The 84,326-nt window shown below is 66.5% G+C and carries 68 protein-coding genes, 1 other RNA gene and 1 pseudogene; 30 read left to right on the top strand and 40 right to left on the bottom strand.

The window, feature by feature from the left end:
* The first annotated feature begins 224 nt into the window (after nucleotides 1–224).
* Nucleotides 225–2,096 carry a hypothetical protein gene (locus J2X26_RS21645; RefSeq protein ID WP_307494789.1) on the top strand — a complete coding sequence of 624 codons (1,872 nt, stop codon included), beginning with the start codon at nucleotides 225–227 and terminating at the stop codon, nucleotides 2,094–2,096.
* Between the two features lie 2,142 nt (nucleotides 2,097–4,238).
* On the opposite strand, the gene J2X26_RS21640 is transcribed toward J2X26_RS21645, so the two are convergent.
* The 6 genes from J2X26_RS21640 to J2X26_RS21615 form a co-directional block, all read right to left on the bottom strand.
* Nucleotides 4,239–4,838, bottom strand: coding sequence for a hypothetical protein (locus J2X26_RS21640; RefSeq protein ID WP_307494788.1), 600 nt, complete (start codon nucleotides 4,836–4,838; stop codon nucleotides 4,239–4,241).
* Entirely contained in the window at nucleotides 4,835–5,653 is an 819-nt protein-coding gene (locus tag J2X26_RS21635) for a TY-Chap2 family putative peptide chaperone (protein WP_307494787.1), read from the bottom strand. Before J2X26_RS21635 ends, J2X26_RS21640 begins: the two co-directional genes overlap by 4 nt.
* 115 nt (nucleotides 5,654–5,768) lie before the next feature.
* A complete protein-coding gene (locus J2X26_RS21630; protein ID WP_307494786.1) occupies nucleotides 5,769–6,374 on the bottom strand; it encodes a protein-tyrosine phosphatase family protein in 606 nt (201 codons plus the stop codon).
* Nucleotides 6,371–6,727: a hypothetical protein gene (locus J2X26_RS21625; RefSeq protein WP_307494785.1), complete on the bottom strand. Its 357-nt coding sequence runs from the start codon at nucleotides 6,725–6,727 to the stop codon at nucleotides 6,371–6,373. The genes J2X26_RS21630 and J2X26_RS21625 overlap by 4 nt, the downstream gene beginning before the upstream one ends.
* Nucleotides 6,727–7,206: an EVE domain-containing protein gene (locus J2X26_RS21620; protein WP_307494784.1), complete on the bottom strand. Its 480-nt coding sequence runs from the start codon at nucleotides 7,204–7,206 to the stop codon at nucleotides 6,727–6,729. Before J2X26_RS21620 ends, J2X26_RS21625 begins: the two co-directional genes overlap by 1 nt.
* Before the next feature lie 86 nt (nucleotides 7,207–7,292).
* The gene (locus J2X26_RS21615) at nucleotides 7,293–8,078 is read right to left on the bottom strand and encodes a hypothetical protein (RefSeq protein WP_307494783.1); all 786 of its coding nucleotides are present in this window, start codon (nucleotides 8,076–8,078) and stop codon (nucleotides 7,293–7,295) included.
* Between the two features lie 414 nt (nucleotides 8,079–8,492).
* On the opposite strand from J2X26_RS21615, the pseudogene J2X26_RS21610 reads away from it, so the two are divergent.
* Nucleotides 8,493–9,059 (top strand): annotated as a pseudogene (locus tag J2X26_RS21610) (S1 RNA-binding domain-containing protein); the annotation flags it as partial.
* A gap of 580 nt (nucleotides 9,060–9,639) precedes the next feature.
* The gene (locus J2X26_RS21605) at nucleotides 9,640–9,954 is read left to right on the top strand and encodes a hypothetical protein (protein ID WP_307494782.1); all 315 of its coding nucleotides are present in this window, start codon (nucleotides 9,640–9,642) and stop codon (nucleotides 9,952–9,954) included.
* Between the two features lie 304 nt (nucleotides 9,955–10,258).
* Here the strand turns inward: J2X26_RS21605 and J2X26_RS21600 are convergent, their stop codons facing one another.
* The 11 genes from J2X26_RS21600 to J2X26_RS21550 form a co-directional block, all read right to left on the bottom strand.
* A complete protein-coding gene (locus J2X26_RS21600) occupies nucleotides 10,259–13,540 on the bottom strand; it encodes a hypothetical protein (protein WP_307494781.1) in 3,282 nt (1,093 codons plus the stop codon).
* A 95-nt stretch (nucleotides 13,541–13,635) separates the two neighbouring features.
* Nucleotides 13,636–16,140, bottom strand: a complete 2,505-nt coding sequence (locus J2X26_RS21595) for a hypothetical protein (RefSeq protein WP_307494780.1) — start codon at nucleotides 16,138–16,140, stop codon at nucleotides 13,636–13,638.
* Between the two features lie 4 nt (nucleotides 16,141–16,144).
* Nucleotides 16,145–18,163, bottom strand: coding sequence for a hypothetical protein (locus J2X26_RS21590; protein ID WP_307494779.1), 2,019 nt, complete (start codon nucleotides 18,161–18,163; stop codon nucleotides 16,145–16,147).
* Nucleotides 18,163–21,366, bottom strand: a complete 3,204-nt coding sequence (locus J2X26_RS21585) for a DEAD/DEAH box helicase (RefSeq protein ID WP_307494778.1) — start codon at nucleotides 21,364–21,366, stop codon at nucleotides 18,163–18,165. The genes J2X26_RS21590 and J2X26_RS21585 overlap by 1 nt, the downstream gene beginning before the upstream one ends.
* Complete coding sequence (locus tag J2X26_RS21580) at nucleotides 21,363–22,616, bottom strand: protein kinase domain-containing protein (protein WP_307494777.1); 1,254 nt, start codon at nucleotides 22,614–22,616, stop codon at nucleotides 21,363–21,365. Before J2X26_RS21580 ends, J2X26_RS21585 begins: the two co-directional genes overlap by 4 nt.
* A complete protein-coding gene (locus J2X26_RS21575; RefSeq protein WP_307494776.1) occupies nucleotides 22,613–23,329 on the bottom strand; it encodes a PP2C family serine/threonine-protein phosphatase in 717 nt (238 codons plus the stop codon). Before J2X26_RS21575 ends, J2X26_RS21580 begins: the two co-directional genes overlap by 4 nt.
* A complete protein-coding gene (locus tag J2X26_RS21570; RefSeq protein ID WP_307494775.1) occupies nucleotides 23,326–23,757 on the bottom strand; it encodes a hypothetical protein in 432 nt (143 codons plus the stop codon). Before J2X26_RS21570 ends, J2X26_RS21575 begins: the two co-directional genes overlap by 4 nt.
* A 32-nt stretch (nucleotides 23,758–23,789) precedes the next feature.
* Nucleotides 23,790–25,544 (bottom strand): Card1-like endonuclease domain-containing protein, encoded by a 1,755-nt coding sequence (locus tag J2X26_RS21565; RefSeq protein WP_307494774.1) that lies wholly within the window; start codon nucleotides 25,542–25,544, stop codon nucleotides 23,790–23,792.
* A gap of 21 nt (nucleotides 25,545–25,565) precedes the next feature.
* The gene (locus J2X26_RS21560) at nucleotides 25,566–26,282 is read right to left on the bottom strand and encodes a vWA domain-containing protein (RefSeq protein WP_307494773.1); all 717 of its coding nucleotides are present in this window, start codon (nucleotides 26,280–26,282) and stop codon (nucleotides 25,566–25,568) included.
* A gap of 168 nt (nucleotides 26,283–26,450) precedes the next feature.
* Nucleotides 26,451–26,990 (bottom strand): hypothetical protein, encoded by a 540-nt coding sequence (locus tag J2X26_RS21555; RefSeq protein WP_307494772.1) that lies wholly within the window; start codon nucleotides 26,988–26,990, stop codon nucleotides 26,451–26,453.
* 118 nt (nucleotides 26,991–27,108) lie between these two features.
* Entirely contained in the window at nucleotides 27,109–28,377 is a 1,269-nt protein-coding gene (locus J2X26_RS21550) for an MBL fold metallo-hydrolase (RefSeq protein WP_307494771.1), read from the bottom strand.
* A 167-nt stretch (nucleotides 28,378–28,544) separates the two neighbouring features.
* On the opposite strand from J2X26_RS21550, the gene J2X26_RS21545 reads away from it, so the two are divergent.
* Together J2X26_RS21545 and J2X26_RS21540 are read left to right on the top strand one after the other, a co-directional pair.
* Nucleotides 28,545–30,101 (top strand): hypothetical protein, encoded by a 1,557-nt coding sequence (locus J2X26_RS21545; protein ID WP_307494770.1) that lies wholly within the window; start codon nucleotides 28,545–28,547, stop codon nucleotides 30,099–30,101.
* Nucleotides 30,102–30,114: 13 nt separating this feature from the next.
* Nucleotides 30,115–30,387, top strand: coding sequence for an ANTAR domain-containing protein (locus tag J2X26_RS21540; protein ID WP_307494769.1), 273 nt, complete (start codon nucleotides 30,115–30,117; stop codon nucleotides 30,385–30,387).
* A 649-nt stretch (nucleotides 30,388–31,036) separates the two neighbouring features.
* Here the strand turns inward: J2X26_RS21540 and J2X26_RS21535 are convergent.
* Nucleotides 31,037–31,816 (bottom strand): hypothetical protein, encoded by a 780-nt coding sequence (locus tag J2X26_RS21535; protein ID WP_307494768.1) that lies wholly within the window; start codon nucleotides 31,814–31,816, stop codon nucleotides 31,037–31,039.
* Between the two features lie 871 nt (nucleotides 31,817–32,687).
* On the opposite strand from J2X26_RS21535, the gene J2X26_RS21530 reads away from it, so the two are divergent.
* The 4 genes from J2X26_RS21530 (at nucleotide 32,688) to J2X26_RS21515 (ending at nucleotide 35,858) form a co-directional block, all read left to right on the top strand.
* Nucleotides 32,688–33,446: a hypothetical protein gene (locus tag J2X26_RS21530; RefSeq protein WP_307494767.1), complete on the top strand. Its 759-nt coding sequence runs from the start codon at nucleotides 32,688–32,690 to the stop codon at nucleotides 33,444–33,446.
* A 441-nt stretch (nucleotides 33,447–33,887) separates the two neighbouring features.
* Nucleotides 33,888–34,118: a diacylglycerol/lipid kinase family protein gene (locus J2X26_RS21525; RefSeq protein ID WP_307494790.1), complete on the top strand. Its 231-nt coding sequence runs from the start codon at nucleotides 33,888–33,890 to the stop codon at nucleotides 34,116–34,118.
* 319 nt (nucleotides 34,119–34,437) lie between these two features.
* The gene (locus tag J2X26_RS21520; protein WP_307494766.1) at nucleotides 34,438–35,304 is read left to right on the top strand and encodes a hypothetical protein; all 867 of its coding nucleotides are present in this window, start codon (nucleotides 34,438–34,440) and stop codon (nucleotides 35,302–35,304) included.
* Nucleotides 35,301–35,858, top strand: coding sequence for a restriction endonuclease (locus J2X26_RS21515; RefSeq protein WP_307494765.1), 558 nt, complete (start codon nucleotides 35,301–35,303; stop codon nucleotides 35,856–35,858). The genes J2X26_RS21520 and J2X26_RS21515 overlap by 4 nt, the downstream gene beginning before the upstream one ends.
* A gap of 208 nt (nucleotides 35,859–36,066) precedes the next feature.
* Here the strand turns inward: J2X26_RS21515 and J2X26_RS21510 are convergent, their stop codons facing one another.
* Entirely contained in the window at nucleotides 36,067–36,792 is a 726-nt protein-coding gene (locus J2X26_RS21510) for a hypothetical protein (RefSeq protein ID WP_307494764.1), read from the bottom strand.
* A 329-nt stretch (nucleotides 36,793–37,121) separates the two neighbouring features.
* Here J2X26_RS21510 and J2X26_RS21505 point away from each other — a divergent pair, with 329 nt between their 5' ends.
* The 3 genes from J2X26_RS21505 (at nucleotide 37,122) to J2X26_RS21495 (ending at nucleotide 39,287) form a co-directional block, all read left to right on the top strand.
* Nucleotides 37,122–37,826 (top strand): hypothetical protein, encoded by a 705-nt coding sequence (locus J2X26_RS21505; protein ID WP_307494763.1) that lies wholly within the window; start codon nucleotides 37,122–37,124, stop codon nucleotides 37,824–37,826.
* An 85-nt stretch (nucleotides 37,827–37,911) separates the two neighbouring features.
* Complete coding sequence (locus J2X26_RS21500; RefSeq protein WP_307494762.1) at nucleotides 37,912–38,937, top strand: hypothetical protein; 1,026 nt, start codon at nucleotides 37,912–37,914, stop codon at nucleotides 38,935–38,937.
* 116 nt (nucleotides 38,938–39,053) lie between these two features.
* On the top strand, nucleotides 39,054–39,287 hold the full coding sequence (locus J2X26_RS21495) for a hypothetical protein (RefSeq protein WP_307494761.1): 234 nt from the start codon (nucleotides 39,054–39,056) through the stop codon (nucleotides 39,285–39,287).
* A 335-nt stretch (nucleotides 39,288–39,622) separates the two neighbouring features.
* Here J2X26_RS21495 and J2X26_RS21490 read toward each other — a convergent pair whose 3' ends face one another.
* From J2X26_RS21490 to mobF, 12 genes are all read right to left on the bottom strand, one after another.
* Nucleotides 39,623–42,142 (bottom strand): AAA family ATPase, encoded by a 2,520-nt coding sequence (locus J2X26_RS21490; RefSeq protein ID WP_307494760.1) that lies wholly within the window; start codon nucleotides 42,140–42,142, stop codon nucleotides 39,623–39,625.
* A 588-nt stretch (nucleotides 42,143–42,730) separates the two neighbouring features.
* The gene (locus tag J2X26_RS21485) at nucleotides 42,731–43,168 is read right to left on the bottom strand and encodes a hypothetical protein (protein ID WP_307494759.1); all 438 of its coding nucleotides are present in this window, start codon (nucleotides 43,166–43,168) and stop codon (nucleotides 42,731–42,733) included.
* A 424-nt stretch (nucleotides 43,169–43,592) separates the two neighbouring features.
* Complete coding sequence (locus J2X26_RS21700) at nucleotides 43,593–44,138, bottom strand: DUF1643 domain-containing protein (protein WP_368671712.1); 546 nt, start codon at nucleotides 44,136–44,138, stop codon at nucleotides 43,593–43,595.
* Nucleotides 44,135–45,493 carry a DNA methyltransferase gene (locus J2X26_RS21480; protein WP_307494758.1) on the bottom strand — a complete coding sequence of 453 codons (1,359 nt, stop codon included), beginning with the start codon at nucleotides 45,491–45,493 and terminating at the stop codon, nucleotides 44,135–44,137. Before J2X26_RS21480 ends, J2X26_RS21700 begins: the two co-directional genes overlap by 4 nt.
* Nucleotides 45,490–46,356 (bottom strand): ParB/RepB/Spo0J family partition protein, encoded by an 867-nt coding sequence (locus tag J2X26_RS21475; RefSeq protein ID WP_307494757.1) that lies wholly within the window; start codon nucleotides 46,354–46,356, stop codon nucleotides 45,490–45,492. The genes J2X26_RS21480 and J2X26_RS21475 overlap by 4 nt, the downstream gene beginning before the upstream one ends.
* Nucleotides 46,353–47,207 (bottom strand): ParB/RepB/Spo0J family partition protein, encoded by an 855-nt coding sequence (locus J2X26_RS21470; protein WP_307494756.1) that lies wholly within the window; start codon nucleotides 47,205–47,207, stop codon nucleotides 46,353–46,355. The genes J2X26_RS21475 and J2X26_RS21470 overlap by 4 nt, the downstream gene beginning before the upstream one ends.
* A 199-nt stretch (nucleotides 47,208–47,406) precedes the next feature.
* On the bottom strand, nucleotides 47,407–47,766 hold the full coding sequence (locus J2X26_RS21465) for a hypothetical protein (RefSeq protein ID WP_307494755.1): 360 nt from the start codon (nucleotides 47,764–47,766) through the stop codon (nucleotides 47,407–47,409).
* On the bottom strand, nucleotides 47,763–49,745 hold the full coding sequence (locus J2X26_RS21460) for an AAA family ATPase (protein WP_307494754.1): 1,983 nt from the start codon (nucleotides 49,743–49,745) through the stop codon (nucleotides 47,763–47,765). Before J2X26_RS21460 ends, J2X26_RS21465 begins: the two co-directional genes overlap by 4 nt.
* A 2-nt stretch (nucleotides 49,746–49,747) precedes the next feature.
* Nucleotides 49,748–50,011 carry a hypothetical protein gene (locus tag J2X26_RS21455; RefSeq protein WP_307494753.1) on the bottom strand — a complete coding sequence of 88 codons (264 nt, stop codon included), beginning with the start codon at nucleotides 50,009–50,011 and terminating at the stop codon, nucleotides 49,748–49,750.
* Nucleotides 49,995–52,031, bottom strand: a complete 2,037-nt coding sequence (locus J2X26_RS21450; protein ID WP_307494752.1) for a DEAD/DEAH box helicase family protein — start codon at nucleotides 52,029–52,031, stop codon at nucleotides 49,995–49,997. Before J2X26_RS21450 ends, J2X26_RS21455 begins: the two co-directional genes overlap by 17 nt.
* 174 nt (nucleotides 52,032–52,205) lie before the next feature.
* A complete protein-coding gene (locus J2X26_RS21445) occupies nucleotides 52,206–52,847 on the bottom strand; it encodes a hypothetical protein (protein WP_307494751.1) in 642 nt (213 codons plus the stop codon).
* Between the two features lie 4 nt (nucleotides 52,848–52,851).
* Complete coding sequence (mobF, locus tag J2X26_RS21440; protein WP_307494750.1) at nucleotides 52,852–56,358, bottom strand: MobF family relaxase; 3,507 nt, start codon at nucleotides 56,356–56,358, stop codon at nucleotides 52,852–52,854.
* 806 nt (nucleotides 56,359–57,164) lie between these two features.
* Between mobF and J2X26_RS21435 the strand changes: the two genes are divergently transcribed.
* Nucleotides 57,165–57,722 carry an HD domain-containing protein gene (locus J2X26_RS21435; protein ID WP_307494749.1) on the top strand — a complete coding sequence of 186 codons (558 nt, stop codon included), beginning with the start codon at nucleotides 57,165–57,167 and terminating at the stop codon, nucleotides 57,720–57,722.
* Here J2X26_RS21435 and J2X26_RS21430 read toward each other — a convergent pair.
* Entirely contained in the window at nucleotides 57,710–58,180 is a 471-nt protein-coding gene (locus tag J2X26_RS21430) for an NUDIX domain-containing protein (RefSeq protein ID WP_307494748.1), read from the bottom strand. The two genes, J2X26_RS21435 and J2X26_RS21430, sit on opposite strands and share 13 nt — an antisense overlap.
* Nucleotides 58,181–58,193: 13 nt before the next feature.
* A complete protein-coding gene (locus tag J2X26_RS21425; protein WP_307494747.1) occupies nucleotides 58,194–58,928 on the bottom strand; it encodes a helix-turn-helix domain-containing protein in 735 nt (244 codons plus the stop codon).
* Nucleotides 58,929–59,447: 519 nt separating this feature from the next.
* Here J2X26_RS21425 and J2X26_RS21420 point away from each other — a divergent pair.
* The 3 genes from J2X26_RS21420 to J2X26_RS21410 all read left to right on the top strand — a co-directional run bounded on the left by J2X26_RS21420 (nucleotide 59,448) and on the right by J2X26_RS21410 (nucleotide 61,800).
* Nucleotides 59,448–60,074, top strand: coding sequence for a hypothetical protein (locus J2X26_RS21420; RefSeq protein ID WP_307494746.1), 627 nt, complete (start codon nucleotides 59,448–59,450; stop codon nucleotides 60,072–60,074).
* Nucleotides 60,075–60,145: 71 nt separating this feature from the next.
* Nucleotides 60,146–60,799, top strand: a complete 654-nt coding sequence (locus J2X26_RS21415; RefSeq protein ID WP_307494745.1) for a hypothetical protein — start codon at nucleotides 60,146–60,148, stop codon at nucleotides 60,797–60,799.
* Nucleotides 60,799–61,800, top strand: a complete 1,002-nt coding sequence (locus tag J2X26_RS21410) for a C40 family peptidase (protein ID WP_307494744.1) — start codon at nucleotides 60,799–60,801, stop codon at nucleotides 61,798–61,800. The genes J2X26_RS21415 and J2X26_RS21410 overlap by 1 nt, the downstream gene beginning before the upstream one ends.
* Nucleotides 61,801–62,222: 422 nt before the next feature.
* Here the strand turns inward: J2X26_RS21410 and J2X26_RS21405 are convergent, their stop codons facing one another.
* The gene (locus J2X26_RS21405) at nucleotides 62,223–62,990 is read right to left on the bottom strand and encodes a hypothetical protein (RefSeq protein WP_307494743.1); all 768 of its coding nucleotides are present in this window, start codon (nucleotides 62,988–62,990) and stop codon (nucleotides 62,223–62,225) included.
* A gap of 553 nt (nucleotides 62,991–63,543) precedes the next feature.
* On the opposite strand from J2X26_RS21405, the gene J2X26_RS21400 reads away from it, so the two are divergent.
* The 11 genes from J2X26_RS21400 to J2X26_RS21355 all read left to right on the top strand — a co-directional run bounded on the left by J2X26_RS21400 (nucleotide 63,544) and on the right by J2X26_RS21355 (nucleotide 73,587).
* Entirely contained in the window at nucleotides 63,544–63,852 is a 309-nt protein-coding gene (locus J2X26_RS21400) for a DUF6112 family protein (protein ID WP_307494742.1), read from the top strand.
* Between the two features lie 17 nt (nucleotides 63,853–63,869).
* On the top strand, nucleotides 63,870–64,982 hold the full coding sequence (locus tag J2X26_RS21395; protein WP_307494741.1) for a hypothetical protein: 1,113 nt from the start codon (nucleotides 63,870–63,872) through the stop codon (nucleotides 64,980–64,982).
* Nucleotides 64,979–66,424, top strand: coding sequence for an SCO6880 family protein (locus J2X26_RS21390; RefSeq protein WP_307494740.1), 1,446 nt, complete (start codon nucleotides 64,979–64,981; stop codon nucleotides 66,422–66,424). The genes J2X26_RS21395 and J2X26_RS21390 overlap by 4 nt, the downstream gene beginning before the upstream one ends.
* Before the next feature lie 154 nt (nucleotides 66,425–66,578).
* The gene (locus tag J2X26_RS21385) at nucleotides 66,579–67,829 is read left to right on the top strand and encodes an ATP-binding protein (RefSeq protein ID WP_439897891.1); all 1,251 of its coding nucleotides are present in this window, start codon (nucleotides 66,579–66,581) and stop codon (nucleotides 67,827–67,829) included.
* Nucleotides 67,727–69,592: a TraM recognition domain-containing protein gene (locus J2X26_RS21380; RefSeq protein WP_307494739.1), complete on the top strand. Its 1,866-nt coding sequence runs from the start codon at nucleotides 67,727–67,729 to the stop codon at nucleotides 69,590–69,592. Before J2X26_RS21385 ends, J2X26_RS21380 begins: the two co-directional genes overlap by 103 nt.
* A 785-nt stretch (nucleotides 69,593–70,377) precedes the next feature.
* Nucleotides 70,378–71,427 carry a hypothetical protein gene (locus J2X26_RS21375; RefSeq protein WP_307494738.1) on the top strand — a complete coding sequence of 350 codons (1,050 nt, stop codon included), beginning with the start codon at nucleotides 70,378–70,380 and terminating at the stop codon, nucleotides 71,425–71,427.
* Nucleotides 71,424–71,909 carry a hypothetical protein gene (locus tag J2X26_RS21370; protein WP_307494737.1) on the top strand — a complete coding sequence of 162 codons (486 nt, stop codon included), beginning with the start codon at nucleotides 71,424–71,426 and terminating at the stop codon, nucleotides 71,907–71,909. The genes J2X26_RS21375 and J2X26_RS21370 overlap by 4 nt, the downstream gene beginning before the upstream one ends.
* Nucleotides 71,906–72,730 (top strand): bifunctional DNA primase/polymerase, encoded by an 825-nt coding sequence (locus tag J2X26_RS21365; RefSeq protein WP_307494736.1) that lies wholly within the window; start codon nucleotides 71,906–71,908, stop codon nucleotides 72,728–72,730. The genes J2X26_RS21370 and J2X26_RS21365 overlap by 4 nt, the downstream gene beginning before the upstream one ends.
* Before the next feature lie 8 nt (nucleotides 72,731–72,738).
* On the top strand, nucleotides 72,739–72,963 hold the full coding sequence (locus J2X26_RS21360) for a helix-turn-helix domain-containing protein (RefSeq protein ID WP_307494735.1): 225 nt from the start codon (nucleotides 72,739–72,741) through the stop codon (nucleotides 72,961–72,963).
* 2 nt (nucleotides 72,964–72,965) lie between these two features.
* Nucleotides 72,966–73,154, top strand: a complete 189-nt coding sequence (locus J2X26_RS21695) for a helix-turn-helix domain-containing protein (protein WP_368671711.1) — start codon at nucleotides 72,966–72,968, stop codon at nucleotides 73,152–73,154.
* Between the two features lie 124 nt (nucleotides 73,155–73,278).
* Nucleotides 73,279–73,587, top strand: a complete 309-nt coding sequence (locus tag J2X26_RS21355; protein WP_307494734.1) for a helix-turn-helix domain-containing protein — start codon at nucleotides 73,279–73,281, stop codon at nucleotides 73,585–73,587.
* A 155-nt stretch (nucleotides 73,588–73,742) separates the two neighbouring features.
* Here the strand turns inward: J2X26_RS21355 and J2X26_RS21350 are convergent, their stop codons facing one another.
* From J2X26_RS21350 to J2X26_RS21325, 6 genes are all read right to left on the bottom strand, one after another.
* A complete protein-coding gene (locus tag J2X26_RS21350) occupies nucleotides 73,743–74,084 on the bottom strand; it encodes a hypothetical protein (RefSeq protein ID WP_307494733.1) in 342 nt (113 codons plus the stop codon).
* A 176-nt stretch (nucleotides 74,085–74,260) separates the two neighbouring features.
* Entirely contained in the window at nucleotides 74,261–74,752 is a 492-nt protein-coding gene (locus J2X26_RS21345) for a hypothetical protein (RefSeq protein WP_307494732.1), read from the bottom strand.
* 141 nt (nucleotides 74,753–74,893) lie between these two features.
* Nucleotides 74,894–76,087 carry a tyrosine-type recombinase/integrase gene (locus J2X26_RS21340; RefSeq protein WP_307494731.1) on the bottom strand — a complete coding sequence of 398 codons (1,194 nt, stop codon included), beginning with the start codon at nucleotides 76,085–76,087 and terminating at the stop codon, nucleotides 74,894–74,896.
* A 75-nt stretch (nucleotides 76,088–76,162) separates the two neighbouring features.
* Nucleotides 76,163–76,529, bottom strand: a transfer-messenger RNA (tmRNA) gene (gene ssrA / locus J2X26_RS21335).
* Between the two features lie 88 nt (nucleotides 76,530–76,617).
* Entirely contained in the window at nucleotides 76,618–77,775 is a 1,158-nt protein-coding gene (locus J2X26_RS21330) for a S1C family serine protease (RefSeq protein ID WP_307494730.1), read from the bottom strand.
* A 160-nt stretch (nucleotides 77,776–77,935) separates the two neighbouring features.
* Nucleotides 77,936–78,991: an ATP-dependent DNA ligase gene (locus J2X26_RS21325; protein ID WP_307494729.1), complete on the bottom strand. Its 1,056-nt coding sequence runs from the start codon at nucleotides 78,989–78,991 to the stop codon at nucleotides 77,936–77,938.
* A 202-nt stretch (nucleotides 78,992–79,193) separates the two neighbouring features.
* On the opposite strand from J2X26_RS21325, the gene J2X26_RS21320 reads away from it, so the two are divergent.
* The 3 genes from J2X26_RS21320 to J2X26_RS21310 all read left to right on the top strand — a co-directional run.
* Entirely contained in the window at nucleotides 79,194–83,333 is a 4,140-nt protein-coding gene (locus J2X26_RS21320) for a polymorphic toxin-type HINT domain-containing protein (RefSeq protein ID WP_307494728.1), read from the top strand.
* Nucleotides 83,330–83,827 (top strand): hypothetical protein, encoded by a 498-nt coding sequence (locus tag J2X26_RS21315; protein ID WP_307494727.1) that lies wholly within the window; start codon nucleotides 83,330–83,332, stop codon nucleotides 83,825–83,827. The genes J2X26_RS21320 and J2X26_RS21315 overlap by 4 nt, the downstream gene beginning before the upstream one ends.
* A gap of 154 nt (nucleotides 83,828–83,981) precedes the next feature.
* A partial coding sequence (locus J2X26_RS21310; protein WP_307494726.1) for a trypsin-like serine protease occupies nucleotides 83,982–84,326 on the top strand: 345 nt, incomplete at its 3' end.

Raw genomic sequence — 84,326 nt, 5'->3', positions numbered from 1 at the left:
ACGCCCCAGGTCATTCGGTATGGGCCGAGCCGCCACAGCCGCAGCCTCAAAGTCGACTCGTGGTCCAGGACGACGGCAACATCGTTATCTACAGCACCGACAATGAGCCACTCTGGGATCGCTCGTGACGCTCGAATTGCGCGTTCGCTGCTGGCCTCGACCCGAGGCGGTTCGGTTCGGGCGCCAGGTCGCGTAGTTCTCGAGCGAGCGAGAAGACTGGGAACATGTCAAGCCAAGTGACCGCCGGGCTGAATACAGAATTCCCGGTGCCCTCGGTCGTCGGCTTCCTGCTTGATCCCGAGTTCATCGAGACCTGGCTCGGGGAAGGGGCGGTCCTCGACTGGAGCGTCGGGGGGCGCATCGTCATCCCGCCGACCGTTGGCGAGCCGGGAGATTCCGTCGCACCCGCCAGCACCGCGGTCGTTCAACACGTTCGGCGCACTCAGTCGTCATTTGCTTTGCGAGCCGTCTGGGGCGGCAGAGCTGGCAACTCCGAACTGATCCTGCGCGTCTCCACCAGACCTCAAGGCCGGAGCCGACTCCGAATTACCGAGACCGGCATCCCTGCGGGCAACGAGGCAAAGCGGGCTCAGTTCTGGAGCGAAGTCCTCGGTGAGCTGGACTGGCAGATCACGGCCGCGTCGGACGAACGGCGACGTTTCCGGCAGGCGCTCGTAGTGGTCCACGGCATCGGCCAACAACGACCGACCACGACGTTGCGCAACTTCGTCGAGGCGGTATTTCCCGACATGAAGGGCACCAGACGGTTCGTCAAACCCGACTACGCTTCGCCGCTCGTCGGTGCGACGTCCGTGACGGTGCCGGGGCGATGGGCGATGAATAGACCGACAACCGACGTGTACGAGCTCTACTGGGCCCACCTGATCCGCGACACCACGACCAGCGAGGTCTACGCCTGGGCGTTTCGGCTGGTGTGGGCTCCGCTCGGCAATATCCCTCGAAAGCTGCAACCCCACATTGTCATCGTGCGCATGCTCATGGTCACGGTGTCCGTGGCCTTACTCGCGGCAGTCACCTTCCTATTCGTGGGCAACTCCCGAGGCACCGGTGTCCCGGCGATCTTGGCCGGCTCTGCGGCATTCCTCGCCCTCGTCCCGGGTCTCGTGTGGAAAGTCGCCGGACTCTTTGGGTCGTCGGCACAGAACCTCTTAATCGCAAACATCCTCGGCGACGCCTCGCGCTACCTTGACTCGCAACCGGCGAACGTGCAGGCCCGGCAAAGCGTGCGGGAAACCGGCCTGCGGCTACTCGACGAGCTGCACGACAGCGGCCGGTACGGCCGGATCATCATGTACGGGCACAGCCTGGGCAGCGTGATCGCGTACGACATCCTCGCGCACTCCTGGACCCGTCGAAACCGCTCTCACGCGGCTGCGCAGTCCATGAAGACCCCGGCACTTCGTGCCGTCGAGGACCTAATGAACCCACGCAGTTCGCCCGCCGAGCCACCCCCCATTTCGACCGTGCGCGAGCGTCAGAACGCCGCCTGGAACGAGTTCACCGGCAACGGCTTCCGCTGGCTCGTCTCCGACCTGGTGACGGCCGGCTCTCCCCTCGCCCACGCACGCTGGCTGCTCAGCCCCGACAAGCACACCCCGTTCAAGCAGCTGGTGGCCGACCGCTCGATGCCAACCTGCCCGCCCCAGACAACCCCTGTACGGAGCCCGAAGCCCGGACGCATGAGAGCCGCGTTCACGTACACCCATCGGTATTGCATCCCGGGTGAGCCCCGTCTCCGTCCCCGGTCGGTGCTGGTCCCCGACCACGGTGCGTTGTTCGCACTCGTCCGGTGGAGCAATCTCTACTTTCCGCACACTGGCTTCCTTCATGGTGACCCAGTGGGCGGACCGCTTCAGCCGACGTTCGGCCGTTGGGTTGACGACATCAAGCTCCCGCAGCCTGGCGGGGGTGCGTTCGGGTTCGCCCACACGAAATACGTCGACACTTCACGAAGCCGTGCGCACGTCGCGCTACTCCGCGGCGCGCTCGAACTGCCGGTCACGGCAGACATCGTCTTTTGGCTGAACGCGTCGAGTTCGAGGACGACACGGAACCCAGATGGCGAGGACTCCTGAGCGATGCGCGAGCGGGTGCCACTGGAGCCCTTTTTCCGCTGGTGAGGCGAACCCGAAGAGTCGCGACTCAGGGGGCCAGCCGGCGGTTTGTCACCCGCCCGCGCTCGCACACACACTCTATCCCCCAGGGTTCCGCCAACATCGCCCCGGTCCGAGGTCGACGACCTACACCGGAAGGCCCTCCACGTCCGCAGGAGCCTGGATCGTCGTACGACGCGTTGCGATTCCTGTTGTAGGAACGCGTAGACACCCGCGACCGTCCCACAGCGCCAGGCTCAGCGTCCCAAGGACGACCTCCAGCGTCGGTGCGTCCATCCGAACGTCGGCCACCGACCCGAACCCGACCCCTAAACCTCCTAGGCGCTCACTGGTCGCGTCGATGAGAGCCGGCAGGAACCGAACGCTGGGGTCCAACCTCAACGAGGCCAGGTAGAGCGCTCCACTTCGCCTCGCCGTCCGTCGCTTGCACCGGCCGTGGCGTCTCCATGGCCAGCTCGGTCAGCCTGACGAAGTCCTGCAACGTGATCCAGAACTCCGACGACGCTGCCGTGCTCGCTGCCACATGCCAGTGCGGGAGACCAAGCTCGCCGGCGCTCCTTGCGCCAGCGCTTCGCCGTCGGCGTTGATGATCGGCATGCGCGTCTCGACCAGTGCCGCGGTGAGCGCGGCGTTGCGGTCGTCGCTCCGTGAGCCGAACGCCTCGGCGACAGCCTCCGGTCGGTCCTGCGGTGCGCCCGACAGGGAGAGCGGCTTCGCGATCGCCGGGGCGGGTGGCACTTGTGGCGGGAGCGCTGGTGGCGGGCACGCTTGTGCCGCCGGACGTAGCGCTGGACCCGCTCGGCTTCGGCTCCTCGGAGCCGCGTGTGCAGGCAGCGACGAGGATGAGACCCACCGCCATCCATCCCAAGGACAGACATGCCCGCTCCGAACGCATTGCGCCCCTGTTCGTGCAGGCGGCCAATCGTCGGGCCGCCGTACGGCTGAGTCCAGGATGCTCCTATCTCGCCGCGCCGGGATGGCGGCACCGGTCATCCGTGGTGATCGACCTCGCGCCAGCGTCAGCAGATGGACGACGCCGCGGCGCATCAGGATCAAGATCTCCGGACCGCGGTGAGCGTTGATCTCGGCCCGGACGGCAGTACGGACGGTGCGCAATGGGGCGCGCCGCCCGTTTCAGTGACAAAGAATGGAACATCCCTGGCGGCATCTCGGCGGCTGCAGATAATTGGGAGCAGGTGAAGACCACAGGTGTGCAGTGGAAGATGGTTGTAAGCACCGATCCGTGGCAGGTGCTTGAAACGGCTCTCGCGTTCATGTTTGTAGCCATCGGTTCCATATTTGTGGTTCATCAGATGGGCACCTGTCCCGAAGGTGAGCACTGGGGACCCGGTTACTGGACCAATGACGACCCTTCCCATGGAAAAATTCCTGGAGACCCTGGACGTCGACCCGGTGGGGGAAAGGCGCAAGTGGTTACCGCTACCGGGTGGAGTGTGTAACGGACGCACCGTGATCGGCCCGCCTCATAGTCGCTCGGAAGAACGCTGATGAGCTAGGCGTTGTGCACCCGACCGTGCGAATGATCGCAGGCGATCACCAGTCAACGACCCGCCACCGGTCGCAACCTGTCGTGAACCATTGGGAGTCGTCGGAAGCCGTTGGAGGGAATCGAAGGCGCTTCGGCAAGACTCGGCGGACGGTCGCGAACGTGTGATCTGCACCTCCGTGATCGCGGATCGGTCGGTCCCGACCCGATTCGGGCCGATCCGTTGACGTGGTCAACACGACGCTCTCGCAGCGAAACCGCACACGACCACCCACCGACGGGTCACCTAGCCCCGCACCCGACCGCCGGGCCCTCTCAGCGGGGGCTGCGAGTTCCGGACACATGTCGCGGCCTGTGGAGTTCCGCCGGGCATGGCGCGCCGCCAGTACCGTCTACGCGAATGGCGCAGGAGAGCATGAGCCGAGTCAGAGGGTGACCGTACGAACAGCGATCGCGATGAAGGAACCCACTGGCGAACCGTGGCGCAAGCTCCTACTCGTCCTCGAATGCCTCGGGCCGGAGCCGACCCGAGGCATCGGTGCCTTCGCACGGGCAGCTCGCACGGCCCGACTTCGCTGGGCCTTTCGCCGTCGCGATCATCCCGTTGCGTCAGCGAGGTCGAGCACGCGGTAGGCGAGCAGTAAGTGGTCGCCGCCGGCGAGCTTGAGCTCGCTAGCGAGGTTCAGGCGGCGGGGTGGGTCGCTGTGCGCGGTGATCGTCGTGGAGTCGATGGACAGCACGATTTCGTCGTCGAAGGTCACGTCCCAGCCGCGGAGCGAGTCGCCGCCTATGCCGTAGGCGGCGACGTGGTCGACGGTGTGAGCGAGTAGGTGGGCGATGAGTCGGGTGGCGATGACGTCGTGTGGGGTGTCGGTGCGCGGTTCGGTGGGGGCGAACGCGTCGACGATGACGTCGCCGGTCGTGGTGGGGAACGGCTCGGCGAACACGTTGAACCAGTCGAGGCTCTCGGTCTCCGGTTCGCGGGCCATCGTAATGCCCGTGTCGGTGAAGGTGACGAGCGGGGGCTGACCGGGTGCGGTCGCCATCGTGAGGTACCGCTCGCCGGAGTGTGCTTCGAGGTGCACGCCTGCCCAGTGCTCGGTGACGGTGGCCGCGATCGCCCATGCCGCGGCGACCATGTGGGGGCGCGCGGGGTGCTCGAGCTCGAGGTCCTCGCGCAGGACGGGGTGGTTCATCGGGTCTCCTCATCAAAGCCGATGGTGCACCAGAAGCCGAGGTCCGCGTTCTTGAGGGTTCTGGGTCGGAGGACGGGTTGGGTCCGGTCTGGCGGGGTTTCCTGCGTGGCGGCGAGGACCGCGGCGGCCTGCCCGCGGGCGGTCGGGGCAGTCGGGGCGATTCTGCGGTGTCGGGTGTACCAGGTGCCGTCGATGGTGTTGGTCAGCGCGACGGGCTCGAGGCCGCGGTACAGGCACCAGACCGGTTCGACATAGCGGGTCGCCCCGTGCTGGATCTGCTCGTCCAGGTCTTCCTCGAGGATGGTCCAGAGATGGTCCTTGCCGGCGAAGAGGTCGAGCAGGTCGTCGTCGGTGGTGTCGGGGTCGTGTGGTGCAGCGGTGACCAGTCGGATCTGCCAGCCGTCGCGGTCATGGACGCCGGCGCGCAGCAGCGAGGCGAACGTCAGGTAGGTCAGCACGTGCGGGGCCATGGGCGAGGGCGGCAAGTACGCGTATCTGCGGAGTAGGGCGACTGTGCGGATGTGCTCGACGACGTCGTCGTGCTCCATGGCGAACACCTGGTCCCAGTACAGGCAGTGGAGCTGACCGTCGGGGTCGGGGATCAGGATCCAGGCGACCATGTCGAACTGGATGCGCAGATCGGTGACGGGGTCGTAGACGATGAGCAGCGGGACGCGCTCCTCGTTGATGACGCTGACGATTCGCAGCCGGTCGTCCCGTTCGCACAGGTCCGCGGCGATGGCCCACGCTCGGGCGGCGGTGTGCCGGTCCGCGAACCGGTACTCCTCAGTCTCGACGTCGTCGAGTACATCCATGTCGTGCAGCTTTCTGTCGGGGTACTCATGTTCTTGTCGACACCCAGGACGGGGTCGTTGCGGGCCTGGGAGGCGACCGCCGAGAGCGGCGGTCTCGGCGGTCGTCCTTGGTCCGTCATGCGGCGGGCTTGGCCGCGGTCTCCTTGCGCCGGATCCGCCGGATGACGGCGTTGACGTCGAGGTGGTTGTCCCGACGCCACTGCGCGATGCGCCGGCGAGCAACAGCGCGGTCGGCGCGGCTGGCGCCCTGCTTGCGCAGCCACCAGTTGAGTGCGTCCTCGGCGTACCCGACGTACGCGATGGGTCGTGCCTCCCGGATCACGTCGAGCGCCTCGATCGCGTCCCAACCCTGGGCGAGCAGCACGGCGAAGCCCATGGACGGCCCTCGGTTGATGCCCATGTGACAGTGAGCCAGGACGACACCGCCGGCCTCGATGCGGCTGAGTATGAGCCCCACGCCCTCGTCGAACCATTGACCAGGCATGCGCTGACCGGCGTCGTCGACGCCGAGCCACCGGTACTCCAGGGCTGGCCAGCGCCGGGCGAACCAGTCCTCGTCGTCCCATTCCAGCCGCAAGTCGACGACGTCGCTCAGTCCCGCAGCGACGAGCTCGGCGACCTGGAGGGCCGCCAGGTCGGGGTCGGTTACCTCGAAGTCGCCGCCGATCCAGAGGTTAGCGGTGAGCTGGCTGGCGTTCGCGTGATGAGTGCCCGCGCTCATCGAGCACCACCGTCGTACATCGTGGTTGTCCGTGTAAACGAGCTCTTCCACGACCACTGGTCCATGACGAACATCGCGACCTCGTCCTCCTTGAGCTCGATCACCTCGTCGACGGACATCCGTGCCATCGTCAGGACGCGGTCGTAGTCGTCGGTGTGGTCCTCAGGCTCGGGAAGGCTGAAGTATTGGTTGATCTCCCGGCCGCGGCGCACGTCTCGAAGGCGGCGTTCGAGCTCCTCGACCCATCGCTCGCGGTAGCCCTCGACGGCCCGCTCAAAGATGGCTCGGTGGTTGTCGCGGTTCGCCTGCAGTCTGGAGACAAGCTCGTCGCGGTTCAGTCGGACGGTGCGCATCAGCCGATCACCGCCGTCAGTCGCTGATTGAAGACGGCCGCCTGCTCGCGGGTGACGGTGAACGCGTTCGCCCGTCGCGGCATCCTGAACAGGTCGAAGTCGATGAACAGATCGAGACGCTTCAGTTCCGTGCGGGTGATGACGGGCTTGTCGGTCACCCACACGACACTCACTTCCGCGGAGTTGCGCAGCGAGCGCAGCCCTTCGGGGTCGGCGTAGTTGCGAGCGTGCTCGAGTTCCTCGAACTCCCCTGTGGCGACGCCGACTCCGACCAGTCCGGCGGCGTCGCCGGCTCCGCTGACCCAGAAGTAGACCAGGTCGCCAGCCGCGATCTGGTCGACGTTTCGATCGATCGCGGGGTACCACAGACACTCGTCGTCGTCCTGGGAGCCGTACCAGTCCTCGAGGAGATCAGCCGCGGCGGCGGGTCGCAGTTGCACCAGGTGTCCCGGCTCAGCTGCAAGCGTTGTCGTACTCATCGTGCCCTCCGATTCACCGGTCCACTTGACCGGCACAAGGCCATTCAAGTAAAAGGGCGCTCTTCGGGGCCGACCCCTAGGGGACGTCAGTCCAAGGCGAGATCGTCAGCTGTGACGATGCGGGACGTCTCGATCAGGTAGGCGCCGAACTCGTCCAGATCGTCGAGTTGGGCTTCGGCATCGCGGTGCTTGTTGACGGCGGCACGCGCGCGCCGGATCCGCTTCTTGAGCGCATCCTCGGTGATCCCGAGCTCCTTTGCTGCTCCGGCCTCGAGGTTCCTCGGGCGCGGCCTATCGTCGAGCTGGTGTCGGAAAAGTACAGCCATCGCCCTGCGCTGGTCGGGCGCGAGCCTTACGCTGCGACCCCCGATGTGCGTGAAGGTCATCGACCTGGGATCTACCGATGACGACTCTGCGCGCAGCGCAGGCAATGGCAGACCAGCAGCGTCGTGCTGGGAGCCACCGATGTTGACACTCATCCAGATGTCGTCGTCGAAGATGGTCCACCGAGCGATCGTCCTGCCGGGTGGCAGCGCAATTACGGCCCCCTTCTTGAACTCGACGCCGACCTGGACCTCAGAACGGCGCCGAGCCTCGCCCTTTCCGACCCACCGCTCCTCCAGGCGAGTCGTGACCCACTTGTTCTGGACGTGAACAGCTGCGCTAGGCCCATTGACGAGAAGCCACTGCTCCCCTGCTGGTCGAAGTCGCACCAGGTCGCGAGGCACCCACTCGTCCACGAGCCGCAGGCCCCTGCGCGCTGCGCGACCGATCAAGATCTCCGCGTCGGGCTCCACCGTGAACGGGCCGAATCGGCCATGACCACGTGCATCGTTTCCCAGCCTCAGGGAAAGCCTGACTGTGTCGATCAATGCCCCGTCCCATCCACGAACCAATCTGGCCTCACGCCTGTCGCTACTTGGATCGGCAAGCGGCAATCCGATCTCAAGGAGTACGGGAGCCCGATCGACTTTCCCGACACGCGTCGATCCCCCCGCGACTGCCTCGGCACCCGAGCGCGCGACCGACCTGCGGCACGCCTGGTCGCGCTTCGGCTTCGGTCGCCGTCCAGCCGATCCGCCCCCTCGCTGTTGTCCGACGATCGTGAAACCACGGGTTGGGGACGGTGATCGCGTCGCGAACCTGACATCCATCGGCCCGGCACGCTCAGTCAATGGGGGGCGCAGAGGCCCGGTCAGTCTTGCGTCCGTGATCAGCCCGAACGCGCGCCTTTTCTGGGATGACGTAATAGGCTCGGCGACGAAACCGAGTCTGCGAGGGAGCAGGTGAGCCCCAACGAACGGCACGTCGACGACATCGGCTCGGCCGAGAACTTCCTCGCCGCGATCGACGCCACCATCAAGCTCTTCAACGATGGCGACATCGTCGAGGGCACCATCGTCAAGGTCGACCGCAACGCTGTCCTTGTCGACATCGGTTCCAAGACCTACGGATTCATCCCCGCGCGTGAGTTGTCGGTCCAGCACGACGTGGACCCCCGAGACCTTGTCAACGTCGGCGACGCAGTCGAGGCCCTCGTCCTCCAGAAGGAGGACAAGGAAGGCCGGCTGATCCTGTCCAAGAAGCGCGCACAGTACGAGCGCGCCTGGGGCACGATCGAGAAGATCAAGGAGGAGGACGGCGTCGTCACCGGCACCGTCATCGAGGTCGTCAAGGGCGGCCTCATCCTCGACATCGGGCTGCGCGGCTTCCTGCCCGACTCGCTGGTGGAGATGCGTCGCGTCCGCGACCTCCAGCCGTACGTCGGCAAGGTCCTCGAGGCGAGGATCATCGAGCTCGACAGGAAGCGCAACAACGTGGTCCTGTCGCGCCGCGCCTGGCTCGAGCAGTCGATGCAGGTCGAGGTCGAGGTCGATCGTGGCGCCCCGCTGGCGCCGAATGACGATCTGCGCAAGAAACTCGCCGACAAGGAGCAGGAGCTGCGACAGCGGGAGCTGGAGTTCACCGAAGTGCGGGCCGCGGCCGATCACTACATGCGCGAGGGCAGTGCAGCAAGGTCTGTAGCACGAGCCCTGTGGGCGGCGATGCCCCGGGCGGAGCAACTCGCCTACATCGAGTCCGACAGCGTTTGGCTCCCCAAGTGGATCGTCGAGGAGGAAGGGCTCCAGTAACCGCTGTGGGGCGTAGCCGAGGCGACGGTTGAGCTCGGGCAGAAGCATGCATTGGGGAATCACTCCCCGAGCAAACGCTTGGCTTGACGTAGGCGTTGTTCACGGAGCTTGAGCTGCCGTTGGGCGTCTTGACTCGCCATCATCAGACCTGAGTTGGGTCAGACGCCTTAGTGCCTTGCGGCGTGCTCGACGATCGCGTCGAGGAGGGCTTCTCGTCCTGGACACGCCGAACTAGTTCACGACCGTCGGCATTGAGCGCTAGGGTCCGGCCGAACCGTCCAACTCGACTGATCGGAGCCCCATGCCCCTCGTCGTTGAGGCTCAACCGATCTCCGACATGCTCTTTCGCCTCGAGATCACCACGGACGGGACCGTCATCGGCGAGTACGAGCGCTCGCGCCACGCTGACATCGCGCGCAAGACCGACGAGGTCAATTGCGCCGCGGACTACCTCGTGGAGCTCTACAGCCGCCGCGGCATGTTCGTCGTCCGCTGGGACTCGGCCACGCGCACGAAGGTCGTCCGCGACGAGCTCGGCAACCACATCGGCGAAATCCCGAGGGCCTGCTGGCGAAAACCCGCTCGCCAAACCAACTCACCCCAATCGACGGCCTAGTTGATGCCTGAGGTCGCCGGTCTCGAGCAGGCTGCGGCTATGTAGTTGGTGAGGTTCGGGTAGCTGAGCCGCGTAGGTGCTCGAGCCTTCCGTTGATCGCCTCGGGGGGCCGTTGCTCGTGCGGGACCGGTCGAAGAACGCCAGCCCGCCGTCCTCCGCCGAACCCACGCCACCCACGAGACCCTACTTAGTGCCCTGCGCAGGCACTAAGTCCACAGAATCCAGCACATCACCTCAGGTCACCGGCCCGGCACCATCGCCCTGTGGACAACGTGACCCAGTCAGGTGCCGTTCGGCGTCTTGACTAGCCATCATCAGAGACGCCGGCGATGCGGATTGCGGACGCTCCGTCGTCGCCAGTCAGGTAAAGGCGCAAGGCATACAGCAGGTCCGGGACCTGGGCGGACTCCGCTGGCTTGCTCAGTTCGAAGGTCACCCGGGAGTGGAGCTCGTACCGCTTCTCCGCGAAGACCTTGATTGCCTGGTCGACGATTGCGATGAATGCCTTCCCGTGCTCGCTGTCGGGCGACAGGATGCTCTTCATCCGGATGTCGTCGGACTCACGGGTCCGCAGGAGTGCCAGCAACAGCTCCGCCCCTGCCAGTGCCTTGCGAACCGCGGTTTCCAGCTGTCGCTGGTCCGGGGGCGCGCCCTTCAGATTCCGCGCACGGTTCGACTGGCGAAGCGCGCTGCGTGACACCTCCTCGAGCGCACTGGGCAACGACTTGGCCATGTGCCTCAGCAGGCTGTCGACCTGGTCGACCGACAGCATGTGCACCGGCTCACTCGACCGCCAGAGCACGACCGCGAGCGCTCGAACGTCGGGTTCCGGGTTGTTGGCGAGGTAGTTCAGCGCCCCGTGCTGCCACGGGAGTGAGCAGTCCCCGAGGCCGTACGACAGGTCGAGCATCCCGGCGCCGCGTCCCCGGCGGGCAACGCTCAGTAGATCGCGGTGGATGCTCTCCGGGGCGTCCTTGTGCATCCGGCTCAGCAGCGCGGTCAGTTCAGACTTCAAGTCCGGGGTTTCAGTCTCGGCGATCAGGCGCTCGGCGTTGCTGATCGCATCTTGCACGGCATGCCGGAAACCCGCAGGGCAGTCGGCATCGTCGATCGAACGGCCGTGGTTCCAGATCGTGTACGTGGGATAGCGCGCTTTGGAGATCTCCTGCCTGATCTGCTCATCGACGAGGCCCGGCGGCGCGAAAGTCGAGAACGTCACCTGCCTACCGGAGAGCCGGTCCCTGCCTCCCGGTCCGTTGGCTTGCTGACGGTTGACAACGAGGAACACCGGATCACCGGCACTCAAAGTCGATCCGTCGATCAGCTCGGAGAAGTTCCTCGAATGGCAGTGAACGTTCTCTCCGTCGACCAGGACGCTGCAGAAGAAGTTCCCGTCGTGGTCTAGTCGGCCCTCATAGAACTCGCCTGTGACCCGGTCGGGGAACAGGGCGTTCGTGTCGTCCAACGAGGCGAATGCGCTCTCGGCCCACTCCAGGAGGTCTGACGTGGTCTCACCATTAGGGCCGGGCCTGTCCCTCGGCCAATGCTCGAGTTCGGCCCACGACCCGGCCGGCGGGAACGGCGGGATCGGGAGCGACGTTACGTCAACCGGCGGGCGGTCGGACACCGCCCTCCAGGCCGCGCGAACCGGTGCGAAGCTCGCGTCGACTGGGGTGAACCGGAGGACGTATGGGTCGTCGGCGCCGTACTCGTAGGTGAGTTCCAGCCTGCACTCCGTCTCCTCGGTACGCGGGAACGCCTGGGACCGTAGGACGGCGTCGTACTCGAGTTCGCCTCCCTGACCTCCCTGAACAAGCTGGAACCGGTATTCGCTCCGGCCCGGCGGGAGGACAAAGCGCGCGTCAATTGGGATGTGGGTGCGCACTCCCCTGCGCGGATCAACGGCGACACGCTGCTTTCGCGACACGAGGGCGAAGTCGTGGCGCACCCCCTGGGACATCACCTCAATGCTCAGTTCCGGGAGGTGGTCACGCCACAGCGGCACGGTGCCAGCGAGGCGCTGGAGCTCGCCGAAGCGGACACCCCCCGCGGGAAGCTCGTCTCCTGCGGCCAGGTAGAGATCGAACGCCCCCACAAGGGGGTCGCGCTTGAGTTGAGCAACATCGTCCGGGACCGCGGGCACGGCTTCCGTCGGTGGGCGCCAAGTCCCTGTGGCGTTCAGGCGCCAGAGTGGGAACGGAGCTTTCTTGACGACGCCCAACCTGACGGAGGGCTCGCGCTCCCAGCAGATTCCGTAGGTATCCGGGCTTCGCTCCCTGAGTTCTTCATCGAGGTGCGCGACCAGCTTGGTGGCGTACCGGGTACCGGCGAACGAGTCCAGCACGACCACGGCGAAGTTAGGGCTGACGCTGCTGAGGTCGAGCTGCGCGAAGATCGTTGCCACGCTGCGCGGAAGCGGCTGCGCGTCAGCGAACTGTGAGTTCAGGTTGCGCCGCAGGACCTCAAGGGTGAAGTCGTTGGCGATGTCGGGCGCGAGCCAGTGCAGCGTCCCGTGACGGAACTCGCTCTTCAACGTCGCTGCCATCGATCGAGCGGCCCGGTCGAGTTGGTCGGAGGGGACGGCGTTGTCCTCGAAGAGCAGCGTTGCGCTGACCGTGGTGGCCTCCGTGTGGTTCCAGACTCCTTCGGCATCGATCAGTTCGATGTCCACTGGCGCCTTGTCGTGGGAATCGCTGGACTCCCAGTGCTGCCAGAGGAGGGGGAAGGGCGCGGGTGTCGTCGGGGGGCCCGAGATCGCGTACCGCGGGAAGAGCGGTACGAGGTCGATGCAGGCCGCGGAGTCGGCGAGCGGACCTGACGAGCGATGCTCGGGTGCGCTGTCCGCCGGGATCCGCTGGAGGCGATCCCAGGGTTCAATGCTCAGTTTGTCGATATCGAACGCGAGCGGCTGGTCGGCGAACCTCGATCGGGCCAGGTCGGTCCACACTTCGACAAGCGCTTGGCGCTCGTCGAAAGACTCCCAGTCCCGGGCAACGTCGTCGTCCAGGGTCTGGAGCCACCGCCAGGCATCCCAGACCGCGCGGTACTGACGGTGCGAGAGCAGGGTGTTGTTCGGCGGGAGGTTCTCCCATCGACCGATCTGTTCTGCTTGCGGCGAGCGGAGCCAGGAGTCGATCCGCGGGAGCAGGTCGTCCTGGTAGCCGAAGGACTGTTCGCGCAGGGATAGGAGCTCCGACATCCGCAGGCAGAACGCCTTGACCAGGCGATTCTGAGGGAGGTCGATTGACTGGTAGTGCCGCACCGCCTGGAGGTACGGCTTGCTGGCCAGCTTCTCCCTGACGGTGCGGCCCGGCCGGCGCGAGAGCGCCATGAAGCTTGCCTGGTCGAGCTCGCGGACCGATCTGATCGGCAGCACCGCCCGCTCTCGCGCAGGGGACTCGCCGAGGTTGTGCAGCAGCAGCAGCAGAGCCGGTTGCGCGTGCTGCGCGATCCGCCAAAGTCGGTCGCGCGGCGGTTCGTCACCATCAAAGGCCCAGGCTTCTCGGCCGAGTGCCCCGATCCGCCGAAGCGTGGTGGACAACGGCAGCGGGAGGGCATAGCCGGTCCGCGGGTCGAGTTCGGCCACGCTGGCGAACCAGTGCGTCTGGGACAGCAAGGCCCGGCACCGAGCACCGTGAGGCGCTTCAGCACCAGCACCTGTGTACAGGTCTTCGAGGTTCATCAGTCTGCGGTCGGCACGCTCTCGGAGGCAGCCTCAGCGCTGCCCTCTAGGTAGTTGGCGGACTGCCAGATGAACTGGCCGTAGCCGAGCTGGTTGGCCAATTTGAAGTCCCGTGCCAGGTTGAAAGTCCTTCCGCCAACTCCCTCGGAGACGACCAACGACTCGATCCGGTCCAGACAGTCCGTCCTGGTCGCGCCTCGAGTGTCGATACCGCGGAGTTTCGGCATGATCTTCTGGACGAGTTGGTCCTCGAAGGCGACGTGCATTGCGTCCCCGAGCGCGTCCTCGTCACCGCTCCGCTGGGCCGCCAGCACCGTCGGGTAGTTGGCCATGTAGTACTCCACCGACTGCCAGACCCGGTGCCCGATCGCCCGTCCTGCCGTGGCGAGCGCCGCGTTGATGTTCTCGACGAACTTCTTGTATGGCTGGATCTCGTCCCCGAACTCGACCTCGCGCACGCACCAGTCCTCCCAGGTGCGCCGGTGCAGCGGAACTCCGCGGTTCGACTCGTCGAGGGTTTCCTGCCTCTTCCTCCGCTCGAGTGTGGTCGGGCGGGGGAAGTGAATGATGATCGAGCGGTCGACCACCTTGTCGGAGAGTGACTTTGTGGTCTCGTCTTGGTTCATCGTGCCGGCCCAGAGCACGTTCCTGCCGAGCGGAAGCTGGTACTCGGGCAGGCCAGCACCGATCTTGACCGCGAGGCTGGGTCCCTTGTTCCCCTTGTAGCCTCGCCGAAGTTCCAGGGTCGACAGGAACTCGGCAAAGTAGAGCTCCGGGTGAGCCAGGTTCATCTCGTCGAGGAGTACCAGGGCAACGTTGTCCCGGAGGCCCGGGTAGTCCTCGGTCCGCTTCTTCTGCGTCTGCGCGAGGAACCGCAGCAGCGGTTGAGCGTCAAACCGGTTGTCGATCGAGTTGAAGAAGCCGAGCATCGCCTCCTGACTGTCCCAGTTCGGCTGCACGGAGATGTGGTCGAAGACGATGCCGCCGAAGTGCGAGTACAGCCGGGGCAGCTCGGACTTGCCGGTGCCGCTGACACCAGCGAGCACGGTCAGCGGCGACCACTCAGCTGTCTTCAAGGCCGTGTGGAAGGAGCGAAGAATGCGCTCAGGAAACCGCAGCCCATGCGAAACGCAACGCCCGCTGATCGCGTCAAGCCAGGCAACCTCGTCTATGCCGCCCTCAGGATGATGGGGCTGCACACCGACAGCGTCCACGTCGAATCGAGCACGCTCGATCTCCTTCGTACGACCTTCTGCCTCTTGCCGGCCCTGGTACGCCGCACGCAGTCGGGAAAGCTCGCTGGTCGCCTCGGTCGCCTCTGCAGTGAGGCGCTCGTTGATCCTGGTCAGACTGCGGTTCTCCGCGTCGACCTCGGACACCTGCAGCCGCAGGTCCTGGGCGACCCGGAGCTTCTCCTCGTCCTTCGCCCGGGAATCCTGCGTCTTCTTCAGCTCGCCGACCAGGTGGGAGTTCGCCTTCTCCAGGTCCTTGAGCCGCGAGGCGATCTCGGGCGCCGGGTGCTTGGCTAGGGCCTCCTTCAGGCGCGCGATCTCCGCTGCCTTGACTCTCAAGTCCTCCAACACGACCTCGGCGGGCCGGCCGCCAAGCTGGCGACTCAGGTCGTCGAAGGCGCTGACCAGGTCCCACTGAGCCCTCAGCTCGCTTCGGAGACGCTCGGTCTCCGCCACGACCTGCTGCTCGCGCGCTGCGAACGACTGCACACGCTCTGCGGTGCGCCTCTCTGCTTCGTCCTCGACTGTTTCCCAACGTTCCTGGAGATGGCTCTCCCTGAACTCGAGCTCCTGGTCCTTTCCGGCGAGGTGGTCCTCCTTGGCAGAGAGTTCACCGTCCTTCTTCTCCACCGCCTGCGCCAGGAGCTTGTGCCTTTCCTTCTCAGCGGCGAGCTCCTGCTCCGAGGTTGCTCGCTCGTCGGCGATCCGGGCCCGCGCATTCGCGCGCTCCGCGTCGACCTCCGCGGCCAAGTCGGCCAGCCGCCGCTGGATGTGCGCATCGAGTTCGGCGTCGGCGTCCGCGCGCCGTGTGACCTGCCACGTGAGGAGATCCCGCTGGGTGTCGTCCCTTTGCTTGCCGAGCTCGGCGGCCAGTTCGACCCGCTGCTGGGCGAAGCCGCCGTTGGCGACGGTCTCGCGCTCACCGACGTCTGCCTCACGTTTGAGCAGGTCCGCCGCCCGCTCGGCCAGCGTGGCGTCGCGCGTTACCAGATCGGCGTCGCGCTTCACGAGGTCGGTGTCACGCGCAACGAGGTCGGCGTCGCGCTTGACCAGGTCCGCGGCCCGCTCGGCCAGCGCGGCGTCGCGCTTCGCCAGGTCGGCCTCGCGCTCCAGGGCGTCGTTCTCGAGCAGGCTGACGCTGACTTCCCGCTGGTCGAGCTCGACGCGCTTGCGCTCGAGCTCCCCGGCCAGCCGTTCCATCTCGACGGTTCGGGCCGCGGCGTCCTCCGTGGTTTCTCTGTGCTCGGCGGGTCGCTCGTCGTCAGTCGTCATGGCGCTAGCTCTCCAACAGTGATCGGATGATGGTGTAGATGCCTTGCCGCAAGGAGTCGCGTTCCTGGTGGTCGGTTTCGACGCGTCGGTTGCCGTGCCCTCTGAGCTTGATCAACCGGTCGAGGTCGCGCAGCAGGATCTCTCTGTGTCGTTCGAGCCTGGTGAGGTCGGTCTCGTCCGCGCGAACCAGGTACGCGGCGATCACGGATCCGAGCGTTCCCTGCCCCCCGTACAACGACTTCTCGACTCTCCGGGTCGGCACCGCTCGCACGCTGTCAGGCAGCGGGCCGAATCCGTGGCGCTCCGCGCGGTCCGCCGCGATCGCGACGTAGTCACCCTCGACCGGCGTGCCGAGAGGCATCCGGTCGAGCGCGTGCCGGAAGGCGCTCTGCGTAGCGGTAGCCAGCCGGTTGACGAACGTGCTGGCGTCCGAAGGTTCGTCGCCGCCGAGCGCCAGCCAGGCGAGCTCGGAGTCGAGCAGGTTGTCCTGGAGTTCGCTCGGCCAGCTGCCGAACACGGCGCGGCCGAACTCCGATTGCAGCTTCAGACGAGCGTCGAGGCGATCGTCGACTGAGGCTGATCGGGGCAGGGTGTTCTCAACGTCCCCGTCGAAATTGAACGTCGGCAGCAGGGTCCGGACGAGCTGCTGGGTCCAGGTGTCCAGGGGTGATGGGAGTGGACCGTCACCCTTGGGAGCGTTGGTCTTGTGGTGGAGCTCGTCATCGCGCTGGCTCTTGAGGAAGGCCACGACCTCGACAAGCTCCGGCATCTCGTCGGCCAGCCCCAGCAGTGGATGCCCCGGGTTCTGGGACGCGCTGAGGACGGCCAGCGGCAGCACGGTCGCCATCCCCGCGGACCCCTCCTGGAAAGCGCTGATCCTGCCGGCCCGGAGGTCGACCAGCCCACGTAGGAGCTGGGCATTGGCGGCGAAGCCCAGGTCCTGCGCCGCTTCAAGAACTGCTTTCTCGTTCGCGGGAGACGTCTGTACTTTCGCGAGCTGAACGGCTTGGGTGAGATCGTTGCCCTGGTTGAGGTAGAACAGCGCCCACTCCACGGCGCCATACCACTGCGCCAGCCGCAATGATCGGACCAGATCCGGGTAGAGCTGGATGTTCCGCGGGTCCCCGTAGCTGGGGACCGTTGGGGCATCACTCGGGCGGGGGGCAGCCTGGGATGCGATCCGGCTCTGCCAAGCGAGGAGTTTCGTGCTTTCGTCCTCGTCCCGGTCCACGAGCTCCCGGTAGGCCCGTTCGAGGTCGACGGAGTAGCCCTGCCCGAACGGATCAGTGATGCGCCAGTCGCCGTCGAACTTCTGGATCACCTGCTTGCAGCGCAGCAGGTACGGCTCCGGTTCGGAAGTGATCAGAATCCCTTGACCCACAGAGCGAGTCTGGCCAGATGTCCCGAGGACTCGGGCGCGCTGGCTCATCCGCGCCAGCACCGCCTCGATCTCCCGTGGTACCGGTGCCGCGTTCGAGACCGGCTTCCGCCCGACGACGCTCGGATAGATCGGCCTGGTGGAGTTCTGGCGACCGGCGTTCGCGGCATTCGAGCCGACGAAGATCGCAAGCTGGTCGCCGTCCTCTGCCTCGAGGAGCGGGAGATCATTGGTGGAGACCAGCATGGGCAGCAACGTGCCGCTGATCCGCTCGCGGAAGACGAGATGGGTACTGTATTCGACCGCCGCCGACCCGGCCCGGTCGAGTTTGTCGAGTGCTGCCCGGCCCGCGTCGAGCAGGTCGTGGCGCTGGTCGAGGTATCCCTCGTCCACTAGGCGGAGGAGGATGAACCTGACCAGGTCGCCCGGAAGACGGGTCTCGGAAACCAGCCCCTCCACGTCGTATCTCCTCAGGTCGAGGAGGCGGAGGACCACGCGTTCGAAGGGGTTCTCCAGGACCTCACCCGACCGTGACGTCGGGAGGGTGACCCGGTACCCATCGCAACGGACTAGCAGCTCGCGGGGCTTGCCGACGACGTCGGCGGTCTGCTCGCGCCGGGTGAAGTCGAGCACCTTGGCAACCATCAGAGAACTACTCCCTGGGTACGGCAGAGCTGAAGGTACGCGTGCAGGCCCGGGACGTCACGTGCGGCCTCGGGGGTGTCGAAGTACCGGGAGTCGCCGACCGCGACCAGTAGCCGCTTCTGTCGGCTCATCGCCACGTTCAGCCTGTTCTGCAGCTTGAGGAACCCAAAAGCGCCGGCCGACCGGACGACCGAGAGAAACACGACGTCGAACTCGCGCCCCTGGAAGGAGTCCACCGTCCCGACCAGCAGCCGCTTGGGGTCGTGCCGATCCGCCAGGAGGTGCCGGATGTAGTCCGCCTGGGCGCGGTAGAACGAGATGACGCCGAAGGTCAGGTCTTGCCCAGCGTCGGAGTCCATCCATGCGCCGACCTTCTCGACGATCGCCTCGGCTTCGGCAATGTTGACTGCGCTCTTGCCGGAACTGGTCCGCTGACCGCCGACGTTCATCCAGGCGGCGCAGCGTCCATCCGTGCCTGGCAAGTTGTGTGTGAAGTGGCTCGCCGGCAGCCCGGGCTCGAACCTCTCGTCGGGGTTCTGGCTCTCGTAGAAGGTCCGGCTGATGAAGTCGCCCAGCATCGGGTGCATTCGGTATTGACGGTCGAGCGTCACCCGGCGGACTACCCCGTCCTGCTGCTCGAGCGATTTGAGCCGCTCTGCGAACAGGTATTCGAACATGCTCTTCTTGAGCCACTCCGCGCCGTTTCCGGTCTCGTCACCCTGTTCCAGGCGATCGGCGACGTTCTGGTCGAGGAGTTGCGGCAGCTGCCGGTGGTCGCCGACGAGGATGGTGCGCTTGCCCTGTTCCAGGGCGATCATCAGGTCGCGCGGGCCGACTCGGGCAGCTTCGTCCACGATGACCCATTCGTAGGTCAAGGACTCGTTCGCCGCGACGCCCTTGGCGTCCCGCATCGACTTGGCCACGCTCTGCTGGACGGTGGCGGCGAACGCGAGGCTGAAGTCGCGAACGCTCGTCGCGCAGCCCTGGGGGTTGTTCTCGAGCTCGTGGAGGAACTCGCTCAGCGCTGCGGTCCTGCCGTCCTGGGCGGTGGTTCCGCGCTCGCGGATCGCTGCCAGCGTGTCCCGGATGAGTTCGACGACTACGTCGCGGGCCTTCTCGACTCGGAAGGCGGGGGCTGGTGTGAGCCGGGTGAGCAACTCACCCTTGAGCGTGTTGAGCTCGGCGAGGAAGGGCGGCGGTTCCACTTTGGTCCAGGTGACAGCCCTGTTCAGCAGGGCGCGTTGGGTCTCGTCGAGCAGTTCAGTGAGGCCGTCGCGGACGTCGTACGCGCGCGCAGGGCCGTCGTCGGCGAAGCTCTCCGGTCTGACTCGGAGGCCACGGACAAGTCGGAGCGTGGTCTCGGGACTCGAGGCCACGGCCTGCTCCTCGGTGAGGCGTTGCAGTTGCGCTACGAGTCTTGCGTGGAGGTCCTCCCCGAGCGTCCGGAGCGGCAGTGCCGCGGCCGCGGCCAGGAGGCTCGACGCAAGGACCGTCGATGGTGCCTTGATGTACTGGATGCAGAGGGTGCGGATCCTCTGTTCTTCCGCGGAGATGGCCAGGTCAGGGGTTGCCTCTCGGAGGCTGGTGGCTACCTGGGTGCACCACTCCTCCAACTGTCGATCTGAGGCCGACTGGACGTCGACCTTCTCGTTCGATCGCCGGCCGAACTTCGGTGTGGGGAGTGAGTTGACGGTGAGCCGCCCGATCAGGTTCTCGACTGCGTCCTGCTGGTAGCCGGACATCAGAATTTGGCCCTTGATGTTGTGCTTTCGCTTGTCCGCGAGTTCGTTCAGCCGCTCGACGATCGCCGTGATCACCGTGGTCTTCCCAGTCCCTGGTGGCCCTTGGATGAGGGCGATATCGGGGGTGTTCAGCGCCACCTCGATGGCTTCCAGCTGTTTGGGCGTGGGGTCGTTGCGGAACACCTTGGCGCGGACGAACGAGGACAGGGGTTTGATCGGTGCGGTCTTCGTGCGTGGGATTAGCTGCCCCCCTTCCTCGATGAGCAGGCCGAGGTTCGGGTTGGCGGACCGGCCGCTCAGGATTCTCTTGCGCGCATCCATCCGTCGCCTGATCTGAGCTACCTCGCTGGCGACCGGGAAGATCAGCCACTGATGGCCGGGTGGGTCGTCAAGTCGTAGCTCGACCGTGCTGCCGCGCACTGACTCGACTGGGACGACGAGCGTCTCGTGTCCGGCACGTCGGCCTCCGGATCGGGACTCCTCGGAGAGCTCGTGGGAGTACTCGGACCAGGTCAGTTGCGGATTGGTCAGGTAGCTGGGTAGCTCATCTGTGAGCTCGAGCTGGGTGATCCCTTCCAGGGCGCGGGCCTGCTCGACTGACAGCACCTCCGCGCCGACCTCCACGCTCCCGTTCCTGGTGCTGGCCGTCGACACGATCCTCAACTTCCCGACGGCCCTGGCGCGTTCGAGGAAGATGTCGCCTTCGATCGCCCCGTACTCGTCCCACTTCTTGAGGTAGCTGCCTTCGCTGGCGATCAGCTCGGTCAGCTCGGCCGACGCGAGGACACCAAGCGCTCCTGCAGCTGTCCAGTCCAGGAGCTTCAGGGTTCCCCGGGCCAGGCGCACGGCCGGATCCGTGGTCCGGCGTGGGGTGAGTTTGCTTGCCAGGAAGATGGTGGCGCTATCTGGGCGGATGTACTCCTCTACTGCGAACCGGACGCCGTCACCCTGGAGCGCGAAGGCCCGCCGCGTCGTCACGCCCTCGAGATCCTCTTTGGCTGCCTCGCCGGCGGTGAGGAAGAAGTAGCTCCGGGTTCCCACCGTGTAGGTGCTGCGGTGCCACAGTTCGTCGCAGACTTGTGCGTCGCTGGGGCTCCGGATGGCGACTAGCTTCTTGCCCGCCTTGAGGACCCGCTCGTCGACGCCGATCTCCAGGCGGCCCATCTCGTGCTGCGCCCCGGCGAACAGCTTGAGGTGGAGTTCGGCCGTGCCGTCCGGGGCGGGGCTGAACAGGTGAGCCAGCACGGTCCGCCCTGTGGCGAGTTCTCCGTTGAGTACGTGCACGTCGGCGTCGTGTGTTGGTGTGACTCGGACCAGCCCGGTCTGGGTCCTCAGTTCGAACTCGCCGGGGTGCTCCTCAACCGGACTCACTGAGAGCACGGGGCCCTCCGCCAGCTCTTCGCCCGCGACTGGTGCGACCCGGGCAGTGCAAAGTGGTGCGGGGATGTCCTGGAACTTCATCGTCCACTTCCTCGGAACTCGAAGCCCAGCTCTGGCGGGAGGTCTGCCGTGCCACGCACGGGTCGGGCTGTGCCCGCCTCGAAGTCAATCTCGACCTGATAGCGAATGTCGTCCCCGCTGTCCGGCGAGAACGGCTCGAGGATGCGGGCGGGGACTGCGATGGACTCCTTCCCGCCCTGGTAGACCTTGTCGCCGAACGGACCGCGGGCAACGACGTGTCGGGGTGCGGGTGCCTCGCAGTACGGGCATTTGTCGTGCTGGTCGGACAGGAACGACATCCGACAGTTGGTGCAGGTCAGCGAGGTGTCGAAGGCCCGGGCTAGCTCCCATGCCCACAAGGATGCGGCTGGTCGGCGGTGCGGGTTTGTGCGACCGGGTCCGAAGGTCTCTTGGAAGAGGGCGAGCAGGCGCGGGGTGGTGACGAGTTCAGCGGGAAGCCCGGTGTCTGCCGCGTTCGAGTCGTCGTCCTGGTCCAGAATCCACGGGAGCAATCCGGCGTACGCCTGCTCGTCCCGGTCGGACGGGACTCCGTCCTCCACCGGGTCCGCGTCCCACCCGGCGTCCTCGTCCTGGGCACCGAGCACTCTCTTGCCGAGGAATGGGTGTCCCATTGTCAAAAGCTTGAATGCAAGCACCGCGAAGGCCCATGCGTCCGTGCGAGGACGGGCGCTGTCGGTTCGCTGCACCACCTCGGGCGCGCCGAGGTGCGGGGTGAACACGGTTGGTCCGTTGTCCGCTTCGACCCGGAGGTTGTCGGTGTCGATCAGCCACACCTCAGGCATCTCCCCTGGTCCGAGGAGGACATTGTTGGTGGAGAGATCGACATAGACGATGCCGGCCGCATGCAGCCGGGCCAGCATCGCAGCGCACCGGTAGAGCGCATAGAAGCGCCGTTTGGTCGACCCAGTCGCGATGTAGGACTCGAAGTCCTGGCAATCGAGAACGTCAAACGGTTCCATCGAGCCCAGCAGCCGCATCACGTACCCGGGTTGGTCGCGCAGGATCGCCAGCGGCAGCGACATCGGGATCCGCGATGGGATCGGTAGTGATCGGATGCGCCGGAACAGCGCAGCGAAGTCTTTGGAGTCGTCGAGTTGGTCGGTGCCGGGTTTCAGGGGCTGCTTGATTGCCAGACCGGGGTCGGCCGTCCGATACACGACTCCTTGCCCGGCGCGTGCCACTTCGTCGTGGCGGCCGTGGCGGTTGCCGTGCTCGTCGATCACGTACTGGCTGGGCGTGTTGGGTCTCATGACGAGGCTCCTGGGTCGGCTCGTCGTAGACACGCCATCGTCTTGTCGTCGGTGTGCCGAGGAACTGGCCACTGTTGCAGGGAGGTGCGGAGGTGCCGTCCGGCGGTAACGTCCGCGATCGCGGAGGTGTGTTCGATCCAGCTGTGGAAGAACGCCGAGCGCATCTCCATCTCCAAGTCGTCCGCGATGCCGTCTGTGCACAGCGTGACCGACTCCACTTGGTCTTGCTCGAACTCCACGACTCGCCAGTCGCCTTCGGCTGTCGAGTCCGAGAGCGCTGACGTGATGTTGGCAAAACTGCCGGTCTTGCTGTGTTCGACGTACTCGATTCCGCCGTCGGTTTTCGTCACCGCGACCAGTCCGTCGCCCAATACTCCGACTGTGATCGAGCCTGACGTCGGACGCACAACGTAGAGGCAGGTGGCGGCACAGTCCCGCGGTTCGAAGGGAGCGACGTTGTCTAGCCAGCGCGCCTTGATCTCAGCGAGGGATGCCTTGCTGGCCTCGTGTCCGTGCTGCACCGCCCGCGGGACCGCCCGGCAGGCGGCGCGTGCGCCGTACTCGGCCTTTGACTTGGACCCGACGCCGTCGGAGACGACGACGACGTCGCCCCAGGAGCGCCGTGTCCAGCCCCAAGCGTCCTGGTTGGGCAGCCCGGAAGCGACGTGCCCCGGTCCGCGCACGCTCGCGCCGAAGGCCCGCCAACCGGTCATCGCCCGGGTTCCGGCAGCCAGCCGTTGAGCGCGGCGAGGATTTCGTCCGGTGCGAACACGTCCGCTCCGGTCAGCTGCGGGTGAGCGTCCGAGCCCACCTTGATCACCCGCAGGCAACCGTCGGGCAGTGCCCGCTTCCATGCGGAGATCTCCTTCGCCTCTTTGGGTGCCCAAAACCCGTCGGTGAGCAGCAGCATCTGGTCGTCGTCGGTCAGCTCGAGTCCTACCAGTGCCTGCGCGGAGGTGCGTCCCACGCACTGGTGGAACGCCGCTGGGAATTCGTCGTCGACTGTCCAGTCGCCCTCTTCCTGGAGGTCGTCCGCCCAGCGGTGCAGCCTGACCGACGTGCTGGCGTACCCCAGTCGCACGTACTGCGCGACTGTGAGCACGCTGGTCCGCGTGACGAACGGCTTGGCGTTCTCGCTCATGCTTCCCGACGTGTCGCACACGATGTGGAGCGTCACTCGCCGACCGCCGTACGTGCGGCGATGCCGTCCACGAACTCCTTGAGCTGGTCGACCAGGGTGCTACCCGAGCACAGCACGATGTGCGCGTCCTCGATCTTGCGCCTGACCTGGATGGCCGACGGAGGGACGTGGGCCGCGACGATGCCTCGCCCGTCTACGCCGCCGTAGTAACGGACCAGGTTCTGGAGCTTCATAACCTGTTCCTGATTCACCATTCCTGCCTTGCACTCGACGATGTAGAGGGAGTAGCCGTCGGTGAAGACCACGTCGAGTTCGTTGAACGCACCCCGGTGCGCGTAGTTGCCGGCCGGACTGGCTATGGCGAGTTCGAGGTTGATTCGGAGGTCCTGGACGGCCCTGTTGTCGGCGTATGGCTTGAGCTGGGCGTACACGTACTCCTCGAACCAGCCGCCGGAGAGGTACGCGGCGAACCTCGGCCAGTTGGGGATTGCCAGGTCCAGGCCGTTTCCAGAGACGGTCGCGGTCCTGTCGTCCTTGAGTTCGAAGGTGAACCCGCCGGAAGCGTCCTTGAACGGCCTGGAGTCGTCGTTGTATGCCGAGATCCGCTTGTAAAAGCCCATGGTCGCCAGAGCGGAGCGCTGCTTCCACAGAGCCTCGGTCAGAGCCGCTCGATCGGAACTCGGGTTTGGAGGGCCGCCCTTGCGGGAGATGCTCAGACCGTCGCCATTGAGGTCGAAGAAGGTCTGAACCGAGTCGATCGGCTTGATGGGCTGGCTGTCGAAGCCGTCGAGGAACACCACGCGACGGTTGCGGCTGTCGAAGTAGAACGGGGTGGCCCCTAGTGCGCGCGCAGCGGCGAGAGCGCCTGCGTACATCAGTTTGGTGCCGCCGGTCAGGTTGAAGCCGAGGTGCTTCCCGGGTCCGAGGTCCGCGGCATGAGCGAGGATCCGGTCCCTTACGTCCGCGGGGTCGTACGGGTCGATGTGTACGTCGCTGGTCGCGGCACCCCCGGTGAACTGACGCATCACGGTGGCGGGGAACTGTTCGGAGCTCACGAAGATGTGGTGTGCCGCTTCGAACTGCCGGACACCGAGCAGGGCTGGCATCCGTTGCTCGCCGAAGAGGTGGAAGACGGCGTCGAATCCGGCGCCGTTCTCGGAATTGGGCCGCGCCGGTCGACCGAACCGTTCCATCCACTCGGCTGGCAGCCGTACCAGCTCGGGTGGCCTGGTCGGGTCGGAGGAGGCGATCAGCCGCTTCCTGACGCCGGGGTGGGCGAGCGCGGCGAACGCCCAGGTGAAAGCCATTGCCGGTGTGCCTGGGCTCAGGTACAGCGACACCTGCGTCGGCTCGGGGTGCTGAGCGACGGCATCGAGGGCCTGAACGGCGCCCGCGTAGATGCCTTCGGTGTCGTTCAACCCGTTCAGGACGTGGCCTGTCAACGTAACTTCGGTCCCGGGGGACAGCCCGTCGACCCGGGCGCGCAGCCAGGTCTCGAAGTGCATGTGGGCCGCCTGGCTGTTCGCGAACTGGGTCACGAAGCGGCTCGCGGCACCTCGGTCTCCCGCCTCGATGCTGTCCCGGGCTGCCTGTAGCTCTAGGGCGAAGGTGTCCCGTTCTGCAGTCGGGTCGGACGTACCGTCGGCGCGCTTGACGTACCCGAGAACGACGACGCCCGTGTATAGGTGGGACTTCAGCGCCCCCACGATCGGCCCCTCCCCGGCGTCGAAGCCCAGAGATGCCCGGAGATCGGTAATTCCGTACCAGGTGAGTAGCAGCTCTCTCATCGCTAGGCGTCCAGTCGCGGTCTACCAGTAGCCCTGATCGTCGTCAGTGCTCGCTGGTGTCTCGACACGGCTGTCGATGGTCGGCGCTTCAATCCCAACTGCGGCGGTGCCTGGGATGACGTTGGCGTCCTGCGACTTGGTCCGCACGGTCACCGACATGGTGACGAACTGGAAGTACTTCTGCAGCCCGGCGGCGTCCTTGGCGAAGAAGAGCGGGTAGTCGGTCCCGGCGATGAACTTCTCGAGCACCTCGGCGTTCGCGTCACCTCCGATGGCGAGCGCCATCCGGTCGCACTTGGACGACCGGCCGTTGCTCACGAAGTCGTCGAGCGGCTGCTGCCAGTCGTCCGTCGGCTGGCCGTCCGAGACCAGGACCACCGTCGGTCGGTAGGCGCGGGAGGGCACCACTGCCTTGTCCTCGATCATCGCCTTGGCCATCCGTAGCGCGGTGCCCATGGGGGTGTTCCCGCTGGTGGACAGACCGGTCCACTGGATCGTCCTTGCGCTCGCGAGCGGCTGCGCCAGTTCGACTGTTCCTCCGAAGGTGATCACGGCGACGTCGATCTCGGTCTCGCTGCCCTCGCTGCCCTGGAACGAGGCGAGCATCTCGGCGACAGCCGTGTTGAGGCTGTCGATCTTGCCTCCACTCATGCTCAGGCTCACGTCGAGCAGCAGGATGACTGGCAGGGGCTTGGCCTTCGCCACAGTGAACTTGGAGGGGTCGAATGCCAATGCCATGAGCTTCTCCTCATAAGAGCCTGACGCACGTTGCGCCGGTTGGTGTCCACTGGGTAACCGGTCAGAGTATCTACTCGAGCAGTTCTGTCAAAACAGACCCGGATCAAAGCCCGATTTGCGTTGGATTCGAGGCAACCGACGTGCGGCGTCCTTGATGCGATCTGCGCCTCAGCCGCATTCGTCGCAGACCTTTATTGCCGGCAATGTCAGATGACAGGTCGGGCACGATTCGGGGTCGAACTCTCGCGGGGACCGGTCACCCGTGCCAGTGCCTGCGATGTAACCCTTGAGCGTTTCCGTGCCGAGGTCCGCAGTCCAGAGGTAGGTCATGCCGAAGTACGCGAGTGCCTTCGTGCCCTCGACGGCAATCCCGATGTACGAGCCGGAGCGGGGCATCCAGATCTTGTCGTAGGTGAACGAACCTGCGACTTCGTGCATCCGCTCCCGGTTCTCGATGGGCGCCCGGTAGGCCCTGAGCGCATCGTCGAAGGTGTCGAATCGACGCTGGCCGACGCCTGCGATCTCGTCCGCCGACCACGCACACACTGGCCGCGCATCGTCGGCGGCGGCCTCGAAGATGCCGTCGTGGTCGGTGTCGAAGAAGTGCGGGCAGAACTGCAGGTGTAGCCGGGTACCGGTCGCCGAGTGGAAGAGCGGATGCTCGTCCGACGCCGCCGCCGCGCTCATCTCGTCGCGATCCTGCGCCATTGAAGTCTCCTGACTGATCGTGTCTCCTACTAAGGATCGGTCGCGCGGGCCTGCTTCATGAGGTCTCAGGAGCGGCCGCGCCGCTCGGCAACGCCTCTCAGGGATCCGAGATGGCTCGTCAAGCTGCCCACCAGTCACCGTCGACGTGTGCCTCGGCGTTGGCGAAGATCCCGCCATACCTGAAGCCGCCTTCCGTGTGGATCGGCACGAGCGCGCGGGCGTGGAACGCGTCGGCGAGTCGCTGCAGGTCGGTGACGGTGGCATGACCGGAGGTGTGGTGCTCCTCGAACGCGACTCCGTTCGTCGCGCACATGGAGCGAAGGCGCTGGCCGGAGGGTTCCTTTAGGTACCCGGACCACATCGACCAGATCACTGTTCCTGAGTCGTCCAGCGCACCTGCCGTGACGAGTTCAGCGATCGACGAGGACGCGGTGTAGATCGCGTAGCGCTCGGGGTGTGCGGCGATCTGCTCGGGAAACACCCGCAGCCCGCGGACTTCCCTGGTCCTGTGGAACTCCCCCGACTGCATGACGCGAACTTTCTGACGTCTCGGGACCCAGACACCCAGCCCGGGGAACCCCGGCTGCGGGATCGTGCCGCGTCCGGTGGCCCGTGCGACGGCGACCCCGTAGAGGTCGATGAGCAGGGTGCGTCCCGCACGTCGAGCCGCGCGATAGCACGTGACCAGTCGGTCGACGTTCTGCGCCGATCCGGCCGCGACCACGAGACCCGGGGTCCCCCGCATCGTGGTTGCCATTGCACGCTCGACGTCCGACTCCGAGCCGGTCGCGTGCGTGGGCTCGTCGGCGGCGGACGCCCCGATGTGGGTTCCTTCCATGAGCAGGATGTCCACGTCGACGGGCGGCTCGGCGATTAGTTGCTCGAACAGGGCTGCCTTTCGACCGTGGCCCCGCAGGTCTCCGGTGTAGAAGAAGCGGTGATCGCCGGTGTCGACCTGGACCGCGTAGGCGTCGAACGCGGAGTGGTCGACGAGGTAGGGCGTGATCGTGAACGGTCCGACCTGCAGCGGTACGCGGTCGCGGAGGTGGATGGCCGGGCGCAGCGCCGGCCCAGGTGAGAAGAATCGTGCGGCCTCGACGATCGCCGCGGCGGCCTCGCCTGCGATCACGGGGACGTTCGGGCTGACCTGGTCGAGCAGGCCGTAGTGGTCGAGGTGCCCGTGGGAGATCACGACCCCGAGCAGGGTCGGGTCGTCCCCAGACGCGAGGCCAGGCACGTCCGGCAGGTCGACCTGGTCGCCCCGCCGCGCCGACAGCGGTCGGCCGACGTCGAGCACGAGGCGTGCGTCGCCGGTCTGGAGCTCGATGCACGAGCCGCCGATCTCCTGGGTGCCCCGGTGCACCCGAACCTTGAGTTCATTCGTCATGTCGCGGAGGGTGGCACCTGGCACTGACACCAGCCCGATACCGTCGAAGGTCGCGGGGGCGCGGGCTGCGGTCTACGTTCGAACCATGCCGACTCCGGCTTCGTCATCGTCGGCGGGTGCGTCCGCAGGCACATCGTTGCCCTGAGCCCCGGGGGGCCATGATGTCCGTGAGGGACGACCGCAAGACTTTCGCCGACGGCCCAGCCGACACGTTGGCGGAGAAGGTGGGAGCCGGCACCCGCTTGCCGCCCGGCGGTGGGCGCGGGCTGCGCTTCGTCTGGTACCAGAACGAGAAGAGCCTGACCTTGGTTGTCGGGGCGCAGGAGGCTGACGACGCCGACCGCGCCCTGGCGATAGGACTGGCCGAACGTGGCAGCCGGGAGCTGCGGCTTGTCCTTGCGGCCGGTTGGCACGAGCCGACCATGCACCGGTGGGCGTGGCTGCGCGACGACCTTCCCGTGCGTGTCTGGACTCACGACTGCCACCCGGGAGCCGAGCCTTGCCACCAGGACAGCGAACTCGGACACCAGGTCACCGAACTCGCCCGGCCCGGTCGGGACGACAGCGCCGAGCTCGTGACGGCTGTCGAGAAGCCCCAACTTCACCTGGGCGACAGGACCCCGTGGGTTGCGGACCTGATGCGCTGGGCAGGTCGGCATCTCGATTTGGACCCGGCACACCGCTCGGGTTTCCGTGCCTGGCAGTGCCGCGGGCAGCGAGTCCTGGTCATCCGTCGGACCCGGGAAGGTCTGCAGATCGTCGCCGGCATCGACTTCGGACCGACATCACCCAACCCCACACCAACACCTCTTGTTCTCACCGGCCGGATGACTGACGAGCAACTTCGCGAGGTCACGGCAGCTGTGGAGGCCGGCTGCCACGAGCGTAGATTCGGTATCGCGCTCCGCCACGACGAGCACTGGCTGCAGGCCGCGCTGCGTCGCCGTCCCGACGCGCTTGGGCTGGAGCAGCCGGTCCTGCGGGAGGTGGCCGCCTGGCGGCCCAGAGGCTCGGCGTCCGACGACCCCGAGCGCCCGAGGGTGCCACGGAGCCGGGGGTTCGTCGACCTTGCCGGCCTGGACGCGCTCGGGACTCTGGTGCTCGTGGAGACCAAACTCGGCGCAGACGACCTCCTCGTGCTCCAAGGTCTGGACTACTGGATCTGGGCCCGCGCGAACAGGAAGAGGCTCGCGGCGCGGCTCGACTGCAAGGACGACGTACCGATGGAGATCGCGTACTGCGTCGGCGGCACAGGTGGAGGCGATCCGACGTTGAGCCGGCACCTGCCTGCCCAGCTCGACGCCCTGCACCCCGAGATCCGTTGGCGCCTGCTGCACGTAACGGAGTGGACGAACGACGGGGTCCCCAAGGTGACTGACGAGCATGGGTCGCAACACCACGCTCCACCTGACGCGTCCTCCACGACCACCGCGCAAGCAGAGGGCGACCGGGATGCCGGGACCCGCGCCCGGGCTGCGATGCTTGCCGACATCGCCCAAGCCCACCACGAGTGGTCGCTCCAGGTTGAGAGCGAATCCGCACCGGGTGCTGACACGTACGGCTTCGCGGATGCCGGCGAGCACTACGCGGACGTAGTCGCCACCCCCGAGCAGAACGCCGCCTTTGTCGAACGGGTCCGGGGCCTGAGCGCCGCAGAGGGGGTGAATCCGGTCGTCGACTCACATCCCGTCGAGCCGGACCAACGTGACGCTGGCCGGCCGTAGCCGGCTGCCATTCATGCTCGAGCAGCCGCCTGCCATGCTGGCTCATGGGCCTTGGTCCGACCGCGCGCTGGTGCACAAGGCCACCGGAATGATCGTCGCCCAGCTGAGCATCGGCCCCGAGGACGCCCGGGCGTTCCTCCAGGCCCGTGCGTTCGCCGAGGGCCGCGGGCTCGCACATATCGCCGCCGCCCTCATCGACAGACGGCTGAGCTTCACTGACCCCGACACTGCGATCGGTCACGCTCCCCCATCCCCAGACGAACCGGCGGTGGGCGGTGAGGCATGAGCATGCGGACCGGCTCTCGCTGCCGTGCTGTGCGCTCCTGACGAGGGACACGTGCACGGCTCGGGGAGCACACCGTCCAGGACCCGACGCGTACCGGCGACCGACCGCGCCACCAGCCGCCGAGCTGTTGTCAGCGACCTATCTGCACCGCGTGCTCACCCCGGCGACGGCACGGTCGGTCCGCGATGTTGACGCGCACCGTTGACAGCGTCAACCTTGAACGCGTCGTCACACGCGTTCGCGCAGGTCAGCGAGCCAGGTATCGTGGAGGTGGCGGGAATCGAAGGCGATTCGGCGAGTGCCGGCGGACGACGGCGAACGCCTGATCTGCACCTCCGCCATCACCGATCCGTCGGTCCCGGCCCGATTTGGGCCGATCTGTTGACGTGGTCAACAGCAGTGCAACTGGCCGACGAGTCTGCCATTCCGGCCCGGAGCCCTAGGTCCACGTGCGTTGTCGACAGGCTCGAGTTGCATCAATCGCCCAGCTCTCGATCTGAGCGTTGCGTGCTTGGACAAGTCGATGCTGGGGCGCTCGTCCAAGGGTCAAGTGGTCAAGACTCGAGCAGCCCGACTCCACAAACGAGCCCTCCGGACACGCCAGGGCGACTCAATGCGACGGCTTGGCCCTTCCACCCTCTCGCGTTACTCAACGGGCCTTGCCGCGCGATCTGGTGCGCCGCAGTGGCAGTGGGGCAACGTCTGGGGCCCGCCGGAACACCAGGTCCATGTCCTCGTCCTCCTCGTAGGACGTAAACAGCTCCATGAGGGCGGCGAACTGCCGGCGCTCCTCGGACAGCCGGCGCGGCTCCGGGAGGCGCATCGCATCGATCACTCGACCGCGGTAGAGGTCGAGGCCAACTTCGATGTCCACGGCATGCGCCAGTGCCGATTCGATCGCGCCCCGGTACGAGAGCCACGATAGGGCGACCAGTCCGAGGGGCACGGTCAGCCACTCCCAGTTCCGAACGAGCGCTCCCGCATCGACGACCAGGAGAACTGCGACTGCCGCCACCGCTGTAAACAGCCACGTGGTCGCCAGGCGGGCCGAGACGTCCATCTGGGTCACTTCGTCGTCGATGTCCCGAGCGACGGCTTCCGGGAGCAAGCGGAACAGGCGTGGCCAGACCACGACGGCGTCGACCCCGTAACGCTCGCCGAGACGATCTTCGGCCGATCGCAGCACGTTGCCGAGACCAGTCGGTAAGAGGCGGTCCTCGGTGGGAAACCACGTGCGAACGGATTGCTCCGAGATCTGCATCCGCTCCCCCAGGGCGCGCCGCTCATCCCACGACGCCGCAGCTAGAGCCGTCGCGCTGACGACCATCGCATCGACCAACCGGTCGCGCCGCCGACGCTGTCGCCAGACGCCGAGCCGGAAGAGGAAGCTCCCGCCTCGGGCCGGCCAGTATCCCTCGAGGAGCTGCACGAGCCTGAACTGCAACGGTTGCAAGGTGATTGCGAGCGCTCCCGCCGCCACCAGGATCTTGGCAGCCCCTGCCAGACCGATCCCATCGACAGCGTCGGTGAACGTCTTGAGCGTCAGAGGAGTTTCAGGCGCCTTCGCGACGATCAGGAACCATAGAACGCCCAGAGCGAGCGCGGTCGGGAGCAGCCCGACGACTTGGAGTCGGGCACCAAAGGCCTTCAGTGCGTCTGCGATCCGTTCAGGCTATCCACGGTCGTCGCTCAATTGCTCTTGTGCTGCTCGAGCACTTCGCGTGTCGGTTTCCTGCAGGTTGCGCTGGGGCATTTGCTCAGGTCGACCGCAGAATTCGGAACCTCGTACTTTGTGCCGCAAGCGCACGTCACCTCCACCAGGACGAGGGCGGGGCCGCCGCGAAGTCGACGCGCGGCACTACCCCCCACCGGTGTCATCGAGGACTCCTTCCGTTCTCGTGAGGGTAGGGCCGCCGCGTGCGCCATGGCTAGGAGCCGCCTCGCCCTCAGGGCATCGTTGATGACAGGGGCGAGGCGCAGCGTCCCTCCCTGCAGCAGGAGCAGATGACCCGCCTGGGCTGATGCACGCCAGCGGCGAGCCGCCTGAACACCTGCCGGCTCTCGTCTTGGGGCGTCGCGTGCCGCGCCGGTCTGTCAGCGCGATGCACCTCGCGCGATCCTGGCGCCACTCGCGTGGCGTCATGCCGAAGCGAACGTGGAACCGTCGACTGTGCGCCGGGTCCGCGAACCCCCAGCCAGGTCGCCGTCCGATCGTCACGCCGGGCTGAGGAGTCTCGGTGGCTGGGCGACCGGCGGAGGTGGCCGCTCAAGGGTGAGGGTGAGTGCGCCGATGGCTCCACATGGGATCGTTCGCCCGAGCGGGCGCTCGTGAAGCAGCACGGTATGCAGCGCGCACCTCGGGCGCCCGCCGCGGCTCAGGTTCTGATGGTCGTCGGCCGACGCCGTCGCAATGGGCGCACGCGGGGCTTCCATCGCATGAGGATTTGCTGGCGGCCGGCGCCCCGGCGCTCCCGGACGGCTGGACGTACGAGCTGAGCCCGTTGAACGACGCAGCGGAGGCGCTCGGCACCCTGCACGTGCGTGACCCCCGCGAACGCATCGTCCGTGCCGCCCCATTCGATCTGCGTGGTGTGATCAGCGCTCTCCAACCAGCGGTAGTCGCGTCGCGGCTGGAGCGGATCACCGAACAGGAGATCGCGACGGCGGCAAGCCTTGCGGACCGGACGTCGGGTGCGGCTCGTCGATCCGGGTCAGCACAGCGAGACCAGGTGCTTCCGCCGAACCCGACTACGCCGTTCGTTGTGACGTTCCACGCTGACCTGGTCGCGCACGGTGCACCCGCTCTGCCCAACGGTTGGGCGTACGCACTCGGCGAAGGGCCAGACCTGGTCGTAGTGGACGCTCACGGTGTGCAGCAGCAGTCGTCCCGCATTGACACGTTCAACTTGACACCGCCGGAACTCGCCCGTGTGGCCGCCTCAATGCACGAACGCCACCCGTCTCGCGGAGTGTCGCAAGGTGCGGGGTCCACGGGCGGGGTGAACTGGACTCTGATCATGGGAGTGGTGGTTCTCGTGCTGTGGCTGGTGGTCAGGTAGGCCACCGACTAAAGAACGGCGAGGGATGCCCATACATGGCGTCGAATTCATCGCCACTCCGTCACCGCGCGGGGGATCTCTCGGTACGGCCCACGACGAGCGGACCCAAAATCCGTGCAGCGTCAGCAGCGGGAAGACGCCGCGCCGCATCAGGCTCGAGCTCCCGACCGCCGTGCGCGTAGATCTCGGCCAGGGCGGCGTTACCGGCGGTGCGCAACGGGGCGCGCCGCCCGATCACTCGCTAACCATTCCCTAGCCATCACCGCTCGCCGACCTCAACGTGACTAACTATCGTCGGTATCCGGATTGATCGGGCGGCGGCAAGGCGATTAGGTTCCGGCTCGGCGATCGCTGCCGCGACCTTGGCGTCGAGCCCGTCGTGCTGGGTCCGGGTGACGACCTCGGGGCGCTGCCTGAGGCCGCCGTCGCGCGGGCAGCGACCTGCTCGGCATGGCCGGCGGCGACGGCTCGCAGGCCCTGGTTGCCGCCGTCACGGCCCGGCACGGGATTCCGTTCGTCGTGGTGCCCGCTGGCACGCGCAACCACTTCGCCCGCGACCTCGGCGTCGGAACGGGTGTCGTCGGCTCCCTGGCGGCATTCGTCGATGGCGTCGATGTCCGCGTCGACATGGCCGAGGTCAACGGCCGGGTGTTAGTCAACAACGCATCGTAGTGTTCGTACGCCCAGCTTGTCCGCTCCGCCGCATTGTCGGAATTCGAAGGTCCGCACTGCCGTCGAGCTGCTGCCCGAGTTGGTCGGCCCGTCGGCCGCGCCCGTCGACCTGCGGTACGCGCTGCCTGGTGGCGGGCTGGCGACGACGGCCCAAGTGCTTCTCGTGTCAAACATCCCTATGACCTGTCCGTTGCACCGCGCGGCGCAGGACGTCCGCGGTTCGACTCTCTGGCCTGCTGGGCGTCGCCTCGGTGCGCGCCGTGAGCAGTGCGGAGGCAGAACAGCTGGCCACGGGTGACGGAAGCGTAGATTGTCATTCGTGGACGTTCTGGTCATCTCGGATTCGAAATCCGGCCGTTCTCTTGTGACCCGAGTGTTGACGAACTTGGGTCACCGAGTCGTCGATGCCGGAACCGCTGGCGTGGGTACTCAGCTCGCCAGCCGTAGTTGGCAGGCAGACGTCGCAGTAGCCGCACTCGTGGCTGCTCAGCCGACTCGCCTGCGCTTCGGAGCCGTAGGGGTGGAACTGGGCATCGCGCTGGGGCGAGGCGTTCCAATCCTGCTGGTCGCGAAGCCAGGACTCTCTGTGCCGTTCCTGTACGGAATCCCCCGCGTCGACTACGCCGACGACGAGGTCTTGCTTGCAGCCCAGCTGGAGTTGCTGTTGTCTGGCGTTTCCGCAGGCGCACGTCGAGAGGTGTTTCAGCGTCCAAAGTCACCGACGTCAATGCCACTCGAGCCGCCTCCTTCGAAGGATCTTGGACGCGCACGCTCGTTCGAGCGCGAGATTGGTTCGTTGTTAAAGTCGCATGCGGGAGAAGACGTAGTTATCTACGAGGGAGCGGCGCTGCCAGACGATGTCAGCGAGGTCGACTTTGCCGTGCTCTTCCCAGAAGAAGGCAGCGATTTGCGCGTTGTCTTGGTTGAAGTCAAAAGTGGAGCGCGGACAAAAGACCCGTCCGCGTCGCGTCGAATCCTAATCGAATCGGCTCGGAAGTTATCGGAGAGGGTGAGAGTTTCCCGGTCCGGACTCGGACTCCTGGTCTACGATGGCGAAGCCATTAATCTACCTACCACTCCGATGACAGTAGCCCTTTCGCTCCGCCAACTTGAGAGCCGCTTGGCGCTGGAACCCTTCGACCAGGTCCTCCGGCGTGCCCGCAACGAAGCAATTCACGCGCTATGACCGGCGGAATCGCGGGTCCGGACTTGCAATCGATCTCCGGCGCGATCGTCGCGCAGATGCTCGCCGAGATCGACGCTCAGGCAACGAACGACTCGCGAGGAAAGTCCTTCGAGGCGCTCGCCGAGTACCTGTTTCTATCACTCGGTTGCCGGACCAAGCGCAACATCACGAGCCCACTGCACGCCGAACAACTCGATCTGGTTGCTGCGCACCTCGGAGCACTAAACCCTCTTCCGACCTTCTTCATCGTCGAGTGCAAATGGTGGGACCGCAAGGTCGATAGTGCGGCAGTCGGATATTTCGTCAATACCTGTAGAAGCCGTAAAGCGAAGCTCGCGATAGTCTTCGCTAGGAATGGCCTCACAGGGAGCAGTAGATCCCAAACCGCTGCCCACTCGGTGGCTTTCGGTGCCGCAAACGACGGCGTACATCTCATTGTCGTAACCGAAGCCGACATCGCAGGATTGACTAGTAACGATGACTTCGCGGCCATGCTCATCGACGCCTGGATCATGGCGGTCGCCGGAGCCGGGGTGGGCCTGTCTTCGCGCTGAGAAGGGCTGCGCCGTAGGCGTGCTGATCCCGCTCCCCCCATCCAGCCGTGGCGAAGACGCTGTGGCAACGCAGGGACCTGTCACCGCCACCGACGCCGGGCCACCCGCTCAGGTCACTGGACACCCTCCTCAAGGGCCGGGTGCCTGTGGATAGAGGACAAGACTGACGAGCACGCACGGCACCTCGACACTCGCAGCGCTGGACAACTCACCAGGACAGTCGACGCACCTCACCCGGCGGCATCCCCTTGCGGGCGGCCCATCCGCGGACGTACTCGAAGAGTTCCTCGGTCGCGCGAGTTGAGGCCGCGTAGATCTCCTGCCAGAGCGACGCACGAATCACAGAAGGATCTACTGGAACTCCCATGAAGAATGCGTCGTCATCGCCGCCCTGGGTGGTGGTCCTCATGTGGCTGACCGAGAAGTGCACCCACCCGGACGTCTCACGGTAAACCGGCGTCGCCCAGCCGTGCACCTCGCGCGCCAGCGCCTGGAGACGACCGTCGGTGAGGTACTTGCCTTCAGAATCCCTGATCTTGCGGAACTCCTCGCCGCGTTGAAGCCGGCTTGTGAGGTCGTCGAGGTCTGGCCCGCTCGCGATGTAGTGCGCCCTGAACAGCGTGTCGAGTTGCAGGCGGAGCAGGGGGGCCGCGGCGTGCACGTTGTACGTGTCGACGGCGTCGATAAGTGCATCCACGACCCCGTAGCTCCGTTGGAGCATCGCAGTGACGATCAGGTCCGGCAGGAACACCTTGCCGTCCGCAACCTCCAGGGCTCGGGCTGTGATCGTGAGGTGATCCACACGAAGCTGGTCGAGTCGTTGGCGCGGCTCGACCAAGCTCGGGAACCGGCTGGCCGAGCCACCGAGAGGTGATGGCTTCAATTGGCGAGGGGGACGGACGACCGGGAACGGATCAGGAAGCGGCTGGCTCACTGCACCACCCTGTCGCACACTCAGCCGGATTCCGCGCAAGTCGTGCGTTCTCGTGGCGCCGCGGATACTCCTCGCGCTCGTTCGCGACCTAGCGACATTTCGCCACGATCGCGCTGGAGACGTTTGACGGCTATCGCCGGTCGGTTGCCCTTCTCGCCCTTCGCCAGCAGGCTCCTACGTTCCTTCGCGGCCCCCTTTCGCGGGCGTGCCTCCGCCGCAGCGCTAGCCACTCCCAGCCCGGGTAGGAGTGGGGCGCTCTGTTCCCTCATCTGCGGGGAGAGACATGAGACGGTCACGTATATGTGCGTTGAAGCCTACGGTTGTTGTCCATGACCGACCGCGTGGACATCGAAGGCCCGTCCGACCCGATCGACGGGGCGCCAGATCCAGTCTCGGTCGGCGAGGTACCCGAGCCTTGGTCGGCGACGCTGGCGCGCGCCGGCCTGAACCTCATTCCGATCGTTGGCGGCTCGATCGACGTCCTCGCTGCACGTGTCAACGAGGGAATGGTCTACAAGCGTCGGCAGCTCTACGCCGACGTCCTCCGCCGGGTGCAGGTTGAGGAGCTCGTAGCTGCGCTCGATCGGGACCCAGTGCTGGAGGCGGTGTGGTCGCAGGCAGTTCTCGCATGTGTGCGCACCGGTGTGACCGCAAAACGACGGCTGCTGGCCAAGGTGATCAGCCAGGCGGTGCTTGACGATGCGCTCGTGGAGCAGACCCAACTAGTCGTTGACGCGCTCGAACATCTGGATGCTCCGCATCTGCGGGCTCTGGAGCGATTCCGCCGCTTCATAGACTCGATCGAGCCGCAGACCATGCAGGTCAAGACGCGCGCGCGTGAGTTGTGGCATGGCGAGCCGGTACCGATCCGTGCGGCGCTCGTGCGCACCGGCTGCTCGACTGCGCCGATCACGCCGATCGGTGGGTTGTCGATGCCCTCGTACACCCAGGGCATGCTCTCGGACTTTGGCCGGCAACTGCTCGATTGGGTACGCGAGTGCGACGACGAGCGCGACGGCCTTTTGTCGTCGTAGCGCGTCGAGATGCAATGGCAGGAGTCGAAGCCGTACGGTGAGGAACCGTCCGAAGAGACAGGCGGAGACGGAAAGTGCGGCGCAGGTGAAGAGTCTCGAACTGATAATCGTGCAATTCAATGAGGTCGAGCGCCTTATCGCGATCGGGCGGGTTCCTCAGCTCCGGCTAGCGTATATCCTGCTCGACAGCGCCGTCGAATTGATCATGCATCGCATGGCAAAGTCCGAGTTGGATGGCGAACGCTATCCTTTCGCTCAACTGGAGAACTTGCGTCGAATCGAGACTGGGTCCGACCGCGTCTTTCGTGCGGAACGCCAGAGACTCGGCGCGGACTGGCTTCGGGCGGAGATCGAGAAGCTCGAAGCAACAGTGGTCTCGAAGAGAAGGCGAAGCAAGATCGACCGTGAGTTCGCGGAGAAGATTGACTTTCTGATTGGACGGGGCAGGCTGCCCAATGACCTCGGGCCAGTGCTCAAGAAACTACATGAATATCGGAACGAGACCTATCATCGTGACCATCACCGGATCGAGGTAATCCGACCCGCCGTGCTGGTATACGTCGACGCGGCCTGTACCGTGCTCGAAAACTACGAGCCCGACACTCTAATCAGCGGCGATTTCGATAAACCACTTGGCCCCGAGCTCGCGCTCCTCCACGAAGATCTCCCCACCCCTCGAGACCTGTTCCAGCTGCCCCATCTAGCCGCCAAGCAACTGAGGGAGGCTGTGCAACTCGACCTCAATGCGGTGCGGAGTGCGCTAGGCGAGCATCTCCTGGCGCGCCTTGCTGACCTCCAGGACAATATTGCGTACGTCGAGGAGAACCTCACCGGCCGTGATGTGATCCCTGGTGATGCAATCCTCGCAATGCAGATACAAGACGGCGACGCGGAAGCAATTTTCGACCCCGAGGTGATGCGGAGTCGAAACTACCCGCTGACGATGAACGACCTCAGGTCATGGGTCGAGAGGGCAACTGCCCTGGAGAGCATGAGCGACAAGCATGCACTCTTCACCGAGTTCGCAGCCATCGAGGACTGCTTTGAGAAAGTCGAACAGGTCGCCCGCAAAGCGGTCTGGGACATAGACGAGCAGGCAAACTGGCGCTAATCCAGGCAGCCATCGTCGCGAACGACCGGCCGCGCACCCTCGCGGGCCGCGCTCCGAGGGTGCCACGAGCCTGTCTCGACCGCGCCACAGCGGCGGCCGTGCCCTATCGTCCTGGCATGAAGCCCTGGAAGCTGGAAGTCGTCGATGCTCTCCGTGCTCTCGGGGGTTCGGCGTCGCTGGCGCAGATTTACGCACAGGTCAGGGTGCAGCGACCTGGCGTGGCGGGGTCCTGGGAAGCCACCGTCAGGAACGCTCTCGAGTGCCACTCGTCCGACTCCGCGAACTTCAAAGGCGAGGATCTGTTCGCTTTGGCGGCGCCGAAGGGCCACGGTATCTGGAGACTGCGTTGAGCGGTTTCCGCAACTCGACGGGCTGGATCACCTGGTCGGAATATCAGCAGCCGCGCCCTGGTGACGGAGCGACGGGGAATCGAAGGCGACTCGGTGAATACCGGCGGACGCACGCCAACTTCTGATCTGCACGTCTACGACCGTCGGTCGGTCGGTGCCCCCGCGCTTCGAAGCGATCCGTTGACATGGTCAACATGACCGCTTCGGCAGATGGATCACACCCGGATCTGCTGGCGGTGGCGCCGGCAGCGGTGTCACGATCTGTCTACCGGGTCCCGCACGCTCAACATGTGTCCGGGATCAGAGCGGAGCGATACGCGTGAACGTCAGCAGGCTCACGACTTGTCCTCGTTGAGCTTCTTCAGCTCCCGGAGTTCAGCCCAGCGCTGCTCGAGACCCGCCAGTGTCGGACTCACACCGAGAGTCACGAGTGGCTGAGAGTGACCGTCGATGTACCGGCAGGCCTCCTCAAACACCTCTGTGACCTTCGGGATGATGTCGCCAAGTTTGTCCGTGTTGACGTTCTGCAGCCGGGTCATGCCAACGTTCGGCTGGTATCGCTGCGTTACACCTTGGAACAGCTCGGTCTCGGTGAAGACCTCACACCATGACCTCAGCCAGCCGTAGCCAACCCGAACGAGCGCGTCGCGCGCCTCTCCATCCTGCTGCTTCGCAGCCTCGATCGTGGTGTTGATCTTCCCGCGGATACCGCTCAACGTGTCCCAACGAGGACCAGTCGCACGAGTCACCTTCCCCTTGCCGTCTTCATCAGTGACCTGGAAGTAGACGCACCGCTTCGACTTCTCGAATAGCCCAAGGAGCGTCGTCGCGAACAGGATGTCGTGAGTGAAGACGATGACCTGGTTGTCGTCGGCCAACCGCGCTATGCGCTGAGCAACCTCGTTTATCCGGCGATGGTCGAGGCTCGATACGGGGTCGTCGAAAATCACCGGTGCGGTGATGCCAGCCAGCCGTGCCTCAGCCAGGAAGTCGGCGAGCGCGAGCACCTTCTGCTCACCCTCCGACAGGACTTTCGATGGCTTGTGCCTGCCGCTCATAACCTTTCGCCGCTGCGCCCTGCCCTCGCGTCCCACGAACTGCAACTTCAGCGGTCGCGCTCGGAGCGCTTCGCACTCCTCGAGGAACAGCACGTCGAAGCTCTGGTTGATGAGCTGGTCGCTTGCGGTCTTCGCCAGCTCCGTGACCGCCCGTCCTTGCGACGGCAGTGGACGCTTGAGGGTCTTGAGCTGATCGGCCTCCTTGGCGCTCTTAACTTGAGCTTCGATCAGGGGCCAGGACTTGCCGAGCTCGACGGCGGCCTTGGACTCCAGCAGTTCCGCCTGCTTCTCTTCGAGCACTTGCGCCCGATTCTGCTGCAGCGTCTCCAGCGTCGAGATATTGGCGCCAACGGTGGCCAGAGCAGCCTCGACGTCAGCATTGGGGTTGGTGACGACGGCTGAGATCGTGAGGCTCGCGGGCTTGGCTTCGGCCACAGCGGTCGCCAGTGCACTGCTCGCACCCTCGATCGCCACAACCTGCGAGAAGTGGGTCGGCTTCTCTTCCTCGGCCGAGTACTCGCCAATGAAGGCGACAAGCTCGCTGTTCTTAATGTTCGTGATCTGACGCTTGAACCCAGCCATGATGGTGTCGGTGGCGCGGATGTCGGCTGAGATCTTGTCTTCGAGGTAGATCGAGTACCTGGCGATCAGCACCCGTGCGGGATCGAGAAGAGGCTGACGGCAGTAGAGGCAGCGATTCGAGTCGTGTGCCTCAAGCTCGACGAGGTGCTGGCGATGTTTCTCGCCAGCCTCGATGAAGTTGCTCCAGCTGTCGTCGGGATCCGCAGGTAGGTCCGCAGCGGCGAACAGCTCGCTCCGGAATGTCTCGTGGTCGACCGTGAGCTCTGCGCGCCTCACAAGTGTCTCGTTATAGGCAGTCGCATCGAACGCCAGGAGTGCCTCGGCAGCCGCCACAGCCTGCGTCAGGACGCGCTGCTCCGCCCTGAGCGCCGCGATCTGGGTGCCCATTGTGTTTGCCCGCAGTGCGCCTACGGCTTGGGTCAGAACGTCGAGCTTCTGGTCGGCATCGCCGTCTGTCACCGCCTTTGCCTTCAGATCAGCTAGATCGGTTGACGCCCCGAGCGCCTCGATCAGCGGATAAATGCGCGACCCGCGCTGGAACCTCGAGATGAGCCCAGAGCTACCCGCGCTGAGTGTGCCAATCGCCGCATCAATCTGGGCGGTGACCGCCTGGATGGCAGCCGTCACGTGGTTGAAGAGAGCTAGAGATGCCGGTGTGTATACGTAGTCGAGGTCATCGTCGACGTGGGTTGTCACCGCAGGACTGTCGAAGATCGACATGCGCGTGAACGGTGAGACTCCCCGCTCGCCGGTCCACGTCAGGCTTTGTTCGTCGTCGCCAAGCTTGAACTCCACCTTGGCGGTCTGCCCCTCGGCAGGGTCGGTCTCAACGTTGCCGAGGATCGTATCGGCGGTGCGGCTGTTCGCCAGAGCCTTGAAGATCCGTGAGTAACCGGTCTTCCCCGTGCCGTTCTCGCCGTACAGGATCGTCAGGCCCTCGTGCGGCTCGATCACGGCACCTGCAATCAGGGCGTTGACACCATGCACCTCGGAGAGGCGGGTCACGGCGAGTGGCGGTGCCGACTCGTCCAGCTGCGCCTCGAAGATGAGTTTGGCGACCGTCGGCAGCTCGCGCTTGTCGAGAGCCTTCTCCTGCCGGAAGACCTGGTAGGCCTTCTCGATCGTGGTGGCGCCGACAGGACGCCCAGTGACGATGACCTCCGAGACGAGCAGACGAACCCACTCGTCGTTGTCGTTCGCCCAGTGAGCGAGCAACGCACGAGGGTCAACCAATCCGGTTGCCGCCGACCCCGGGGCCTCCATTTGCTCCGACATCAGCCGTCGTACCTCTGGCTGGATCTGGACCGGCCCTTCAACGCCTGTCCGGCCACCTGGCACCTCTCCATGACTGACTCTGGCTCCTTCGCGGCGCGGCTGTTGGCGATCTCCACGTGGTGGTGCTCACGAATGCTGCCGATCGGCAGCAGCCAATTCATTGCGACACGCCTCGTCCCATCCGCGGCGGGCGGGAGGCTGGACAGGGCTGACCCGGGAACCGTAGCGTCTCGTCCCCGGTGTTCGACGGATATCGAGACGAACGGCAAGCACCGCTCCATAGAGCGACCGTCCGTGCGTCTCGAGCCCGTCCCCCGACTCAAAGGCAACGCGGGTGCTCGCACTCTTGGACGAACGACAACCTCGCACGGCTGGCCGTCGACATGCCCACATCGGTCGTTGCTCAGGCACCCATGCTCCGCACTCTGCGTGCCGGACTCAGCGGTCGTCGACGCGCGGCATCACCGGTTAAGAACGGTTGTACATTTGCGATTTAACCACCAGACTCGAGCCTTACGTCCGAGCCCCCTAGAAACCAACAATAAATGCTCCCTGAAGGGAAAGAGAGACTCCGCGCACTCTCGTCAAGGCTAGAAATTGATTTGCTACCGCATCGAATGCATTCGCGCCCTTGTACTTGTGTGGGAGAACAATTACCGCCCAATCGACCTCAGGAAGCGCGGCCGCCGCAAGCAGGGCCAGAAGTGCGGTGTTGTTTGCGGCGGCGCGACCGGTCTGGACACTTACCGTCACCGCGCGAGCCGAACTCACGTAGTCGATCTCCCATGCTGCGAAGCTTCCTCGGCCGCTGCCCGGTTTGAGACCGAACTCGCTCAGGATCGGGCCAATGGCTCCTTTAAGGAGCTGCCTATTCACGCCACCCGCTGAGCTAACCGTGTCTGCGAGCGCCGGCACACCCGCTACGACGGCATTGACGACTTCACGAACGTCTCCCGGGACCGTCACCGCATCGTGTGCAAAGCGGACCGAAGCGTAGCCGCCGTCGACTGCGGGCCGAGCGCCTTCGGCCCGAGGTGAATGCGTTAAGTCGTCGACAGAAGCTCCTGAGGTGGGGCTCGAAGGAGGGGGCGGCAGCACCGCAGCTGCCCGCGGGGCACCTCTAGGGACCCCATGCTGGTCGCAGTCAAAGGGCTTCACACCACGCGTCTCCGGACGCACAAACACGTGCCCAACGGAATAACACCAAAGAAGATCGTAGGCGCTCTGACCCTCGTCGTACTTCGCCAAGACCGAATTTGACCGCTCGGCACGCTCTGGAGCGCCATCGCGTTCCAGTGCCTCCACGAGGTCGGAAAGGGTCGACATCCTCACACTCACTCACAGTCGAATTCAAGAATAGCTCGAGGCCCAGGCGACACAGCGATCCGGATCAAAGAAGCTCCGAGAGTCGCCCACTCGTTAGGGCTGCAGCGTACCTCTCACTCGGCTCAAACTCAGAGAACCTGCCGTACTTATCGCTTACGTACTGGTGCCAACGGGAGGGGTGCCGAGGCCGCCCGCCGAACGTATGCATCTGGCTCCAGCCCTCAGAGTCAAGGAAAAGCACCAGCCATCGAATCTGGCTGCTGAGCAGGCTCCGTGAGGGCTCTCGGAACTTTGACAGCCCCCACGCTGCGACGACAACGTCCCGCTCCGGTCGGAGCATCTCAAGCGAAGACGCGAGGTGCTCGCGGGATGAGCGCCAACGTAGCTCGTCAGCCCCTACCGTCGGAAAGTCATCGAACGACTGCGATGGGACGTCAAGCAAGTTGACCGTGAGGGTGTCGTTGATCCCGAGACCGTCGGCGAGCCGCCGGACACCACCAAGCGTGCGGCTCCCGGTGCTCGAGCTCGGCGGATTGAGGCAGACGACTGCAAGCCGAGCAGCGCCGTTGTCAGCCTCCCCTTGACGGTCTCGGGGGGCACCCGCTATCACCTTGCGCGGTTGCGGCGGAGGCGATCGTGCGCGGCATCGGGCCCGCCGTCCCGGTACGGCTCGGACCAATCAATCTCGGTTCTACTAAGGTCCGGGTCCCCATCAGCGTGGGTGAGGATCAACGCACAATCTCGATTCGTCGCCTGCCCCTTGGTTTCACCCCAGATCCTGCTCACCTTGTTCTGCGTTGGTAGGTCATCCTCAACGAGCTCGAGCAAACGAAGATTGGTTTCCGACTTCACGTCGTCCCACAAGTTGGCGGCAAGCGGAACTGGTCGCTTTCCCGACTCTGCAACGTCACCGATCACGAGAACAGCGACGCCATCGCGCTTCAGAGAGCGCTCGACGCCGTGAAGCGTTCGCAGCATGAAGTCTCGGTACGTGGCGTACGTGTGGCTATGGTCAAGAGCTGCATCGAGCCGCTTTCGGCCCGCGCCTTGATCCCGAGAAACCCCGTCTATACCCAGAAGCCAGAGACGGATCCAGTTCGATGCGCCATAGTTTACGACCCCTAGGTATGGCGGCGAGGTCACGATGAGGTCGGCGTTGGCATGGGTTCCTTTGGACCCCATAAGCAGTTCGACTGCGTCTTGGTGGAAGGTCTGGCCGCCCTCGCCCGCATAGTCATCAAGGTAGAGGCGCGCCAGCTTGTCGCGCAGCCGCTCAAACACGTCCTGGTCTAGCTTCTGAAGGCCATTCTCCGCGATGTACTTCGCCACGTAGGAGGGCGACATGCTGAACGTATTTGGCATGCTGATGCTTAGGTACTGCGAGCTCCCGTCACGCCGCCATCCACCATGCATGATTCCCGCAAGTGCGCCGCCAACCATGAACTCGTTCGGCGACCACTGGTCAACCGGTGTGCTCAGCAGCCGCTCTCTCAAATAGACAAGCTGTCGCAGTGTGTTGTCGTGATACAGCATCCGAATGTCTTCAGACACATCGACGCCGTCGTAAGCAGAGAACCTGAATTGCTGCTCTAGTTCGTCCACGTAGGCGTTGACCGCGCGCCACCCCGGTGGGGCAACCTTCGCGCTCGAAAGCACAAACGCCAAGGGGCTCAAATCATTGCAGATCGCTCGCCGACCTTCCATTCTCGCCTGGAGGGCTGTCGTCCCGCGACCGCTAAAAGGGTCGACAACGAGATCTCCAGGCAGGGAATAGCGCTGAATGAAGTAGTGGGCAACCTTCGCAGGGAACATGCCGTAGTACGAGCACATCGCGTGCATTGCATGGCCCCAGCGAGAGCTCACGGTATGCCAAAGATCGCCATGCGAAGTGGTCCCGCCGTCGACCGATTCGGGCTCTGGAGAATCAAAATACGCGTCCTGCGACCAAATGGGGCTCGTGCTCATGACAAGTACTCCGACAGCGCTGTTGCGGCGACCCTAAGAACCGGCTCGCGCGTGTTTCGAGAGACCTCGATGAGCTTTCCTCGCACCTCACGAAGGTCTTCCATGTCTGCGCGGTCCGCGGCCCGCCGCAGGCCCAAGTCTCGTTTGATCGCTCGCACGTCCTCGCCGACGCGATAACAATCTGCGGGCAACGACGCCGTAACCGATTCCACGTGCTTTAGCTGATAGCGTGCGGCCTGTCCGAGCCGCGCGTCGCGAACCGCACCGTCAATCCACGCCTCAGGCTCCTGACCGCTTGAAAAGTGGACCAGGATCGCCCGCTCGAGACCAGTCTCGGTGAGGCGCAGCCATGCGTAAGGGTTGGATGCGGGAAAGACACCCACGTCCATCAGCTCAACAATCTTTGCGAAGAGACCACCGCGCTCGAGGAGGCGCCAAAGACCGGTGTAATTCCGAAGAGTCGCTGGTGAGACGCCGATAAACCTGGCGATCTCCAGCTTGCGCACGCTCTCCGCCCTGTGCAGGTGTTCTACCAACGTCGCGAGTTGGCTGGGCAAAAGATCTTGGTAGATGTCCGATTGAAACCGGATTTCGAACCGCCTGGAATAGTCGAGGAGATACGCGGGAACTGTGGAAAACCTCTGGGGATCACGTGATCGAATGTTTCTGACAGCCTGGAGACGCAGAATCCCATCGATCACCAGGTATCCGCCGGAGGGCTTCTTGACCACCTTAAGAGGCTCCGCCAGGCCAATCGCCTCAATAGAGGAGCGCAGCCGATCCTCGAACGAGCGGGTACTGGTAGAGCGGGAAAAGTCAGAGCTAACTTCGAGCTCATCGGGACGGATCTCAATGATCTTCACTGGGACACCAACGCCAACGTCGCACCATCGTCTTCAAATTGAGCGGGAAAGTGCAGTGCGAGCCGTCGAATGCGCTCCCTGACAGAACCATTGGGGAGGTTCGACATCGAATAGCATGCCCAGCTGAGCAGGGCCATGCGTTGGGCTCGCTGCCTCAGACCGAGATTTGACAACTCGCTCCAGCCGAGTCCGACAAAGATCGCCTCGAGTTCCTTAGTGCGGATCTCGGCACCGGATACAACTATGACCGCATCGTCTCGATCCGCTGGGTCGACATGCCGGGCAATGACAGCGTGAAGGGAGAGGCTGATTTCACCCGAGCGTAGAGCAGCCACTTCGGCCGTCGATGCATCTTCGAGTTGGGCGAGCAGCCGGCGAACCGTTGTCGCCGCGACGCCAAAGCGGCGCGCAATATCGGTCGTTTCCTCCCCGTTTTCCCGTGCCCTCCGAATCAGGAGGGCGCGGTCCACAGGGCGCATCCTGAGCCGCGCGACATTCTCAACCAGGAACTGGCGAACTTTCTCGTCCTGGCCGTAAGACTCGTCGACGACGATTGCCGGGATTTCATCCAGACCGAGGATGCGACAGGCGAGAGTTCTACCTTGACCCTTGATAAGAAGATAATCGTCGGTGTCATCGCCGGCAGGCCGAACCGTGATCGGTGTGAGAACGCCAAACTGTCGAATGGATTGTTGCAGTTCGAGATGACCTTCGCGATCCCTCTTGCGGCCAAGACCTTCCTCCGGCCGAATCCGGTCGACCCGTACGAGAGTGACCGTCGTTGCGCCTGCAGACGCGCCGCCACCGTCAGCGGTGGCGCCTCCCCGGTCGATGGCCTCAGAGCTCGCCACACATACCTACCCCTCTATCGTCTACGCGGATTCTGCCAGAGCGCCGGCAACACGAGCCGCCGACACACCCGCGCCGAACTCACCCTGCACGACTGCCGCGCCGGTCCAAGGCTACGCACGGGCACCGACACGGCTGCACGGGAACTGCGGCGCCCGCTCGTTGCCGCGCCGCGGCGTCGCATGCACGGACAAACGCCCTCTACCGGACTGCCTGCTCCATAATCTCGGCAAGATCCTCGTGGGCGGCGAGTCTGCGAGCTAGGTCACGCACACCCCAATCGGCAAGTTTCTCGGCAGCCCAGTACGGGCGATCAATATCAGGAAGGAAGATTGAAACGAGGACGGACAGACGCCCATCCGGATCGAGTCCGGTCGCTGCAAACTTCGTCTTGTTGCCGACGATGTCGACGCTATCCGGCGTCGTTCCTTGTGAAAGTGCGTAGGCAACGCCGAACTTATAGCCCACACCTTCGTTAAGAAAGACACCTTCGTCAACAAGTTTCTTGAGCGCGTTGTCGGCTTCTTGCCCGAGACCGATCTGCACCTTGTCGTCGCTCACGATGCCCTCTCTACACGCTGGATCGCAACGTTCTCCGGATCGTGGTCGGGCCTAACGAGGCGGTACTCGGCGCCGACGATGTCACCAACGACTTTCGCCGCCTCCTGCTCGGTAAGTTCCCCAGACTGCACGAAGAGCGACGCCTGAGACCCGAGTTGGGGGATCCACGTCCTGAGCACGTTGACTCTGTGCTCCTTGTCTAGGCGGCCGAGCGGGCTGTCGAGGATCACTGGTCCACCGCGCACGGCTACTTGCTTCAGGGCACCGATGAACGCGAGCGCCAAGAGCTGCCTCCCACCCTCGCTCGTCTGCCGCTCACGGCCATGCGGATCAAGGAGGTGCATGTCGAAGTCAGCACCGATCTTGACGTCCCCATAAGCCAAGGGGTCGCGGATGAGCCGCTTGAACTGGGCGGTGACGTCAAGTTCGACGGCCTCACGAACATTGTTTCGGTACTCCTGGATCGAGCTTTCGAAGGCATCGCCTAGGTATCCATAGAACGCGCTCAGCGCAGCTGGCTTTGGGTCGACTGACGGCAGCCGACTTAGTCTCGTAGCCAGCCTCCCCAGCTCCGCCTGAAACACCTGGAGATCAACGCTTCGCTTCTCAATCTTGTTCTCAAGATCCTCTTGCACCCGCCGAAGTTGCTCGACGGTCGCGGCCAGACTGCGGATTGCCGGGGCGCTGTGCTCCGCCAGGCGCCCGTTAATGTCATCGATTTCGCGCTGAGTCTCCGTCCGCGCCAACCGGGCTCTTTGGAGGCTGTTTACACGCTCCCGATAGAGCTTGACTGTCCGCTCATCAAGCACTCGCTGCAACTGTCGTTCTCGGTCGATGATCGACCGTACGTCGACCGTGCCGCCGAGCGCCGCAAGTTCGGCTCGCGCCGTCTCACGCTCCTCGTAGACGGCCGGGTCGGGAGCTGGAAGGCCTTGTCCACACGTCTCGCAGTTTCCACCGTGGATTCGAGCTTCGAGCGTTCGGATCCGCTGCAGTAGGCGGTCGCGCTGATCTCGTTGTAGCTCTGCTACCTCGAGCTCGGTCCGGGCGCGAGCCAGCGCCTCGGAGACCCCCTTGACGGCTACGGCGAACCATCCGTCCGTTAGGAATGCCTGGAGCGCGACCTTTCCTGCCTCATCGTCCTTCTTGAGGTCAGCGAGCCTTGCCTCAAGGTGTTCGAGCTGCTTGGCGTCCTCCTTGAGAGCTTCAACCGAGCGAAGTTCGTCCGACTTCGCCACATGGTCCAGTTTGACCTCGCCGAGCTTCGCGTGGAGCGCCTCAAGGTCCTTCTGAACGCTGGCGGACTGGTCACCGTAACGCTTCAGGTCGCCCTCGACCTTAGTGCGTTCGTTCCCTGCCTTCATCGACTTGGCGGCTGCCAAACTCGCTGCAGTCGTCATTTCAGCGATGTCGTCGTAGGCACGCTGGAGCGCCGGAACGCCGAGAACGCGATCGATCGAGTTGCGGATCTCACGCCGCTGATCCGTCGACCTCAAACGCTCAAAGAATCGCTCAAGGAGTTCGCCGTCAAACAAGAAGAAATCGGCAATCTGAGGATGTAGGAGATTTCCGATCTCGGCCGGAATTCGACTCCCGGCAATTGCTTCCGAGTCAATCCGAAGGTCAGCGTCCTGCTTCGGAGCGCCGCCCACAAAGCCAGATGCGGATCGGTGCAGATCGTACCGCTTTTCGTCCGCCGTAAACTGGAGTGTTACGCTCATGCTGTCTTCGCCCTCGCGATGGGCCCGCCGGTTGAAGCGGCTTTCGAGCTCGGTCGCATTCGGCAGGGATCCTCGAACGCCATTCCACGTCCCGTAAAGAGACCACCGCAAGGCGTTAAACATCTGCGTCTTGCCGAGCGTATTCTCTCCGTAGACTAGCGTTAGCGGCCGGTCGCCGGCTGCAGCAAAGTCGAGGGTGCTCTGCCCATAGTAGGGCCCAAAGTTTCGGACGGTCAGACGGACTAGCTCAAGACTCATTTCTATTCGCCCTTCGGCCGAAACTCCTGCGCCACAACCTCACCTAAGGCCGCGATCTTCTGACGAAAATGGGCTCGACTCTCGTCGAACTGTGTTCGATATGCGGCCTCGACGGCGTCTTCGACGATGTCGTCAGTCACGACTGCCGAGATGGTCGGATGGTCACGTCGGAAATCGCTCCTGTGCACTACTTTTAGGAGCACCGCCTTCGCTCGCTCCTTTGGATCCTTTTGCTCACCCGAATCCACACTATTCATCGTCTTCACCTTCCATCATTGCCGAGATCTCCGCTCCGAAATCTGGGCTCAGAGCGAGCATGTGCTGGAGTTCAAAGGTCGGCGCATCGTTGCGGGCGAGCCGAGCGAATTCTTGGGCACGGAGCGCCTCCCCTCGAGTCAAAACTCCCCCGGCGCTGTCGACGAGCAGCATGTCGTGAACGGCGGCCGAATACTTGTCAACACTTGTGCGCAGGACGCGACCCCGCCGTTGAATATACTCGCGCTCGACCGTTGAGCTCGCAATAATCAAGGCTCTATCGCAGGCGGGTATATCGATCCCCTCGTCGAGGCAACGGATTGCCACAATGATGCCGCCTCGCCGTCCAAAACTGGCCATGACATCGTCGCGCCGGGAGGTCATGTCGGAGTGATACTCCAGTGCTGGCAAGCCATGCTCGAGACATGAAGCAACCATGGCGCCAAGCTGATTCGTGTCATCGCAATATACCAGCCAGCGATCGCCTTCCTGGAACTCCGCTCGAAGCACCGCTAGGGCGGCCGGAACTTTGGCCCGCGCTTGCTTCAGGATGCGCGCTCTCTTGATGAGCAATTTTTGGAGATAAGAGTCCGGCGCGTTTGTGTCGCTTTCACGGCCCGCGACCTTCTTGATATCCATCGTCAGCTTGTCGTACTGTTCTTGCTCTTGATCGTCAAGCGAAGTCTTGTGTAAGAAGTAGTCGTAGGGCACAAGGCGGCCGAGCAGGATCGCTTCAGTGAGGCCGATCACAGGCTCGAGAACTGGGCCATAGAATTCGAGAAGGCTCTGCGTGCCGCTCTCATCGAACTGGCGTGCGTACGTAGCACTGAGCCCCAAGGTTGCCTTGAACGGTCCGGCCTGGAGCGCTCGCAGCACAGACGGTGAGCCTGTCCGGTGCAGCTCGTCGGCGACTAGCAGGAGATCGGGCCTTGAAGAGTCGATTGACTCCTGAAACTGCGGTGACGAGAAGGTCTTGTTAGTGGCCAGCACGATCCGAGGTCGTCCGTCCTGGGCGTGGTCGGAAAGGAGCCACCGGATAACCCCGCGCCACTCGGAGTGGCCGGCGCCAGCAAGGACCAGGTTGGCCTCCGGGAGCTCCGTCCGGAGCTCCCTAGCCCATTGCGTGTGCAGATCCTTGCTCGGGACGACGATGAGCGTCGCACCATCTTGCTCGCCTGCCGACCAGCGACGGATTCCTTCGATGGCAGTGATGGTCTTCCCGGCGCCAGTCGCGAACGAGACTATTCCATGATGGTCGGCGGACTTCCAAGACTCGAGGACGTTCGCTTGGTAGTCCATTAGTTGCTTCTTGCCGACGCTGGGTGCGGCCCGCCGCGCTGTTGCGGCCAAGGCGGCTTCAACGGAGTCGTGCGCATTTTCGCGGAGTAGATCGAGCATCTCTTCGGTGAGGCTGAGTACCTCGATCTCACCTTCCCCACCGGCCCACAATCGATCAAAATAGGCGGCGAGACGCCGTACTCGAGCTAGGTCCGTGGTCCCTTCCCAGCTTGCAAATACTTCGATCGATTCGTGGTTCGCACCCCACCCACTAAAGGTCTCGTTTGCCGATCCGATAAACGCTACTCGTCGATCTTCGTCGTCTTGAAATATCCCAACCTTGTCGTGGAAGATCCCAGCGCCCGGTTGGAGCGCCACGCGTAGGTCCAGAACCCCAGTCGCAACCATGGTCGCGAGCAGCCTCGTCGGAGCAGCTGTCTCAGGCCGCTCAAGCAGGAGGACGAGTTCAGACCGCAGCGCGTCCTCGCCGACTCTCTTCGCAGCCGCGCCCTCTGCGAGAGCCCGCACATCCTCAGACGAGAGCTGAGGCGATGTGATCAGGCGGATCCTTCCGCCGGCGGTGACGAACTGAGAATACGCGGCACTCGTAACGGCGTAGAGCGCGCTGCTGAAGTACCCCGTCGCCCGGTCATAACGGTTCGAGTTCTTGAGGCACGGCACGTAGAAGTCATCGAGCAGCGAATCCTGGCCCGTGCTGTAGTGCGCCTGAAGGTTCTGAAGGTCACGGAGCATGGCTACTCCGACCCGACCAAACGACTGCGGCGTCGGGCTGCGCTTAACCCCGATGCCATGGGGTGAGTATGGCAGCCTCCGTGAGCGCAAATCGGGACCGCGGCGCCGGGTGTCGGTGGAGGTAGCCCGTCTGGTCTAGCGGGTTGCTTCCGAGCGAGCCCGTGACGCCGAACATCAGCTTGCCGCGCGGTCGCGTCCGCGCCGCCGAAACATCCCTTCGGTCGCTCGCGCGACGGCGCGGGCGGCGCGGCGCTGACGACGGTGTTGGCGCCGCACCGAGACCGTCCACGCCCGGCGGAGCCGACGAGCGCGCACGGCCTCGTCGCGTCGGGCCGCCAGCATCTCGGTGGGCGGGAGGACGTCAACCAGGTCCAGCCCGGCTGTGTGCCGGTGGATGAGCGCGTAACTGCCAACGAGGGCGCAAACCTCGGAGAGCCAGATGCCCTCCGCGACGCCAGTGCGCACATCGGTAGCGACTATGTGCTGTCCGGCAGGCGAGCTTTCACGCAACTCCACGACACACACGAGGCTCCATCCGGCGACATCGGCGCGGTCGCGGAGGTCCTGTAGGTGGCTGGCCGCGCGCCGGTCGAGCACGGGCCGTCGCCCAGTCCGCCAAACGCACCACACGAGCCACAACGCCGTCAGCACGTCGGCCGTCTGCCACGCCCGAACCGCCGCAATGTGCAGCTCGGGCGCGACTGCCAGCGAGCCGATACTTCCGACCGCCAGGCCAGCGAGCGCCGCTAGAGCGACGCACGGTCCGACCAACGCGCGAACCCAGCGGCCGAGTTCGCTCAGGATCAGTCCGGCCACGACGTCACCGTCCCGCCGGGGTCTGACGCTCGTTCACCAGAGCCACGACTACCTGTGGACCACGACCTCGGGCAACGGGTCTGTGAACGGACGCCCGCACCTCGCCCAACGCGGCCTCGGCGATAGACCGGGCCGCAGCCCACTGGAGGTCGGTCGGCATCTCGAGGCCGAGCGCCGATCGCTGATCGCTGATCCCGTATCGCTCGCGGTAGGCCGCCACGGTCTTAGCTCTCTCTGCCCAATCGTCGCGGCGCGGAGGCTCCGAAGTCGGCGGCACCAGGTCGTCGAGCCACGGCGCCCCGGCAGCGACCGCTCGTTCGACGAGCAGTCGAGCTCGCTCCTCGATCATCTGAGCGCGGGCAGCGAGCGCAGCCGCGCTCTCGGCGTCCGCAGCACGCTGAGTCGCGGGCAGGAGCCCGGCAACGAATGCGCCCGGCGCTGGCGCCTGCGCGGCGTGCGCCGCGAACTGCTCGACTCGCTCGTGAAGGACGGCGCCCATGTCACGGGAACCGGCCGCCAGCTGCGTCACCAGCATCGGCAGCGCCGCCTCGATGGGTAGCCGGAGTGCGTCGGTGCGGCGCAGGGCAGTGAGCAGCGCGCCGAACGCCGGCGACGACTCGACTTCGCGCACCGCGTCGATGTGCAATCCGGCGTCAGCGAAGGCGGCGAGCCAGATTTGCGCCTCCGCAGCGTGCGCGATCGACTCGTACTCGGCGGCGAGGGTCCGGATCGAGGCAGCGGCATCGGCTTCGTTCTGCCGGGTCTCGTGTGCGGACGTTGCCGCACCGACGTGGCTGAGCACGGACCTCAGTACTTCGCGGCCGGTCGCACGGAACTCGCCGAACCCGGCCAGCGGCTCGGGCCTCGCGTCGGTGCACACGTAAACCCGGTTGGCCTCTCGCGCCCGCGTCATCGCCACGTACAGGACCTCTCGGGTCATCGATGGCCCGGTCACGAGCGCGTGGGCGGTGTCGACGGTGGCTCCCTGGGCACGGAACGCGGTGGTGGCGTAGCCGAGCTCGACGTGAGCGGCGACGTAGTCCGCCGGTAGCACGACCTGAGGGCCGCCGCCCGCGCGTCGGACCTTCAGGGCGCCGTTGTCGCGACGGCCGGTGACCGTCCAGATGTCGCCGTTCTTGACCCATCCGGTGCCGACGACGAGCCGACGGTCGTTACGTCGAGTGACGACGCGATCCCCGACGCCCGCATGCAGCCCGCCGTGCAACGCCGTGCCGACAGGTGCAACACGGCCGGCGAGTAGGCGCTCGGTGTGGGCCCGTTCGTTGAGGGTGTGCACGGTGTCCCGGTCGCCGGCGATGAGTAGCGACGTCTGGCCAGCGTTCTCGTCGGCGGACCATGCCGTGTAGGCCGTTTCGACCATGTCGCCGTGGTCGCCCTCCTGGATACGCCCGTGGGCGGCGTAGTCGTCGAGGGAGGAGACGTCGCCTACGCGCAGTCGAGTCGACGCGTCGCGCTCCCACGGCTCGGCGAAGCGGCGGGCGGCGCCGAGCTCGGGCACGTCGGGGCCGCGGTCGCGTGTCAGTAGGCCGAACGCGCCGCCGGCGTCGATCGCGGAGAGCTGGGCCCAGTCGCCGACCAGCACGAGCTTGGCGCCCGCCTCCCCGGCGCAGGCTGCGATGACGTCGAGCGCGAGGGTTCCGGCCAGTGACGCCTCGTCGAGCACGACGAGCTGGCCGGGGTGAAACCGGAAGCGCTCGACGTCATCGGAGAGCCGGGCCAGATGCTTGGTGAGCGTGCGGATCGTCGTCGGGTCGGTGGTGGCGTGCAGAGCAGCGCGGGCACGTTCGATGCGACGGAGACGATCGGGCTCGGCGTCGTGCTCGACGAGCCACTTGGCCGTGTTCTCGCACAACAGGTCGAGGCTCTGCGCGAGCACGTCAGCCGCGGCGGCGGACGGCGCAAGCCCGACGACCGATGCCTGCCCGTGTTCGCCTTCCCAGGCGGCCCGAAGCGCCGCCAGGGTGCGCGTCTTGCCGGAACCGGCCGGACCTACAAGCACGTCGACGACTCGGCCGGACGTGGCGATTGCCGCTACGGCGGCACACTGGTCGTCGAAGAGGTCAGCTGGCACGACAAGGCTGGGTGACAGGGCAGGGCCGGATAGGTCTCGGCCGCCAGCGAGGAGCCGCGCCTCGGCGTCCAGGAGTCGCTGGGAGGTGTAGCGCTCGGTGCGGTAGGCGCGGAACGCAGTCGCTCCGTCGGCTCGCTGCAGCGCGGGCGGGGACGGGGCGAGGGGTGCAGGGGTCAACCCCACCGATCGACGGATTGCCTCGGCGACGACCGCGTCCGTGGCTGCGTCGCGCTCGTCGGCACTGGCGAAGCGGTAGGTCTTGAACGCGCGAGATGTCTCGGCGTCGATGTTCCACGCCGTCCACGTGGCTCGCTTGGCGGTGAGCGCCGCGACGACGGCCTCGGCAACCTCGGCGATATCGAATGCCGATGGGCTCGGCTCGGGGGTTGCGTTGGCGCGGACCCCCGTCGCCCACGCCACTGCGTCGACGCCGAGAATGGCCGCTGCTCGGGTACGCCAGGTCTCCGTGAGCTCCTCGAGCGAGTGAACGGTCTTGGCGTCGCGGGTTGTTAGCGTGGCACGCTGCCGAAGCCTGAGGATCGTCGCGGGGCCGGGGCGTCGGCCATGCTCGGCAGCCCATTCGTCGACAAGCCTGTCGGTCTCGGCATCGATGGCAGCCGATCTCCGCGAGAACGCCTCGGTCAGCGACCGTGGGACGGCGGCGAGCTCGTAGGCGGGATTGCGTCCGGGACCTCGCTCCCGGAACTCCCAGTCCAGTCCGAGCGTCGCCGAGACGCGGTCGGCGAGCAGGACGTCGTACCGCTCGGACAGCGCCACCGCCGCCTTGTGGATGGCTCGCGAGTCGAGGGTGCGCCACACGCCGTCGGGCCCCTGGACGCGGTTCGCGAGGACGACATGGGTGTGCAGGTTGGGGTCGTTCTCGCGCGAGTCCCAGTGGTCGAATGCCGCGGCGATCACGCCGCGAACGTCGACCTGGGCAACACCGTCGGTGCCCAGCCTCGTCTTGGCCGCGTCGCGCTCGATCAGCGCGATTACGTCATCGACCGCCCGGCGATGGCAGTCGTAGATCGCCTCGCGAGTCTGAGAGTCGCCGAGAGCCCACAAAACACTGACGGACTTCGGCACGGTGAATGTGCAGTCGAAGCCGGCAACAGTTCGTCGAGCGTCCTCGGTGCCGTACACGTGCGGCGAGCGGCCGAGCGCCATGGCGGTTGTCGGGTCCTCGCCGTGACCGAAGATGCGCTCCATCTGGACGGGCGTCGCGAAGGATCCGACCGCCAATCCGTGCCCCCCTTGCAGCCCTTGCAGACCGGTGCCCAGCCACGTTCCAGGCGGCGTCCCGTGCGCGGAGTAGTACCGCGTCATGGGTGAACCCGGTTCTGCGCGGCCGTGGTCCTTGGCGACCGAGTCGACGAGGTAGGTGTACGAGTCGCCGCCGTAGCGGACGCACATGCTCATCACGACTCGCCACCGCCGAGGCTTTCGTCGCGCGCAGCTGCAGCCCGGGCACGGGCGGCCCGTTGGCGGCACGCGTCCGAGCAGTACCGCGCCGACGGACGCATGTGAGCCGCCAGATGGCGGCGACACATCGCGCACCGGCGGAGACCGCTCCGTCGTCGCCAAGACTGGGACTGGCACGCGCGGGAGCAGAACGCCGCGTCGCGGCGTCGCGAGGCGAACCGCTCGCCGCACTCTTGGCAGACGCCGTTCGTCGTCCCGCCGACCGGCGTCGGCATGGCGAGGTCGACCCAAGCACGCACAGGCCAGCGACGACGATTCCTGCGACGGGTAGCCATGGCCACGGGAGGGCGCCGCGCGCGCACCCGTTACGGCAGCGGCCTCACATGCCAGAGGAGTGGGGATGATCGTGCGCGTTCGGGGGTCGTGAGAATCGAGACGCCGAATCGTGGCACGAGCCTCAAGACTTCCCGTCTCAACGTCGATTGCTGCACATGCCTAGCGACTGGCGCCGATCGGATCGCACCATCGAGAGCATGCTCGGCGGGCCTGCACCAACACCTCGACGCAGCCGCGTTTCGACCGCGCGGCGCGGGCAACGAGTCACAGGGTCAAGGCGCATCGCTGGGTCTCGTCGACGTCAGCAAGCACCGATGCCGGTACAGCGCGCGCGGTCCGACCGGTGGGCGTACGTCGCTCTCGGTGTCATCGCGGTGGGCTACCTGCTGCTGAGAGGTGCAGCGGGTCTCGGCTTGATTGGACTCTCCTAGAAGTCACCTACAGGCTGCAGGGCCTACGTTGGGCGCATGGGGACTCTCGTTGACCTCCAGGAGGCGCGAGCAGAAATGATGCGTCTCTTGGCGCCCTCGGGGCTGCGCCAGGAGCACGTGCGTGGCGTCGCGCGAGCGGCGGAGGCAGCCAGCGACATGCTCGACGTGAGCCCGCTGGTCGTCGCTGCCGCCTGGCTGCACGACATCGGGTACGCACCCGCACTTGCACACACCGGGCTTCACGGTCTGGACGGCGCTCGCTACCTTCGCGGCGTCCGCGCCAACGGTCGGCTTTGTCGGCTCGTCGCCAATCACACGCATGCCTGGGTTGAGGCAGAGGCGCGTGGCCTGGCCGACGTGCTCGCCGAGGAATTCCCGGCCGAGTACTCGTTGACTGCCGACGTCTTGACTTACGCCGACCTTACGACTGGCCCCGACGGTGAACCGGTCACAGTCGAGGAGCGCATCGCAGAGATACTGCGCCGGTACCCGCCCACCGACGTCGTGCATCGCTCGATCGACCAGGCCGCCTCAGAGCTCGTCGCGACAGTTCGCCGCGTGGAGGCGGCGTTCGCCGAAGCTCAGCCCAGGTAAGGCGACTCCTGCTCGTCGAGGAAGTGGTCGATGCGAAGCCGCATCGACGGGTGGATCGTCAGGCCGTCCAGCGCCTCGCGCTCGACCCAGCGCAGCTCGTGGCTCTCGGAGTCCTTCTCGAGCGACCCGCCCAGCACGCGGCATCGGAAGGACAAAGTGAACTGCTGTCGCACCTCCCCGTCGGAGTAGGCGATGAGGGCGCGTGGATCGGTGTAGATCCCAACTAGCCCCGCCACCTCGACGTCGAGTCCGGTCTCCTCGCGAACCTCTCGGACGATCGTCTGGACGATGCTCTCGCCGAACTCGTGTGTGCCGCCGGGCAGTGCCCAGAGGTCGTTGTCGACGCGGTGCTCAAGCAGTAGCCGGCCTTCGTCGTCGGTGATGCAGGCGACGGCGGCCGGCACGATGCTGTTCGGCTCGGGAGCGTCGGGATCGTCGTAGTAGTCGGTGCGGGCCATGGTCGCCTCCGCCTCAACGGTAGGCATGGGCGCCGGCCCACACCTTCTCGAAGCAGTCACCGTAGTCGTCGAGCCTGAACCCGTCAGGGGTCCGCCGGAGGTGCATCCACACGCTGCGGGCCGCTGGCACGCCGAGGATGTGGTGGTTGATAAGCCCTTCGTCGCCGGCGAGGTATTGCGATGCGTACAGCGTCGTGTCGTGCAAGCGCACCTCGACGCCGGGGTGATCGGCCAGCGGCTCGACGAGGTGCAGCGCGTTGCGTACTCGAGCCGCCATGTCGATGCCCTCCTCCTGGCCCCGCAGCAGCACGGCGGGGCAGTCCGGGTCACCGAACGCCAACCGGACCGCGATCCCCTCGTCGGCCCGCTCGCGCAGCCGGGCGATGATGCCAGGGTCGTTCTCGAAGAACGGCAAGCCTGCGTACACCAGCACCCGCACGCTCGCCGTCGCACGACGGACGAGCCCTTGCCAGAGGTCGGCAGGAACGGCTCCCCGATGCGGGTAGAGGGTGATGCTGGCCGACGGCCCCGAGCTCGAGTCACTGGATGCAGCCCAGAAGTAGCTCGGCTCGACGCCGAGTGCCTGCGCTACCGCCCACTGGTTGTCGACGCGCGGAACTCGGCCGATGAACACCCAGCGCTCGACGGTCTTGAGATCCACACCGACCACCTCGGCGAGGCGGGCAGGGCTAAGGCCGCGGCCGTGCATCGCGCCCTCGAGCTTGGTGTTGCGCGCGCGGATCGTCATGGTCGCACCCCTTGCTGTCCACATCCGGATCTGCTGCGACGCCGCTGCGCGTCCCACGAGGGGAAGCTGCGCCCCACACATAGGTGTGCGGATCGACGCGCAACACGCGAGGCAGGGCGGTTCGTGAGCGCGAAGCCGACCTGCAAGGCGAACGTCTCGCCGGACCTGTGCCGCGTCCCACCGCCGTCCCGGACGTCCTGAAGCGTCCTGCCGCGCGGTGACGCCGTCCCCGCCTCCGGCGGTCCGATGCGTTCCATGCGATGCGAACCGACACACCCCGACACCGTCCCGTCCAACTCGGCAGGAACCCGCCTCGACCGCGTAGCCGAACTGGCCGACGCCGACACCAACGACGGCCTGCGTGCGGCGCTCGCCCTCGTCATGACGCAGGGCTGGGATTGCCCGGCGGGCAGATCGGTCCTGGCCGCTCTCTCGCGGCGGATGACCGCGTGGGGTCGCGCCGTCCTTCGCGGCAGGTCTACCGGCTGCGGGCCGGTACCTCCCGGAGAGGTGCTCTCGATGGCATGGATCACGCTCGACAGGTTCTCCGCTCAGGTCGCCGCAGCCGACGCCCCGTGGGCATATCTGTGGACAGCGGTGCAGAACGCGCTGGTGGTGGAAACAGCGGCGGCCAGCCTCCTGAGCCAGCAGGCGGTCCGACGAGCTCGCCGCGAGTGGCCCAATGGCGTGCAACGGCTCGAGGATGACGAGCTCGACCGAGCGTGCTCGCTCGGTCAGCTCGACGGGTCACGCCTCGGGTCAGTGCCGGACGAGCCGTCGCCGGCCGTTGCGACCCTCGTCAGGATCCTGGCCGGTTCCGACGCCGCGCGGGTCGATTTCTGGACAGATGCCGTCGGGCGAGCGCTCGACGTAATGGCGGACGCACGGCGCTCTTATGAGGAGACCAACCTCCGGCGCGACGTCTACCTCTGCGACGTGCTCGAGCTGGATGCCGACGAGCTTGCCGCTCTCGCCGCTCTGCTCATCGGCCCTCGCCGGGGCAATCGGGCCGACCACTCAATGCTGCTCGCCCTCCATCGCAACCCGGGTGCGCGCCCGGAGGACGTCACGGGCGCAGCTGCGCGGATCGCGCTGCTCCGTGCCCATGGGTCCTCGCGTGCGGGTCAGCGACACGACGCAGCCTGATGCCTGGTAGTGCGCGCACGCGGTGCTCTCCGCCGCATGCCGTGTCGTGCCATCGGGTCGAGGAGGCAGTCGTGAGGCGAGTCGTGCTGGTTAGCGGGCTGATCGTCGCCCTCGTCGCCGCTGTCTTTCTCGCTGCCTCGCCATGGCGGCCCGGCGGTCCTTCGACGGCGACTCCATCCGTTCGGCTTGCGCCCTCGCCGACGAGGGTTGCCCCTTCGGTCGCCGCGGCTCCCGAGCCGGCTCTGGCCGGCAATGTCGTCGTCACCGATGAGCCAGCGCTGTACGCGTCGGCGGTCGCGTCACTCGTCTTCGGGATGGACACCCGCAGCGTCGACGCCGCTGCCTACCGAACGTCACTCCTGGCCGAAGCGGACCCCAACCTCACGGAGACCGGGCTGGCCGATCTCCAGCGGCTGGTCGACGATCGCATCCCGGCCGACGACGAGTGGGAGCGGATGCGCGAGAACGCCCAGCGCTCGGTGTTCGTCGTCTCGCAGACCTGGGAGCCCGGCTCCTGGCAGCAGGTGGTGATCGCGGGCCAGGCCGAGCCGGGCTGGTCGATGCGGAACGTCACCGGCGTCCAAACCACGCACTATTCGGAGGACGGCCAGCAGCGGGAATCGTCGCGTGAGCGGACGATCACCATTGGCATGCGCTGCCCAGCGAGCGGTGCGGGTGTTGACCGCTGCTGGCTCGTTCTCCTCGGCGCCACCGTGGTGCCTTGATGCTCCGGGTCGTCGCCTTCCTGCTCTCCCTGGCGCTCGCGCTCGCCGCGATCGTGGGCGGACTGATCGCCGTCGCTGGGAACGACGCGACGTCCTGCATGGCGACCGCCACCGGCCCGGTTGACGAGCTCGACGTCGAGCAATCGGCCTCCGCGCGCGTCATCGTCGCCGTCGGCCAGCAGCTCGGAATACCCACTCGCGGCCTACTTGTCGCACTCATGACAGCGCGCCAAGAGTCCGGACTGCGCAATCTCGACTACGGAGACCGCGACTCTCTCGGGCTGTTTCAGCAACGGCCCTCGATGGGGTGGGGCACGCCAGAGCAGGTGCGCGATCCCGCGTACGCAGCGGCCGCGTTCTACGGCGGCCCGGCGTCGCCGACCCCGAACCGGGGACTGATGGACGTGCCGGCCTGGGAAACAATGCAGCTAAACGACGCCGCCCAGGCGGTGCAGCGCTCGGGCTTTCCGGATGCCTACGCCCGGTGGGAGGTACCTGCGAGGCAATGGCTATCGGCGATCGCGAGCGACTCGGCGGCCGGAGGTGGTTGCCCGGAAGTCAGCCCGTCGTCCGCAGTTGCGATCACGGCAGCCATGCGCTGGCTCGGCGCTCCGTACGCCTGGGGAGGCGGCAGTCTCGACGGACCGAGCCTCGGCTTCGGCAGCGGCGCCGGCACGGTCGGCTTCGATTGCTCAGGTCTGACCCGGTACGCCTGGGCTCAGGCCGGCGTCCTCCTCCCCCGCGTTTCGCGCGACCAGTGGAACGCCCCGGGCGTGCGGGTCACGGCGATGGCGCAGATCCAGGCGGGCGATCTGCTTTTTTTCGCGTCCGACCTCCACGACCCTTCGACGATCTTCCACGTGGCGCTGTCGCTCGGCGGAGATGCAATGGTAGAGGCGCCCCAGACGGGCGACGTTGTGAAGATCGTCGAGGCACTGTCGAGCAATCCGTACTGGGCGCCGAAGTTCATCGGGGGACTCCGCCTCGCCGCCTCTTCGTAGGGCCTCGTCGCCTACGTCTTAGGGAACCAAGGACTCTGCCTCGAGCTAGTGCACGCGGAGTGCTGCAAGATCCTGCACCGGTACCGAAACGCGGCGCACCACCGTGAAAGAGTTCGACCAGATGCCCTCGGACCAGCGGTTCTTCGTCCGCTGCCAACTGCCTCACGAGTAGCGCCATCTCGTCCACGAGACCACCGCCATCCGGATATATCGCTCAGATTTCCGGGTCCGAGTGCCGAGGACGACCTGGCCAGGCGGTGCGACGGAGAGCGTGAACCTTGGGCGGGAGTTGGCCGCCTTCTTCTTTGGTGCGAGGTGCGGTCGCAGCGACGCCTGGAGGGCTCGCAGGACGCCGCGGCCTGCTTTAGGGGTCTGACGGCCACTGGTCTGACTGCGCAGAGCCCTCCTTGATCTCGCGTTAGTTACGCATCTGCGTTCAGCCTCGAACGCAACGAGCTAGCAAGTTTCCCGCACATCGCGGGAATCGAATCGAGATACTGCCTCCCGGCGCTTCGATAGTCATGCAGTCGGGGCAGCTGATCTTCTGAACCTAACAATTGCCATGCGAGCAAGTTCAGATTCGGTGGTGGCGCTGGGTAGGATGGCGGCGGCGGCCAGGTCGCGAAGGAACGGGCGTACGCCTTGAACGTTTCGTCAGCAAGCGCTTCGTCAAGCCGCTGCGCATTAGCGACGTCTCGGTACCGATCGCGGTACTCCCAAATCAACCCGGCCAAGTACTCGTCTGCTGCGTGCAGCTGCTGGAGGTACGGCTTCGCCGCGTCGCCCCATCGCGCGGCAAAGCGTAGACCCAAGGCATTCAAGCGAACTCTGGATAGGATCACGTCTTGCATACGATCCCGATACGAGGTCGCTGATCGGTGCGCTTCAATCAGAATTCGAGCGTTCTCTAATCTGCTCCGGATATCTTCAAGTTCTGCGATCGCCTCGTGCACGAAAGCATGCTCCCCCTGCTGATCTCTCTGCCGTCGAGCGATCTGATCCAAATGCTCCTCGCGCTCCCGCACGTGTTGCTCCATAAGTAGTTTGACGATCCCGCCGATGAACGCCACGCCGATGATCGTTATTAGCGCCTTCGCAACTTCCATCCAAAGCGCGCTTGCCTCAAGCCCTTCGGCGTTCATCCACAGCACTACTAGACCGGCAAAAGCGGTTAGCGCGACGAGCGCCACGCCGGCCAAAGATCGGCTTATGGCCGTGCTGCGGCCATGCGATCTATCGCTTGTTTCGTCACGCTTCTCAGGCAACTTAGCCACCCCCTGTGGCGGACGTGTCGACCATTGGGCTGTCGTTCTCGGGCACTGCCGACCAGTCGAGCGTATCGGGCGGACTTCGCGAAACCGGCCGCCTCGACGTTCATCCTGGCGCCGTGAGGATCAAGGGGCGGGTGGGCAAGCTCCACACGCCAGGAAGGTGGAGGTCGCCCGACGGGACGAGCACGACGCCCGAGACTTCGGACTAAGGCGCGCGCGACCCCTACCGGTGCCGAGGGTCCAGCGTGGTCGAGATCAGAGAGTGGGCTGCCGTCCAAGGTGCGGCGACGTGGACCGCACCTGGAGGGATCGGCCCGAGGTGAGCACGACGAGCCCGCGCAGGTCTCGGTACTGACGCGCACGTATCGCGGTTGGCAAGTCCTCGTAGTCGGCCGATCAAGTGCGCGCGCCGTGCCCTCCCCTCGCCGGACATGGCCACACGGCCGTTGTCCGCCCGAGTCCAGGAGGAGCCATGTGGGTCACCGCCTTCCACGCGCTGTTGCCGTTCGACGACCCAGGGATCACGTCCAACACCAGCGGCCTGCCGGGCCTCGAGCAGCTGCGCACGATCGTCGGGGCGATGCTCACGTTCAGCCTGGTCGCCTGCGTCGCGGCGCTGGTCGCGTCGGCAGTGGTCTGGGGATTCGGCTCAAACTCGGGCAACCCGCACCTCGCCGGACGCGGCAAGACCGGCGTGGTCGTTGCCGCCGGGGCTGCGCTGCTGATCGGCGCGTCGAACGCGATCATCACCTTCTTCTCCAACGCCGGCTCTCTCATCTGAGCGGGCGGAGGCACAGCATGGACATGTGCGACCTCCTGCCGCTGTCCCCCGCGTGCATCGCCACCGGTGCGGCCAGCCAGATCACCGGCGTGGCCAGCGACACGATCCTCGATGCGATCGCGACGCGGTTCGCTGACGCCACAGCGTCGGTGATGGCAGCGACCTATGACGCGATCTCGACGACGACCACGGTCGACCTCAGCGCGAGCTACGTGCGGCAGAACGCCGCCGCACTGGCAGCCGCGGCGCTGGTAGTCGTGGTCGGGCTCTTCATCGTTCAGGTGGTCGGTGCAGCGATTCGTCGCGAGCCGGGCGGCCTGCTGCGAGCGGTGACGGGTGCGGGTGCGGCCGTGCTGGGCACCGCAGTGGTCGGTGCCGTCGTGCAGTCGCTGCTGATCGCCGTCGACGGGTTGTGCGACGCGCTCGCCGGCCTGGCGGGCACGTCGATCGAGCAAGCGGCTCGGCAGATGTTCGATGCTGCCGCCCTGTCGTCGATGGCCACCCAGTCCGGCGGGGGCGCCGTGATCGCCATCCTGTTCGGCTTGCTCTTCATCCTTGGCGCCGTGCTGACTCTCGGCACTCTGCTGGTCCGACAAGCTCTGATCGTCGTCGCCGTGGTGGTCGCGCCACTCGCTCTCGCCGGAGGCACGGCCCGCGTGACCTCGGGCTGGGTGCGTCGCTGGGTCCAGGTCACCCTCGCGCTCATCCTGTCGAAGCTCGCGATCGTTGTGGTGTTCGTCGTCGCGGTCGGCATGCTCGGAAACGCCCAGGGGATCGGCGCGCTGCTCTCCGGCGCGATCCTTCTGCTCCTCGCCGCGCTTGCGCCGTGGGCATGCTTCAAGGTCCTCGACTTCGCCGGAACCCACGTGGCGTCCGAGTGGCACCGCGCCACGAACGGCTCCACGCTCGCCGCCGCCCACCAGACGCGGATCAACGCGCAGTCCGTCATGCGCGCTGTGGCTCCGGTCGTCGGCGGTGCGGGCGGCGGCGCCGCGCAGGTCTCGGCGGGGAGTGCGGCCACCGCTCGGCCCGCGAGCACCCCGCCGCCAATGGTCCGGGCGAGCTGGCAGTCACCTACGCCAACCGCCGCCGCGACGCCGGTGGCCGCGAGCAAGGGACCGTCCTCATGACGGCGACCGATGCCACCACGTCGCGGACCGTGCGGTTCGGCCGGCGATCGACGCGCGGCGTGCTCCTCGGTCTCTCAGCGCCGCGGCTTGCTGCGGTGGGATTCGCGTTCCTCGTCGTCGTGCCCGCGATCTACACGGCAGGGCTGTCTGGGGTGGCGATGACCTCTCCGGCCTGGGGCCTCGCGCTGGCATCAGCGTTCGTGTCAGTCGCTGGCCGACGAGCGGTCGAGTGGGTGCCGGTGTACGGGCAGTGGCTCGTACGACGAGCGTTGCACCAGGACGAGTACCTCGTGCGCGTGAGCCGTCCGCGACCCGCCGGGACGCTCGCGCTGCCCGGTGACGCGGCATGCCTCCGGGTGTACGTCGATCCAGTGATCGGCGCGGCGATGGTGCACGACCCGTACAGGCACACCCTCACCGCGGTCGCCCGAGTGCGGCACCCGTCGTTCGTACTGCAGGCGCCCGCCGACCAGGACCGGCGAATCGCCGGGTGGGGGCGAGTCCTTGCCACCGCGTGCGCGTCGGGCCGCCTCGCTCGGATCCAGGTGCTCGAGCGGACCCTGCCTGACTCCGGCACCGGAGTGCGCGCACATTGGGGCGCCCACGGCACCGGACCCGACTCGTGGGCCGGCGAGCAGTACGAGTCGCTCCTGGCCGACGCCGCCCCCACCACGGAGCGGCACGAGACCTACCTGGCAGTGAGCCTGGACATGAGCCGCACCCGACGAGCCATCCGTGCGGAGGGTGGCGGCGTGCGCGGAGGTGCCGCGGTACTCCGGCGCGAGCTCGGCACGATGACCGCCGCCCTGCGCGCTGCCGAGGTCGCGCCCGAGGGCTGGTCCGGTCCCGACGAGTTGGCTGTCATGCTCCGGTCCGCCTACGACCCGACTGCTCGACTGGACGAACGCTCGACCGGACGTGACCTGGCGGGAGCCGGCCCCATCGGCGTCCAAGAGCACCTGGACCATCTGCGCACCGACGCCGGCCTCCACGTCGTCTACTGGATCAGCGAGTGGCCGCGAGCCGACGTGCACCCCGGCTTCCTGTCCCCACTGCTGCTGGCCGCCGGCGTGCGCCGCACCATGTCGATCGTCGCCCAGCCGCTCACTACGGCCGAGGCCATGCGCGCAGTGCGCAAAGCCCGCGTCGAGTACCAGACCGACGCCGCGCACCGAGAGCGCATCGGGCAGCTGAGCGACGCGGGCGCGGACCAGGAGTGGGCCGACGTCACCCAGCGTGAACGCGACCTCGTCGCCGGCCACGGAGACCTGCGGTACGCCGGCTTCGTCGTCGTGACCGCCCCAGATCTCGACGCACTGGACGCCGCTCGAGCCGCCGTCGAGCAGGCCGCGATCCAGGCCGGATGCGAGACGCGGCTGTTGCTCGGCCAGCAGGCCCAGGCCTTCGCCGCGGCCGCACTGCCGCTGTGCCGGGGAATCTGACATGCACACGAAGCAACGACTCCTTGACGTCCGCCACGATTCACCGGCGGACCGTTCACGAGCTTCGCGCGCATCGTCGTCACCAGGGACCAGGTATCTGCCGCGTGCCGGCGAGCCGGGACCACGGGCGCTACGGTCATGGCTGCGGTTCGCCGTGCCCCCGCACGCCGCCACCTCGGCGACTCTGGCCGGCGCGTACCCGTTCCTCGCTGAAGCGGGACTCGGTTCGGCCGGGGTGCTCGTCGGTTCGGACCTGCTGTCCGGTGGTGCGTTCGTCTACGACCCATGGGTGCTGTACCAGCAAGGCGTCCTGACGAACCCGAACGTGCTCCTCGCGGGGGTCATCGGCACCGGCAAGTCCGCATTGGCCAAGGCGCTCGCGACTCGCTCGTCCGCCTTCGGTGTGCGGATCTATGTCCCGGGCGACCCGAAGGGCGAGTGGACCGCGGTCGCTGCCGCCCTTGGCGGGCGGACGATCGCCCTCGGGCACGGGCTGCCGACCCGCCTCAACCCGCTGGACGCCGGACATAGGCCGAGCGGGCTGACTGAGGCGCAGTGGAGTGGGGTCGTGGCTGCGCGACGGCGCGAGCTGATGGGTGTGCTCGCCGAGACCGTTCTCGCCCGTCCGCTGCGGCCGGTCGAGCACACCGCCCTGGACACAGCACTCGTCGCCGTCGTCGCTACGTCACCAGATCCGACTCTGCCGCTCGTCGTCGACCGCCTGATCGATCCGCGCGGCGTCGACGATGCAGAGACACTCCTGCTGCGTGCGGACGGGCGCGAGGTCGCGCACGCGCTGCGTCGGCTCGTCCACGGGGACCTCGCCGGAATCTTCGACGGTCCGTCCAGCGTGCCGTTCGACTCCGACGCGCCAATGGTCACCCTCGACCTGTCTGCCGTCTCGGGGAACGACACTCTGCTGTCACTGGTGATGACGTGCGCGTCCGCCTGGATGGAGGGCGCACTGCTCGACCCCGACGGGGGTCGGCGCTGGGTCGTCTACGACGAGGCATGGCGAGTGCTGCGGCACCCAGCGCTGATCAGACGCATGCAGACCCAGTGGAAGCTCTCGCGCGCCTACGGAATCGCCAACCTCATGGTTATCCACCGGCTCTCGGACCTCGACGCGATCGGTGATCAGGGGTCGGAGGCACGGGCGCTCGCCCGCGGCCTGCTCGCCGACTGCTCCACACGGATCGTGTACCGACAGGAGAGCGACCAGCTGAGCGGGTCGGCCGCCGTGCTCGGGCTCACGCAGACCGAGACAGACCTGCTGCCGACGCTCGGGCTCGGTCAGGGCCTATGGCGCATCCGCGACAGGGCCTTCGTGGTCCAGCATCAGCTCACCCGTGGCGAGCACGCCCTGTTCGACACGACGCTGCGAATGTCGGCGGGTACGCAATGACTGACCGGTCGGAAACATCGTCGTCCAGCCTGACCAACCTGTTGCTCGGCGCTCTATTCGGAGTTCTCGGCGTGGCAGGGCTTCTCTGGGTCGGCGCGGCAGTCGCCGCTGCGCTCACCGGTCGGACGGCACCGCCGTGGGGCCTCGAAGGGCCAATAGGGCTCCTCCGCCACCCCGGAGACCCCACCACCGCCTGGGGGACCCCGATGCCGGGACCAGTGCTGTGCTGGGCGGTCACCGCTTTTGTCGTGCTGGCCGCCTCGACTGCCGCGTTGTTCCTCGTGCGGTTGTGGCGCGGGGGCGCCCACGCACGTCGTCGGGACCCCCGGAACTTGCCCGGCACGGCGTCGGCGAGCGAGGTGCGTCAGGCGGCTGGCTCGCGGTCGGTCGTGCGACGAGCCCGGCATGCCCGACCGTCGCTGGTCCGTCCGCATCCGCGAGAGGTCGGCTACCTCCTCGGCAGGTCCCGCGGCGTCGCTGCCTGGGCGTCGGTCGAGGACTCGATCTTGGTCGTCGGACCGCCGCGCTCCGGCAAGGGCCTTCACCTGGTTGTCCCCACGATCCTGGACGCACCCGGGGCAGTCGTGACCACGTCCACACGACCAGACAACCTCGCGGTGACTTACCAAGCCCGACGAGCACTGGGACCAGTGGCCGTGTTCGACCCGCAGCAGCTCGCCACTGGGATCCCCGACGGGCTGCGCTGGTCTCCAGTTCGCGGTTGCGAGACGCCGCAGGTGGCGATGATCCGGGCACGCGGTCTGGCTGCTGGCACCGGCATGTCTCGTACGGTCGAGGGCGGCGACTTCTGGCAGGGCCAGACCGAGTCCGTGCTGCGCGCGCTTCTGCACGCCGCCGCCCTCGACCAGCGCACCGCCCGCGATCTGTACCGGTGGTCGCTGGAGCCAGCCGCGGTGACCGAGGCGATCACGATTCTCGGACGTGACGGAGCTGCGCCGGGCTGGGACAACGCCCTCGAGCAAGCAGCGCACGCCGACCCCCGCACCCGCGACTCGATCTGGCTCGGCGTGCGCCAGGCCTTGTCCGCACTCGCCGATCCGCGGGTGCTCGACGCGGTCACGCCGACGGACGACGAGTCGTTCGACCCCTCGTCCTTCCTGCGCGCTCGAGGGACGCTCTACGTGCTCGGCACCGCATCCGGTGCCGGCGCCGCCGCGCCGCTCGTCGCCGCGCTCGTCGAAGACATGGTCGAGAGCGCACGCCGCATCGCGGCGAGCTCCCCCGGCGCTCGACTCGACCCGCCCCTGCTGCTCGCGCTCGACGAGATCGGGAACCTCGCTCCCCTGCCGTCGCTACCCGCGCTGATGTCCGAGGGTGGCGGATCAGGGGTGACGACCCTGGCCGTGCTCCAGTCGCTGTCGCAGGCCCGCGACAAGTGGGGCGAGCAGCAGGCCGGCACGCTGTGGGACGCCGCCATCGTGAAGGTCATCCTTGGCGGCGGCTCCAACGCTCGCGACCTCACCGACCTTGCTGCGCTCATCGGCGACCGCGATGAGGAGACGACGACCGTCTCCCGAGATCCACGCGGCGGGCGGTCGACGTCGTCGTCGTGGCGGCGGGTGCCGGTGATGGAAACCTCCCGGCTTCGCACGCTGCCCTTCGGGACAGCCGTTCTGCTGCTGCGCACGGCGCCGCCGATCGTTCTCGACCTCATGGCGTGGACAGACCGCCACGACTCGGCCGCTCTTCGTGATGCACGCGACGGTATGGAGCAACAGATGGTGCCCGCGAGCCGGAGCTGAGCTTGCGCCGCGCACACTTCGCGCGACGGACGGTGCGCGCATCGAGGTCTCCCTGGATGACGAAAGGAGACTGCCATGCTATCCAGCACCCCGCCCACCACCCCGCCCGACGACGCTGTCGCGACAGCCCGAGGGTGGCTCGCGCTCGCTTTGGAGGCGTGCGTGACCCCGTCCGCCGGCGCGCTCGCGCTCTGCGGTACCTGGGACGAGCTGGACCTGACCGGGTCACTCGGGTTGGTCGAGCCGCCTCGAGCCGGGCACCTGGACGCGACGGAGCTTGTCGACCGCGCGCGATCGACGCTGCGTACCTACGTGGCGACGGCGCCAGCTGAGACGTTGCCCCCGCTGGCGAGAGCACTGGACCACCTCGACGAGGCAGGCCGCTTGCTGCCAATGGAGTCGACCTGCGACGGCCAACCGTGGCGATGACACCCTCCGCCGCGTCTGCCCGTGCCGCACGGTTCGCTGCACAGGCGCTGACCGCGGAACCCTCGGACGATGACGGGTTGCTCGTCGCAGCGCTGCAGAACGACCTTGCCGCGCTCCTCTTGGAGACAATCGTCGCGGCCACTGACCTCACTGCACGCAAGCCGGACTCCGGCGTCGCGGAGGTGGCCCGCCATCCCGTGCAGCAGCTCGTCACAGGCCTGGCGGCGCTCCCCCGCCTCCCGGGCTCTTACGACCTCGGGCCTCCCTCCGCCCGGTGGAGCGGAGCGCCTACGGACCCCAAGGCAGCGACGAGCAGGGCGGCTCAGTGGACGGGGCTCGTCGTTTCCATGGCGGGCATGACTCACGCCATCACGGCCCACGCCGCACAGCTCAGTGAGGAGGAGCGATGGGGTGTGGTCCGAACGGTCGCTTCCCTGGCCGAGGTGCTGGCCATCGCACGCCTCGACGTGTTGCGGGTTCTCGCGGTGGACGGCGACGCATCGAACGTGTCCCGTCGTGCCATGGCCGCGCTGGCGCTGGCGGCTCGCGAGGTGTCCAGGCTCGCAGGCGACGAACCTGCACCGGCCACGTCTGCGATCCGGCTCCCGCCCGGGCGCGGACACCGACCCCAGACCGTGAGCGATGTGTGGCATCTTGCGCCGGCCACAACCAACTTGAGCCTGCTTCTCGTGCGCCGCGATCCGGCCATCGGCGACCTGCTCGCCGTCACTCGTGTCCTTGCACAGACGTCGCGTGCCGCCGCGGCGGCGCTTCGCTCGGCCGATCGCGCTCGGCTCAGCCCGCCGACCGGGCCGGCCACGCTCACCGCCGTCGTCCTCGAGCTGCACGGCGACGCCCTGGCGGGTGCCGTTGTCGCGCACCGCGCCATCGTCGGATCGCTTACCGCACACAGCGCGGTCGTCGGGGCCCAGGCTCGAGAGATCGACACCAGCCTCCGGAACGTCCTGGACCCGTTGGCGCGGCACCCAGCCGACGCCCATGCCGCCGTACCGGCGCTGATCGGTTACGCCCGGGCGGCTGCACTAGCAACCGCTGGGCTCGTTCAGGCTGTTGAAACGTCTGTGCGCTCTCATAGCGTCGCGATCCGCGACCGCTCTGAGCAGCCCCGCTATCTGTGGCGCCTGGCGAACCGCGCCGACATGGTCCCGTTCCTGCGTCCGCTGGAGGAGGCGTCGGCCGAGATCCGGAGCGGCCTGGCAAACGTTGCGGCTATCACCGGTCCCGAACGAGCCGCTGGCCCCGCTGCCACCGACGCGACCGCGGCCTTGCGCAGCGCACTGGAACGCCGCCAGAGCGCGATGCGCCCTAGCAAGCCTGGCTGGCCTGCGCTCACGCACGGGTTTGATCAGCTTCGACGGGCTGCGGCGGCCACGTGGATCGCGTGACCGATGACGATCTCGCGGCCGACGACCATCTGTTGGATGGCGACGAGCTCGTCGACCGCATCCTCGGGCGCACACCCCGGCCCGTCGACTGGTCCCGGCTCGGTGGCGCTGACGCCCGCGCCGCTCACGACGCCCTGCAGCTATGGGTGCACTGGCTGGTGAGCCGCTACGCCCTCGATCACCGCGAGGTCCCGCCGTGCTGGGCCGAGCACAACGCGCTCGTCGAGGAGCTCTCCGCCCTCCACACGGCGCACCGCGCGTGCTTCGACCACGCCGGCAGCCCCATGGGCCCTGCCGAATGGCACCAGATCCTCGGCAATGCCCGAGGCCGGCTTCAGCTCTGGGCGGGCCGGACCGGATGCCGGGCGGGCGAGCATCGAGCCGATCCGGTTCCGCCATGGGTGGCTCTGCCGCCGGACGCGTGCGCAGGCGAAGAACTCCCGCCCACAACGCTGCCGTCGACGAGGAGGACGCGAACGTGACCGCCACCGACACCGCACCGGACCTGCTCACGCACGCGCTGACCTACGCCGAGAGCGGCATTCGCGTCTTCCCGTGCCTGCCCGGCGGCAAGACCCCGCTGACGAGCAGCGGCTTCCTGGACGCCACCACCGATCCCGATCAGATCCTCGAGTGGTGGTCCTGGCGGCCGCAGGCGAACATCGCGACCCCGACTGGTGCGCCGGGATTCGACGTGCTCGACATCGACGTTCGTCCCGAAGGGAACGGGTGGGCCGCCTACCGCCGGGCGACGGTCGCCGGCGCGCTCGACGGGTGGCAGCGCGCGATTCGCACTCCGTCGGGTGGCCTGCACCTGCACTACCCCGGAACGAGCCAGCGGAACGGGTCGCTGCGCGAACAGCACATCGACTTCCGAGCGACGGGCGGCTACGTGCTCCTGCCGCCGTCCCTCGGGCAGACGAAGGCGTACTCACGCAGGTACGAGGTCATCCGCGCCGTCACGGCGCCCGGCCAGCCGCTCGACTGGGCCCGCGTGACCCGTCTGGTCGCGCCGCCCGCCCCGGCACGCTCACCGCGGCGCGAGCCCGTCGACGCGTCCGACGCGCAGCGGACCGCCTGGCTCGCGTCCCACGTGGCGCGGCAACCGGCCGGCAATCGCAACAACGCCCTGTTCTGGGCCGCCTGCCGCGCAGCCGAGGCCGGCATCGGCGATCTCGACCCGCTCGTGGACGCCGCGGTGACCGCCGGCCTGCCCAGACGGCAGGCGAAACTCACCATCGCCAGCGCGCAACGGATCATCGCCCACGGCCCCGCCTCGTCCCCATCTGCGATCTTTCGGTAGGAGTACCGATGAGCACACTGCATGTCGACGAGGCGCCGCGCGCCCGGATGCTGCTGTCCGTCGCGGATGTCGCCGCCGAGCTGGGCTGCGGTCGAGACACCGTCTACGGCCTGCTTGCTTCGGGTCTGCTCCCCTCCGTGCTGGTCGGCGAACGGCTACGGCGCATCCGCCTTCCCGATCTCGAGCAGTACATCGCGGGTCTTCCTACCAGCCCTCCCTCCCCTCGAAGCTGACCATGACGGTCGGGACGAAGTTGCTGCTCACAACCGAAGAGGTCGCTCGCGCGCTCGGCATCAGTCGCACCAAGGTCTACGAGTTGATCCTGGCGGGAACTCTGGGAAGCGTGAAGATCGGGAGCTGCCGCCGGGTACCCGTCGCAGCACTCGACGCGTACGTCGAAGCTCTTTGCGCTGAAGGGCGTTGACCAGTTCACAGGCGGTGCGGATCAGCGATGCCGAGCCAGAAATACGCCGAAAATCGGCCGGTTTCGTCTCGCGAAACCGGCAGCACCGAGCGAAACGCTGGATCGGCAAGTGGAAGGAGCAGCGGTGGGCATCGACTACACGGCGGCGACGCCAGAGGAGATAGCCGAGTCGTTCGGGATTTCGACCTCGTGGGTCCGCGAGCAGGCGCGGCGCGGCCGTGTGCCGCATCTCAGGTTCGGGCGGGGCAAGATCCGGTTTCTTCCCGAGCACGTCGACGCCCTCATCCAGCTCGCCACCGTCCCGGGACATACCGAAGACGACGAGCCGCCAGAGAACGCGTCGACAGATCTGGGCGCGCTCGGCGCGACGATCCGATCCATCCGTGCCCACCAACGCCGGCCACACGTCCAGGGTGATCCCCAGATGTTCTGAGCGGTCTTGAGTCGCGCGTCGCCCGAGCCGACGTCCGCGCGGGCCGACGACACCACCACGAAAGTCTTGCGCCTTCGGTGCGCAGGTGACTGCCGCGCCTGCGGTGCGCTTGACGCCACGGGAGGCTGCGTGTGCGCTCTCGCTAGCGAAGAACGCTAGAAGGCTCGGAGTTCGAATCCGATTCCGAGGGCGTTGAGGTCGTCCTCCAACCGCCAGGACACAGCACTGTCGTAGAAGCTTGCGGCATCGCCGTTCCCCTCGGAGGGGTCGATCTTGTACATCTCGGGGACGTCGTAGGCCATCGCGTAGCCAGCTTCTGTGTCGCTCCATTCGACACGAACAAACATGTCCGTCGTCGCGATGTCGTAGTTGTCGTTCCCGTGGTTCTTCGCGATGTACTCGAACGGATAGGTGAAGGTGTAGCTGTCGTCCTTCTTGAGCGAGCGCAGGTAGTCCAGCTCGTTCTCAAACCCATAGTTGTTCGACTCGCTCCACATGGTCGAAGCATATGGTCACCTGGGTCGCGGCCTTCATCTCGGTGGAGCGACACACCGGTCGTCCGCCTTGCGCCGATCAGGCGCAGCGCGATGACTGGGTGGGTCGTTCTGCTTCGCGGTTGCCGCCGCACCCCGGAGGTCTCAAGCAACGTGTTTGAGCGCCGACGGCGGCAGTCTCACTCCGGCCGAGGCACGGTGGAGAACTCGCCCACGAGCCTGATGCCGAGCTTCGCGGCGTCCTTCTCGATCCAGCCGAGCGCGCCGTCATTCAGGAAGCGCGCGCCGTCCACGACCTCCACGGCGCGCGGGCTGCCGGGACGAGAGTTCCAGCCGTTGACCGCGTTGCCGCCCATGTAGCCAGCCTTCTTGGCGAACTCGGAGATCTCCTTGGCGTTGGCTCCGCGTCCTTCCTCCGCGTTCAGGCGACCAATTGCCCCAAGGTAGGTGATCCAGGCCATTTGCTGCTGGGCCTCGGTCGCACTCTTCTGCGGGTTCGGAGTGAACAGCGGCGCGTCGTGCAGCGGGTCGTACTCAGCGGGCTCGCCGTCGTCCGTCGCGGCATTCGCGATAGCGCCGGCACCCTCGTCCAAGGCCGCGAGGAAGGCCTCAGCAGCAGCGCGAAGCGCCTTGGTCAGCACCGCGTCCGCGCGGTCGGTAGATACGTTCATCGTGTGCTCCTTGTACTGTGCCAGCATCTTGAATACAGGTGCAACAGTAGATCCAGGGCACCTACACTGCAAGTCCCAAGCAGGTGCAGGTGAGGTGGGTGAGGTTTTTCTAGCGAGGGTGTCGACTTGCATGTCGATGCGTTAGCGCGCGTCACCGGGGGTCGACGGCGGCGTTACCAGCCCCTCAAGCGCTCGGCCCGCCGCGGCAGCCGCTGAGGCTTGCTGATCCGGCAGCAGATGCGCGTAGGTCTCGGTCGTCGTCGTAATCGACTCGTGGCCGAGTCGCCGCTGCAGAATGAACAGGTCGACGCCTGCCGCGATCATCCATGAGGCGTGGGTGTGCCTCAGGTCGTGAACGCGCGGCCGCTTAGTGAGCCTGGGTGCGTTGGGGTCCGGTGACCCATCCGGGTGCAACGGGTTCATCGCGGCGTCGAGCGCCGGCGTCCAGGTTTGAGTCCAGAACCTCGACGACGACAGCTGGTTTCCGATCGTGTTCGGAAAGACCAGGTCGCCCGGGGACTTCTCAGCGACGACGCCTTTGAGAATGGGAAGGAGGTCATCGGGCAGCGACACCGTGCGCCGCGCGCGCCTGGTCTTGGGTGGCCCGACGAACCAGTGTCGATTCTCGTCGCGCTTCCATGCCTTGGTGACACGCACCGTCGCCGGGGTCGATCGGAGGTCGAAGTCGGCGACCGTGAGCGCGGTTGCTTCGCCCCACCGGAGCCCCGTCGCAACGAGCAGAAGCACGAGCGGCTGGTAGTACCCCGCAACCTTCGACAGCAAGAGCGCGAACTCGTCCCGTGTCAGGACAGTCATGTCGTCGTGAGTCGCCTGCGACTTCGGCAGCTCGACACCCGCGCACGGGTTGTCCTCGCGATACCCGAGCCGGACCGCGGTGGACATCGCAGCGGAGAACAGGCCATGTACGTTCGCGATCGTCTTGGGCGCGTAGCCGCGCTCGCTCATCGTGCGAACCCAGTTGGCCACATGCCGGTAGGTGATCGACTTCACGGCGTAGCTGCCGAGGACCGGCGAGATGTGCGACGCGAGTTGCTGGCGATAGTGGGCACGGGTGTCTGCGCCGACCGAGGTCAACAACTCGATGTGCTCGGAGATGACATCGTCGACACTCGGGCCACGATGCCGCACGGCATCGGCGATTCGCGCAGCTTCAGCCGCGTAACCGCCGGCAGCCTCGATGAGTTGTTTGGCGACAGTTGCGTCGCGTTCATCGTCGTAGGTGAGAGAGGTCTGGCGCCCGGTATCGGGGTCGCGCCACAATACGGCGAAGGCCCTAGAGCCATCGCGGCGCCGGCGCTCACGGATGCTCGCCATAGACACAAAAATAGCCATCCGTGTCAACGAATGGCTACTTCTGGTCAACATGACCTGCGTTTCCGCAGGTCAGATTGGTGGAGGTGGCGGGAATCGAACCCGCGTCCGATGACGCAGTACCAGGGATTCTCCGGGTGCAGCCTGCTGTGATTTTCTCAGCCCCCACGGTCACACAGGCAAGCCGTGGACGGGCTCAGTCAGCTAAAAGTCCCGGCAATCGCACTGACGACGATTACCAGCAGTGGCTCTCTAGATGACGCTGGTTACTGAGTCGAGAGCGTACTCAGGCCAACGGACTTCGGGACTCGCTCAGGCGGCGAGGGCGAAGTCGGTGCGGTTTGTATTGGCACCTATTGGTTTGCACGGAGCGTTGACGAGATAACCGTGCGTCCTCGACCCGCTTCTCCTGGTTCGACGATCACCGTCGAAACCGATCACCCCCATGTTCAATTTTCAAGCACCGGCGGTACCGAAGCACGGCCAGCACCACCAGCCTACCTCCCAACGGCAGGCTGGTCGTGCTCATTCCCTCAGTCGGCCGGTCCGGCGATGAGGGTGACTGGAGCCGAGGTGGAAGCGCCGGTAGCGGCAACGGTCCAGGTCAGCGTCACGGTGTCGCCAGGTGCGTAGGTGTCCAGCAGGGTGGAGAGCGACGACGACGCGGTCACAGCGACACCGTCCACGGCCGTGATCATGTCGCCGGCGACCAGACCGGACGACTCGGCGGGCGTGCCCTCCAGAACGCCGGCGACGGAGCCGTCGGATCCCAGCGAGATCCCGAGGAAGGCGGGGTACCCGATGGTCACGGTGTCGGAAGCGGCACCGGTCTGGATCTGGTTGGCGATGACCAACGCGTCCTCGATGTCGATCGCGTACGCGACGGTGTCCACGGTGCTGCTCGACGCGGCGGTCGTCATGCCGATCACCTCGCCCTCGTCGTCGAAAACGGGGCCACCCGAGTCCCCCGGCACGACGGCCGCGGAGAACTGGATGAGCCCGTCGAGCGTCTCGGGCGTGGACCCGTTCGACGATGCCGTCATCGTCTGGTCGAGGGCGGTCACGCTGCCGAGGGCCGCGAGCAGGTCGCCGCCGCCCTCCGCGTTGCCGACGGCAGTCACCGCGTCGCCGACTGCGACGCCGTTGTCGTCGTCCAGCGCGACCGTGGCCAGCCCTGACGCGTCCTGGAGCTGGAGCAGAGCGACGTCCGACGAGGCGTCCGTGCCGACGACGACGGCCACGTACGAAGCGCCGGTCGACTCGATCGTCACCCCGATGGACGTCGAGCCCTCGATCACGTGGTTGTTGGTGAGCACCAGCCCGTCCGACGTCAGCACCATGCCCGTGCCGGCGGAATGCGCGTCCTGGTAGCCGAGCGTGCTGGTGATCGTCACGACGCCCACCTGCTGGTCCGCGGTCGCCGCGGTGGCGTCGGCCTGGTCCGAGGTCGACGGCGCGGTCCCCCACGACGGCGGGATTTGCTCCTCGATCGTCGGCGGTACGTACGCCGCACCTTCGATCGTCGACGTCGCCGCGTCATCGGTGTTCGACGACGCCAGCGCCGCAGCGACCAGACCGCCGCTGACACCTCCGGCGAGCAGGCCGAGGGCGAGCGCACCGCCCGCGGCACCGAACGCGACTCCGCGCCGCACGACGGGCTTCGTCGCGACGGCGACATCGCCCGACGTCATCGCGGAAGAGTCGACAGGAGCGCCGGACGCTCCAGAAACCTGCTGCTCGTCCATGGCAATGAACCTCCCCGACGACCCCCGGGTGGCGCCGTCAAGGAAGAGACAACCGCCCGCACCCGGGAGGTCGCTGGAGCGAACCCATGCGCAGCCTGTGGACCGGTCAGCTGGTCGCGAGCACGTCCTTCAGCGAGTACGAGACCGGCTCCTCGAGCTGCTCGAACGTGCACGACGACGGTGTGCGGTCCGGGCGCCACCGGCGGAACTGCGCGGTGTGCCGGAACCGCACGCCCTCCATGTGGTCGTACGCGACCTCCACCACTAGCGACGGCTCCAGCGGCACGAACGAGAGGTCTTTCCCGCGCGACCAGCGGCTGCCCTCGGCCTCGCGAGGCGTCCGAGCCATCGCGGAGTAGTCCCACGGGTGCCCCTCCAGGGGCACGACCAACGGGGCGAGCTCGGTGACCAGCTCCCGCCGTCGCGCCATCGGGAACGACGCCGCGACACCGACGGACGCGAGCGTCCCGGACTCGTCGTACAGCCCGAGCAGCAGGGATCCAACGGCATCGTCCCCGGACTTGTGCGGGCGATACCCGGCCACGACGCAGTCGGCGGTCCGCTCGTGCTTGACCTTCTGCATCGTCCGCTTGCCAGGCTCGTACAGCCCGTCAGGATCCTTCGCGACGATCCCGTCCAGCCCCGCGCCCTCGAACTGGGAGAACCACCGCTCAGCCACGGAGATGTCGTCGGTCTGGGCGGTGATCGAGATCGGGCCACCCGGCTTGACCAGCGACGCGAGCACCGCGCGCCGCTCGGAGAACGGCCGCCCCGTCAGGTCGTCGTCCCCCAGCGCCAGCACGTCGAACAGCACCAGCAGCGCCGGCGTCTCGGCAGCCAGCAACCGCACGCGCGACTCCGCCGGGTGCACCCGCTGCAGCAGCGCCTCGAAGTCCAGCCCGGAGTGGGCCGACGAGGGCACGATGATCTCGCCGTCGACGACGCACCGGTCGGGGAGATACGACAGGAGCGCCTCGACGACCTCCGGGAAGTACCGCTGCATCGGCTTGGTGTTCCGCGAGCCGATCTCCACGGCGTCCCCGTCGCGAAACACGATCGCGCGGAAGCCGTCCCACTTGGGCTCGTACAGCTTCCCCGCGGGGATCTTCGGCGCCGACTTGGAGAGCATCGGGTCGACGGGCGGCATCACGGGCAGCTGCATGCCGCCAGTCTGGCTGGCGCACGCCCGAGCGGCCAGCGTCACGCCGAGACCGCTCTCCGATTCCATGCCTAAACCGGTCACGCGGGAGTCACAGGGCCGCTAACCTCCGTCGTCGGGGGCATGTCAGAACCGCCTCGCGCGACCCGGGCACGAGGTCGTGTGCAGAGTCTGGTCTCTGAGTCCCACCGTTCAGTGCTTGGCGATGGTGATCGTCGTGGCAGCGATGCCGCGACGGGTCGCTCCTAAGGGGGAGTTCGTGGCGCGCGTCGGTCTGCGGTCGGTCGTTGCTGGTGTAGTGGCGGTGGTGCTGGCGTGCACCGTGGGCGGGGCACCCGCGTTCGCCGACGAACCGACGGATCCAGGCGGGGACCGGTCGTGGGTCGTGTCCCTGCTGACGACGGGGACGCCGTCGGTGCGGCGGGCGGCCGAAGCGGCGTTGCTGGGCTCGGAGTCGGACCTCGAGGCGTTCGTGAACTCGGCCTTCGACGACGCTCTGGATGCCGACTATCGGGCGTCGGCGCAGGTGCTGGCGAGTACCGACGGCCCGACGATGACGTCCGCAGCACTGGCGGCGCTGGAGGGTTCCGACGAGGACCTTCGGCAGTTCGTCGACGGCGGCTTCACGACCGCGTGGGCTGCCGACGAGCGTCTGCGGGTGGCGCGGGTTCTGGAGAGCGGCGGACCTGCGGCGCGCGGGGGCGCGCAGACGGCGCTGGCGGGTGATGCGGAGGCGTGGTCGAAGTTCTTGACCTCGAGCTTGCCGTTGGCGCAGTTCAAGGATGAGCGGTTGATGGCCGCGACGATGCTGGCCGGCTCGCTGAACAACAGCGGTCCGTTGCTGGATGCCGCCGCGCAGGCCGCGCTGGCCGGGACTGCGGAGGAGCTGCACGAGTTCCTCGCCAACGGCCAGTTCGTGGCGAGGGCACGGGATCAGGAGATGGCCTCGATCCGCGGGTTGACGGAGCAGGCCAAGCAGGCGGGCCAGGTTACTGCGACGGAGGCGGCAGCGGCGTCGGAGGCGTCGTCGCGCGCCGTGGGTGCGGCCGAGCAGGCCAAGGCTGCGGCACAGGAGGCCCTGGCCGAGGCCCAGGCCGCCGGTGGTGCGGCCGAGGGCGCGTCAGCGGCGGCAGGCCGGGCCGCGGACGCGGCGGCGGCGGCGCAGGGTGCTGCTTCGGAGGCGGTCTCGGCGTCGAGCGCGGCGTTGCGGGCAGCGCAGTCGGCTGCGGACGGGGCGCGTCAGGCGACTGCGGCCGCGTCGTTGACGGCGCGTGCGGCCGCCGCGGCGCAGTCGGCGGCGGCGGCGGCGCGTACGGACGCGGGGAAGGCTGCTGCGGCGCGGGCCGCGGCACAGGCGGCACGCGATGCAGCGGCGCAGGCCGCGGCTCTCGACCAGGTCCGGGCGCAGCGTGACGCGGCGTTGGCGCAGGCACGGGCGGCGGCGTCAGCAGCGGCCAGCGCGAGCGTGAACGCGGACGCTGCCGCGGTGGCGGCGGACAAGGCGTCTCGGCAGGCGGGGGTCTCTTCGGCGCAGGCGAAGCGCACGCAGGCAGCCGCTGCGGCGGCGAAGGTGCAGGCCGCGCGCGCGGCCGGAGCGGCACAGCGCAGCCTGCAGTTCGCCGAGGCGGCCGCCGCTGCTTCCGACGAGGCGTTCGCCTTCGCGCGCCAGGCCGCAGGGCACGCCACCCGGGCAGCGGCGGCGGCCGACGAGGCGGCCGCTCAGGCGGGCGTGGCGGCGGAGGCCGCGACGAAGTCGACCGCGCACGCGGAGCAGGCCACGGCGGCGTCCGAGCTCGCGGTGGCCGCAGCGGCGCAAGCGGTCACCGTCGAGAAGCTGGCCCGCGACGCGGACGCCGCACGGCTCGCCGAGGCCACCGAGGAAGGCGTCGCCCAGGCGCAGGAGGCGGTGGCCGCCGAGAAGGCTGCACGGGAGGCAGGCGGCGAGCTGGCCGGGTGGGACCGCAACGTGCGGTGGGACACCGAGGAAGAGGCTCGCATCCCGGAGTCGACCCGTGCCCTGCTGGACGCCGCGACCGCTGACGGCGCGTCCGAGCAGGTCGTGATCGACAAGGGTCGCCGAGCAGCGCTCGACCTGATGACCACCGGTGGGGAGTGGACCAAGGCGGCCGCCGCGGAGGCGTTGGCCGGCGACGAGGTGGTGCTGCGGTCCTGGCTGACCGGGGGACGCCGGCTCGCTGCGGGTCAAGACAACCGCGCTCGGGTCTGGCACCTGGTCGACACTCTGCCCGACGGGCAGGAGAAGACCGCCGCGCGGGCGTCCCTGGACGGCGACGACACCACGGTGGCGACGTTCCTGCGGACCCGCGCCTACCCGCGCAAGATGTTCGACGACCGCCTCGCGTTGGCCCGGATCTTGGCCTCCAAGCCCGGCCCGGTGCTGTATGCCGCGACGCAGAAGGCACTGGCGGGACCCACTGCGGAGGTCCACGAGTTCCTGCGCACCGGGCAGCACACCGCACGAGCAGCCGACCAGCGGGTCGAGATGGCCCGGATCCTCGGCGCCGGAGGCCCGGAGGTCAAGGCAGCCGCGCAGGTCGCCCTGGCCGGTCCCGCCGCCTACGGCACGTACTTCCTGACAGTCGGCCAGTTCGAGGCCGCGCAGCGCGACACCGAGCAGGCTGCACACGTCCAGGCAGTGCGCGGCCTGGTCCAGCAGGCCCAGCAGTACGCCCAGACCGCACTGGCCGACGCCGCCGAAGCACGCCGCGTCGCCGCTGTCGCGAGGGGCGCCGCCGCAGATGCCGCGAGCTACGCCAACCAGGCCGCAGCCGCGGCCAACCAAGCCGCGGCCTATGCGGCTCAGGCGAACCAGTCCGCGTCGTCCGCGAAGGCGTCCGCAGATCAGGCCGCAGCTTCTGCGCAAACCGCGAAGAACGCGGCCGCCTCGGCACAGACCAATGCCAACAACGCCGCACGCTCCGCGCTGACCGCCACCAAAGCCTCCCAGAGAGCAAGGACTGACGCAGAGTCCGCGCAATGGGCGAAGCAGGACGCGCGGTGGTCCGCCAACGCCGCGGGCCAGGACGCTGCGGACGCGAACTCGGCCGCCCAGGAAGCCTCGGCTTCCTACGTCGCGCGTGTGAACCAGCAGCAGGTTGCCGACCGCGACACGACGCCGGGAAGCGGGCCGAACGGCACGAGCACGGCCAACGACACCCACCGGTACTGGAACTGCCTGACGTCGATCGATGTCGCACTCGGGTCGCCGGACGTCTGCGTGGACGGATTCAAGGCGTTCGGCGAGGTGATGCTGAACCCCGCCAAGTGCGACCTGCCATCGAGTCGCGACTCACTTGGCTGCCAGATGTACAGCCAGTTCAAGCAGTTTGTCGACGACAGCAGCGATCTGATGTGGGATGTTGCGCAGCTCGCGCTGGGCCTGTGCGGCCTGATTCCCGGCGTCGGTGAAGTGTGCGACGGCCTCGACATGGCCATTTCCGCCTACCGCGGCGACTGGGGCGGGGCCGGCCTGTCGCTGCTCGCGATGGTGCCCGCCGTCGGGGCGGCAGCAGGAACGGCGAAGGTCGCGAGGCTGACGGATCGACTTCGCGCATCGATCAAGCTCATCCAGGACGGACTCAAGCAAGCATGCTCGTTCGAGGGCTCGACGCCGGTCCTGATGGCGGATGGGTCGACCAGGTCCATCGAGACCGTGAATGTCGGGGACAAAGTCACGGCCTCCAACCCGATCACCGGGGAACAGGCGGTCAAGAGTGTCACCCATGTCTTCGTGCATGAAGACACGCTCATCGACCTCCGGCTCAAGGATGGCGCTCTGATCGGGACCACCGAGGACCATCCGTTCTGGTCCGTGACGAGCGGGCGCTTTACCCCCGCTCAGGACCTGATTCCGGGCGATCTGCTGGAGACCGCCGACGGAGAGGTCCGATCGGTCGACGGTCTACTGACTGACACGTCACGCATCGGGTTGGCGTACAACCTGTCCGTCGACGGTTTCCACACATATCACGTGGGCGAGGACCAGCTTCTTGTCCACAACAAGTGCGGCGAGGAAGTTCTTGACCAGTTCGAACACTTCGAACAGGCGCGAAACAAGGCGCTCGATCTCTTGGGACCAATAGACCCAGTTTCTCGTGCTCCATATTACGGGAGGCTGGAGAGCTCGCCGAGCACGTACGACCAGATCGTCGGCTTCACCACCCGCGTCGACGGAGTCTTCAAGCGCTTCCGAATGGACTACGACCCGGTCAAGGGTCCACACATCAATGTCGAGATAGGCCGAGGTGAGTCCGCGGAAAAATACGCGGTCCCGTGGTCAGGAACCGAAGCCGACTTTATCCGCCTCCTAGGAGGAAACGCGTGACGACGAAATCTGGCTACGCATCCCGACCAGACCTGCTTCCAGAATCCCTGGTCCGTCTCGCCAAAGAGCCTGGCGCGGCCGCGACCTGGGTAGGACGCGACGGTGCGCATCTCCTCACCCTGGAGGAGCATCTGCGCGTCGAGCGAGAAAGTCTTGGCGCCTTTCCTAGACGATCTGATGGAACAATTGATTGGTCTCAGTCCCCGGACAGCGTTGTCTCCTCGACCAGTGCGGACTCGACAGCGCTCGCCGCGCAACTGGACGCGTTGACTCCTGAAACGGACGCGTTTGTGGTCATGTGGGGTTCACTCGCGATACCGAGCATCCGCGTAGAGGCGCACACAGGGGCTTTGCTTGCGACCGAGCTGGTGTCGCGGTCGACGGAACTATGGATTCGCTGCGGGCCGGGGCCGATGCTGGTGGAGTATTCCTACTTCAACGACACTCTCGTCACGGCAAAGGTCCCTATCAGGGATGCGCGAATTCCATCGTGATCACATCTCCGCCGGACGGCACGCCTCTGAAAGGCGCGTTCCCCATCGATCCCGAGTACGGCTCGCATGTGCCGCGAGCGGTCCGGGTCGAACTTCGACTGGGTGCCTAATGACCGCGCGACACGACAGCAACGGATGCAGAGGAAGAATGGGCATGCACAAGAACTGGACCGTTCGCGTCGGTGTGACTGCACTGGTGCTGGCCGGTCTCGGGGTCCCGGCCGCGTACGCGGTGCAGGGAACCGCCCCGGTCGGGGCGGTCGCGGCGGCGGTCGTGCAGCTCGACATCGGCCGCGCGGGTGCCTGCTCGGGGTCACTGATCAGCCCGTCGTGGGTGATCACGGCGAAGTCCTGCTTCACCGAGACCCAGAGCGATCCGGTCGTGCAGGGGGCGCCCGAGAACCCCACGACCGCCACGATCGGACGCATCGACCTGACGGGCAGCGCGGGACACACCGTGCGGATCGACCGGCTGGTCCCCCACCCCGACCGTGACGTG

Source organism: Cellulomonas humilata (genome assembly GCF_030814415.1).
Taxonomy (GTDB): Bacteria; Actinomycetota; Actinomycetes; order Actinomycetales; family Cellulomonadaceae; genus Cellulomonas; species Cellulomonas humilata_A.
This window is presented reverse-complemented; position numbering and strand designations above follow the sequence as displayed.

Excerpts from the sequence above, each read along its gene's own strand:
- J2X26_RS21645 (WP_307494789.1), top strand. The coding sequence starts at position 225 with ATGTCAAGCCAAGTGACCGCCGGGCTGAATACAGAATTCCCGGTGCCC.
- J2X26_RS21640 (WP_307494788.1), bottom strand. The coding sequence starts at position 4,838 with ATGAACCACCCCGTCCTGCGCGAGGACCTCGAGCTCGAGCACCCCGCG.
- J2X26_RS21635 (WP_307494787.1), bottom strand. The coding sequence starts at position 5,653 with ATGGATGTACTCGACGACGTCGAGACTGAGGAGTACCGGTTCGCGGAC.
- J2X26_RS21630 (WP_307494786.1), bottom strand. The coding sequence starts at position 6,374 with ATGAGCGCGGGCACTCATCACGCGAACGCCAGCCAGCTCACCGCTAAC.
- J2X26_RS21625 (WP_307494785.1), bottom strand. The coding sequence starts at position 6,727 with ATGCGCACCGTCCGACTGAACCGCGACGAGCTTGTCTCCAGACTGCAG.
- J2X26_RS21620 (WP_307494784.1), bottom strand. The coding sequence starts at position 7,206 with ATGAGTACGACAACGCTTGCAGCTGAGCCGGGACACCTGGTGCAACTG.
- J2X26_RS21605 (WP_307494782.1), top strand. The coding sequence starts at position 9,640 with ATGCCCCTCGTCGTTGAGGCTCAACCGATCTCCGACATGCTCTTTCGC.
- J2X26_RS21595 (WP_307494780.1), bottom strand. The coding sequence starts at position 16,140 with ATGACGACTGACGACGAGCGACCCGCCGAGCACAGAGAAACCACGGAG.
- J2X26_RS21590 (WP_307494779.1), bottom strand. The coding sequence starts at position 18,163 with ATGGTTGCCAAGGTGCTCGACTTCACCCGGCGCGAGCAGACCGCCGAC.
- J2X26_RS21585 (WP_307494778.1), bottom strand. The coding sequence starts at position 21,366 with ATGAAGTTCCAGGACATCCCCGCACCACTTTGCACTGCCCGGGTCGCA.
- J2X26_RS21580 (WP_307494777.1), bottom strand. The coding sequence starts at position 22,616 with ATGAGACCCAACACGCCCAGCCAGTACGTGATCGACGAGCACGGCAAC.
- J2X26_RS21575 (WP_307494776.1), bottom strand. The coding sequence starts at position 23,329 with ATGACCGGTTGGCGGGCCTTCGGCGCGAGCGTGCGCGGACCGGGGCAC.
- J2X26_RS21570 (WP_307494775.1), bottom strand. The coding sequence starts at position 23,757 with ATGAGCGAGAACGCCAAGCCGTTCGTCACGCGGACCAGCGTGCTCACA.
- J2X26_RS21565 (WP_307494774.1), bottom strand. The coding sequence starts at position 25,544 with ATGAGAGAGCTGCTACTCACCTGGTACGGAATTACCGATCTCCGGGCA.
- J2X26_RS21560 (WP_307494773.1), bottom strand. The coding sequence starts at position 26,282 with ATGGCATTGGCATTCGACCCCTCCAAGTTCACTGTGGCGAAGGCCAAG.
- J2X26_RS21555 (WP_307494772.1), bottom strand. The coding sequence starts at position 26,990 with ATGGCGCAGGATCGCGACGAGATGAGCGCGGCGGCGGCGTCGGACGAG.
- J2X26_RS21550 (WP_307494771.1), bottom strand. The coding sequence starts at position 28,377 with ATGACGAATGAACTCAAGGTTCGGGTGCACCGGGGCACCCAGGAGATC.
- J2X26_RS21540 (WP_307494769.1), top strand. The coding sequence starts at position 30,115 with ATGCTCGAGCAGCCGCCTGCCATGCTGGCTCATGGGCCTTGGTCCGAC.
- J2X26_RS21530 (WP_307494767.1), top strand. The coding sequence starts at position 32,688 with ATGGGATCGTTCGCCCGAGCGGGCGCTCGTGAAGCAGCACGGTATGCA.
- J2X26_RS21515 (WP_307494765.1), top strand. The coding sequence starts at position 35,301 with ATGACCGGCGGAATCGCGGGTCCGGACTTGCAATCGATCTCCGGCGCG.
- J2X26_RS21505 (WP_307494763.1), top strand. The coding sequence starts at position 37,122 with ATGACCGACCGCGTGGACATCGAAGGCCCGTCCGACCCGATCGACGGG.
- J2X26_RS21495 (WP_307494761.1), top strand. The coding sequence starts at position 39,054 with ATGAAGCCCTGGAAGCTGGAAGTCGTCGATGCTCTCCGTGCTCTCGGG.
- J2X26_RS21480 (WP_307494758.1), bottom strand. The coding sequence starts at position 45,493 with ATGAGCACGAGCCCCATTTGGTCGCAGGACGCGTATTTTGATTCTCCA.
- J2X26_RS21460 (WP_307494754.1), bottom strand. The coding sequence starts at position 49,745 with ATGAGTCTTGAGCTAGTCCGTCTGACCGTCCGAAACTTTGGGCCCTAC.
- J2X26_RS21450 (WP_307494752.1), bottom strand. The coding sequence starts at position 52,031 with ATGCTCCGTGACCTTCAGAACCTTCAGGCGCACTACAGCACGGGCCAG.
- mobF (WP_307494750.1), bottom strand. The coding sequence starts at position 56,358 with ATGAGCATGTGCGTCCGCTACGGCGGCGACTCGTACACCTACCTCGTC.
- J2X26_RS21435 (WP_307494749.1), top strand. The coding sequence starts at position 57,165 with ATGGGGACTCTCGTTGACCTCCAGGAGGCGCGAGCAGAAATGATGCGT.
- J2X26_RS21430 (WP_307494748.1), bottom strand. The coding sequence starts at position 58,180 with ATGGCCCGCACCGACTACTACGACGATCCCGACGCTCCCGAGCCGAAC.
- J2X26_RS21425 (WP_307494747.1), bottom strand. The coding sequence starts at position 58,928 with ATGACGATCCGCGCGCGCAACACCAAGCTCGAGGGCGCGATGCACGGC.
- J2X26_RS21420 (WP_307494746.1), top strand. The coding sequence starts at position 59,448 with ATGGCATGGATCACGCTCGACAGGTTCTCCGCTCAGGTCGCCGCAGCC.
- J2X26_RS21410 (WP_307494744.1), top strand. The coding sequence starts at position 60,799 with ATGCTCCGGGTCGTCGCCTTCCTGCTCTCCCTGGCGCTCGCGCTCGCC.
- J2X26_RS21400 (WP_307494742.1), top strand. The coding sequence starts at position 63,544 with ATGTGGGTCACCGCCTTCCACGCGCTGTTGCCGTTCGACGACCCAGGG.
- J2X26_RS21395 (WP_307494741.1), top strand. The coding sequence starts at position 63,870 with ATGGACATGTGCGACCTCCTGCCGCTGTCCCCCGCGTGCATCGCCACC.
- J2X26_RS21390 (WP_307494740.1), top strand. The coding sequence starts at position 64,979 with ATGACGGCGACCGATGCCACCACGTCGCGGACCGTGCGGTTCGGCCGG.
- J2X26_RS21380 (WP_307494739.1), top strand. The coding sequence starts at position 67,727 with ATGGCGCATCCGCGACAGGGCCTTCGTGGTCCAGCATCAGCTCACCCG.
- J2X26_RS21375 (WP_307494738.1), top strand. The coding sequence starts at position 70,378 with ATGACTCACGCCATCACGGCCCACGCCGCACAGCTCAGTGAGGAGGAG.
- J2X26_RS21360 (WP_307494735.1), top strand. The coding sequence starts at position 72,739 with ATGAGCACACTGCATGTCGACGAGGCGCCGCGCGCCCGGATGCTGCTG.
- J2X26_RS21695 (WP_368671711.1), top strand. The coding sequence starts at position 72,966 with ATGACGGTCGGGACGAAGTTGCTGCTCACAACCGAAGAGGTCGCTCGC.
- J2X26_RS21350 (WP_307494733.1), bottom strand. The coding sequence starts at position 74,084 with ATGTGGAGCGAGTCGAACAACTATGGGTTTGAGAACGAGCTGGACTAC.
- J2X26_RS21345 (WP_307494732.1), bottom strand. The coding sequence starts at position 74,752 with ATGAACGTATCTACCGACCGCGCGGACGCGGTGCTGACCAAGGCGCTT.
- J2X26_RS21340 (WP_307494731.1), bottom strand. The coding sequence starts at position 76,087 with ATGGCGAGCATCCGTGAGCGCCGGCGCCGCGATGGCTCTAGGGCCTTC.
- J2X26_RS21330 (WP_307494730.1), bottom strand. The coding sequence starts at position 77,775 with ATGACGTCGGGCGATGTCGCCGTCGCGACGAAGCCCGTCGTGCGGCGC.
- J2X26_RS21325 (WP_307494729.1), bottom strand. The coding sequence starts at position 78,991 with ATGCAGCTGCCCGTGATGCCGCCCGTCGACCCGATGCTCTCCAAGTCG.
- J2X26_RS21320 (WP_307494728.1), top strand. The coding sequence starts at position 79,194 with ATGGTGATCGTCGTGGCAGCGATGCCGCGACGGGTCGCTCCTAAGGGG.